This window comes from Agrobacterium sp. GD03872, assembly GCF_029840625.1.
Classification (GTDB): domain Bacteria; phylum Pseudomonadota; class Alphaproteobacteria; order Rhizobiales; family Rhizobiaceae; genus Agrobacterium; species Agrobacterium fabrum_A.
The window spans coordinates 1-113,321 of record NZ_JAOCCY010000004.1; the positions used below are offsets into that span (position 1 = coordinate 1).

General features: G+C 60.2%; 105 protein-coding genes and 4 tRNA genes (1 of these 109 running past the window's edge). 62 read left to right on the forward strand and 47 right to left on the reverse strand.

Going from position 1 to position 113,321, the window contains the following annotated elements; translation table 11 throughout:
• Both N5D22_RS11025 and N5D22_RS11030 read left to right on the forward strand, forming a co-directional pair.
• A partial coding sequence (locus N5D22_RS11025) for a hypothetical protein (RefSeq protein ID WP_279655053.1) occupies positions 1-253 on the forward strand: 253 nt, incomplete at its 5' end.
• 152 nt (positions 254-405) lie between these two features.
• A complete protein-coding gene (locus N5D22_RS11030; protein ID WP_279655054.1) occupies positions 406-654 on the forward strand; it encodes a hypothetical protein in 249 nt (82 codons plus the stop codon).
• 127 nt (positions 655-781) lie between these two features.
• Here the strand turns inward: N5D22_RS11030 and N5D22_RS11035 are convergent, their stop codons facing one another.
• The 5 genes from N5D22_RS11035 to N5D22_RS11055 all read right to left on the reverse strand — a co-directional run bounded on the left by N5D22_RS11035 (position 782) and on the right by N5D22_RS11055 (position 2,636).
• Positions 782-970 (reverse strand): hypothetical protein, encoded by a 189-nt coding sequence (locus N5D22_RS11035; protein WP_003524758.1) that lies wholly within the window; start codon positions 968-970, stop codon positions 782-784.
• A 290-nt stretch (positions 971-1,260) separates the two neighbouring features.
• Positions 1,261-1,488 carry a hypothetical protein gene (locus N5D22_RS11040; RefSeq protein ID WP_279655055.1) on the reverse strand — a complete coding sequence of 76 codons (228 nt, stop codon included), beginning with the start codon at positions 1,486-1,488 and terminating at the stop codon, positions 1,261-1,263.
• A 203-nt stretch (positions 1,489-1,691) separates the two neighbouring features.
• Complete coding sequence (locus tag N5D22_RS11045) at positions 1,692-1,943, reverse strand: hypothetical protein (protein WP_020810465.1); 252 nt, start codon at positions 1,941-1,943, stop codon at positions 1,692-1,694.
• Positions 1,944-2,150: 207 nt separating this feature from the next.
• A tRNA-Lys gene (locus tag N5D22_RS11050) sits at positions 2,151-2,226 on the reverse strand.
• Positions 2,227-2,381: 155 nt separating this feature from the next.
• Positions 2,382-2,636: a GlsB/YeaQ/YmgE family stress response membrane protein gene (locus tag N5D22_RS11055; protein ID WP_279655056.1), complete on the reverse strand. Its 255-nt coding sequence runs from the start codon at positions 2,634-2,636 to the stop codon at positions 2,382-2,384.
• A 121-nt stretch (positions 2,637-2,757) separates the two neighbouring features.
• Between N5D22_RS11055 and N5D22_RS11060 the strand changes: the two genes are divergently transcribed.
• The 5 genes from N5D22_RS11060 to N5D22_RS11080 all read left to right on the forward strand — a co-directional run bounded on the left by N5D22_RS11060 (position 2,758) and on the right by N5D22_RS11080 (position 11,065).
• A complete protein-coding gene (locus N5D22_RS11060; protein ID WP_279655505.1) occupies positions 2,758-5,424 on the forward strand; it encodes a mechanosensitive ion channel family protein in 2,667 nt (888 codons plus the stop codon).
• A gap of 536 nt (positions 5,425-5,960) precedes the next feature.
• Positions 5,961-7,010: a hypothetical protein gene (locus tag N5D22_RS11065; protein WP_279655057.1), complete on the forward strand. Its 1,050-nt coding sequence runs from the start codon at positions 5,961-5,963 to the stop codon at positions 7,008-7,010.
• Complete coding sequence (locus N5D22_RS11070; RefSeq protein WP_279659036.1) at positions 6,980-7,336, forward strand: hypothetical protein; 357 nt, start codon at positions 6,980-6,982, stop codon at positions 7,334-7,336. Before N5D22_RS11065 ends, N5D22_RS11070 begins: the two co-directional genes overlap by 31 nt.
• A gap of 219 nt (positions 7,337-7,555) precedes the next feature.
• Complete coding sequence (locus N5D22_RS11075) at positions 7,556-10,069, forward strand: FAD-dependent oxidoreductase (protein WP_279655059.1); 2,514 nt, start codon at positions 7,556-7,558, stop codon at positions 10,067-10,069.
• 162 nt (positions 10,070-10,231) lie between these two features.
• Entirely contained in the window at positions 10,232-11,065 is an 834-nt protein-coding gene (locus N5D22_RS11080; protein ID WP_279655060.1) for a response regulator, read from the forward strand.
• 30 nt (positions 11,066-11,095) lie between these two features.
• Here the strand turns inward: N5D22_RS11080 and N5D22_RS11085 are convergent, their stop codons facing one another.
• Both N5D22_RS11085 and N5D22_RS11090 read right to left on the reverse strand, forming a co-directional pair.
• Positions 11,096-12,652, reverse strand: a complete 1,557-nt coding sequence (locus N5D22_RS11085; RefSeq protein WP_279655061.1) for a phospholipase D family protein — start codon at positions 12,650-12,652, stop codon at positions 11,096-11,098.
• A gap of 112 nt (positions 12,653-12,764) precedes the next feature.
• Positions 12,765-15,044, reverse strand: coding sequence for a methyl-accepting chemotaxis protein (locus N5D22_RS11090; RefSeq protein WP_279655062.1), 2,280 nt, complete (start codon positions 15,042-15,044; stop codon positions 12,765-12,767).
• Between the two features lie 280 nt (positions 15,045-15,324).
• Between N5D22_RS11090 and N5D22_RS11095 the strand changes: the two genes are divergently transcribed.
• The 3 genes from N5D22_RS11095 to N5D22_RS11105 are packed head-to-tail and all read left to right on the forward strand — an operon-like array spanning position 15,325 to position 16,641.
• Positions 15,325-15,639: a metalloregulator ArsR/SmtB family transcription factor gene (locus N5D22_RS11095; protein WP_279655063.1), complete on the forward strand. Its 315-nt coding sequence runs from the start codon at positions 15,325-15,327 to the stop codon at positions 15,637-15,639.
• On the forward strand, positions 15,636-15,989 hold the full coding sequence (locus N5D22_RS11100; RefSeq protein ID WP_279655064.1) for a hypothetical protein: 354 nt from the start codon (positions 15,636-15,638) through the stop codon (positions 15,987-15,989). Before N5D22_RS11095 ends, N5D22_RS11100 begins: the two co-directional genes overlap by 4 nt.
• A 43-nt stretch (positions 15,990-16,032) precedes the next feature.
• The gene (locus N5D22_RS11105) at positions 16,033-16,641 is read left to right on the forward strand and encodes an ATP-dependent Clp protease proteolytic subunit (RefSeq protein WP_279655065.1); all 609 of its coding nucleotides are present in this window, start codon (positions 16,033-16,035) and stop codon (positions 16,639-16,641) included.
• An 8-nt stretch (positions 16,642-16,649) separates the two neighbouring features.
• Here the strand turns inward: N5D22_RS11105 and N5D22_RS11110 are convergent, their stop codons facing one another.
• Both N5D22_RS11110 and parE read right to left on the reverse strand, forming a co-directional pair.
• On the reverse strand, positions 16,650-17,540 hold the full coding sequence (locus N5D22_RS11110; RefSeq protein WP_279655066.1) for an NAD(P)-dependent oxidoreductase: 891 nt from the start codon (positions 17,538-17,540) through the stop codon (positions 16,650-16,652).
• 67 nt (positions 17,541-17,607) lie between these two features.
• The gene (gene parE / locus N5D22_RS11115; protein ID WP_279655067.1) at positions 17,608-19,722 is read right to left on the reverse strand and encodes a DNA topoisomerase IV subunit B; all 2,115 of its coding nucleotides are present in this window, start codon (positions 19,720-19,722) and stop codon (positions 17,608-17,610) included.
• 225 nt (positions 19,723-19,947) lie between these two features.
• Here parE and N5D22_RS11120 point away from each other — a divergent pair, with 225 nt between their 5' ends.
• The 4 genes from N5D22_RS11120 (at position 19,948) to N5D22_RS11135 (ending at position 24,159) form a co-directional block, all read left to right on the forward strand.
• The gene (locus N5D22_RS11120; protein WP_279655068.1) at positions 19,948-20,829 is read left to right on the forward strand and encodes an alpha/beta fold hydrolase; all 882 of its coding nucleotides are present in this window, start codon (positions 19,948-19,950) and stop codon (positions 20,827-20,829) included.
• A 212-nt stretch (positions 20,830-21,041) separates the two neighbouring features.
• Positions 21,042-21,812, forward strand: coding sequence for a triose-phosphate isomerase (gene tpiA / locus N5D22_RS11125; RefSeq protein ID WP_020809901.1), 771 nt, complete (start codon positions 21,042-21,044; stop codon positions 21,810-21,812).
• Between the two features lie 115 nt (positions 21,813-21,927).
• Positions 21,928-22,371, forward strand: a complete 444-nt coding sequence (gene secG / locus N5D22_RS11130; protein ID WP_279655069.1) for a preprotein translocase subunit SecG — start codon at positions 21,928-21,930, stop codon at positions 22,369-22,371.
• 159 nt (positions 22,372-22,530) lie between these two features.
• Positions 22,531-24,159, forward strand: coding sequence for a CTP synthase (locus N5D22_RS11135; protein WP_003524803.1), 1,629 nt, complete (start codon positions 22,531-22,533; stop codon positions 24,157-24,159).
• 256 nt (positions 24,160-24,415) lie between these two features.
• Here N5D22_RS11135 and fumC read toward each other — a convergent pair whose 3' ends face one another.
• Positions 24,416-25,807 carry a class II fumarate hydratase gene (gene fumC / locus N5D22_RS11140; protein ID WP_279655070.1) on the reverse strand — a complete coding sequence of 464 codons (1,392 nt, stop codon included), beginning with the start codon at positions 25,805-25,807 and terminating at the stop codon, positions 24,416-24,418.
• A gap of 500 nt (positions 25,808-26,307) precedes the next feature.
• On the opposite strand from fumC, the gene N5D22_RS11145 reads away from it, so the two are divergent.
• Positions 26,308-28,164 (forward strand): murein L,D-transpeptidase, encoded by a 1,857-nt coding sequence (locus N5D22_RS11145; RefSeq protein WP_279655506.1) that lies wholly within the window; start codon positions 26,308-26,310, stop codon positions 28,162-28,164.
• A 290-nt stretch (positions 28,165-28,454) separates the two neighbouring features.
• Here N5D22_RS11145 and N5D22_RS11150 read toward each other — a convergent pair whose 3' ends face one another.
• The gene (locus N5D22_RS11150; protein WP_279655071.1) at positions 28,455-29,156 is read right to left on the reverse strand and encodes a phosphoglycolate phosphatase; all 702 of its coding nucleotides are present in this window, start codon (positions 29,154-29,156) and stop codon (positions 28,455-28,457) included.
• A gap of 190 nt (positions 29,157-29,346) precedes the next feature.
• On the opposite strand from N5D22_RS11150, the gene rpiA reads away from it, so the two are divergent.
• From rpiA to N5D22_RS11170, 4 genes are all read left to right on the forward strand, one after another.
• Positions 29,347-30,042 carry a ribose-5-phosphate isomerase RpiA gene (rpiA, locus tag N5D22_RS11155; RefSeq protein WP_065654995.1) on the forward strand — a complete coding sequence of 232 codons (696 nt, stop codon included), beginning with the start codon at positions 29,347-29,349 and terminating at the stop codon, positions 30,040-30,042.
• Positions 30,043-30,058: 16 nt separating this feature from the next.
• Positions 30,059-30,628: a DUF2059 domain-containing protein gene (locus N5D22_RS11160; RefSeq protein WP_003524811.1), complete on the forward strand. Its 570-nt coding sequence runs from the start codon at positions 30,059-30,061 to the stop codon at positions 30,626-30,628.
• Between the two features lie 147 nt (positions 30,629-30,775).
• The gene (gene gor / locus N5D22_RS11165; protein ID WP_271046055.1) at positions 30,776-32,164 is read left to right on the forward strand and encodes a glutathione-disulfide reductase; all 1,389 of its coding nucleotides are present in this window, start codon (positions 30,776-30,778) and stop codon (positions 32,162-32,164) included.
• 248 nt (positions 32,165-32,412) lie between these two features.
• On the forward strand, positions 32,413-33,789 hold the full coding sequence (locus N5D22_RS11170; RefSeq protein WP_279655072.1) for a 3-deoxy-7-phosphoheptulonate synthase class II: 1,377 nt from the start codon (positions 32,413-32,415) through the stop codon (positions 33,787-33,789).
• 67 nt (positions 33,790-33,856) lie between these two features.
• Here the strand turns inward: N5D22_RS11170 and N5D22_RS11175 are convergent, their stop codons facing one another.
• The 6 genes from N5D22_RS11175 to phaC all read right to left on the reverse strand — a co-directional run bounded on the left by N5D22_RS11175 (position 33,857) and on the right by phaC (position 40,488).
• Entirely contained in the window at positions 33,857-35,596 is a 1,740-nt protein-coding gene (locus tag N5D22_RS11175; RefSeq protein WP_279655073.1) for a TadG family pilus assembly protein, read from the reverse strand.
• Between the two features lies 1 nt (position 35,597).
• Positions 35,598-36,020 (reverse strand): TadE/TadG family type IV pilus assembly protein, encoded by a 423-nt coding sequence (locus N5D22_RS11180; protein ID WP_078053032.1) that lies wholly within the window; start codon positions 36,018-36,020, stop codon positions 35,598-35,600.
• Positions 36,021-36,157: 137 nt separating this feature from the next.
• Complete coding sequence (gene radC, locus N5D22_RS11185) at positions 36,158-36,991, reverse strand: DNA repair protein RadC (RefSeq protein WP_065654999.1); 834 nt, start codon at positions 36,989-36,991, stop codon at positions 36,158-36,160.
• A gap of 14 nt (positions 36,992-37,005) precedes the next feature.
• Complete coding sequence (map, locus tag N5D22_RS11190) at positions 37,006-37,845, reverse strand: type I methionyl aminopeptidase (RefSeq protein ID WP_078053031.1); 840 nt, start codon at positions 37,843-37,845, stop codon at positions 37,006-37,008.
• 31 nt (positions 37,846-37,876) lie between these two features.
• Positions 37,877-38,596 (reverse strand): DNA/RNA nuclease SfsA, encoded by a 720-nt coding sequence (gene sfsA / locus N5D22_RS11195; RefSeq protein WP_279655074.1) that lies wholly within the window; start codon positions 38,594-38,596, stop codon positions 37,877-37,879.
• Between the two features lie 32 nt (positions 38,597-38,628).
• The gene (phaC, locus tag N5D22_RS11200) at positions 38,629-40,488 is read right to left on the reverse strand and encodes a class I poly(R)-hydroxyalkanoic acid synthase (protein ID WP_279655075.1); all 1,860 of its coding nucleotides are present in this window, start codon (positions 40,486-40,488) and stop codon (positions 38,629-38,631) included.
• A 193-nt stretch (positions 40,489-40,681) separates the two neighbouring features.
• Here phaC and N5D22_RS11205 point away from each other — a divergent pair, with 193 nt between their 5' ends.
• On the forward strand, positions 40,682-41,062 hold the full coding sequence (locus N5D22_RS11205; RefSeq protein WP_279655076.1) for a hypothetical protein: 381 nt from the start codon (positions 40,682-40,684) through the stop codon (positions 41,060-41,062).
• Positions 41,063-41,610: 548 nt separating this feature from the next.
• Here N5D22_RS11205 and fnrN read toward each other — a convergent pair.
• The gene (gene fnrN, locus N5D22_RS11210; RefSeq protein ID WP_279655077.1) at positions 41,611-42,336 is read right to left on the reverse strand and encodes a transcriptional regulator FnrN; all 726 of its coding nucleotides are present in this window, start codon (positions 42,334-42,336) and stop codon (positions 41,611-41,613) included.
• A gap of 212 nt (positions 42,337-42,548) precedes the next feature.
• On the opposite strand from fnrN, the gene hemN reads away from it, so the two are divergent.
• The 8 genes from hemN to N5D22_RS11250 all read left to right on the forward strand — a co-directional run bounded on the left by hemN (position 42,549) and on the right by N5D22_RS11250 (position 50,666).
• Positions 42,549-43,898, forward strand: coding sequence for an oxygen-independent coproporphyrinogen III oxidase (hemN, locus tag N5D22_RS11215; RefSeq protein WP_279655078.1), 1,350 nt, complete (start codon positions 42,549-42,551; stop codon positions 43,896-43,898).
• Between the two features lie 114 nt (positions 43,899-44,012).
• Positions 44,013-44,297 carry an acyl carrier protein gene (locus N5D22_RS11220; RefSeq protein ID WP_105373468.1) on the forward strand — a complete coding sequence of 95 codons (285 nt, stop codon included), beginning with the start codon at positions 44,013-44,015 and terminating at the stop codon, positions 44,295-44,297.
• Between the two features lie 88 nt (positions 44,298-44,385).
• The gene (locus N5D22_RS11225; RefSeq protein WP_279655079.1) at positions 44,386-44,865 is read left to right on the forward strand and encodes a beta-hydroxyacyl-ACP dehydratase; all 480 of its coding nucleotides are present in this window, start codon (positions 44,386-44,388) and stop codon (positions 44,863-44,865) included.
• Between the two features lie 207 nt (positions 44,866-45,072).
• The gene (locus N5D22_RS11230) at positions 45,073-46,269 is read left to right on the forward strand and encodes a beta-ketoacyl-ACP synthase (RefSeq protein WP_279655080.1); all 1,197 of its coding nucleotides are present in this window, start codon (positions 45,073-45,075) and stop codon (positions 46,267-46,269) included.
• 11 nt (positions 46,270-46,280) lie between these two features.
• Complete coding sequence (locus tag N5D22_RS11235) at positions 46,281-47,564, forward strand: beta-ketoacyl-ACP synthase (RefSeq protein ID WP_279655081.1); 1,284 nt, start codon at positions 46,281-46,283, stop codon at positions 47,562-47,564.
• Positions 47,565-47,726: 162 nt separating this feature from the next.
• Positions 47,727-48,755, forward strand: a complete 1,029-nt coding sequence (locus N5D22_RS11240) for a zinc-binding dehydrogenase (protein WP_059758710.1) — start codon at positions 47,727-47,729, stop codon at positions 48,753-48,755.
• On the forward strand, positions 48,752-49,690 hold the full coding sequence (locus N5D22_RS11245; protein WP_279655507.1) for a lipid A biosynthesis lauroyl acyltransferase: 939 nt from the start codon (positions 48,752-48,754) through the stop codon (positions 49,688-49,690). The genes N5D22_RS11240 and N5D22_RS11245 overlap by 4 nt, the downstream gene beginning before the upstream one ends.
• Positions 49,691-49,970: 280 nt before the next feature.
• A complete protein-coding gene (locus N5D22_RS11250; protein WP_279655082.1) occupies positions 49,971-50,666 on the forward strand; it encodes a hypothetical protein in 696 nt (231 codons plus the stop codon).
• Positions 50,667-50,715: 49 nt separating this feature from the next.
• Here the strand turns inward: N5D22_RS11250 and N5D22_RS11255 are convergent, their stop codons facing one another.
• Positions 50,716-51,519: a TSUP family transporter gene (locus tag N5D22_RS11255; protein WP_279655083.1), complete on the reverse strand. Its 804-nt coding sequence runs from the start codon at positions 51,517-51,519 to the stop codon at positions 50,716-50,718.
• Positions 51,520-51,702: 183 nt separating this feature from the next.
• Between N5D22_RS11255 and N5D22_RS11260 the strand changes: the two genes are divergently transcribed.
• From N5D22_RS11260 to recJ, 5 genes are all read left to right on the forward strand, one after another.
• Complete coding sequence (locus N5D22_RS11260) at positions 51,703-52,662, forward strand: nucleoside hydrolase (RefSeq protein WP_279655084.1); 960 nt, start codon at positions 51,703-51,705, stop codon at positions 52,660-52,662.
• A gap of 302 nt (positions 52,663-52,964) precedes the next feature.
• Positions 52,965-54,185, forward strand: coding sequence for an LL-diaminopimelate aminotransferase (locus N5D22_RS11265; RefSeq protein ID WP_279655085.1), 1,221 nt, complete (start codon positions 52,965-52,967; stop codon positions 54,183-54,185).
• A gap of 60 nt (positions 54,186-54,245) precedes the next feature.
• Complete coding sequence (locus tag N5D22_RS11270) at positions 54,246-55,556, forward strand: homoserine dehydrogenase (RefSeq protein ID WP_279655086.1); 1,311 nt, start codon at positions 54,246-54,248, stop codon at positions 55,554-55,556.
• Between the two features lie 331 nt (positions 55,557-55,887).
• Complete coding sequence (locus N5D22_RS11275; protein WP_003524853.1) at positions 55,888-56,112, forward strand: hypothetical protein; 225 nt, start codon at positions 55,888-55,890, stop codon at positions 56,110-56,112.
• 94 nt (positions 56,113-56,206) lie between these two features.
• A complete protein-coding gene (gene recJ, locus N5D22_RS11280; RefSeq protein ID WP_279655509.1) occupies positions 56,207-58,015 on the forward strand; it encodes a single-stranded-DNA-specific exonuclease RecJ in 1,809 nt (602 codons plus the stop codon).
• A 129-nt stretch (positions 58,016-58,144) separates the two neighbouring features.
• Here the strand turns inward: recJ and N5D22_RS11285 are convergent.
• The 6 genes from N5D22_RS11285 to N5D22_RS11310 form a co-directional block, all read right to left on the reverse strand.
• Positions 58,145-58,219 (reverse strand) — tRNA-Glu (locus N5D22_RS11285).
• Between the two features lie 452 nt (positions 58,220-58,671).
• Positions 58,672-58,746, reverse strand: a tRNA-Glu gene (locus N5D22_RS11290).
• 612 nt (positions 58,747-59,358) lie between these two features.
• The gene (locus N5D22_RS11295; protein ID WP_020012580.1) at positions 59,359-60,132 is read right to left on the reverse strand and encodes an amino acid ABC transporter ATP-binding protein; all 774 of its coding nucleotides are present in this window, start codon (positions 60,130-60,132) and stop codon (positions 59,359-59,361) included.
• 11 nt (positions 60,133-60,143) lie between these two features.
• The gene (locus N5D22_RS11300) at positions 60,144-61,301 is read right to left on the reverse strand and encodes an amino acid ABC transporter permease (RefSeq protein ID WP_279655087.1); all 1,158 of its coding nucleotides are present in this window, start codon (positions 61,299-61,301) and stop codon (positions 60,144-60,146) included.
• A gap of 2 nt (positions 61,302-61,303) precedes the next feature.
• A complete protein-coding gene (locus N5D22_RS11305; RefSeq protein WP_279655088.1) occupies positions 61,304-62,500 on the reverse strand; it encodes an amino acid ABC transporter permease in 1,197 nt (398 codons plus the stop codon).
• Between the two features lie 108 nt (positions 62,501-62,608).
• Entirely contained in the window at positions 62,609-63,631 is a 1,023-nt protein-coding gene (locus N5D22_RS11310) for an amino acid ABC transporter substrate-binding protein (RefSeq protein ID WP_279655089.1), read from the reverse strand.
• Between the two features lie 376 nt (positions 63,632-64,007).
• On the opposite strand from N5D22_RS11310, the gene N5D22_RS11315 reads away from it, so the two are divergent.
• On the forward strand, positions 64,008-65,195 hold the full coding sequence (locus N5D22_RS11315; protein WP_279655090.1) for a cystathionine beta-lyase: 1,188 nt from the start codon (positions 64,008-64,010) through the stop codon (positions 65,193-65,195).
• Positions 65,196-65,197: 2 nt separating this feature from the next.
• Here N5D22_RS11315 and N5D22_RS11320 read toward each other — a convergent pair whose 3' ends face one another.
• Together N5D22_RS11320 and N5D22_RS11325 are read right to left on the reverse strand one after the other, a co-directional pair.
• Positions 65,198-66,379: an FAD-dependent monooxygenase gene (locus tag N5D22_RS11320; protein ID WP_279655091.1), complete on the reverse strand. Its 1,182-nt coding sequence runs from the start codon at positions 66,377-66,379 to the stop codon at positions 65,198-65,200.
• Between the two features lie 30 nt (positions 66,380-66,409).
• Entirely contained in the window at positions 66,410-66,655 is a 246-nt protein-coding gene (locus N5D22_RS11325) for a zinc-finger domain-containing protein (RefSeq protein ID WP_035261222.1), read from the reverse strand.
• 170 nt (positions 66,656-66,825) lie between these two features.
• On the opposite strand from N5D22_RS11325, the gene N5D22_RS11330 reads away from it, so the two are divergent.
• From N5D22_RS11330 to N5D22_RS11340, 3 genes are all read left to right on the forward strand, one after another.
• Positions 66,826-67,602, forward strand: a complete 777-nt coding sequence (locus tag N5D22_RS11330) for an alpha/beta hydrolase (RefSeq protein ID WP_279655092.1) — start codon at positions 66,826-66,828, stop codon at positions 67,600-67,602.
• A gap of 200 nt (positions 67,603-67,802) precedes the next feature.
• Positions 67,803-68,627 carry a serine O-acetyltransferase gene (cysE, locus tag N5D22_RS11335; protein WP_279655093.1) on the forward strand — a complete coding sequence of 275 codons (825 nt, stop codon included), beginning with the start codon at positions 67,803-67,805 and terminating at the stop codon, positions 68,625-68,627.
• A 141-nt stretch (positions 68,628-68,768) separates the two neighbouring features.
• On the forward strand, positions 68,769-68,972 hold the full coding sequence (locus tag N5D22_RS11340; protein WP_003524869.1) for a DUF3126 family protein: 204 nt from the start codon (positions 68,769-68,771) through the stop codon (positions 68,970-68,972).
• Between the two features lie 55 nt (positions 68,973-69,027).
• On the opposite strand, the gene N5D22_RS11345 is transcribed toward N5D22_RS11340, so the two are convergent.
• Positions 69,028-70,422, reverse strand: coding sequence for a cytochrome P450 (locus N5D22_RS11345; RefSeq protein WP_279655094.1), 1,395 nt, complete (start codon positions 70,420-70,422; stop codon positions 69,028-69,030).
• A gap of 111 nt (positions 70,423-70,533) precedes the next feature.
• On the opposite strand from N5D22_RS11345, the gene N5D22_RS11350 reads away from it, so the two are divergent.
• Positions 70,534-71,193 (forward strand): TetR/AcrR family transcriptional regulator, encoded by a 660-nt coding sequence (locus N5D22_RS11350; protein WP_279655095.1) that lies wholly within the window; start codon positions 70,534-70,536, stop codon positions 71,191-71,193.
• Positions 71,194-71,290: 97 nt separating this feature from the next.
• Here N5D22_RS11350 and fdhA read toward each other — a convergent pair whose 3' ends face one another.
• Together fdhA and N5D22_RS11360 are read right to left on the reverse strand one after the other, a co-directional pair.
• Positions 71,291-72,481 carry a formaldehyde dehydrogenase, glutathione-independent gene (gene fdhA, locus N5D22_RS11355; protein WP_279655096.1) on the reverse strand — a complete coding sequence of 397 codons (1,191 nt, stop codon included), beginning with the start codon at positions 72,479-72,481 and terminating at the stop codon, positions 71,291-71,293.
• Positions 72,482-72,644: 163 nt separating this feature from the next.
• Entirely contained in the window at positions 72,645-73,517 is an 873-nt protein-coding gene (locus N5D22_RS11360) for an ATP-binding protein (protein ID WP_279655097.1), read from the reverse strand.
• 206 nt (positions 73,518-73,723) lie between these two features.
• Here N5D22_RS11360 and yajC point away from each other — a divergent pair, with 206 nt between their 5' ends.
• The 5 genes from yajC (at position 73,724) to N5D22_RS11385 (ending at position 78,559) form a co-directional block, all read left to right on the forward strand.
• Positions 73,724-74,071, forward strand: coding sequence for a preprotein translocase subunit YajC (gene yajC, locus N5D22_RS11365; RefSeq protein WP_004441911.1), 348 nt, complete (start codon positions 73,724-73,726; stop codon positions 74,069-74,071).
• 80 nt (positions 74,072-74,151) lie between these two features.
• The gene (secDF, locus tag N5D22_RS11370) at positions 74,152-76,716 is read left to right on the forward strand and encodes a protein translocase subunit SecDF (RefSeq protein WP_279655098.1); all 2,565 of its coding nucleotides are present in this window, start codon (positions 74,152-74,154) and stop codon (positions 76,714-76,716) included.
• On the forward strand, positions 76,716-77,108 hold the full coding sequence (locus N5D22_RS11375) for an Mth938-like domain-containing protein (RefSeq protein ID WP_279655099.1): 393 nt from the start codon (positions 76,716-76,718) through the stop codon (positions 77,106-77,108). The genes secDF and N5D22_RS11375 overlap by 1 nt, the downstream gene beginning before the upstream one ends.
• Positions 77,109-77,131: 23 nt before the next feature.
• Positions 77,132-77,977: a phytoene/squalene synthase family protein gene (locus N5D22_RS11380; protein WP_279655100.1), complete on the forward strand. Its 846-nt coding sequence runs from the start codon at positions 77,132-77,134 to the stop codon at positions 77,975-77,977.
• Positions 77,978-78,100: 123 nt separating this feature from the next.
• On the forward strand, positions 78,101-78,559 hold the full coding sequence (locus N5D22_RS11385) for a hypothetical protein (protein ID WP_279655101.1): 459 nt from the start codon (positions 78,101-78,103) through the stop codon (positions 78,557-78,559).
• Positions 78,560-78,570: 11 nt separating this feature from the next.
• Here N5D22_RS11385 and N5D22_RS11390 read toward each other — a convergent pair whose 3' ends face one another.
• The 3 genes from N5D22_RS11390 to lipB all read right to left on the reverse strand — a co-directional run bounded on the left by N5D22_RS11390 (position 78,571) and on the right by lipB (position 81,446).
• Entirely contained in the window at positions 78,571-79,506 is a 936-nt protein-coding gene (locus N5D22_RS11390; protein ID WP_279655102.1) for a DMT family transporter, read from the reverse strand.
• A 74-nt stretch (positions 79,507-79,580) separates the two neighbouring features.
• Entirely contained in the window at positions 79,581-80,648 is a 1,068-nt protein-coding gene (locus tag N5D22_RS11395; RefSeq protein ID WP_279655103.1) for an NAD(P)-dependent alcohol dehydrogenase, read from the reverse strand.
• A gap of 66 nt (positions 80,649-80,714) precedes the next feature.
• Positions 80,715-81,446, reverse strand: a complete 732-nt coding sequence (gene lipB, locus N5D22_RS11400; RefSeq protein ID WP_279655104.1) for a lipoyl(octanoyl) transferase LipB — start codon at positions 81,444-81,446, stop codon at positions 80,715-80,717.
• Between the two features lie 189 nt (positions 81,447-81,635).
• Here lipB and N5D22_RS11405 point away from each other — a divergent pair.
• A tRNA-Leu gene (locus tag N5D22_RS11405) sits at positions 81,636-81,720 on the forward strand.
• Positions 81,721-82,302: 582 nt separating this feature from the next.
• Positions 82,303-82,689, forward strand: a complete 387-nt coding sequence (locus tag N5D22_RS11410; RefSeq protein ID WP_279655105.1) for a PAS domain-containing protein — start codon at positions 82,303-82,305, stop codon at positions 82,687-82,689.
• Positions 82,690-82,761: 72 nt separating this feature from the next.
• Here the strand turns inward: N5D22_RS11410 and N5D22_RS11415 are convergent, their stop codons facing one another.
• Positions 82,762-82,929, reverse strand: a complete 168-nt coding sequence (locus tag N5D22_RS11415; RefSeq protein WP_003502827.1) for a Thivi_2564 family membrane protein — start codon at positions 82,927-82,929, stop codon at positions 82,762-82,764.
• A 111-nt stretch (positions 82,930-83,040) separates the two neighbouring features.
• On the opposite strand from N5D22_RS11415, the gene N5D22_RS11420 reads away from it, so the two are divergent.
• Entirely contained in the window at positions 83,041-83,466 is a 426-nt protein-coding gene (locus N5D22_RS11420) for an OsmC family protein (protein ID WP_196377868.1), read from the forward strand.
• Between the two features lie 3 nt (positions 83,467-83,469).
• Here the strand turns inward: N5D22_RS11420 and N5D22_RS11425 are convergent, their stop codons facing one another.
• Genes N5D22_RS11425 through N5D22_RS11435 form a run of 3 tightly spaced genes read right to left on the reverse strand, consistent with a single transcriptional unit; the run spans position 83,470 to position 86,584 of the window.
• The gene (locus N5D22_RS11425; RefSeq protein ID WP_279655106.1) at positions 83,470-83,964 is read right to left on the reverse strand and encodes a peptide deformylase; all 495 of its coding nucleotides are present in this window, start codon (positions 83,962-83,964) and stop codon (positions 83,470-83,472) included.
• Between the two features lie 17 nt (positions 83,965-83,981).
• Positions 83,982-84,284 (reverse strand): hypothetical protein, encoded by a 303-nt coding sequence (locus N5D22_RS11430; protein ID WP_279655107.1) that lies wholly within the window; start codon positions 84,282-84,284, stop codon positions 83,982-83,984.
• Positions 84,284-86,584, reverse strand: coding sequence for an FdhF/YdeP family oxidoreductase (locus tag N5D22_RS11435; RefSeq protein WP_279655108.1), 2,301 nt, complete (start codon positions 86,582-86,584; stop codon positions 84,284-84,286). The genes N5D22_RS11430 and N5D22_RS11435 overlap by 1 nt, the downstream gene beginning before the upstream one ends.
• A 391-nt stretch (positions 86,585-86,975) precedes the next feature.
• On the opposite strand from N5D22_RS11435, the gene mgtE reads away from it, so the two are divergent.
• Complete coding sequence (mgtE, locus tag N5D22_RS11440) at positions 86,976-88,403, forward strand: magnesium transporter (RefSeq protein WP_279655109.1); 1,428 nt, start codon at positions 86,976-86,978, stop codon at positions 88,401-88,403.
• A 71-nt stretch (positions 88,404-88,474) separates the two neighbouring features.
• Positions 88,475-88,861, forward strand: coding sequence for a MerR family DNA-binding transcriptional regulator (locus N5D22_RS11445; RefSeq protein ID WP_279655110.1), 387 nt, complete (start codon positions 88,475-88,477; stop codon positions 88,859-88,861).
• 254 nt (positions 88,862-89,115) lie between these two features.
• Here N5D22_RS11445 and N5D22_RS11450 read toward each other — a convergent pair whose 3' ends face one another.
• On the reverse strand, positions 89,116-90,081 hold the full coding sequence (locus N5D22_RS11450; RefSeq protein ID WP_279655111.1) for a DUF1624 domain-containing protein: 966 nt from the start codon (positions 90,079-90,081) through the stop codon (positions 89,116-89,118).
• Positions 90,082-90,148: 67 nt separating this feature from the next.
• Positions 90,149-90,841 carry a DUF599 domain-containing protein gene (locus N5D22_RS11455; RefSeq protein WP_279655510.1) on the reverse strand — a complete coding sequence of 231 codons (693 nt, stop codon included), beginning with the start codon at positions 90,839-90,841 and terminating at the stop codon, positions 90,149-90,151.
• A 501-nt stretch (positions 90,842-91,342) separates the two neighbouring features.
• Between N5D22_RS11455 and cobU the strand changes: the two genes are divergently transcribed.
• The 5 genes from cobU to ccoP all read left to right on the forward strand — a co-directional run bounded on the left by cobU (position 91,343) and on the right by ccoP (position 95,523).
• On the forward strand, positions 91,343-91,864 hold the full coding sequence (gene cobU, locus N5D22_RS11460; protein ID WP_279655112.1) for a bifunctional adenosylcobinamide kinase/adenosylcobinamide-phosphate guanylyltransferase: 522 nt from the start codon (positions 91,343-91,345) through the stop codon (positions 91,862-91,864).
• A 237-nt stretch (positions 91,865-92,101) separates the two neighbouring features.
• The gene (gene ccoN / locus N5D22_RS11465; protein ID WP_279655113.1) at positions 92,102-93,748 is read left to right on the forward strand and encodes a cytochrome-c oxidase, cbb3-type subunit I; all 1,647 of its coding nucleotides are present in this window, start codon (positions 92,102-92,104) and stop codon (positions 93,746-93,748) included.
• A gap of 10 nt (positions 93,749-93,758) precedes the next feature.
• Positions 93,759-94,490, forward strand: coding sequence for a cytochrome-c oxidase, cbb3-type subunit II (ccoO, locus tag N5D22_RS11470; RefSeq protein WP_279655114.1), 732 nt, complete (start codon positions 93,759-93,761; stop codon positions 94,488-94,490).
• A 13-nt stretch (positions 94,491-94,503) separates the two neighbouring features.
• Positions 94,504-94,656 carry a cbb3-type cytochrome c oxidase subunit 3 gene (locus N5D22_RS11475; protein WP_279655115.1) on the forward strand — a complete coding sequence of 51 codons (153 nt, stop codon included), beginning with the start codon at positions 94,504-94,506 and terminating at the stop codon, positions 94,654-94,656.
• Between the two features lie 3 nt (positions 94,657-94,659).
• Positions 94,660-95,523, forward strand: a complete 864-nt coding sequence (gene ccoP / locus N5D22_RS11480; protein ID WP_279655116.1) for a cytochrome-c oxidase, cbb3-type subunit III — start codon at positions 94,660-94,662, stop codon at positions 95,521-95,523.
• 182 nt (positions 95,524-95,705) lie between these two features.
• Here the strand turns inward: ccoP and N5D22_RS11485 are convergent, their stop codons facing one another.
• The gene (locus N5D22_RS11485; RefSeq protein WP_279655117.1) at positions 95,706-96,062 is read right to left on the reverse strand and encodes a VOC family protein; all 357 of its coding nucleotides are present in this window, start codon (positions 96,060-96,062) and stop codon (positions 95,706-95,708) included.
• 11 nt (positions 96,063-96,073) lie between these two features.
• Positions 96,074-96,478 carry an SRPBCC family protein gene (locus N5D22_RS11490; protein ID WP_279655118.1) on the reverse strand — a complete coding sequence of 135 codons (405 nt, stop codon included), beginning with the start codon at positions 96,476-96,478 and terminating at the stop codon, positions 96,074-96,076.
• Between the two features lie 119 nt (positions 96,479-96,597).
• Here N5D22_RS11490 and ccoG point away from each other — a divergent pair, with 119 nt between their 5' ends.
• From ccoG to gndA, 5 genes are all read left to right on the forward strand, one after another.
• Positions 96,598-98,181 (forward strand): cytochrome c oxidase accessory protein CcoG, encoded by a 1,584-nt coding sequence (ccoG, locus tag N5D22_RS11495; protein WP_279655119.1) that lies wholly within the window; start codon positions 96,598-96,600, stop codon positions 98,179-98,181.
• Positions 98,178-98,678, forward strand: coding sequence for a FixH family protein (locus N5D22_RS11500; RefSeq protein WP_020813183.1), 501 nt, complete (start codon positions 98,178-98,180; stop codon positions 98,676-98,678). Before ccoG ends, N5D22_RS11500 begins: the two co-directional genes overlap by 4 nt.
• Entirely contained in the window at positions 98,675-100,966 is a 2,292-nt protein-coding gene (locus N5D22_RS11505; protein WP_279655120.1) for a cation-translocating P-type ATPase, read from the forward strand. The genes N5D22_RS11500 and N5D22_RS11505 overlap by 4 nt, the downstream gene beginning before the upstream one ends.
• Positions 100,963-101,121 (forward strand): cbb3-type cytochrome oxidase assembly protein CcoS, encoded by a 159-nt coding sequence (ccoS, locus tag N5D22_RS11510; RefSeq protein ID WP_035223387.1) that lies wholly within the window; start codon positions 100,963-100,965, stop codon positions 101,119-101,121. The genes N5D22_RS11505 and ccoS overlap by 4 nt, the downstream gene beginning before the upstream one ends.
• A 163-nt stretch (positions 101,122-101,284) precedes the next feature.
• On the forward strand, positions 101,285-102,715 hold the full coding sequence (gndA, locus tag N5D22_RS11515) for an NADP-dependent phosphogluconate dehydrogenase (protein WP_279655121.1): 1,431 nt from the start codon (positions 101,285-101,287) through the stop codon (positions 102,713-102,715).
• 235 nt (positions 102,716-102,950) lie between these two features.
• Here gndA and N5D22_RS11520 read toward each other — a convergent pair whose 3' ends face one another.
• From N5D22_RS11520 to N5D22_RS11530, 3 genes are all read right to left on the reverse strand, one after another.
• Positions 102,951-103,277, reverse strand: coding sequence for an RcnB family protein (locus N5D22_RS11520; RefSeq protein WP_279655122.1), 327 nt, complete (start codon positions 103,275-103,277; stop codon positions 102,951-102,953).
• A gap of 190 nt (positions 103,278-103,467) precedes the next feature.
• Positions 103,468-104,499 carry an L-glyceraldehyde 3-phosphate reductase gene (gene mgrA, locus N5D22_RS11525; protein ID WP_279655123.1) on the reverse strand — a complete coding sequence of 344 codons (1,032 nt, stop codon included), beginning with the start codon at positions 104,497-104,499 and terminating at the stop codon, positions 103,468-103,470.
• 125 nt (positions 104,500-104,624) lie between these two features.
• Positions 104,625-107,090, reverse strand: coding sequence for a glycoside hydrolase family 2 protein (locus N5D22_RS11530; RefSeq protein WP_279655124.1), 2,466 nt, complete (start codon positions 107,088-107,090; stop codon positions 104,625-104,627).
• Positions 107,091-107,579: 489 nt separating this feature from the next.
• On the opposite strand from N5D22_RS11530, the gene N5D22_RS11535 reads away from it, so the two are divergent.
• Positions 107,580-108,632, forward strand: a complete 1,053-nt coding sequence (locus tag N5D22_RS11535) for a LacI family transcriptional regulator (protein ID WP_279655125.1) — start codon at positions 107,580-107,582, stop codon at positions 108,630-108,632.
• A gap of 135 nt (positions 108,633-108,767) precedes the next feature.
• Here the strand turns inward: N5D22_RS11535 and znuA are convergent, their stop codons facing one another.
• Positions 108,768-109,757 (reverse strand): zinc ABC transporter substrate-binding protein ZnuA, encoded by a 990-nt coding sequence (gene znuA, locus N5D22_RS11540; protein WP_279655126.1) that lies wholly within the window; start codon positions 109,755-109,757, stop codon positions 108,768-108,770.
• Between the two features lie 104 nt (positions 109,758-109,861).
• Here znuA and znuC point away from each other — a divergent pair, with 104 nt between their 5' ends.
• The 3 genes from znuC to zur are packed head-to-tail and all read left to right on the forward strand — an operon-like array spanning position 109,862 to position 112,030.
• The gene (gene znuC / locus N5D22_RS11545; protein ID WP_279655127.1) at positions 109,862-110,809 is read left to right on the forward strand and encodes a zinc ABC transporter ATP-binding protein ZnuC; all 948 of its coding nucleotides are present in this window, start codon (positions 109,862-109,864) and stop codon (positions 110,807-110,809) included.
• Positions 110,802-111,620 (forward strand): zinc ABC transporter permease subunit ZnuB, encoded by an 819-nt coding sequence (gene znuB, locus N5D22_RS11550; RefSeq protein ID WP_279655128.1) that lies wholly within the window; start codon positions 110,802-110,804, stop codon positions 111,618-111,620. Before znuC ends, znuB begins: the two co-directional genes overlap by 8 nt.
• On the forward strand, positions 111,617-112,030 hold the full coding sequence (gene zur / locus N5D22_RS11555) for a zinc uptake transcriptional repressor Zur (RefSeq protein WP_279655129.1): 414 nt from the start codon (positions 111,617-111,619) through the stop codon (positions 112,028-112,030). The genes znuB and zur overlap by 4 nt, the downstream gene beginning before the upstream one ends.
• A gap of 38 nt (positions 112,031-112,068) precedes the next feature.
• On the opposite strand, the gene N5D22_RS11560 is transcribed toward zur, so the two are convergent.
• A complete protein-coding gene (locus tag N5D22_RS11560) occupies positions 112,069-112,602 on the reverse strand; it encodes a gamma carbonic anhydrase family protein (RefSeq protein ID WP_279655130.1) in 534 nt (177 codons plus the stop codon).
• Positions 112,603-112,637: 35 nt separating this feature from the next.
• Positions 112,638-113,321, reverse strand: partial view of a fumarylacetoacetate hydrolase family protein gene (locus N5D22_RS11565; protein WP_279655131.1) — the 3' portion only. 6 nt of this gene lie beyond the right edge of the window; the window shows 684 of its 690 coding nt (coding positions 7-690); the start codon falls outside the window, past its right edge; its stop codon occupies positions 112,638-112,640.

A 113,321-nucleotide genomic window follows, 5' to 3' on the forward strand; every position in this document is an offset into this window, starting at 1 on the left:
CAACTGGCAGCGCCTTGATCTCTGGCTGCAACGAGAGGGCGATACGGAACAAGACCGGCGCATTTTCGTTATCGCTCATGGAAGGAGGCGTGCCATGCAGCAGAATTCCTCTGAGGGAAGAACGATCAAGGCCGCCAACACGGCAAAGGTTTCGACTTATACGCCAAGCCTCATTTCCCTGAAGGGAAGTTACGTGGCGATGATATTTCGCAGGCCGCTTTGCCGAAACCCGCTGGATGTGCGGAAGAAATAAGGGCAGGGAATTTGCCTGTTGCCTGGCTCCGCATATTGATGACGACGAGTGCCGAAATGATCGAAAGCTTTAGATGTCTCTAAACTGTGATTTTTAATCCGGCTCGTCTCCACCTAGACTGGAGATTGCCACAAAAGCGAAGGGAGAATGACATGAAATCAGTTCTCATTATCGCCGCTGTCTTTGGTTTTTCCGCCAGTGCAGCGTTTGCGGAATGCGCAGGTCATCAACAGATCAATGCTTCCGTTCCTGCCGTAGATCGTGAATTCAAGACCGCAAGCATCGTTCCGCCGACAGAGCCGGCGGAAAAGCCAGTCGTCATCCTGAAAAAGACCGACCGCCTGCCTGCGACGGTTGCGACGACCGGTGAACCGGAAGCCGCAATGCAACGCATGCAATAAGACAAGACAATGACCTCTTCATTCTAGAAATCCCGTGCGTGAGGTGATCCGCACGGGATTTTGCTTTCCGGGCGAGGCTGGCAGTTTCGCTTTTTGCCTGCGCTTTTTCGAGCATTTTCATCGGCCGCTAGCTGTCGAGCTTCAGCGACAGCTGCTTCGGCCCTTCGTTCTTTTTAAGCACGTAAAGCGGCCGGGTGATGATGACTTCCGTTCGCCGCTGCAGCTCGCGCCGCCGCTCCAGCGCGCGTTCGCGCATGTCGCGGGAACGGGCGACAACGGAGAGGGCATTTTCTATGGCTGCGTCTGCTGTGTTCATCGCTGACCTCCATAATGTTCACTTTATGTTCTCATTATTGGCGGCTTGTGTCAACACTATGGCAGACGTGCCGGCGGGACCGCCACGCAGGGCGCGATGAGCGACCGTGGATGCGGCGAGCCGCATCGGGATATGCGGATGCGGGGGAAGATCGGCTTTGCGCCACACGGCGATCCTTGCGGCATGACCTGTTCCGGCAGTGTCGGCTGTGACACTCCGGGTCTGCTGTGTCGATTTTTGCGATGTTGTTTCGATACGCGGGCGCTAATCCGCCCGGTTTCAGGGGGAGATCAGGAGAGGGGACGTTGATCCGGCGCGGGAACGCCGGCGGACAGCAGATCGGTGAGATGCTCGCTGGCGAGCGCGACGATGGCAAGGGCGGCCTGCTGGCGGTTCCAGCCGGCATGTTCCGCTTTTTCGATCAGCCCATGAATGGAAGGTTCGAGCGCAAACTGGCACTCGGCCTGATAGTCCATGGTGTCGATCGAAAGTGACGGGGAATTGATTGCGGCCCGCATCCTTTGGTCTCCCTGTTTTCCGGCATGCCCATCATACGCGAGACGCAAATCGGAACATGCACATTCAGAGGCCGGTGATATCGGGTAAGCCTTACAGGCCCACATATCACTGGCAGCGAATCCCCCAGCAGGCGGACGTTAACGGCAAGTCTCGATCGCTGTCAACGAGCCTGCGGTAGCGATGACGCCGCCATGCTCGTTTTTCAGAGCCTTCCGTTCCGGAAAGGTTTTCGCCGCCAGATCAACAGCGCCATGACATAAAGCGCAAAAAGCACGAACCATGTGACGGGCAGCACCATGAAAAGCGCCGCATAGGCGCAATTTCCCTCAAAACAGGAGCCGAGAAACCCGGAATCGGCCAGCGCTGCCGACAATAAAAACGCACATATCCCGCTCCCGACCGCGCCGAGGATGAAAAGCAATATGTTGATGAGCAATCTCATGGTCCCGATCATAAGGACGATTGAGACAGCTTTGGGGAAGGGACAAGCAGAAGCGTATGGAAATGGAATTGCAGGCGTGTGGCGCAGCCGCGCTCTGCGGGTGACGAGGGCTGCTCCATGCGCAACCATTATCGAAAGCGAAGGCCCTGGCGAAAGCCTGGCACGCTTATGCGATGCTTCAAGCTAGCATCGCAACGTCTTGTCATTTCAGGAGGAATTTGGTGGGTGATGTAGGGCTCGAACCTACGACCCGCTGATTAAGAGTCAGCTGCTCTACCAACTGAGCTAATCACCCGACCGGCACCGTGTGGCGGTGTGAGGGGGCGTATAAAGGGGAAGTTTGGGCTTGTCCAGCGCGGAAATGAAATTTCTTCGATTTTTGTGACGAAAAAATTTCAGCCGCGCTGGAAAAGTCTGGAAATCCGGGGTTTTACGGATTTTTGCCTTTATTCATCCGCGCCTGAAAGCCCGACCGACAAGGATGAGGATGCAGGCGCCGATGAAGCCGGCGATGAGGTAACCGAGCCAGCCGGTCAAAACGATTCCAAACACCGATAGGATGGCGTTGGCGACGATCGCGCCGACGATTCCAAGAAGGATGTTCATGAAAACACCCATATTGCTTTTCATGAATTGTTCGGCGAGCCACCCGGCGACACCACCGATGATGATGGCTGCGATCCAGCCAATGCCAGCAGATTCCATGATTTCCTCCCATGTTGCTGCATATCAAAGGTGATGATTCTCGTGGTGAAAAGCAAGGCAAACTCCTGAAAACCTCGCTTCATGCGGGTGGTTTTCCGTGCGGCAGGCGCTAAATAGCCTGATGCGGCGCAATGAGACGAAAGGCATGGATGTGCGGTTGATGTTCGGCGGATGGATGGATGGCATGCGGATGTTCGATGGGCTGACGCCGGATCGGCGGCGAAGGACTGCCATGGCAGCGATGATGGCCATGGTGCTGTGCCTGTTCGGCGGTCTTCTGTCGGCGATGCCGGCTTCGGCGCAGGAGGGCACGCCCCCCGCACCGGTGGCGATCCAGGTTTCGACCGTCGAACAGGCAAGGACGGAGCTTGAGAAATGGAAGGCCGATGTCGCGGCGATCGCCAGGCAGGTGGAAGCGGGCGGCAGCGACGATGTGCAGCTTGTGGACCTGAAGGGCCGCGCCGATACCATCGCCGCCGATGCAACCGCCGCCAACACCAAGCTGCGCACCCGTCTCGACCAGATCAAGACCCGGCTGGACGCTCTCGGCGCGCCGCCGGCGGATGACCAGCCGCCGGAAGCGAGCATGGTGACGGAGGAGCGAAACCGGCTGACGGCGGAACGGGCTGAGGTGAATGCGATTGCCGGCGAGGTGGAGAGCACGGCCACCAACGCCGCGCAGATCTCCAACAATATCACCGCCGTTCGCCGGGCGCTTTTCGCCGCCACGCTGTTCAAGCGCACGGAAGTTTCGGCGCAGACGCTGGGCGATGCGTCCTCCGCCTTTCTGACCGAATTGACCAACCTCAACAACGCTTTCAGCAGCTGGGTGAGTTTCGTCTGGAGTTACAAGCGCCTGCCGATGTTCGGGGCCGTGTCGCTGTCGATCATGGCGGGGCTGCTGTTTCTTGTGGTGGGTTACCGTTTTTTTGGCAGCCGCATGGATCGGCGGGCGTTTACGGGCGAGCCTTCCTATCTGCGACGGCTTTCGGTGGCCTTCTGGTCGACCATGGTGCAGTCGCTGTCGTTGTTCCTGTTCCTGGTCACATCGGCGTTCTTCCTCGATAATTTCAATGTGCTGCGATCCGATATCGCGCCGATCCTGTTCGGCGCCATGGCGGTCACCGGCTTCGTTTATTTCGTGTCGCGGCTGAGCTATGCGATCTTCGCGCCGACGCAGCCGGAGTGGCGCCTGCTCAAGGTTTCCAATCGCGGTGCGCACACGCTGTCCTCGGCGGTGCTGCTGATGGCGCTCGTCAACGGGCTCGATTACCTGTTCGGCGCGATCAGCGAGACGCTTTATTCGCCGCTGATCGTCACTGTTGCCAAAAGCTTCGTCGCCTCGATCATCATCGGCCTTATCCTGCTGACAGTGTCATTCCTGCGGCCGGTGATCGGCGAGGGGCAGGATTACGAGACCGGCAACCAGCGCCTGCCGCGCTGGCTGGTCATCCTGCTGCGGGTGGGCGGTCTCGTCCTCATCGGCGCCTGCCTGACGGGTTATGTCGGGCTGGCGCGCTTCCTTGCCACGCAGATCGTCGCCACCGGCGCGGTGCTGGCGACGATGTATATCGGCATTCTCTCGGGCAAGGCGATCTCGCGGCAGGGCGCCTTTGCGGAATCGCTTGCCGGCCGTTATCTCGCGCGGCGTTTCGGGCTTGGCGTGGTGGCGCTCGATCAGGCCGGTCTTGCCGCGGGGCTCGGCATCTATGCCGTCGCGCTTGCCTTCGGCGTGCCGCTCATCCTGTTTTCCTGGGGTTTCCAGCCGGGCGACATCGAAAGCTGGGCCTATCGTCTCCTGACGGGCATCACCGTCGGCAATGCCTCCATTTCGCTGATCGGCCTTTTCGGCGGCGTCCTTGTCTTCGCCATCGGTTACATCATCACCCGCTGGTTCCAGAAGTGGCTGGACAATAACGTCATGGCGCGCGGCCAGGTGGATGCCGGGGTGCGCAACTCGGTCAAGACCGGTATCGGTTATCTCGGTATCGCGGTGGCGGCCATCTTCGGCGTTTCCTCCGCCGGTCTCAACCTCTCCAGCCTGGCGCTGGTGGCTTCGGCCCTTTCGGTCGGTATCGGTTTCGGCCTGCAGAACATCGTCTCCAACTTCGTCTCCGGCCTCATCCTGCTGGTCGAACGCCCCTTCAAGGTGGGGGACTGGGTGGTGACAGGCACGACGGAAGGCACCGTCAAGCGGCTTTCGGTGCGCGCCACCGAGATCGAGACCTTCCGCGGTCAGTCGATCATCGTGCCGAATTCGGAATTCATCAATTCTTCCGTTGGCAACTGGACACACCGCAACCGCATCATGCGGGCGGAAATTCCCGTTTCCGTCTCCTACGATTCCGATCCGCAGAAGGTCATGGATATTCTGCTGGAACTGGTGCGCGCCCAGCCGTCGGTGCTGCGCAATCCCGAGCCGCATGTGGAATTCCTGCGGTTCGGCGATTTCTCGCTGGATTTCGAATTGCGCTTCCATCTCGCCGACCTGTCGAACGGGCTCGGCGTGAAAAACGCGCTCCGGATCGCGATCCTCCACCGCTTCCGGGAGGAGGGGATCGACATCCCGTTCCCGCAGCGCAACCTCAATATCCACATGGAAGGCGACGCCAACCCGCAGATGCTGGCGGCCCTGCTTGCGGAGGAGGGTGAAAAGGCGGTGGTGTCGCATACGGGAGCGGCATCGCCCGCGACGGCGGCAGCTCCGGAAAAGGATGCCGGCACGGCGGGCGAAAAGACGGCTGCCGAGCCGAAACCCGCGGCAAAGGCGACCGGCAAGGACAATTGACGGAGCGCCGCAATTCCTGCGGCAAAGAGGCCGTATCTTTCGGGCGCGGGGTTCTTCCCGCGCCCGATTTCGTCGCGGTGAAAGATCGAGACGCTCGGGCAAGACTTTTTACTGGGTGAAGGCCGGATATTCCGGCTTTCGGCAAGAAAATATCATAAAAATACCCGTTAAGACTGTATTGTTATATAAACCGTAAGTTGATATATTGTGGTTATTGTTTAGTTTATTTTTCTGTCGGGGTTCAAATGCCGGATCCAGTCGATGAGAATGCAGGGCCTGCCCAGCCTGCCCAGCCTGCCCAGCCTGCCCAGCCTGCCCAGCCTGCCCAGCCTGCCCAGCCTGCCCAGTCTGCCCAGTCTGCCCAGTCTGCCCAGTCTGCCCAGCCTCCGGGCCCGGTTTCGGCGAAAACATCTCTTCGGGAGAAGCTGAAGGGGGTTTGGGCGTGGATGCAGCCCCATGCCGCCAGGCTGTCCCTTCTAACGGCGGGGGTCGTTATCGGCTCGGCGGGTCTGTTTTTCCTGATGGGTGAGACGGATGTGACCGACGATTACCTGCCGAAGCGCTGGAATGAATCCATCCGAAGGCTCGGCATAACGCCGGTCTATCCGCCCCAGGAGGACATCTACGTCGGCGATATCATCGCCGAAGTCGTAGATTCAGGCCATAAGTTCAAGTCGCTGCCGGACGATCTCCAGAGCGAATCCTTCATTGGCCGCTACGTCAAGGTGACGCAGATACCGGACCTTCGACAATACCTTTCCCTGAAATCGGAAGCCCCTTATTTCGGTGACAATACCTGGCAGCAGGGTGAGGAAAAGCTTGCCCTTTCGCAGCCGCGCAGCGAAGTCCAGAATAATGGCACGACCTCGGGTCTTGAGGTGAAGGATGTGCTTTTCCCGGTTATCAAGATCGAGCGACGGGAAGGCATGGCCGGGCTCTGGAACACTATCGGTTTCGGCGGCGCGCGTGCTGATGTCGAGGAAATCGAGCTTCAGAACGTCCAGACCTACGCCATCAATCCTTTTCACGCTCAATATGCATTGATTCAGTTTTGTGCCGGCAAGAAAACGCAGCTCCTTTGTAACGATGAATATCTGCGCGAGAAGCTCTCCTATATTCTCGGCCGAGACATTTTGCGAAGTGCGGAAACCAAAGATTGCGGTCTGCGCTACATCTATGACATCCGGCTGATTGTGGTGCGGCAGGCATTTCTGACGCGTGGCGTGAAGGTTACGAATGGCCGTGGGCGGCTGCTGGAAGCCAATTTGGCTGGTGGCAAGCCGGACATGAAGCAATTGCAGGATGCCGTGAATTCGGCGGCAACTGACCGGCCCAAGGAAACCCCGGAGGACGCTGCCGTGAAGGAAAAGCTCGCTGCTGAAAATGCCATCCGCAGCGCCAATAGTTCGGGTCTGTTCTCCGAACGTCGTTTTGCCCGGCCCCTCGTTATTGGCTTCAATTCTGTTTCGCTGGGTATGCGCGGCAGTACACCTGCTTGGAGGGACGATCTGGCAAAGGCCTCCGCCGATAAGAAAGTAAAAGGCACGACGCGGGCATGCGCGACATCGACGGAGGTGCAAAAATGAAAAACGCATCGATTTTGTTCGGACTGGTTAGCTTCTTTTTTGCCCCTGCTCCAAATGCATTCGCGCAGAACGCAGGAGGCGGGGCTTCCCCGCTGGCTGCCGGTTGTCAATTTGAGATTCCGCCCTGCGAAATTCCCATCCAAAATGATCCAGAGGAGTCTCCGGTTTCTCCACCACCGGCAGCGGGCGGAGGAGGCATTCACAATCTGCCCGGAGCCCCTGTTTTCAAAGAAACCATTATTGTTCCGGGCAATAAGATGCTCGAAGATTTCAAGCTGGATCAACCAAAGATGCTTGAGATGCAGAGGCGGCTTCAGAATCGGTAGCCCTGAATATCGGAGCTATACTCGCCAGTCAGTGTCGCCGCCTCCACAGGGGCGGCGGCAGCGCAGAAGCCCACCCCCGTGACAGCAATTTCTTCCCTGTCGCAGCACCCTATGGCCATGTCGCAATCAGGCGGCTGAACGGCGACCGAGCGCTTCATATTCCTCCCATCCAATGTCGGCGGAATAAGGCGAGGCCGGCGCTTTTCAGGGGTTCTGTAAATGAAGACACATGCACGGGCGGTGGTGATCGGTGGCGGCGTCGTTGGCGTTTCGACGCTTTATCATCTTGCCAGGAAGGGCTGGAGCGACAGCGTGCTCATCGAGCGCAAGGAGCTCACCTCCGGTTCCACCTGGCACGCGGCCGGGCTTCTGCCGCTGTTCAACATGAGCTATTCGGTCGGCCAGATCCACAAATATTCCGTCAAGTTCTATGAGGAGCTTCAGGAAGAGACCGGCATGAATGTCGGCTTCTCCAAGGTGTCCAACATCCGTCTCGCCCGCACCAAGGATCGCTGGGACGAATATATGTATTATGCCGGCATTGCCGAGACCATCGGCGTGCGCGTCAACATGCTGACGCCGGAGCAGGTGAAGGAAATCTGGCCGCTCTGCGAGACGGACGGCCTGCTCGGCGCCATCCAGCATCCGGATGACGGTTATATTCAGCCTGCCGATCTGACGCAGGCGCTCGCCAAGGGCGCGCGTGATCGCGGGGCAACCATCTACCGCAACACGACGGTCACCGCCATCGAGCAGCTGGAAGACGGTCACTGGAAGGTGACGACCGACAGGGGCGAGATCATCGCCGAGCATATCATCTCCTGCACGGGCTCCTTTGCCCGCAAGACCGGCGAGATGGTCGGCATCAACATTCCGGTCATTCCGGTCGAGCATCAATATATCGTCACCGAGCCGCACCCGGCCATCCAGGAGCGCCGCCGCCAGGGTCTGCCGGAAATGGGCGTGCTGCGCGAATCCGACTCCGCCTGGTACATGCGCGAGGAAGCGGGCGGTCTGATCCTCGGTCCTTACGAAGTCGGCGCGCCGGTCTGTTATGTCGACGGTCCCTCCGATGACAGCGAATATGAGCTGTTCCAGGAAGAGCTTGACCGCCTGATGCCGCATATCGAAACCGCCATGGTGCGCGTTCCGGCCTTCGGTGAGGTGGGTATCAAGAAGGTCTATAACGGTGCTATCGCCTATACGCCTGATGGCAACCCGATCGTCGGCCCCGCACCGGGCCTGAAGAATTTCTGGCTGAATGAAGGCCATTCCTTCGGCATCACCGCTGCCGGCGGCGCCGGCTGGCAGCTGGCCGAATGGATCGTCGACGGCGAGCCGACGCTCGACCTGATGGGCGTCGATCCGCGCCGCTTCGGCCCTTACGCGACGGAAGGTTACCTCATCGCCAAGAACGAGGAAGCCTATGCCAACGTCTTCACCATGCATTATCCGGATGAGGAGCGCTCCGCCGCCCGTCCGTTGAAGACGACGCCGGTTTATGACCGCCTGAAGAAGCTCGGCGGCGTTTTCGGCTCCGTCTATGGCTGGGAGCGCGCCAACTGGTATGCGCCGGAAGGTTATGCGCTGCGCGAGGAAGACCTCGGCGTGGGTGCGGATGTCATCACCAGCCACAACCATGCGCCGGCATTGGATGACGGCCGTATCGTCGAGAAATGGTCGTTCCGCCGCTCGAACTATTTCGAACATGTCGGCAACGAGGTGAAGAATGTCCATCAGAATGTCGGCGTGCTCGATATGTCGGCCTTCGCCAAGATGGAGGTTTCCGGCCCCGGCGCGCGGGCATGGCTCGACAGCATTCTCGCCAATGCGGTGCCGAAGAAGCGCGGCCGTATCGCGCTCACCCATCTTCTGACGCCGAATGGCGGCGTGAAGGCCGAATTCACGGTCTATGAATGGGCGCCGGGCCGTTTCTACATGGTTTCGGCCGGTGGTCTCGAAGCGCATGACCATGACGTGCTGCGCCGCCTTGCGCCCACCGATGGTTCCGTGGTGCTGCAGCCGATCACGCAGAAATACGGCGTGCTGGTGCTTGCCGGTCCGAAGTCGCGCGATCTCCTGAAGAAGCTGACCCGCACCAGCCTTGAGAACAAGGATTTCCCCTGGCTCACCGGCAGGCAGATTTCCGTCGGCGTGGCGACGGCGCATGCGCTGCGCGTCAACTTCGTGGGCGAACTGGGTTGGGAACTGCACCATCCGATCGAGATGCAGAACTACATCTTCGACCGGCTGATGGAAGCGGGCGCCGAATTCGGCATCAAGCCTTTCGGCATCCGCGCCATGGTCTCCATGTCGCTCGAAAAATCCTATCGCAACATGGGGCGCGAGCTTTCGGTGGAATATAACGCCTATGAATCCGGTCTCGACCGCTTCCTGCGCCCGGAGAAGAGCTTCATCGGCCGCGATGCGCTGGTGGCTTATAAGGAGGCCGGCGTGAAGTGGGTGTTCTCGACGCTCACCGTGTCAGGCAATACGGATGTCGATGCGCGCGGTTCGGAAGCGATCTTCGATGAAAGCGGCGCGCTTGCGGGCCGTGCGACGAGCGGCGGTTTCGGCTGGCGTCTCGGCAAATCCATCGCGCTCGCCATGCTCAAGCCGGAATATGCGGCCGTGGGCACCAAGCTAAAAATCCGCATTCTCGGCACCTCCTATGATGCCGAAGTGGTGGAAGAAAGCCCGTTCGATACGGAAAATGCGCTTCTGCGCGCCTGAGACAAAATATCCCCTCCCGCAGTCGGAATACGGCCCCTCGTGGGCCGTATTTCCGTTTAAGTAAGCATATGCTCAACTGCTTTCCCAACAAAAGTGCTATTAATGATTCTGAAAAATGCGCCTGCTATTTTCCCCTGACATTCGATGGGGGATCGGGGCAGAATGAATTTTCTCGGCATCACGGGCATGCAATATTCTGGCGTGCCTTTTACCAACAGCCGCATCTTGCTGGCGGAAGACACCAATGTGTTCACCCAGATGGTGAGCATGCGGCTGAAGGAATTGCTCGGCGTTTCCGTGGAAGTGTGCCGCAATTTCGAGGAATTGCAGGCCTGCTACGAACATTCGCCGGAGCCGGTGACGCTCGCCATTTCCAACATCAACCTGCCGGGGGCGGAAAAGGGCGAGGCGCTGGAATATCTGATCGATCTTTCGATCCCGACCATCGTTTTCACCAGCACCTTTCATGAAGCGACGCGCGAGACGCTGATCGCCAAGGATGTGGTCGATTATATTCTGAAAGACAATATTTTCGCCGTGGATATGCTGACGGAATCCGTCTGCCGCTTTCTCACCAACCACCGCCACCATGTGCTGATCGTCGATGACAGCCCGACGGCGCGGGCGCTGCTTTCGAGCCGCCTCAAGCGCTATAATTTCCGCGTCAGCCTGGCGGATAGCGGTGCGAAGGCGCTCGATATACTGAAGGCCAATCCCGATATCGGCCTCGTCGTGACCGATTACAACATGCCCGATATTGACGGTTTCGAACTGACGCGGCGCATCCGCACCGTGCGCGGCTCGCATGAGCTGCGCATCATCGGCGTGTCCTCCTCCACCAACCGGCTGCTTTCGGCGCGGTTCCTGAAGGCGGGCGGCAATGATTTCATGCTGCGGCCCTTCATCGATGAGGAGTTCTATTGCCGCGTCAACCAGAACCTCGATACGCTGGTGCAGATACAGCTGGCGAAGGCGGGGGTAAGGCCGGCGGCCTGAGGCGGAATTTCCCGAGGTCGGTCTTGCCTGTCAAAGCTGCGATTCCAGTGGCAGAAAACGCATGATGCCCGCGACGATGCGGCGGCTGACGGCCGCGTCGGGTTCGCGCCGGTAGGTCTTCGTCCGTCCCTGTTCGTCCGTCATCCAGAGGATGTGCCTGCCTTTGTCGATCGCCAGTTCGAAGCTCATGCTGCGGCGGATTTCCTCGGCGAATATCTCGTCCATGCGGGCAACCAGCGGGGCTGAGTTGAACACGACGCCCATTTCCGTGTTGAGCGAGGCGGAGCGAGGATCGAAATTGAGCGAGCCGATATAGCCTGTCCTGCCATCGCGGGTGAAGGCCTTGGTGTGCAGGCTTGCCTGCCCCGAACCGCGCAGGGTGAAGTTCGGCTGATCCGCCTGCGCGCGCAGCTCATGCAGGCGCACCCCGCCAAGCAGGAGCGGCTTGCGATAGCGGGCATAACCGGCGTGCACGGCCGCCACGTCCGTTGCGGCCAGCGAATTGGTAAGGATGGCGACAGAGACGCCGTTTTCCGCGAGCTGCAAAAATATCCCAACCCCCTGTCTGCCGGGAATGAAATAGGGGGAGGTGATGTGCAGGCTGTCGCTTGCCGCCTGCATCAGCGGCAGCAGGCTTTCCATCAGGAAATTGTGGCCCTTGCGGCGTTTGCCCGCCGCTTTCTCAGGCGGGTCGGCGAGAATATCCGCCGCCTCAACCCAGTGCAGACGGTCCGACATCAGGAAATGGTCGCGGTCATACTGGCTTTCGACGCGTTCCAGATAGGGCTTGGCGGCATCGCTCTTCGGCAAGGCGTCCAGTTCGCGCCGCAATCGGGCAAGTTTGCTCGGCCGTCGCGCCAGAAGCGACCGCACGGGAACGGAAACGGCGCTGTTCCAGTAATCGTCGAAGATTTCGGTGGCGTCGGCGACGATCCTGCCGAAACCGAGAATGTCGAAATCGTGGAAATTCGCGCGCTCGGCCGCATCGAAATAGGCGTCGCCGATATTGCGCCCGCCGACGATGACGGCCCGCCCATCGGCAATCCAGGCCTTGTTGTGCATGCGGCGGTTGACGCTGCGGAAACGCAGCACCAGCTCGATGCTGCGATGCAGCATATTTTCCCGCGCCCGGGTGGGGTTGAACAGCCTCAGCTCGATATTGGGGTGGCTGTCGATGGCGTGGAAGACGCGGTCTGAGATGGAGACGCCGAGATCGTCGAGCAGCAGTCGCACGCGCACGCCGCGATCGGCGGCGGCGATGACTTCGCGCATCATCAGCCGTCCGGTCAGGTCGGCATTCCACATGTAATACATGAGATCGAGGCTGCGTCCGGCGGCCCGGACCGTGGCGACGCGGACGGCAAAGGCATCGAGATTGGAATGCAGCAGGCAGAGCGCATTCTTCTCGTTCCAGCCGTTCCTTATCGACTGCCAGTGCCGGTCCAGCGCCGTTTCGTCCTCGACAGGGGGCAGGGCGGTGGAAGGGCGCTTGGGAATGGCCTTTTCCCGCTGCTTGCCGATGACGACGAACAGGCTCGGTCCAATGACCAGAAGAAGAATGACGATGAAGACCGTAAATGCAGTCACTTGTTTTGATCGCTCCCGCCCGAAGACTATCAGGCGGGATGAAAACGCGCGAGTGGGTAAAGCGTTCACATGCCAATGCAATGCGTCATGACAGGCAGCGTCGGTTTCCGACCTATCGGATGCCGAAAGCCTTGCCGAGCCTGTCGCCGAGGGCGCGGGCGCCGGAGAGGGCTGGACGCCGGTCGGCTTCACCCATGTTGACCGGCGGAGCGGTCGAAACTTCATTTCCGGTCAATCGAAACTGGGCGATCAGCCGGTTCAGTGCGGTGACCTCGTTTGCAAGCGCGTGGCTGGCCGCCGTCTGTTGTTCGACCATGGCTGCATTCTGCTGTGTGCCCTGATCGATGGAGTTCAGGGCCGCGCTTATCTCGTTCAGCCCCGTCGCCTGCTCACGTGACGAGCGGACAATCGCCGTCACGTTCCGCTCGATCTCCTGCACCTGCCCGACGATGTCCGCCAGGGCCGCGCCGGTATCTCCGACAAGGGTGACGCCCATATGAACCTGCTCGCCCGACTTGGTGATGAGCGCCTTGATCTCCTTGGCGGCATTTGCGGAGCGTTGCGCTAGCTCGCGCACCTCCTGGGCAACCACAGCGAAGCCCTTGCCCGCTGAACCCGCACGCGCCGCCTCGACGCCCGCATTCAGCGCCAGAAGGTTGGTCTGGAAGGCAATCTCGTCGATAACGCCGATAATGCTGGAAATCTCGCGCGACGAGCTTTCGATGCCTCCCATCGCCTCGACGGCGCGGCGCACGACCTCCCCGGATTTTGCCGCCCCGATGCGGGTGCGTTCCACAAGTTGGCCGGCCTCGTCGGCACGCGATGTCGCGTCCTTGAGCGAGGTTGTTATCTCTTCGAGCGCAGCCGCCGTCTCCTCCACGGAAGCCGCCTGCTGTTCGGTGCGTCTGGCGAGATCGTCGGAAGCCGCGCGGATTTCCTCCGAGCCGGATCGAATGGCCTCGGCGTTTCTGTCGACGGCGGAAAGCGCCAGTTGCAGTTTTTCAAGCGATGCGTTGAAGTCGTGGCGAACCTGATCGAGCGACCCCGCGAAGGCGGCCTCGATGCGATGGGTCATGTCGCCATCGGCAAGCTTCTGCAAGCCCTCCGCCAGAGCTTCAACGGCGGCGCGCGTCTGCCGGTCGCGTTTGGCGGCCTCGGCGGCGTGTTCTGCACGCTCCTCATCGGACAAGGCCCGGTTCCGCTCGGCCTCTTCCTCAAGGCGGACCTTGGCGATTGTCGCGTCGCGCAGGACGGCAAGCGAGCGGGCCATTTCGCCGATTTCATCGCGGCGGCTGGATTCGGACAGATCCACATCCGTCCGCCCCTCTGCGATCCGGCTGGTTGCGGAGATAACCTTGTTGAGACGCTTGCCGAAACGGGCTGCAAGCAGCCAGCCGATGGCGACCATGGCCCCGGCGGCGATGGCGATGACAGCAATGGAGGTGACGGCGAGCGTGGAGAGATGGGCGAAAAGCGTTGATTTCGGTACGGAGACGATGGCGAACCAGGTCGTGTCCGGCAGGACATGGGCGGGCACGGCCAGCATCATGTGGCGAATGCCGGCGGCATCTGTCAGTTCGCGGGCGGTGCCCGGGTTGGTGATCAGGGCCTGCCACGCGGCGGCGTCCAGGCCGGAATCCTTCAGGGCCTTGCCATGCGTCGTGGCGTCGGGATGGCTGACAATACTGCCGTCCCTGCTGAGAAGCGCGATATAACCCTCGCCGAGCGGTTTCAGCTTCGCGAGGTCGGCGGCGAGGGAATCGAGTGCAATGTCGACACCGATCACGCCCGCAAACTTGCCGTTCAGCATGAGCGGCGCCATGAACGACGTCATGAAGACGTCTTTGCCGTTGATGGGGTAGACGTAGGGCTCGGTCATGAGGTCCTTGCCGGTCCGTCGCGGAACGAGATAATAATCGCCCGCTCCGGGGGTCTCGTAATCGACAAGCGGCTCCTCGACGGCCTTTCCGTCCTTGCGTGCGTAATAGGGCACAAAACGGCCTGTGGCGTCATGGCCCGGTGTGTTGGCGAATTCCTTGTCCATGCCGTCGAAAGCGTTGGGTTCCCAGCCGGTGCTGATACCCACCGCAAAGGGGCTGTCTTCGAGCAACCGCTTGAACAGGCGGTCTATGGACTGACGGTTCGGGTTACCCGTTTCCTTCTCGGTGTGGAGCGCAGAGCGCATATTCGCACCCAGCGTCGTCGCATGCGCAAAAAACGTCTCGACATTGGCGGCGCTGGTGTTGGCGGCGTTGTGCATCTCGGAGATCGAGCGTTCTTCCACCGCCCGATAGGAAAGCCATAAAAGCACGCCGGCGGTCGCCACGGTCGTCAAAACACCGGCGAAAACGATGGCGAACATATTGCGGGCGGTTGCGGTTTTCATAAACATCCTCATTCTCCAATGCGCCGGTTTGAAAACACGGCGCGAGCAATCGCTTCACAGGAATAAAAGGACATGCCGGACCGGCCGGCGGGAGACAGCGAGACCATTTCGCGCAGTTCCATGAGTTATCGGTTGAAGGTTTAAGAATCGATAAGGCTTGCGGGAATTTCGGTCACGATAATTACTCGGCTAATTATATTCGGCGGTGCGGCGGGCAAGGCTGGCGTACGACACAAATGCGGGAAGGACGATTGCGAATCTCATAAGTGTGTGCTTATGTGTCTCCATGACAGAGAACGATATTTTCCGGGCGCTGGCCGATCCGACACGCCGAGCGATTTTCGAAAAACTGGCGGATGGCGCCATGAATGCCTCCTCCTTGCGCGAAGGCATGGAAATCAGCCAGCCGGCCATGTCGCAGCATCTTTCGGTGCTGCGCGGGGCGGGGCTTGTGGTTGAGAGTCGGCAGGGTCGTTTCGTCAATTATCAGGTCGATCCGGAAGGATTGACCCGTATTGCGGCGTGGCTTGGCAAATATCGCGCCTACTGGCCGCAGCGCATCGAAGCGCTGAAGCTCCTGCTGAAGGATATGGACCAATGAACAGGCAAAAGCCCGAAACTCCCGACGCCATCGAGCTCGCATACGATCTGGACGAGCCGCCACAGAAGGTCTGGCGGGCGATCAGCATTCCGGCCTTCCGCGCCGTTTGGCTGCCAGCGGAAGCGCTGGCGGAACCGGAGGCAATCGACATCAGGCCCGGCGAAGAGGTCCGCTACAGGCTGCGGGAAGACAAGCCGCCATTTCTGGAAAGCGTCGTCACCTTCCAGATCGCGGGAAACGGGCGCGGCGGCACCAGCCTGCGCATCATTCATGATCTGCCCACCAATGCCGGCCGCATGACGAAGGCTGCCGCAAACCGCAACGTTTCGCCGATCAAGCTCGCTGCCTGATCCGCCACGTTTCCCGACATTTTCAACCGACAGGAGTTCGCCAATGCGCGAAGCGATGCAACTCGTCCCGATGGTCGTCGAACAATCCGCAAGGGGAGAACGGTCTTTCGACATTTATTCCCGCCTGTTGCGGGAACGGATCATCTTTCTCAGCGGGGAGGTCAACGATGCGGTTTCCGCACTGGTCTGCGCGCAATTGCTGTTTCTCGAGGCGGAAAACCCGAAGAAGCCCATCCACCTCTACATCAATTCGCCGGGTGGCGTCGTGACCAGCGGTTTGGCCATGTATGACACGATGCGTTACATTCGCGCGCCGGTTCACACCCTGTGCATGGGTACGGCCCGTTCCATGGGGTCGTTCCTGCTGATGGCGGGCGAACCGGGCACGCGCGCGGCGCTGCCCAATGCCAGCATCCTCATTCACCAGCCCTCGGGCGGTTTTCAGGGGCAGGCGTCGGACATGCTCATCCATGCCGAGGAAATCAGGCAGACAAAGCACCGCATGACGCGGCTTTACGCCGAGCATTGCGGGCGCAGTTATGAAGAGTTCGAGAGGGCGATGGATCGTGACCGGTTCATGACGGTGCAGGAGGCCCTGGAATGGGGCCTGATCGACCGCATTCTGGACGTCCGCGAGGATGCGGCGGCCTAAGGCCGGTCTTATTCGGATTTCCTGCTGATATTGGCGCCGGCCGGCAGGACTTCGAGGCTGCGCCGGTCAAGCTGTGCCAGCACCTCCTCGAAGCCGAAGCGGGATGTCCAGCCCAGCCTCCCTGCGGCGCGAGCGGGCGAATAGACCCTGTCAATGGTCGCTGGCAACGTCCATCCTTGTCGTGCGAAAGCTTCGGCGAGGGCCGGGGTCCGCTGCCGGAGAACGGAAGCGGCGTCCTCGGCGAGGCTGTCGCAGTCATCGGCGGAAAACGGGGTGGTTGCCGATATGATATAGCGTTGGAAATCGTCTCCCGCATTGGTCAGCGCCAGCACATGGGCATCGGCGACATCGCGAATATCGACGCCACGATGCAGCCTGTAGGCCGCCATGACATCGGCGGGCTCCGGGAAACTTCTGGACATGCGAAGCACGCGCACGGCGAGATGCGGGCCGGCCATCGCCTCCAGCATCCGCTCGGCTTCGAGCTTGGTGCGGTGATAGATGCTCTTCGGCCGGGGCGGCGTCGCTTCATCGATGAAGCTGCAGGACCCCGAGGAAACAGCGTGTCCGTAAAGCGCCGTGGTGCTGGTGAAAACCAGCCGCGGCACGCCCGCCGCCGTCGCCGCTTGCGCCACCATGTGGGTTCCCTCGACATTGATGCGCTGGAATTCCGCATCGGGAACCATGCCGACATGCGGAGCGTGGAGTGCGGCCGTATGGATCACCGCATCCGCCTGTTCGAAAGCGGAGCGCAACAGCGCCTCGTCCGCGAAATCGCCGACGATATGGGTGGTGGAAAAGGGGGAGCGGTCCATGCCGGTGACATTGTGCCTGCCGGCCAGGGCGCTGAAAATCGCGCGGCCGACCCGACCGGAACTGCCTGTCAGCACTATCCGCATGATGTCGCCTCCACATCAACACAAAAGGCAGCGCCGTGCGCTGCCTTTCAAGGGTTCATCCGGATGATCAGATATCCAGATTATCGGCAAAGGCCGCCCGTTCCTGGATGAAACGGAAGCGGGCATCGGCCTTGGTGCCCATCAGATTGTCGACGGCCTCGCGGGTGCCTTCGAAATCCACATCGTCGATCTCGACGCGCAGCAGGGTGCGCTTTTCGGGATCCATGGTGGTTTCCTTCAGTTGCTGGGCCATCATCTCGCCGAGGCCTTTGAAGCGGCCGATTTCGACCTTCTTGCCCTTGAAGACGGTTTCCATCAGCTCGGCACGGTGGGCGTCGTCGCGGGCATAGGCGCTCTTGGCGCCCTGACGGATGACGTAGAGCGGCGGCACGGCGAGGTACAGATGATTGCCGCGAATGAGTTCCGGCATTTCCTGATAGAAGAATGTGATGAGCAGCGAGGCGATATGCGCGCCGTCGACATCGGCATCGGTCATGATGATGATGCGCTCATACCGCAAATCCTCTTCGCGGTATTTGGTGCGCGTGCCGCAGCCGAGCGCCTGGATGAGATCGGCGATCTGCTGGTTGGCGGAGAGCTTTTCGCGGCTGGCGCTGCCGACGTTCAAAATCTTGCCGCGCAGCGGCAGGATGGCCTGATTGGCGCGGTTACGCGCCTGCTTGGCCGAGCCGCCGGCCGAGTCACCCTCGACGATGAAAAGTTCGGCATTTTCGGCGGTGTTCTGGGCGCAGTCCGCCAGCTTGCCGGGCAGGCGCAGCTTGCGCACGGCGGTCTTGCGGTTGACTTCCTTTTCCTTGCGGCGGCGCAGGCGCTCTTCGGCGCGCTCGATCACCCAGTCGAGCAGCTTGGCCGCTTCGCCCGGATTGCCGGCGAGATAATGGTCGAAGGGATCGCGCAGCGCGTTTTCGACGATGCGCTGGGCTTCGACGGTGGCGAGCTTGTCCTTGGTCTGGCCGACGAATTCCGGCTCGCGGATGAAGACGGAGAGCATGCCGGCGGCGGAGATCATCACGTCATCGGTGGTGATGTCCTTGGCGCGCTTGTTCTGCGTCAGGTCCGCGTAATTCTTCAGGCCCTTGGTGAGCGCAATGCGGAAGCCGGCCTCATGCGTGCCGCCTTCGGGTGTGGGAATGGTGTTGCAATAGGAATGGATCTGCGTGTCGCCGCCATACCAGGTGACGGCCCATTCGAGCGCGCCGTGGCCGCCGGTCTTTTCCGTACGGCCGGAGAAAATCTCGCGGGTGACGGTGAATTCCTTGCCGAGCGTGGCGGCGAGATAGTCCTTCAGGCCGCCGGGGAAATGGAACACGGCCTTTTCGGGGATTTCGCCGCCGGCCGGCACCATGCCGGGATCGCAGCTCCAGCGGATTTCGACGCCGCCGAAGAGATAGGCCTTGGAGCGGGCCATGCGGAAGATGCGGGCCGGTTCGAACTTGGCGTGATCGCCGAAGATCTGCGGATCGGGGTGGAAACGCACGCGGGTGCCGCGACGATTGTGCACATCGCCCAATTCCTCAAGCCCGCCAATCGGCGCGCCGCGCGAAAAGCGCTGGCGATAAAGCTTGCGGTTACGGGCCACTTCCACTTCGAGAAGATCGGAGAGCGCATTGACCACGGAAACACCGACGCCGTGCAGGCCGCCCGATGTCTCATAGGCCTTGCCGTCGAACTTGCCGCCGGCATGCAGCTTGGTCATGATGACTTCGAGCGTCGATTTGCCGGGAACCTGCGGGTGGTTTTCCACCGGAATGCCGCGGCCGTTATCGGTAACCGTCAGAAAACCTTCGGCGTCGAGATGGACCTCGATGAAATTGGCGTGGCCGGCGACGGCCTCGTCCATGGAGTTGTCGATGACTTCGGCGAAGAGATGGTGCAGCGCCTTTTCATCGGTGCCGCCAATATACATGCCGGGCCGCATGCGCACCGGCTCCAGCCCTTCGAGCACGCGGATCGAGGACGCGCCGTAGTCGTCACCGGGTGGTGATACGGGGGCGGGCGGCGTCACGGCCGCAACGGCTGCGGGTTTCGGCTGCACATTCGCGTTGGCGGGCACGTTGGCGGCCGCAGTCACCGGCGTCTTTGCGGTGTCCTCGTTCGTTTCCGTATCGCTGTTTCGTGCTGCCGGAAGACCGGAGAAGAGATCGTTGCTGTCGTCCATCATGTCCAAAGTTCAAAAGCGTGTGTCAGAATTTCGCCATGCGAATCATTATGCCAGTAGCGTCAATCATAACGCCAAACGCGGTTCCCGTCCGATTTGAAGTGGGTCCGTCTGGCAAACGCGGCGCATCCTATGCCACGATTGTGTCAGGGTTTCGCAACAGGAGGATTGCGCTGGCGAGGTTGCAATGGCAAGTCTCGCAGCCACGAATGAACGGTTAGCCAAGGCATGTCCACAGCTCATTTCACGTTTTGTACTCTTTTCAGTCTGACTGTTGCGGCCATGCCGGTTGCAGCCTTCGCCTCCGATGGGCCGTTACGTCCCTTCAAGGATGAGCTGTTTTCCGCCCAGACGGTGCTTTCCACGGCCGATGGTGGCGCTTCAGAAGTCGTCGATTATCAGGAGATGCGCGATATCAACGGCCGCGACGAGGTGCCCGAGCGGCGGGTGAAACGGCAATATGTCGATATGACGCCGAAGAAGGCGCAGACGCTGGAAAGCGTTTCCGTTGAGGGCAGGGCGCTTGAGGTTGGCCGCGTCGGGCCGGCAAGTGGGCAGGCCTTCACGGTCATCTTCATCCATGGACGCGGCGGCGACCGGCGGCTCGGCATGAACGACTACACCTTCGGCGGCAATTTCAACCGGCTGAAAAATCTGGCCGTCGCCAATGGCGGCACCTATTATGCGCCGAGCGTGCGCTCCTTCGATGAGAACGGCGTTGCCGATATCGCGGCGCTGATTGCCGATGCGGCCAGAAAATCGGGCGGCAAGCCTGTCATTTTGACCTGCGCCTCCATGGGCAGTTTCATCTGCTATGGCATCAGCCGCGACAAGGCCGCCGTCGCCAATCTCAAGGGCATGGCGATCCTCGGCGGTGCGGTCGATCCGGATTTTCCGAAAAGCGTCTTTGCCAGGGCGAAAAAGCCTGTCTGGTTCACCCATGGCAGCGCCGACAAGGTCTATTCGGCCGATCAGCAGGCGACGATCTTCCGCACGGTGTTGAAGGCCGGCGAGCCGGCGCGGTTCACGCAATATGAGAGCGGCAGCCACGGCACGCCGGTGCGCATGACCGACTGGCGGGCGGTTTTGAACTGGATTTTGAGCCGCTGAGGCCGTTATTTGGGTCAGCAACCGCAATTTTCTAGAAATCGCCCGTGGTTTTGAACTCTTGGACCGCTTTTTTGTACCATTTATTGCCCGCTGAGGTTAAAGGAATAACCCGGGATTTCCGGCAGTGTTTCTGTCGCGATTATGGGCCGTGACACGGCTGAGGGAAGGGGCGTCGCCAAGGGCGGGCCCAAGACAAAGGGAATGGGATACGCATGACGCCGAATGTTCGACCGCTTGTTGCCGGAAACTGGAAGATGAACGGCACCCGTGCCTCGCTCGATCAGATCAAGGCCATGGCAGAGGGCGTCAAGGGCGCGCTGTCCGAAAAGGTGGATGCGCTGATCTGCCCGCCCTCGACATTGCTCTACGTCGCAACGGCGCTGTGCGATGACAGCCCGCTGATGATCGGCGCACAGGATTGCCACCAGAACGCCTCCGGCGCCCATACCGGCGATATTTCCGCCGAGATGATCGCCGACTGCTTCGGCACCCATGTCATCGTCGGCCATTCCGAGCGCCGCACCGACCATGCCGAGACCGATCATCTGGTGCGCGCCAAGGCTGTTGCCGCCCATCAGGCCGATCTCATCGCCATCGTCTGTATCGGTGAGACGGCGGATGAGCGCAAGGCGGGCCAGACGCTCGATATCCTCAAGCGCCAGCTGGCCGGCTCCCTGCCGGATGAGGCGACCGCCGAAAATACCGTCATCGCCTATGAGCCCGTCTGGGCGATCGGCACGGGTCTGACACCCACCGTGGACGATGTGCGCGAGGCCCACGCTTTCATGCGCGACGAACTCGTCAAGCGCTTCGGCGACGCCGGCAAGACCATGCGCATCCTCTATGGCGGCTCGGTGAAGCCCGCCAATGCGCTGGAACTGATGGGCGTCGAGAACGTGGATGGCGCGCTGATCGGCGGCGCGAGCTTGAAAGCTTCCGACTTCCTTTCCATCTATGCCGCATACGAGCAACTGACGGCTTGATCCGAGCTTTCCTGCAAGAGTAGCGGGAAAGGGGCTTGGAATAAGCTTTCGCCTCATGTAAAGAGCCGCAAAACCTTCTTTATGGTGCTCCGCGCGGGGCATGGAATGGATTGTCATGCAGACCGTTTTGATTGTTATTCACCTCATGATCGTGCTGGCGCTTGTCGGCGTGGTCCTGATTCAGCGTTCCGAAGGCGGCGGCCTCGGTATCGGCGGCGGTTCGGGCTTCATGTCCGCGCGCGGAACGGCCAATGCGCTGACCCGCACCACGGCGATCCTTGCCGCGCTGTTCTTCGCGACATCGCTCGGCCTCGGTCTCCTGACGCGCTACGAATCGCGCCCGACCGACATTCTGAACCGTATTCCGGCCACGCAGGGCCAGGGTAACGGCATTCTCGATACGCTCGGCCCGTCCACGACGCCGTCGACGCCGGCTCCGGCTGAGAATGGCGTTCCGACCAATAGTGGCGCTGCCGCACCCGCTCAGACGACACCGGCTCCGGCCGCTCCGGCCCCGGCGCAGCCCGCCGATCCGAACGCAGTTCCGACCGGTCAATAAGCCCGGTTTTGATTTAACGCTCCGGCAGGCCAAAAGCCTGCCGGTTTTCTTTTGTGTGCATTCCGGCCTGACCCATCGCAAATTCGTCAACAGCGAATTTTCGAAAGCATGAAATTTGGGCTGGCGGAATCAGAGGTAAAAAGGTATCCGGTGAATCCCATGGCGCGATATGTATTCATCACAGGCGGCGTGGTCTCCTCTCTAGGCAAGGGCATCGCCGCGGCAGCACTCGGAGCTTTGTTGCAATCCCGTGGTTATCGGGTGCGGCTTCGTAAACTCGACCCCTATCTGAACGTCGATCCCGGCACCATGAGCCCGACACAGCACGGCGAAGTGTTCGTGACTGACGACGGTGCCGAGACGGACCTCGATCTTGGCCACTACGAGCGCTTCACGGGGCGTTCGGCCACCAAGACCGACAACATCACCACCGGTCGCATCTACAAGAACATCATCGACAAGGAACGGCGCGGCGACTATCTCGGCGCAACCGTTCAGGTCATTCCGCATGTCACCAACGAGATCAAGGATTTCGTGATCGAAGGCAATGACGATTACGACTTCGTCATCTGCGAGATCGGCGGCACAGTGGGTGACATCGAGGCGATGCCGTTCATGGAAGCGATCCGCCAGCTCGGCAACGACCTGCCGCGCGGCACGGCGATCTATCTTCACCTGACGCTGATGCCTTACATTCCGGCAGCCGGTGAGCTGAAGACCAAGCCGACCCAGCATTCCGTGAAGGAATTGCAGGCGCTCGGCATTCACCCCGACATCCTCTTGGTGCGCGCTGACCGGGAAATCCCGGAAGCGGAACGCCGCAAGCTTTCGCTGTTCTGCAACGTGCGTCCGTCCGCCGTCATCCAGGCGCTGGATGTGGCGAATATCTATGACGTTCCGATTGCCTACCACAAGGAAGGCCTCGATTCGGAAGTGCTGGCCGCCTTCGGCATCGAGCCGGCGCCGAAGCCGCGTCTGGAGCCCTGGGAAGAGGTCTGCAACCGCATCCGCACGCCGGAAGGCGAAGTGACGATTGCGATCGTTGGCAAATATACCGGCCTCAAGGATGCCTACAAGTCGCTGATCGAGGCGCTGCATCACGGTGGCTTCGCCAACCGCGTCAAGGTCAAGCTCGAGTGGATCGAGTCGGAAGTCTTCGAAAAGGAAGATCCGACCCCCTATCTAGAAAAGGTCAACGGCATTCTGGTGCCGGGTGGTTTCGGCGAGCGCGGTTCGGAAGGCAAGATCATGGCGGCGCAGTTCGCACGTGAGCGCAACGTGCCTTATTTCGGCATCTGCTTCGGCATGCAGATGGCGGTCGTGGAAGCGGCCCGTCACCTTGCCGGCATCGAAAATGCATCCTCCACCGAATTCGGCCCGACCTCCGAGCCGGTCGTCGGCCTGATGACCGAGTGGGTGAAGGGCAACGAGCTGGAGAAGCGCTCCTCCAAGGGCGATCTCGGCGGCACGATGCGTCTCGGCGCCTACAAGGCAGCGCTGAAGAAAGACACCAAGATCGCCGAAATCTACGGCACCACTGACATTTCCGAGCGCCACCGCCACCGCTATGAGGTAAATGTGGATTACAAGGACCGGCTGGAAGAATGCGGCCTGGTCTTTTCGGGCATGTCTCCGGATGGTGTCCTGCCGGAAACGGTGGAATATCCTGACCACCCGTGGTTCATCGGCGTCCAGTACCACCCGGAACTGAAGAGCCGTCCGCTCGACCCGCATCCGCTTTTCGCCAGCTTCGTGGAAGCGGCGGTGGAGCAGAGCCGGCTGGTTTGACGGTTCGAATGAGATGAAGAGGGCCGCTTTTGCGGCCCTTTTTGTTGGACGATACTTTCCCTTTGTCATCCTCGGGCCTGACCCGAGGATCCACTGCCGCGCGACTATGGATCCTCGGGTGAAGCCCGAGGATGACGTCGCGTCTAAAGAACAGTTAGTCATCGTTCGAGACCGCGCTCCACGCGATCTTTTTCTTTTCGAACAAACAAAAAACGGGCCCGAAGGCCCGTTTCCATCTCAGCAAATTCCAACCGGCTTACTTCGGCCCGATCATGTTTTCCGGGCGCACATACTGGTCGAATTCCTCGTTGGTGAGGTATCCGCCGCCAACGGCCTCGTCGCGCAGGGTCGTGCCGTTCTTGTGCGCAGTCTTGGCGATCTTGGCGCAGATGTCGTAGCCGAGCTTGCTGTTGAGCGCAGTGACGAGCATCAGAGAGTTTTCGACGCCCTTTTTGATATTGTCTTCGCGGGCCTCGATGCCGACGACGCAATTGTCGGTGAAGGAGACGGCCGCGTCGCCCAGAAGCTGGACCGACTGCAGGAAGTTATAGGCCATCATCGGGTTATAGACGTTGAGCTCGAAGTGGCCCTGCGAACCGGCGAAGGAAAGGGCGGCATTGTTACCGAAGATGTGGGCGCAGACCTGCGTCAGTGCTTCCGACTGGGTGGGGTTGACCTTGCCCGGCATGATAGACGAGCCGGGTTCATTTTCCGGCAGCGAGAGCTCGCCGAGACCGGCGCGCGGGCCGGAGCCGAGGAAGCGGATGTCGTTGGCGATCTTGAACAGCGCAGCAGCAGCCGCGTTGATCGCGCCATGGGAGAAGACCATGGAATCGTGCGAGGCGAGCGCCTCGAACTTGTTCGGCGCGGTCACGAAGGGCAGGCCGGTGATCTTGGAGATCTCCTCGGCGACCTTTTCGGCGAAGCCGATGGGAGCGTTGAGGCCCGTGCCGACGGCGGTGCCGCCCTGGGCGAGCTTGGAGAGCGCGGGCAGGGTGGTTTCAATGTTGGCGATGGCGGAGGCGACCTGCGCGGCATAACCGGAGAATTCCTGGCCGAGCGTCAGCGGGGTTGCATCCTGCGTGTGGGTGCGGCCGATCTTGATGATCTTCTCGAACTGCTTGACCTTGGCTTCCAGCGCCTTGTGCAGGTGCTTGAGGCTCGGCAGCAGGTGGTGAACGATCTCTTCCACGCAGGCGATGTGCATCGCCGTCGGGTAGGTGTCGTTCGAGGACTGGCTCATATTGACGTGGTCATTGGGGTGGACGGGCTTCTTGGTGCCCATTTCGCCGCCGAGCATTTCGATGGCGCGGTTGGAAATCACCTCATTGGCATTCATGTTGGACTGGGTGCCGGAGCCGGTCTGCCAGACGACAAGCGGGAAATGCTCGGTCAGCTTGCCGTCGATGACTTCCTGTGCGGCGGCGATAATGGCGTCGCCGACCTTGGGGTCGAGACCGGCCAGCGCCATGTTGGTGCGGGCGGCAGCCTGCTTGACGATGCCCAGCGCACGAACGACAGAGGCGGGCTGCTTTTCCCAGCCGATCTTGAAGTTGCCGAGCGAGCGCTGCGCCTGCGCGCCCCAATAGCGATCGGCCTGAACTTCAATGGGTCCAAATGTATCGGTTTCCGTCCGTGTGGCTGTCATCAATCTTGCCTTTTTACTTGTTTTCCTCCGCCAAAACGGCGCCTTCGCCCGCCTTGCGCGGCCGATATATAGAATCATCGCGCCGGCAATGAAAGCGCTGCAATGCGGCAGAGGCAGATATTTCCCGCCGCGCAGAAGCGATTTTGGAGGAAGGGCAGGGCGGGGATGAAAAACGGGCCTGCGTGTCATTTTTACTACGTCGCGAAACGGCCGGGAAACCGGGCTTTCCGCAGCATGCAGGCTGTCCGTCCGGTCATGGCAAAGTGAATGAAATAAATAGAAATTTAACCATTCTCGCCAATTCTGGAAATTACGTTTTTATGGCTTTGGCTGTATCATAAGGTTCATTTCGGCACGGTTGTGGACTTTGGGCGTTTCTTTTCAACGGGCCGTCGATCGGCTAGACAGGCATGAAACTGATGCCCGCCGTTTCGCTGGCGGTGCTGGGTGCTACGAGGATCAAATTGCAAGTCACATCTGGAAAAACATCGGCAGCGCTGGTGCTGGCTCTCGGTCTTTCCGTTTCCACCGCTCTTCCCGGCAGCGCCGGCGCGGTCACGCTGATGGACCTCCTGCGCGGCGGCCCGGCCAAGGCTGCGCGCGATCGCGGTGAACTGCCGCCGGCCGGCATCGTCACCTCGCCGCCGGGTGCGCGGATGAGCGCCGATGCCTCCGATCCCGAGCCCCTGCCGCGCGTTTCCGGCCCGCGTTATTACGATTACAAGGCGGATGCGGCGCGCGCGGTGAACACGGCGAATTTCGGCGAGGGCCTCGCCAATCTGAAATTCAGCGCCACGCCTGAAATCGGAAAGGCGCTGGAAGCCTATTACGGTGTCGGCGGCAAGACGCTGTGGGTTTCCGGCGGCGAGCTGACCGAGCGCGCCAACGCCGTCATGGCCTTCTTCGAGACGGTTGGCGAAAGCGGCCTCGATCCGGCCGACTACAGCATTTCCGCGCCGGCAAAGGATGTGACCGCCAGCATCAGCAGCAATTCGACAGGCGCGACCGCGACCGGCACGCCGGCGGAAACGGCCTCCGCATCGACCTCCGACGTCTACCAGCGGGCGCAGATGCAGTTCGAGCTGGCGCTGTCCGCCAAGGTTCTCGCCTATGTGCAGGATACCATCCGCGGGCGTGTCGATCCGAACCGGCTCTCCGGCTACCATGATTTCAAGCGCAAGACGGTCAATCTTGCACCCGTGCTGAAGCTTGCGGGCCTGAGCCCCGATGTCGCCGCCTATCTGCGCAGCCGCGAACCTGATAGCGCCGAATACCAGACGCTGAAGGCGGAACTTGCGCGCCTGCGCGGCGAGGGCGATGCGGTTCACGCCGTCCGTGTTCCCGCCGATCTGGTGCTGAAGCCCGGCAACAGCAGCGCGGATATGGTGAATGTCGTCAAGGCCATCGAACATCGCGCTTCGCCGGCCTTCAAGGCCGAGCATGCGGCGATCATTTCCGGTTATCAGCAGACGCCTGACTATACGCCTGATCTCGTCGACCTGGTGAAGGCGTTCCAGAGCGAAAACGGCCTGAAGCCCGATGGCGTGATCGGTCGCGCCACCGTGCGCGCCATGGTCGGCGAAAGCAACGATGCGAAGATTGCCAAGGTGCAGGTGGCCATGGAGCAGATCCGCTGGCTGCCGGCCGATCTCGGCCAGCGTTATGTCTTCATCAACCAGCCCGCCTTCATGGCCTATTACCACAATGACGGCCAGGAGCAGTTCGGCATGAAGGTGGTCGTCGGCTCCAAGGCCAACCAGACCTATTTCTTCCAGGACGAGATCCAGACCGTCGAGTTCAATCCCTACTGGGGCGTGCCGCAGTCGATCATCGTCAACGAGATGCTGCCGAAGCTGCGCCGCGATCCGTCCTATCTCGACCGGCTGGGTTATGAGGTGCAGGTGGGCGGCCGTGCCGTCTCCTCCACCAGCGTCAACTGGTATGGCTCGACCAACGCCGTTTCCGTGCGCCAGCCGCCAAGCAGCGACAATGCGCTGGGCGACCTGAAGATCCTGTTCCCCAATGCACATGCCATCTACATGCATGACACGCCGGCCAAAAGCTTCTTCAACCGCGACATGCGGGCGCTGAGCCACGGCTGTATCCGTCTGGTCGATCCGCGCCGCATGGCCGCCGCGGTTCTCGGCACCAGCGTCGAAAAGGTCGGCGAGCAGATCGCTTCGGGCAAGAACCGCGCCGTGCAGGTGCCGGTGAAAATCCCGGTCTATGTCGCCTATTTCACCGCCTGGCCGGACAAGGACGGCAAGGTGCAGTTCTTCGACGATGTCTATGACCGCGACAGCTATGTGCAGAAGGCGTTTGCCGTGACGACGAAGGCGCGGGCCGCGTCGATCTGATAGAACAGCATCGAGAGAGAAGGCGCCGGAAACGGCGCTTTTTTGATCGAAATGCAAGACGTGCGTGCGTATGAATGTTTGGCTCAACAGTAGCATCCGCATACCGTCACCCCGGCCTTGAGCCGGGGGCCGGCGCATCAACTCCTTGATCGCGAGAGACTCTTTTCACGGCGCAGACGCGCCGTGGCTGGATGCCGGATCAAGCCCGGCATGACGGAAGAAGGGGCGCGCAACTCTCATTGTGGTCGAGTGTGCCGCACCGTGGCTTTTTCTGCCTGGTCTCTAACCTCTCACGCCGCAGCCGCACCCTTCGCAACCAGTTCCTCGAACAGCGCCGGCGTCAATTCGGCGAAATCGTCGATCACGACATCCGGCTCAAGTTCCACCATCGGCACATCCGTATAACCGAAGGTGACGCCGATCGACGGCACGGCGGCATTTTTTGCCGCGAGGATGTCGTTGATGCTGTCGCCGATCATGATCGAGCGCCTGATATCGCCGCCGGCCTTTTCGATGGTGCCGAGAATATGGCGGGCATCCGGCTTGCGGAAGGCGAAGGTGTCGCCGCAGGTGATGGCGGCGAAATAGCCTGTCAGACCGAGTTTTTCGAGCAGCGGCAGAGCGAGGATTTCGGTCTTGTTGGTGCAGACGGCGAGCGTGATGCCGGCTTCCCTGAACGCATCCAGCGTGTTGACGATACCGGGATAGGGGCGGCTTTCGCCGGGCATTTCGGCGCGGTAATGGGTGATGAAGCGCTGATAGAGCGGCTCGATGTCGGCTTCCGGCAGTTCCCTCTCGCGAAGCGCGAAGGCGCGCTTGATCATGACCCGCGCGCCCTGGCCGACGAGGTGGGTCAGGTCGTCATAGGTGACGGGAGCAAGCCCGGCTGCGGCGATGGTGTGGTTGAGGCTCGAGACCAGATCGGCGGCGGTATCGACCAGCGTGCCGTCGAGATCGAAAATGGCGAGCGGGGAGAGCGGGCGGGATGTCACGGGAACTGGCCTCTCGGGAATGCGTGTAACTGATGTATCGGTGCTTTCATTCCCGCCAAGCCTAGGCAAACGGGCCTGTCTTTGCAACCGCGTCACAACGTTCTGTTCGTTGGCTTGAAAAAGGCTTTCGTTTGGCTTTCGACCCGTGTAAACAGCACGGCGACGACAAAGTTACCGGAGTTTCAGGCACATGGATGCCCGCCAGATGAAGATCAAGGCCGCCGAGGCCGCATTGTCCCACGTACAGGATGGGATGAGGCTCGGTATCGGCACGGGTTCGACGGCCGAGGAATTCGTCAGGCTTCTGGCCGAAAAGGTCGCCGCCGGTCTGAAAGTCGAGGGGGTGCCGACATCCGAGCGCACAGCGCGCCTGTGCGTCGAGCTTGGCGTGCCGCTGAAATCGCTGGATGAATTGCCGGAACTGGATTTGACCATCGACGGTGCGGATGAGGTCGATCATGCGCTGCGTCTCGTCAAGGGCGGCGGCGGCGCGCTGCTGCGTGAAAAGATCGTTGCGGCGGCATCCGCCCGCATGATCGTGATCGCCGACCAGAGCAAGGTGGTGGAGACGCTGGGCGCCTTTCCGCTGCCCATCGAAATCAACCCGTTCGGCCAGGTGGCGACGCGTATCGCCATCGAAAAACTGGCGTCGCGTTCCGGGCTTTCCGGCGCGCTGACGATGCGTTCGTCGGGCGACGGCGCCTTCATGACCGATGGCGGACACCTTATCCTCGACGCATCTTTTGGCCGTATTCCTGATGCAGAAGCGCTAGCACGCGAGCTGAACACGATTCCCGGTGTCGTCGAGCACGGACTTTTCATAAATTTGGCATCGCTTGCCATTATCGCGGGTCCTGAAGGCGCCCGCGTGATGCAGGCAGTATAACAGGAGCGAGATTTTCATGGTCAAATTAGCGGGACTGGGCAAAGCTGCCGCTGCTTCGATCCTCATTTCCGGCATCGTGTTCGGTACTGCCGCACGCGCTCAGGAAATTTCGGAAGCGCATATCGCTGCCGCACGGCAGGCGATCACCTCTCTTGGCGTTACCGACCGTTTCGATGACATTCTGCCGGGTCTGGCGGAGCGTCTGAAGGCCGAACTCATTCAGGCTTCGCCGAACGTTCAGGACGCGATCACCGAGACTGTCGATGCGAAGGCTCTCGAGCTTGCGCCGCGCCGCGCCGATCTGGAGCGCGAAGCAGCGCTCACCTATGCGCGCGCCTTCACCGTTGAAGAGCTGAACGCCATTTCCACCTTCTACAGCAGCGAAGCCGGTAAGAAGCTTCTGAAGGACGGCCCGATCGCCACGCGCGAACTGATGAAGGCCGCCGATATCTGGGCCGCCGGCATCAACCGCGACCTCAACGCTTCCAGCATGTCGGAACTGCAGAAGGTTGCCGGCGCCGATCTGAAGCCGCTTCCGGCCGATCAGAACGCCACCGGTGGCGCTCCGGCTGCTCCCAAGCCCTGATTGGGTGAACGGACAATTCAGAAATATTCAAAGCCCGGCCGCAAGACCGGGCTTTTCATTTGTGCGTCGCAGCACCTATATGTGCCGTGAATGCGCCGCCGCCCGTCTCGAGGCTGAGGACGGCGGTTTTGATCAGGGGTTTTGACTATGACAGCTTATGACTACGATCTTTTCGTCATCGGTGGCGGTTCCGGCGGCGTGCGCAGCGGCCGCGTGGCGGCCTCGCTCGGCAAGCGCGTCGCAATCGCCGAGGAATACCGCTATGGCGGAACCTGCGTCATCCGCGGCTGCGTGCCGAAGAAGCTGTTCGTTTATGCCTCGCAATTCCCTGAGCATTTCGAGGATTCGGAAGGATTCGGCTGGAGCGTCGGCGAGCGCAGCTTCGACTGGAAGAAGCTCATCGCGGCCAAGGACAAGGAAATCACCCGTCTCGAAGGGCTCTACCGCAAGGGTCTGGAAAACGCCAAGGCCGATATTTTCGATAGCCGGGCGGAACTGGTCGACGCCCATACCGTGAAGCTGACGAAAACCGGCGAGACCTTCACCGCCGAGCGCATCGTGATTGCCGTCGGCGGCACGCCGAACGAGCACAAGGCGCTGCCCGGCCATGAGCTGACGATCTCGTCCAACGAGGCTTTCGACCTGGAAGAGCTGCCGAAATCGATCCTGATCGCCGGCGGCGGTTATATCGCTGTCGAATTCGCCAATATCTTCCATGGGCTCGGCGTCGAAACGACCCTGATCTATCGCGGCAAGGAAATCCTGTCGCGCTTCGATCAGGACATGCGCAAGGGCCTGCATGAAGCGATGGAGGCCAAGGGCATCCGCATCCTTCTGGAAGATATCATCGAGGAAGTCAGCAAGGACGGCGCCGGCGGTTTCGTGGCACGCACCAAGCAGGGTAGCTCTCTGCATGTAGGTCTTGTCATGCTGGCGCTTGGTCGCGATCCGAATACCAAGGGCCTCGGTCTCGAAAACGCCGGTGTGAAGGTGGATGCGCGCGGCGCGATCATCGTTGACGATTATTCGCGCACGAATGTGCCGAATATCTTCGCGCTGGGTGACGTCACCGACCGGGTACAGCTGACGCCGGTGGCAATCCATGAGGCAATGTGCTTCATCGAAACCGAATACAAGAACAACCCGACCAAGCCGGATCACGAGCTGATCGCGACGGCGGTGTTCTCGCAGCCGGAAATTGGCACCGTCGGCCTTTCGGAAGAGGAAGCCGGCAAGAAATATCCGGAACTGGAAGTCTATCGCGCCCAGTTCCGGCCGATGAAGGCGACGCTTTCCGGCCGTCAGGAAAAGACGATCATGAAGCTGATCGTCAATGCCGCCGACCGCAAGGTTGTTGGCGTCCATATTCTCGGCCATGAGGCGGGCGAGATGGCGCAGCTTCTCGGCATCACGCTGAAAGCCGGCTGCACCAAGGATGATTTCGACCGCACCATGGCGGTTCATCCCACAGCCGCCGAAGAACTGGTGACGATGTATTCGCCGAGCTATCGCGTCGTGAATGGCGAGCGTGTGTAACGCCGGTACGGGCGTCGTATAATCGTCGCCCACATCAGCCTGCCGCCCTTTGAAAGCGAAGTTTTCGAATGGCGGTGGGGTTGTTAAATCGTTTGAATTGACTTTTGTGCGTCTGGAGCGCTCAAAACGGGCAGAATGAGCCGGATGGCTCGGGGATCGGCTATGCAAAGCCGATGCTTGGAGCTATAAGCCGCTCAATTTTTCGAGGCGGCCGCGCGACGTCGCGTGGGCGAGAAAAGGGTGAGAACATGGCACAGAATTGGACCCCCGGCAGCTGGCGGCAGAAACCGATCCAGCAGGTTCCCGAATATCCGGATGCGGCAGCACTTGCGGCAACGGAAGCCACGCTTGCGACCTATCCGCCTCTGGTCTTTGCCGGCGAAGCCCGCCGCCTGAAGAAGCAGCTCGCCAATGTGGCGGAAGGCAACGCCTTCCTGCTGCAGGGCGGGGATTGCGCCGAAAGCTTCCTCGAGCATGGCGCGGACAACATCCGCGACTTCTTCCGTGCCTTCCTGCAGATGGCCGTCGTGCTGACCTATGGCGCGCAGCTGCCCGTCGTAAAGGTCGGCCGCATTGCCGGTCAGTTCGCCAAGCCGCGCTCTTCCAACGTGGAAGCGCAGGATGGCGTGACGCTGCCGTCTTACCGCGGCGACATCATCAACGGCATCGAATTCAACGAGGCTTCGCGCATTCCGAACCCGGAGCGCCAGCTCGACGCCTACCGCCAGTCGGCGGCAACGCTGAACCTGCTGCGCGCTTTCGCGATGGGCGGTTACGCCAACCTTGAAAACGTTCACCAGTGGATGCTCGGCTTCATCAAGGACAGCCCGCAGGCGGACCGTTACCGCAAGCTGGCCGACCGCATTTCCGAAACCATGGATTTCATGAAGGCGATCGGTATCACGGCGGAGAGCAATCCAAGCCTGCGCGAGACCGACTTCTTCACCAGCCATGAGGCGCTGCTTCTCGGTTACGAAGAGGCGCTTACCCGCGTCGATTCCACCTCCGGCGACTGGTACGCCACCTCGGGCCACATGATCTGGATCGGCGACCGTACGCGGCAGCTCGACCATGCGCATGTGGAATATTTCCGCGGCATCAAGAACCCGATCGGCCTGAAATGCGGTCCGTCGCTGACGCCCGACAATCTGATCGAGCTGATCGACGCGCTGAACCCGGCGAACGAGGCCGGTCGCTTGACGCTGATTTGCCGCTTCGGCCATGACAAGGTGGCGGACAGCCTGCCGAAGCTCATCCGCGCTGTCGAGAAGGAAGGCCGCAAGGTCGTCTGGTCCTGCGATCCGATGCATGGCAACACGATCACGCTCAACCACTACAAGACGCGTCCGTTCGAGCGCATCCTGTCGGAAGTCGAAAGCTTCTTCCAGATCCACCGCGCCGAAGGCACGCATCCGGGCGGCATCCATATCGAGATGACCGGCAAGGACGTGACGGAATGCACGGGCGGCGCGCGCGCCGTGACGGCGGATTCGCTGTCCGACCGTTACCACACCCATTGCGATCCGCGTCTCAATGCCGATCAGGCGCTGGAACTGGCGTTCCTGCTGTCCGAGCGCATGAAGAGCGGTCGCGATGAGAAGCGTCTGGCAATCGCCAACGCGTGATATGAAGCCTTAAACAAAAAAAGCCGCCGGGAGACCATCCGGCGGCTTTTTCATGCGCGGTGCTGAATTATTGCACCAGCGCCGGCTGCTGGCAGCGAACATCCGTGACCCGCACATCGGCTTCGCCGATCTTGACGCCGAGGACCAGAAGCACATTGTAGAGCAGCTGATCGACCGGCGCCGTGACCGCGGCGAGCGTGTTGGCAAGCGCCGACTGAATGCCCGCCAGACCTCCGAGATCCAGATTGAGGAAGAGCAGCCTGATATCCAGGTTGAGGTTCTTCAGCAGTGAACTGACAAGCGTGGTGACGGTGTCCTTGGTGGAGACACTCTTGATCTTCGCCTGGGTAATATCGGACTGCGTGAAGGTCAGCTTGGTCTTCGTCATGTTGGTGGCGTTGATAAGCGCGCTGCCATTGATGGCGAGCAGCGCCGAATCCACGATTGCGGCCTTGGTGACGCGCGGGTCCTTGCCGAAATTGGCGAAGGCCGTGGTATCGACATTGCCAAGGGCGATTTCGACGACGCCGGGAACGACCTCGACATCGACGGTGCCCTGTCCGCCGCCCGTGCAGCGAATATCGGCAAGCCGCGCTTCGGCATGGGCGACTTCCACATAAAGCGGGAGATTGACCTTGAGGCCGGCAATGGCCTGTAGCCCGTCCACCACGACGCTGACCGCAAGACGGGTCTGTGCGGTGCGCACCACGGTGCCCTGACCGCCGACGGCGAGCGACGGCGTTTCGACCGGCGGTTCACCAATGGCGAGTGTTGCCTTGACCGAGGCGAGACCGAGAAGATTGGCGTTGATATTAAGCCCCAGCTGGTTTCCGCCGTTGCCCGCCACGGCGGCGGCATTGATGAGATCGAAGACGCCGGCGGTGACCTTGAGGTTTTCGCCCGTGCCGATCAGCTTGTCGGAGAACGGGCCGAGATTGAGGATTTCCTCGAGCTTGATCTTGACGTTGCTCTTGTTGACGGTTTTTTGCAGCGTATTCAAAATGTTGACGACCGCCGGCTGCAGTCCCGTGGTTTTTGTCAGCACGTCGAGGAATTTGCCGTAGCTGATTTCCGTCTTCAACACATCCTTATAGGTGCCGGCGGTGAGGTTGAGATCGATGGCCAGCGCCTCGACGATCTTCAGTGCATTGACATCGGCGGCGAGAAGCGCCTGATAATCCATGAGTTTCAATGAAACCGTGGTGCCGAGCAGACCGCCGAGCAGGCTGTTGAGAATTCCCTCATCGAGGCTGGCGAGGCGCGATCCCACCGAAAATGCCGCGATCCTTTGGGACGAGGCCGTTCCGACCGCCGAGACCTTTGGCGGCTTGGTGAAGGCGGAAGCGAAGAATATCTGGCCCTGTTCGACGATGTTCACCTTTATCGCATTCGTGGGCAGGGCGTTATCGACGAAACGCTGGCCGACCGGGACTGTCGCATCCGGCTCGTAATGACCCTTGATGACCTCGGCATAACCCTTGCTGTTGGCGAATTCATTCAGCGGGTCGAAGGGTTGCAGGCCCTTTTCGGTCAAAAGTCCCTGCGCCGTCCTGACACCGAGATCCATGCCATTGAGGGCGAAATATTGCTGAACCGCCTTTTCGGCGTCCGTGGCGTTGGCTGCTGCCGATATGGCTGCGAGATCGGCGGTCTGCTGCAATTGCCGTTTTTGCAATGTCAGATAACCGTAGTCGACGCCGAGCGCCAATATGCCGATGAAGAGCGGTGCGGTGAGCCCCGCCGAAATGGCGATGTTGCCCGTTTTGTCCTTGAGGAAGCGGGGAAGCAGGGAATGAAAATCTCGCATGTCATGCTCCTCCGATCCGGATGGTGGAAAAACGCCGGATGACCGGCTCGGGCAGGGTGTAGCTGTAGAGGCTCCAGATCGGCAGATCGCGGGCGTCGTATTCGACCTTCACCGTGAACTGGTTGGCATTGGCGGGATCCGTCGCGACATTGACGGTGAAGCGGCTCTTGTCCATGAAGGCGTAGCTGAGGTCGCTTTTGGTGACGAAATCCCGGGCAAGCTGCTGGCGCTCGGTCGTATTGAGGCCGGCAACCGCTGTGCGCGCCGCGTCGGCGGCGATCTGCTGCACCGAATAGGCCGCCATCAGATAAATGCCGTAGGCGATCATGGTGAGCAGGACGAGAAAGAATATCGGTGCGACGATGGCGAACTCGACAGCAGACGAGCCAGATCTATCGCGAAAGAAACGCACTCCATTAAACATAAAGCACCCCCGTTCCTTCAGGCATCAAGGTTCGATGCCTTGATTTATTATTTTCGGAAATGCTAATTTATAGGTGTTAATTTTGTGTTGATGCCGCTCCCATGGGTTGCAGCTCTTCTTAAACTTTCGCGTTTACTTCAAATCAGCCGAAGGCCTTTGAAACTGGCGTGGCCGTCCTTGCCGATGATGATGTGGTCGTGGACGGTGATGCCGAGCGGCTTTGCCGTATCGATGATGGTCTTGGTCATCTCGATATCCGCGCGCGAAGGGGTGGGGTCTCCACTTGGATGATTATGTATTAAAATCAAGGCAGTAGATGAAAGTTCAAGGGCGCGGCGCACCACTTCGCGCGGGTAGACCGGTGTATGATCCACTGTTCCCTGACCCTGCACCTCATCGGCGATCAGGACGTTGCGCTTGTCGAGGAACAGGACGCGGAACTGTTCGCGCGTTTCATGGGCCATGGCGGCGTGGCAATAATCGATGACAGAGGACCAGGAGCCGAGCACCTGCTTGTTGCGGATTTCGCTTTTCAGCATGCGCTGGGAAACGGAGGCGACGAGCTTCAGATCGAGCGCCACGGTTTCGCCCACACCCTTCACCTCCTGCAACAACGGCAAGGGCGCGCCGAGCACGCCGCCAAGCGTTCCGAAACGGGCGATCAGGGCCTTGGCGATGGGTTTGGTATCGCGCCTCGGGATCAGCCGGAAGAGAAGAAGCTCCAGCAATTCGTAATCGGCGAGCGCCGCGTCGCCGCCATCGCGATAACGCGCCCGCAGCCGGTCGCGATGTCCGTGATAATGGGCGGCATCCGTTTCCTGTTCGACCATGGCTGCCGGCCTTTTCGCGCCGCTTCGCGATTCGGCGAAAAAGCCGCGCTCATCCGCTCCGTTGAACAGATCGCCTTCGCCCGCCTGAAAGCCGGGAGTTTTGGAAAGATCGGCGGAAGGCGGGGCGGGGCGTTTTGCCATAGGCGGGTCTGGCCTTATGCGGGGGGAAGCGGCGGCAGGCCCGGACGGTCGAAGCCACCGGGCGACAGTGTGAAGATTTCGCAGCCCGTGGCCGTGACGCCGACGGCATGTTCATATTGGGCGGAGAGCGACCGGTCGCGCGTTACCGCCGTCCAGCCGTCGGAAAGCACCTTCACATGCGGTTTGCCGAGATTGATCATCGGCTCGATGGTGAAGATCATGCCTTCGCGGATTTCCGGCCCTTCGTCCGGGCGGCCGTAATGCAGGATGTTCGGCGTGTCGTGGAACAGGCGTCCGACGCCATGGCCACAGAAATCGCGCACCACGGAGCAGCGCTCGGCTTCCGCATAGGCCTGGATTGCCGCGCCGATTGCGCCGGTGCGCACGCCGGGCTTCACCGCCGCGATGCCGCGCAGCAGGCATTCATAGGTCACTTCCATCAGCCGCTCGGCGGCGCGCTTGATCTGGCCGACCGGATACATGCGGCTCGAATCGCCATGCCATCCGTCAAGCACATAGGTCACGTCGATATTGACGATATCGCCTTCGCGCAGCGGCTTTTCATCCGGAATGCCGTGGCAGACGACGTGGTTGATCGAGGTGCAGACGGATTTGGTATAGCCGCGATAATTCAGCGTTGCCGGCAGCGCGCCGTGGTCGGCGCCGAATTCGAAGACGAAACGATCAATGGCGTCGGTCGTCACGCCCGGCTTGACGATTGCGGCGAGTTCATCGAGGCAACGCGCCGTCAGCTGGCACGCCTTGCGCATCCCGTCGAAGTCCTCAGCGGTATAGAGGCGGATAACGCCGGTATTCTTGAGGGGGGCGGAGGCTGCGTCGATATAGGTGACCATCTTGGTGCTTTCTGTCTCTTTACGTCCCTGTTCATAAAACAGCCGGACGCCATTCGTCCATCTTAACCGTTCCGCTGACCGAAATTTGTGCCGGGGAGACCGTGCATTTCACCGCATAGGCCTCGACGCCGCGCGCCATCGCCCGTTGAAACGCCAGCGCATAGACGGGATCGAGATCGTCGCAGATGCGCATGCGCTCGCAATCGTCGCGCTGGATGAGATAAAGCATCACCGAACGGTAACCTGCTTCCGCTGCGTCACCCAGTTCCTCCAGATGTTTCGCGCCGCGTTTGGTGGCGGTATCGGGGAATTCGGCGAGGCCTTTTTCGCGCATGAAATGCACGTTCTTCACTTCCACATAGGCATCCGGCCGGCCGGGTTGCGATAGCAGGAAATCGATGCGGGAATTGCGGCCATATTTCTGTTCGCGCCGGATTGTCGAATAGCCGGCAAGTTCGGGGATTCGGCCGTTCAGGATCGCTTCTTCCGCCAGCCGGTTCGGCATGCCGGTATTGATGCCCACCGTGGTGCCATCGGCCTCGACCATTTCCAGCATGTGGAGGTATTTGCGGGTCGGGCTGTCATGTTCGGACAGCCAGATGCGGGAGCCCGGCGTCGTCAGCCCGCGCATGGAGCCGGTATTGGGGCAGGAGCCGGTGATTGCCGTGCCGTCTTCCAGAACGGCGTCGAACAGGAAGCGCTTGTAGCGGGAAATCAGCGTGGCGGGAGTAAGCGGGGGCGTGAAGAACATGTGGCCTGAAAGATGTTAGGTGATGGAACTGGTCAGGAGAGGACGTAGGCTCCCGGCGCATCGCCGAGCACGGGGCGCTTGCCGTCCTCCGGTTTTCGCGCCTTTACCTTCTCGCCATCCTGGCTTTCGATCCAGTTCTGCCAGTGCACCCACCAGGAGCCCTTATGCGGGGTGGCGGCCGCTTGCCAGCCGTCGAAGTCTCCAGCCGGTGACGGGCCTGTCCAGTATTGGTATTTTTCAAGCTGCGGCGGATTGATGACGCCGGCTATGTGGCCGGAAGCGCCGAGCACGAATTCCACCGGCCCGCCGAACAGCGCAGCACCCGTGAAGACCGATTTCGCCGGCGCGATATGGTCGTCGCGGGTGGCGAGGTCATAGACCGGGATTTTGATATCGCCGAGATTGATCCGCTTGCCGGCGACCCGCATTAGCCCCCGGGCGAGATTGTTCTCGAGGTAACAATTGCGCAGATAAAACGAGTGGCTGGCGGCCGTCACCCGGGTCGAATCGGAATTCCAGTAGAGCAGGTCGAAGGGCAGGGGCTCGGCGCCGCGCAGGTAATTGTCGACCACATAGGGCCAGATGAGATCGGAGGCGCGCAGCATGTTGAAGACGGTCGCCATGATCGAACCATCGAGATAACCGACCGCCTGCATGTGCTTGTCCAGCGCGGCAAGCTGGCCTTCATCGATGAAGACCTTGAGATCGCCCGCATGGATGAAATCGGTCTGGGCGGCCAGCAGCGTGGCGCTGCGGATGCGTTCATTGCCTTGCTGTGCATGCAGCGCCAGCGCCGAGGATAAAAGCGTGCCGCCGACGCAATAACCGATGGCGTTGATTTCCCTTTCGCCGGTCCGCTCCTCGATGGTGTCGAGCGCAAAATCGATGCCTTCGCTGATATAATCGTCCCAGCCCTTCTCGGCCAGACGGACATCCGGATTGATCCAGGAGACCATGAACACGCTGTGTCCCTGTTCCAGACACCAGCCGACGAAGGATTTCTGCGGGTTGAGATCGAGAATGTAGAATTTGTTGATCCATGGCGGCACGATCAGCAAAGGCCGTTTGAAGGCCTTCTGCGTCGTCGGCGCATAGTGGATGATTTCGCAGAGCGGGCTCTTCGCCACCACCTTGCCTGGCGTGACGGCGATATTCTGGCCGATGACGAATTTGCTGTAGTCGGTCTGGCGCAGTTTCAGGTGGCCGTTACCGGCCGCGACATCTTCCGCCAGCTGCGCCATGCCCTTGACGAGATTGGCGCCGCTGGAGGCGACCGTTTCGCGGAAGACCTGCGGATTGGTGAAGACGAAATTGGCCGGCGAAAGGGCCTCCGTCACCTGGCGCATGTAAAACAGCGCCTTGGTGCGGGTATGTTCGTCCAGCCCATCCGCCTCCGTCACCATCCGGTCGGCGAAACCGACGGTGGTCTGGTAGGCCTTGAGGAGGAAGTCGAAAAAGGGATTGGCCTGCCAGTCGGCATCGGCAAAACGCCTGCTCCTGCGTTCCGCCGGGCCGCTTTCGGCTGGTTTTTCCGGGGCCGAATCGGTATCGCCGGAAAACTGCGCCACCGATTTCGCCCAGAGATCGTAATAGCTGGAAAGCAGATGGGTCTGCGCCTCAAGCGAGCGCTTCGGTTCGGCCATCCAGTATTCGGCGACATCGGAGAGCGTCTTGATGAGATCCGTCACCGGATCGGCGCTGGTCTGAGGGATGTCGCCGCGTTCACGCGGCGCCAGCCACTCGGAGGCGGCCTTGCCGAGATTTTCGAGCGCACGGGCGATGTTGATCGCGAAGGTTTCCGGGTCGCGGATCAGGTAGGCCTCGGCGGAGCTGGCGTCGAAGCCGGGCGTTTTGCCACCCTTTTTCTGAGGCCCGCCGTCAACACCTGCCATGCACCATTCTCCACCAAATTTGTATTTGCACATTCTGCATGAAAACGAATACAAGTTCCACCAGCAAGGGGAGGCCGCAAACGGCCGAACCGTGGTCGAATTCGATATCGGCAGATATCCTTACAGGCGGAACATGACGATGGGCAAGCACATGGGCATAGGCGGCACATGGGGAACATATGCGGAAAGCGCCATGAGGATAGCTGTTCTTTCGCTCTCCGGCACCTTGTTCGTCACCGCGCTCGCTGCCTGCAAGGCTCCCGAGCCGATCGTCGCGCCCGCCCATATGCGCCGCCCGACGGCCGAAATCGTCGGCCCGCGCCCGGTCAGCGACACTGCCGTGAGCCAGAAGCGCGACACGGGCACCTATCCGACCTTCTCGCAGCCGCTGACGGCCGCAGGTACCCAGATGGGCGAGGATGAGGCCTCCACCATGGAATCGAGCCTGTCGCGGCTGGGTGCGGCACGGCGCAACGGCCAGATATCGGAAGCCGAATACAAGCGCCGCGTGGCCGAGCTGCGAGCGCTTGCCGAAAACCAGAAACCGGTGGCGACACCTGCCGCCTCGCAGTGAGATGATGCCGCGCAGTTTGCGCGGTCTCAGCGACTGGCTCGAGTATCTTTGATTGACGAAACATGCAGGGGAATTCCCCATGGAGCGAGCGGGTGCGCCCTGTTTCTTCTCCCCGCCGGGGAGAAGTCCGCGGCAGCGGGATGAGGGGGCAAGCTCTCCGCATATCTCCGCGCTTACCCCCTCATCCGACCCTTCGGGCCACCTTCTCCCCGGCGGGGAGAAGAAACAATCGGGGATGCCGAACTTGCTGTAGCGGCAATCACGGCTGAAGGCCCTGTCGGCCCGGCGATCATAACCCCTTCTTTACCCTGCCTCTGAACCTTCCGCTTACCCAAGATGTTAAGCGGATGGATGCGGTTTTCCGCTTATGATGCGGCCATAACAAACAGGCCGCTGAAAAAGCGGGGCACGGGGTGAAATATCATGAAATGCATCGCCGCTTTGCTGGTTCTTGCCGGTTTTGCGCTCGCACCCGCTCAGGCGCGGGCGCCATACATCAATTTTGGAACATCCGCGCTTCAGGGACGATGAGATGAGGGAAAGCTCGCTTAGTCGTTACCGGCGGCTTCGCTGAGCACGTCGAGATCAGGCACCATGATGTGGCGGTTGTTCTCGATGCGGATAATGCCTTCCTTGCGCAGCTTTGTCATTTGCCGGCTAACTGTTTCGATGGTCAGGCCGAGGAAATCGGCGATATCGGCGCGCGAGAGCGGCAGGTCGAAGCAGGATTTGTCGTCGTTTTCCGGATCGATATGGGTGGCGATCATATAAAGGAAGCTGGCAACCTTTTCCTGCGCCGATTTGCGCCCCAGCGTCAGCATCCAGTCACGCGCCTCGTCCAGTTCCTTCAGCGACTGGCTGTACAGCTTGCGTTCCATATCGGGCACTTCGGAGACCATGCGGTCGACGACGCGGCGCGGGAAGAGACAGATTTCCACATCGGTCGCGGCTTCCGCCGTCATCTTGCTTTCGGCAAGGAACGGGCGGCCGAGAAAATCCGGGGCGAATTGCAGGCCGACGATCTGCTGGCGGCCATCCGACATCATTTTCGACAGCTTCACAACACCGTTCAGTATATTGCCGTAGGAGGTGACGAGTTCTCCCTGGCCAAGCAGCTCATTGCCTGCCTCCAGTTTTTTACGGCTGGAATGGCGGCTGAGGTCGCAAAGCTGCTGTGGCGTCAACGTGCTGCAAAGACCGCCGTGACGCGCCTCGCAGGAGCGGCATATGACGGGTTCTTCCGAATTGTGGATGGTCTTCTGCAACGTGTCCATAAGCCTTTTCCAATGCTGGCTTTTTCGGAACGATCGCGACCGTGGGTGTAAAATCCGGTCTCTCTGAGGCTTGCGCCGTGTAGCCGTCGCCCCCGCGTCTACTTTAGCAAGAACTTAAGGCGCGATTTGATTGAAGTCAAAGTTGCAAACTGTCGCAGCCGTTACTGAAAGAGAGGAAATCGACATTTTCTTGATAAAAGGCAAATCGGGCGATGAGGACCGAACTTCTTCACAAATATTCGGGTGCAGTGCCGCGTTATACAAGCTATCCGACCGCGCCGCATTTCCATGAGGGAATCGATAATAACACCTATCGCGGCTGGCTCGGCGCGCTTGGTCACAGGAATCGCCTGTCGCTTTATTTGCATATTCCCTATTGCGACCGGCTTTGCTGGTTTTGCGCCTGCCACACCAAGCACACGCTGAAATACGAGCCGATTGCCGTTTATCTGGAAGCACTTAAACGGGAGATCGAGGCGGTTGGCGCGCTTGTTTCACCCGATGCGGTGGTGGGTGCGGTGCATTTCGGCGGCGGTTCGCCCACCATGCTGAAACCGGAGGACCTGCGAGGCCTGATGGACTGTCTTCGGTCTCATTTCACTTTCGGGCTCGCGTCTGAAATCAGCGTCGAGATGGACCCCAACGATCTGGACGACAGCCGCTACGATGCGCTTGCCGCCATCGGCATGTCGCGGGCGAGCCTCGGGGTTCAGGACTTCGATGACAAAGTGCAAAAAACCATCAACCGTATCCAGTCCTTCGAACAGACGAAATCCGTGGTGGATGCGGTGCGGGCGAGGGGCGTTCACTCGGTCAATTGCGACATTCTTTATGGGCTGCCGTTCCAGACCTGCGGGACATTGGAAAAGACGGTGAACCAGATCGTGTCGCTCGACCCCGACCGCATCGCGCTTTTTGGTTATGCGCATGTCCCGTGGATGAAAAAACACCAGTCGCTGATCCCGGAGCACGCCCTGCCGGATATTGCCGAGCGCTACCGCCAGATGACGCTGGCGGCGGAGATGCTGAAACAGGCGGGCTACAAGGCGATAGGGATCGATCATTTCGCCAAGCCTTCGGATACATTATGCCAATCCGCCGAAGCGGGGGCGCTGCGGCGGAATTTTCAGGGCTACACGACCGACACTGCCGATGCGCTGATCGGGCTTGGCGCATCCTCCATCGGCAGGCTGCCGCAGGGTTATGTGCAGAACATGGTGGCGACGGGGGAATATCAGCGCATGGCGGGCGAGAGCGGTCTTGCCGCCGTCAAGGGCATAGAATTGTCGGAGGAGGACCATCTGCGCTCGCATGTCATCGAAAGGCTGATGTGCGATTTCACGCTTGACCTTTCGCAGTTGCAGCGCCGTTTCGGCAAGGCGAGCCATTCCGTGAGGGACGAGGCGCAGCAGTTCGCCGCAGGCGACAGGGATGGCGTGGTGCGGCTGGACGCCGATATTTTTGCGGTGACGGAAGCGGGAAAGCCCTTCGTGCGTAACATCGCGGCAATCTTCGACACCTATCTCGGCAATGGACGCGGCCGCCATTCGGTTGCTGTTTAGGCAACAGTTTTGGGGCAAATTTCAAAGTTACGTCACGAAACCATTGGCTTTTTTGCGCGACTTGCCTATGTGGTGCGTCAGACAGGATAATTCATACGAACGACAATAAGGATTATGGGCGTGACAGCTACATTCGACAAGGTTGCCGACATTATCGCCGAAACCAGCGAAATCGACCGCGAAACCATTACGCCGGAGAGCCACACGATCGACGATCTGGGCATCGACAGCCTCGACTTTCTCGATATCGTTTTCGCCATCGACAAGGAATTCGGCATCAAGATTCCGCTCGAGCAGTGGACGCAGGAAGTCAACGAAGGCAAGGTTTCCACCGAAGAATATTTCGTGCTGAAGAACCTCTGTGCCAAGATCGACGAATTGCGCGCAGCCAAGGCCTGATGTGAAAATGCCCGCTTGCAGCGGGCATTTTCTTTTGATGCCGCCTGCGGGCAAACCATGACTAACCGACCAGAGACGGGCCGGACGAATGCTGCTTGAATATTTTCAGATGATCGACAAGGTCGAAGCCGTGGACATGGCGACGCGCACGTTGAAGGCGCAGTCCGTCGTTCCCGACAGAAGCCCGGTATTCGAAGGCCACTTTCCCGGCATGCCGCTGGTTCCGGGCGTGCTTTTGATCGAGACCATGGCGCAGGCTTCCGGCATGCTGGTTCTGGCGTTTTCCGATTTTGCGTCCATGCCGTTCCTGATGTCGGTCGACGGCGCCAAGATGCGCACCTTCGTGGAGCCGGGCGCTGTTCTCGACATCGAGGCGGTGCTGGAGCATGACGGTTCCGGTTTTGCCGTTACCAAGGCGAAGATCACCTCTGCCGGCAAGAAGGTCTGCGACGCGCAGCTGAAATTGCGCACCATGCCGTTCAGCGAAATTCCGCTTGGGCCCATCGTCAAGAAGCGGGCGGAAGAGGTCGGCCTGATGGCGGCGATTGCCGCGGATGCGCAGAAATAAGCGTTTCCACCCGTTTCGGGGAGGGCATTTTTCCCGCCGGCCCGGTTTCGATGCACGAAAATCGTGGGCTCGCGACGGCGGATCGGGCCTTCACCATTGCCAATCCGCATCGCGCGCTTTATTCCGCAACGCATGAAGTGGTTGTTCGCAACCGCTGTGGATAGCCGTGACCGTTTCGGCGGGGCCGGCTGCAAAGGATGACAGACGATGAAATCTGACAATGATGTGGTGATAACAGGGGTCGGCATCGTGACCTGTCACGGCGTTGGCAGCCAGGCGCATGTGGCGCTTCTTTCCGGAACCGCCGCGCCGGCGACGATTGTCGAAACCGAAAAATTCAAACCCTATCCGGTCCATCCCATGCCGGAGATCGACTGGTCCGCCCAGATCGCCAAGCGCGGCGATCAGCGCCAGATGGAAAACTGGCAGCGCCTCGGCGTTTTTGCCGCCGGTCTGGCGCTCGACGATGCCGGGCTGAAGGAAGATGCCGAAGCCTGCGCCACCATGGACATGATCGTCGCCGCCGGCGGCGGTGAGCGCGACATCAATGTCGATACGCTGATCGTCGACGAGGCGCTGAAGCGCAATGACCGCGAAAAGCTGCTCAACGAGAAGCTGACGACGGAACTGCGCCCGACGCTGTTTCTCGCCCAGCTTTCCAACCTGATGGCCGGCAATATCTCCATCGTGCACAAGGTCACCGGTTCTTCCCGCACCTTCATGGGCGAGGAAGCGGCCGGCATTTCCGCCGTCGAAACCGCGTTCCACCGCATCCGCTCCGGCGAATCGAGTCATGCGCTGGTGGGCGGCGCCTTCTCGGCGGAACGTCCCGACATGATCCTGCTGTTCGAGGCCATCGGCGCGCATGCGCAGGGCGGCTGGCAGCCGCTGTGGTCGCGTGAGAACCAGAACGGCGGCGGCATGGTTTCCGGTTCGCTCGGAGCCTTCCTGGTGCTGGAGTCGCGCAAGCACGCCAGCGAGCGCGGCGCGCGCATTTATGCCCGCATCGACGCCATCGAGGGCGACCGCGGCAGCCGCGACGAAGGCAAGATGGAAAAGCGCATGGAGCGCCTGCTTTCTCCCGCCAAGGACAGTGCGGCGACCGTCGTATTTTCCGGCGCGAGCGGTTATGACGGCGTGACGGCCCGCGAGAAGGACATTCTCGAAAAGGCCCTGCCGAATGCCGTCATTCGCGGTTTTGGCGGCGTCACCGGTCATGGGCTGGAAGCACAGTTCCCGCTCGGACTGGCGCTTGCTGCGCTGACGCTTGAAAGCGGCGCGAAGGTGCCTACCTTCGATGCGGCTGAGGAAAAGCCCATGGGCGAGGCGGCCAGCGAGGCCGTCGTCACCACCGTCGGCCATGTGCGCGGCGAAGGTGTCGCCGTTCTGTCCCGTGACGTGTGAGGAGAAAGACCATGACTTCCAATTTCAGGGATCATCTCGGTCGTCCCATCGTCGCCGTAACAGGCATGGGCATCATCACCTCCCTCGGGCAGGGGCTCGCCGATAACTGGGCGGCGCTGACATCGGGCAAGTCGGGTATCCACAAGATCACCCGTTTCCCGACCGAGGGGCTTTCGACCCGCATCAGCGGCACGGTGGATTTCATCGATATCCCGGTCCCGAATTCCGTCGAGCGTTCCTATGCCTTCGCGCGCGAAACCACCATCGAGGCGCTGGCGCAGGCCGGTATATCAGGTGATTTCGACGGCCCGTTGTTTCTTGCAGCACCGCCGATCGAGCCGGAATGGAGCGCCCGTTTCGAGCTTGCCGACCGGTCTCCGCCGGCCGCCCAGCCGGGTGACGCCTATGAGCGCTTCCTGACGGCCTTCCGCCAGCGTCCCGATCCGGCATTCCAGGAAGCCGCCCTGTTCGGTGCGATTTCCGAGCGTCTGTCCGACCGTTTCGGTACCCGTGGCCTGCCGGTCACGCTGTCGACCGCCTGTGCATCCGGCGCGACCGCGATCCAGCTCGGCGTCGAGGCCATCCGCCAGGGGCGCACTGAGCGGGCGCTGACGGTTGCGACCGACGGTTCGGTCAGCGCCGAGGCGCTGATCCGCTTCTCGCTTCTCTCCGCGCTTTCGACCCAGAACGATCCGCCGGAAAAGGCCTCCAAGCCGTTCAGCAAGGACCGCGACGGTTTCGTGATCGCCGAAGGTGCTGCGACACTGGTGCTGGAATCGCTCGAAGCTGCGGTTGCACGCGGTGCGAAGGTCCTCGGCATCATCAAGGGCGCGGGTGAAAAGGCTGACAGCTTCCACCGCACCCGGTCTTCGCCCGATGGCGGCCCGGCGATTGCGACGATCCGCGCGGCGCTGGCCGATGCGGGCGTGGCAGAAAGCGATATCGGTTATATCAACGCCCACGGCACCTCGACGCCTGAGAACGACAAGATGGAATATGGCTCCATGCTCGCCGTCTTCGGCGAAGGCCTGAAGAATATTCCGCTGTCTTCCAACAAGTCGATGATCGGCCATACGCTGACGGCGGCTGGCGCGGTAGAAGCCGTGTTCTCGCTGCAGACGATGCTGACCGGCACCCTGCCGCCGACGATCAACTACAACAATCCCGATCCGACCATTTCGCTCGATGTGGTGCCGAATGTGAAGCGGGATGCTGAGGTGAGTGCGGTTCTGTCCAACTCCTTCGGATTTGGCGGACAGAATGCAAGCCTTGTCATGACGCGGGAACCGGCTTAACCGGTTCCGCCACAAACAGAAGCGTTTCCGGCCCGACCAATCCGGAAACGCTCTCGCTTCTTTGATTACGCATTCCGGCCGCAAAACCGATACAGAGGTTTGCTGGAATAGCTCTTTAGATAAACGGCCCCAGATAAACGCCCCTGGGCGAAGGACTGAAATATGCGCGCTCTTCAACTCGTCGACGACCGGAAGCTCGAAAAAGTGGACCTGCCCGAACCGGACGCACCCGCGCCGGGCGAGGTGACGCTGCGTGTCAAGGCGGTTGCGCTCAATCACATCGACGTATGGGGCTGGCGCGGCATGGCTTTTGCCAAGCGCAAGATGCCGCTGACCATCGGTGCCGAGGCTTCGGGCGTGGTCGAAGCCATCGGTCCGGGCGTTTCGAACGTGCTGCCCGGCCAGCTCGTCTCGATCTATGGCGCGCGCACCTGCGGGCTGTGCAAGCCCTGCCGCGAGGGCCGTGACAATCTGTGCGAACATGTTCAGGGCGTGCACGGTTTCCATCTCGACGGTTTCGCGCAGGAAAAGATCAATATTCCGGCCCGCCAGCTGGTGCCCGCGCCGCATGGCGTCGATGCCGTTGCTGCGGCTCTCGCACCGGTGACCTTCGGCACCGTCGAGCACATGCTGTTCGACAATGCCAAGCTGGAGTCCGGCGAAACCATCCTCATTCATGCCGGCGGTTCCGGCATCGGCACGGCGGCGATCCAGCTTGCCAAGAAGATGGGCTGCACCGTCATCACCACTGTCGGCTCCGACGACAAGATCGAAAGGGCGAAGGCGCTTGGCGCCGATCACGTCATCAACTACCGGACCGACCGTTTCGAGGGCGTCGTGCGCAAGCTGACGAAAAAGAAGGGTGTCGACGTGGTGTTCGAACATGTCGGCAAGGACACCTGGGCGGGTTCGATGTTCTCGCTGAAGCGCGGCGGCCGTCTCGTCACCTGCGGCTCCACATCGGGCGTTTCTACCGACATCAACCTGATGATGCTGTTCCAGCAGCAGCTGAAGCTGCTCGGCTCCTTCGGCTGCCGCATGGAAAACATGGCCAACGCCATGCAGAAGATGGCGCGCGGCATCGTTCATCCCGTTATCGACACCGAAGTGACCTTCGACGATATCGACCGGGCGCTGGAGCGCATGGAGACGCGCCAGGTGTTCGGCAAGATCGTTCTGCGGATGGACTGACCATCTTGAAGCTGTTCCTGACACGGATCGTCCTGAAACTGGACCACTTCCGGCAGTGGCTGATCGCGACATTCGCCTTCGGCCTGCTCAACCTGCTGAAGCTTTTTCCGGCCGATGCGGGCATTCGCGCCGCCGACCGGCTGGCGCGCTTTGTGGGGCCGAAAACCGGCCGCCACAAGCTGATGCTTCATAATCTGGCCCGCGCCTTTCCGGAAAAGTCCGAGGAGGAGCGGCTGGCGATCGCCATGGACAGCTGGGCCAATATGGGCCGGCTTGCGGCGGAATATGTGTTTCTCGACCGGCTGTTCGATTTCGATCCGGAAAAGAACGAGCCTGGTCGTATCGAGGTCGAGGGCATTCCGACCTTCCTCGAACTGCGCGACAATCCGCGGCCCTTCATCGTCTTTACCGCCCATAGCGGCAATTTCGAACTGCTGCCGGTGGCCGGCTCGGCTTTCGGTCTCGATGTGACGGTGTTGTTCCGGCCGCCGAACAATCCCTTCGTGGCCGACAAGGTGTTCAATTTCCGCAAGGAGCGCATGGGCAATCTCGTGCCGTCGCATGCCGGTTCTTCCTTTGCCCTGGCGCGGCAGCTTGAAAAGGGCGGCGGTGTCGGCGTGCTCGTCGACCAGAAATTCGGCAAGGGGCTGACGACGAAGTTTTTCGGCCTTGAAGTGCGCACCAATCCGCTGCTCGCCAAGCTGGTGCGGCAGTTCAACTGCGATGTTTATCCCGCCCGCTGCGTGCGTCTTCCCGACAACCGCTACAGGCTGGAAATAGAGCCCATGGTTGAAATTCCGCGCGATGAGAAGGGCAATGTCGACATTCAGGCGACGGCGCAGCTTCTGAACGACAAGGTGGAAAGCTGGGTGCGCGAATACCCCGGACAATGGCTGTGGTATCACGACCGCTGGGACGTGAAGCACCAGATTTGAGGCGATCGCCATGCGTCCGGATTTTCTGAGGTTTTCATGAAATTCGACGCGGAAATCGTGCGTTTCGATAGTTTCCCATATTAGCGGAACCTCATTTTTCGTTCATGGATTATCGAAATTGAAAAAATAGCGGCGGCTGTGATATTTTGGACATCAATCCTCGCGGCGTTCCTGCGTTTCGTTACGGCATTTTTAAGCGCACAGACGCTATAATCTGGGGACTAAAGGGTTAATCCGTTCGCATTGGGAGCGGGGTTATGCCCGTTCAGGGAGAGTTGGGTTGAAAGATTTGATTGAGTTGTTCTGGCTGCGTTACACGGAACTGCAATCTGCCGTTGGTAAAAACGAGGCCGACAAGATTGCAGTGCTGGAGCGTGAACTGGAGCAGCTTCTCGAACGTGTCGTCGGGCGTCAGACGGAAAGCTCCGAGGATATTCGCGAGCAGTTCCGTTTCGCCATCGACCTCCTCAACCACGAGGCGGAGGATCTCGGCTGCGTGCAGCGCAACTCCGAACTTCTGCGAACGCTGGTAGACCGTTATGTCGGCATGCCGCCCAAGGCCAAGGTCATCGGCGATGAGGACGAGGACACTCTGGAGTGGCACCATCGCCATCTGATCCTCGATGAGGACATGCTCAACGATCTGGAGGACCCCGTCGTGGTCGTTTCTCCCGGTTATCGCGTGTCCTTCGCCAATGCTCTCGATGCGTTTCAGCGCAATGCCCCGGAAGGGCTTGTCGGCTGCCACATCGCCGAGCTGGTCGGTGTCCACCGTTTCCAGAACGACCTCCGGGAAAAGCTCGACAATTGCTTCAAGGGCGATACGTCGAAATACACCTATGCGGAAGACCAGAACGGCCGGACGATCGTGAAGTCGCTGGAAATGTCCCCCTGCTATTCCTCCGCCTACAAGCTCGTGGGCGCCATGGTGGTGATCCGGGAAATTGCCGATCGCAGACGTCGCGCCACGGCGTGACGGCAGGCGCCGGTCTCTGACGACATTCTCCCGGCTTTGCCGTTTCCGGCTATTTTGGGAACACGGTTTCCCATATCGCGGCGATGGACCATGCGGATGATGCATCCGCAAGGAGCTTCGTCGCCATGGCCAGGCAGGAGAGCACCAGCAGCGGTCGGATGATCTTCGCACCGTTCTTCATGGCGAAGCGTGAGCCGATCTGTGCGCCGATGAACTGGCCGACGCCCATGGCGAGGCCGAGCTTCCACAAAACCGCGCCACCTATCGCAAACACGACAAAGCCGCCGAAGTTCGAGCCGAGGTTAAGAAGCTTGGTATGGGCGGTTGCCTTCAGCATGCCGAAGCCGGCAAGCGCCACAAAGGCCAGCATGTAGAAGGATCCCGCGCCGGGGCCGAAAACGCCGTCGTAAAAGCCCACCAGCGGCGCGACGGTAAAACCGAACACGAAGGGTGTGATGCGGCGGTGGCTGTCGATATCGCTGAGCTGCGGCTTGAAGGCGAAATAGAGCGCGATCGCGATCAGCAGGAACGGCATGACGGTGCGCAGCAGGTCGGACGGCACGAAGGCGGCGGTGACCGCGCCAAGCCCGCCGCCAAGCATGGCCATGACGGCCATCGGCAATTGTTCCCTCAGATTGACATGGCCGCGCCGGGCATAGGCGATGGTGGCCGAGGCCGAGCCGAACTGCGATTGCAGCTTGTTGGTGCCGAGCGTATCGAGCGGCGCGATGCCCATGATCAGCATTGCCGGAATGGTGATGAGGCCGCCGCCGCCGGCGATGGAATCGATGAAACCGGCAAAGATGGCGACGCAGAAAAGGACGATAAATACGTTGAGGGCGATGTCTTGCACTTGGCATGTCCGGGCAGGCGGCGGGAGAGGGCTTCTTGTTTCACTGAAAAGACCGCCGTGCAATATTTTTCTGCATGATATGCCGCCAGCGGGGGGATTGCGGTGTTGCCGCTTATCGTTATGTTTCCGTGGCGCGTCGCCGGAAGAAGCGGATGGCGCTTGAGACATATGGATGAGGGCATTATGCATAAAGTGATATTCGATACGGATCCCGGTGTAGACGACGCCATGGCGCTTCTGTTCCTGCATCGCCACCCCGATATCGATCTGATCGGCGTCACCACGGTTTTCGGCAACGCCCCCATCGATATCACCACGCGCAATGCGCTCTTCCTCAAGCGGGAATGGCAGATGACCGCACCGGTCGCGAGAGGTGCCGGCGTGACCTTTGATCCCGCCCGCAAGGAAGGCCATTGGCCGACCTTCATTCATGGCGAAAACGGTCTCGGTGACATCGATATCCCTGAAACCATCGATCTGCCGCTCGATCCGCGCCCGGCGCATCGCTTCATCATCGAGACGGTGAAGGCCAATCCCGGCGAGGTGACGCTGATCGCCGTCGGCCGCATGACCAATCTGGCGCTGGCGCTTCGTGAGGAACCGGATTTCGCCGCGCTGGTGAAGGAGGTGATCGTCATGGGCGGCGCCTTCGACATGAACGGCAATGTTTCCCCGGCGGCCGAGGCCAATATTCACGGCGACCCGGAGGCGGCCGATCTCGTCTTCACCGCGCCTTGGCGCGTTGTCGTCGTCGGTCTGGACGTGACGACAAAAACCGTGATGACCAGCGCCTTCATGGCTGACATGGCAGAGGCCGGCGGCAAGCCCGTGCAGCTTCTCTCCGATCTGTCGCAATTCTACATCGATTTCTACAAGACCCGCACCGGCGACGGCATGGTGGTACATGACAGCTGCGCCTGCGTTTATCTCGTCGCACCGGAACTGTTTGAGACCCGCAGCGGCCCGGTACGTGTGGTCTGCGGCGGTCTTGCCGATGGCCAGACGATCCAGAAGCCTGACGGACGCGCCTTTCCGCCTGGTGACTGGGACGGGCATCCGAGCCAGCTCGTCTGCACGGATATCGTACCGGAGCGCGTGCTTTCGGTCATCCGCGCGGCAATTGTGAAGGGCGAGCGCGGCTGAACATCGGGAATGGCCGTTCTTTGGCATGGCTTGCCTTGCATTTTCCAAGAATCTGGCGTTATGCAAGTTCCTTGATCCTGTTGCGCGATCCGCCTTGCCAAAGGTGCCGAAAAGGCTGTTCCCGAAGCACAGGCGGATGATCGCGATGCCGCGTGGGCCGAGAAAAGCCCTGTAGGTTTTCGCGTTCTTTGCGCTACAATGAATAACGCCTGCCGGGTCGGTTCGTGTCGGCGGCGTTTTAAAACAAAAAACGAACCTTCGTTATGGGCCGGCAGAACCGGTCCATTCCCATGAGGAAAGAGATGGAAGAGTTTCACAAGGTCCGGCGTCTGCCGCAATACGTCTTCGAACAGGTCAACCGTTTGAAAGCGAGCGCGCGAGCGGCCGGGGCCGATATCATCGATCTCGGCATGGGCAACCCCGACCTTCCGACCCCCAAGGCGATCGTCGACAAGCTTTGCGAAGTCGTTCAGGATCCACGCACCCATCGTTATTCCTCGTCCAAGGGCATTCCCGGCCTTCGCCGCGCGCAGGCCGCCTATTATGCCCGCCGTTTCGGCGTGAAGCTGAACCCCGATACCCAGGTCGTCGCCACGCTCGGCTCCAAGGAAGGCTTCGCCAATATGGCGCAGGCCATCACAGCACCTGGTGACGTGATCCTGTGTCCTAACCCCACCTATCCGATCCATGCCTTCGGCTTCCTGATGGCGGGCGGCGTTATCCGTTCGATGAATGTCGAGCCGGATGAGAGCTTCTTCGGGCCGCTGGAGCGCGCGGTGCGCCACTCTATTCCGAAGCCGCTGGCGCTGATCATCAACTACCCGTCGAACCCGACGGCGCATGTCGCCTCGCTGGATTTCTACAGGGACGTCATCGCCTTTGCGAAGAAGCACGAGATCATCGTGCTTTCCGACCTTGCCTATTCGGAAATCTATTTCGACGACAACAATCCGCCGCCGTCGGTTCTCGAAGTTCCCGGCGCGATCGACGTTGCGGTGGAATTCACCTCCATGTCGAAGACCTTCTCCATGCCCGGCTGGCGCATGGGCTTTGCCGTCGGCAACGAGCGGCTGATCGCGGCGCTGACGCGTGTGAAGTCCTATCTCGACTACGGCGCCTTCACGCCGATCCAGGTTGCGGCGACCCATGCGCTGAACGGTGACGGTTCCGACATTGCCGAAGTGCGCAATGTCTATCGCCGCCGCCGCGATGTGATGGTCGACACCTTCGGCAAGGCCGGTTTCGAGGTTCCGCCGCCGGCGGCGACGATGTTCGCCTGGGCGAAGATCCCGGAAAAATTCCGCCATCTCGGCAGCCTGGAATTCTCCAAGCTTCTGGTCGAGAAGGCAGATATCGCCGTTGCTCCCGGCATCGGCTTTGGCGAGATGGGCGACGATTACGTCCGTCTCGCGCTCGTGGAAAACGAGCATCGAATTCGTCAGGCAGCGCGCAATCTGAAGCGTTTCCTGTCGAGCGCAGACGAAACGATGCATAACGTCGTTTCGCTCAACGCCCACAGATAAGGGCAACCCGAGGCGGCCGGGTCCCGGCCGCCACCATCAACAGCAATCAGGAACATACCCATGGCAGATTCATTGAGAATCGGCATAGCGGGGCTCGGCACTGTCGGCGCTTCGCTCGTGCGCATCCTCCAGCAGAGAAGCAACGAACTTGCGATTACCTGCGGACGCGCGATTGAGATTATTGCGGTGAGTGCGCGTGACCGTTCGCGCGACCGCGGCATCGATCTCACGGGTATTACCTGGTTCGATACGCCGGAGCAGATGGCGAGCGAAGCCGAGATCGACGTTTTCGTCGAACTGGTCGGCGGCGCTTCCGGTCAGGCGGAAAATGCGGTGCGCGCTGCACTCGCACGCGGTCTCCATGTGGTGACAGCCAACAAGGCGCTGCTGGCCAAGCACGGTGTCGAACTGGCGACCATCGCCGAAGACAAGGGCGCGCTTCTGAACTTCGAAGCGGCTGTGGCCGGCGGTATCCCCGTCATCAAGGCGCTGCGTGAATCCTTGACCGGCAACCATGTGTCGCGCATCTACGGCATCATGAACGGCACCTGCAACTACATCCTCACCAAGATGGAGAAGGAAGGGCTGTCCTTCGAAGCCTGTCTCAAGGAAGCGCAGCGGCTGGGTTATGCCGAAGCCGATCCGGCCTTCGATATCGAAGGCAACGACACCGCCCACAAGCTGGCAATCCTGACGACGCTTGCCTTCGGCAGCAAGATTTCGGCCGATGACATCTATCTGGAAGGCATCACCAATATTTCCAGCGAGGACATTCAGGCGGCGGCCGAACTCGGTTACCGCATCAAGCTTCTCGGCGTGGCGCAGGTGACCGAATCCGGCATCGAGCAGCGCGTGCATCCGACCATGGTGCCGCTCGATTCCGTCATCGCCCAGGTGGATGGCGTGACCAATGCGGTGGCGATCGAATCCGATATTCTCGGCGAATTGCTGATGGTCGGTCCGGGTGCGGGCGGCAACGCCACGGCGTCTGCTGTGCTCGGTGATATCGCCGATATCGCCAAGAGCCGTCCGGGCGCCCAGCAGGTGCCGGTTCTTGGCCGTCCGGCGAAATCGCTGACGGAATATCGTCGCGCCAAGATGAAAAGCCATGAGGGCGGTTATTTCATTCGCCTGACGGTGAAGGATCAGGCCGGCGTCTTTGCCTCCATCGCCACCCGCATGGCTGACAACAACATCTCGCTGGAATCCATCGTGCAGCGCCAGCGCGTGCATGTGGAAGGCGCGCCGCAGACCATCATCCTCGTCACCCATGCGACGATGGAGGATGCGATCCGCAAGGCGGTGAAGGCGATCAAGAACGAGAAATATCTCGTCAGCGAGCCGCAGGTCATCCGCATCGAGCGCACCTGAGACGCTGGTGCCGCATTCGCGGCAGGCACGGCACTCTTGCCAAGCGCGACGTGCTCGCCAAACGCGCCGTCATCCTCGGGCTTGACCCGAGGATACAGCGCCGCGCAGGTAGGTCAGTGGATCCTCGGGTCAAGCCCGAGGATGACCACCGAGATGTTTTCGAACCGCATGAGAGCGTTCTTTGGGAGCGGCTGGATTTCACTGTTCTTGCAAGCCCGTTCCATTTTTAAAGCCGGCAACATCCAGAAAATTTGCGCGAGCGACCTCAGAGCCGCTGGAATGCAACGCGATTCGGCACTATGGTTAATCCTGTTCACCAAGCGAGGGAGGCGTGGCCGTGACATCGATCATCCTGTTCAAGGACAATAAGCGTGCAGGCGTTGCGGCCGCCCATCACCGGGCGCGGCCTCACAATGCCAATGACAATATTCGCAGCATGGAATTCGATATGGGGGAGCATGAGCGCAACTGGTGTTCGCTTGCCGTGTTCTCACTGCTGCTGCTTGTTGGCGCTGTCTCGATCGTCAGCCCGTTTTTCTCGATTTTTTCGGTGTGAATCCTCATCTGCGCGTTTTTGCTTGAAAAACGCGCCATCGCCATTTAGCCCGTTTTAAAGCGCGATTGGGCGCATGACAGGATGAATGGACAGGATGGCAATGATGGAGCCGGCCGATACCGTGGCCCGCGCGTTTCTAAGCGTGGAGCGGTCGGCGACAGAACAGCGCTGGGTGTCGCGGCTGGATCAGGCCGGGCAGAACCGCGCGCTGGCCATGTCCCAGATCCACGCCATCCCCGAATTGATCGCGCGGGTGCTTGCCGGGCGCGGTGTGGGTGTCGACGACGCCCTGGCGTTCCTCGATCCGACCATTCGTTCCCTGATGCCCGATCCCCATGTGCTGACCGATTGCGAAAAGGCCGCCGAGCGGTTGGTGCGCGCCATCGAGGCAGGCGAGAAGGTGGCAATCTTTGGCGACTACGATGTCGACGGCGCTGCTTCCTCCGCTTTGATGTACCGGTTTCTCGCGCATTTCGGTCTGACACCGGAAATCTATATTCCCGACCGCATTTTCGAGGGCTACGGCCCGAACCCGGCGGCGATGCAGCAGCTTGCCGCCAATGGTGCGACGCTGATCGTGACGGTCGATTGCGGCTCCACCAGCCATGAATCGCTGAATGCCGCCAGGGATGCGGGAACGGATGTGGTGGTGATCGACCACCATCAGGTCGGCACGGAACTGCCGCCGGCCGTGGCGCTGGTCAATCCCAATCGTGAGGACGATCTGTCGGGGCAGGGGCATCTCTGCGCCGCCGGCGTCGTGTTCCTGGTGCTGGTGGCCACCCTGCGGCTGTTGAAAGAGAAGCGGCACAGGCAGGCCTTCACGCTCGATCTGCTATCGCTTCTCGATATCGTCGCCCTTGCCACCGTGTGCGATGTGGTGCCGCTGAAGGGGCTCAACCGCGCCTATGTGGTGAAGGGGCTGATTGCCGCGCGGCATATGAACAATGCCGGGCTTGCCGCGCTATTCAAGAAGGCTGGGCTGGGCGGGCCTGTGACGCCCTATCATTTCGGTTTCCTGATCGGGCCGCGCATCAATGCCGGCGGCCGCATCGGCGACGCTGCGCTCGGCAGCCGTCTCCTGACCATCGATGATGCGTCGCAGGCTGAGGTCATTGCCGAGAGGCTGGATGAGCTGAACCGCGAGCGGCAGGCCATGGAGGCCGCCATGCTGGCGGAAGCCGAAGCGGAGGCGTTGTTCGAATATGGCGACGGCTCGGGTGCGGGCGTCATCGTTACGGCGCGTGAAAACTGGCATCCCGGCATTGTCGGTCTGCTCGCCTCGCGCCTGAAGGATCGCTTCCGCCGTCCGGCTTTCGCTATCGCCTTCGATCCCTCGGGCAAGGGCACCGGTTCCGGCCGCTCTATAAACGGCTTCGATATGGGGCGCATGGTGCGCGCCGCCGTGGAGGCCGGCTTGCTGGTCAAGGGTGGCGGGCATGCCATGGCGGCCGGCCTGACAGTCGAGCGCGCCAATCTCGGCAAGCTCAGGGCTTTCTTCGAGGAAGCGGCGGCAAAGACCGTGAACGAGCTGGTGGAAAGCAGCGTGCTGAAGATTGACGGCGCCATCGGCGCCTCGGGTGCCACATTGCAGCTTGTCGACCAGCTGGAACAGGCCGGTCCATATGGCTCCGGTCATTCACAGCCGATCTTTGCCGTGCCGGCGCATCGTCTGCGCGATGTGCGGCTCGTGGGGACCTCCCACGTCAAGATCACGCTGGAGGCCATGGACGGCTCGCGGCTGGACGGTATCGCATTTCGCGCCGCTGAGGCCCCGTTAGGGCAGATGCTGCTGAATGCACGCGGCCGGAATATTCACGTCGCCGGCACTGTGGGCGCCGATCTCTGGCAGGGCCAGAGGCGTGTGCAGCTGCGCGTTCTGGACGCGGCTTTCGCGCCCTGACGGGGCCTTGGAACTTACCTTGGATTTTGCGGAAGACTGTCTCTGACGAATGGCCTGGACGCGCCAAAACGTCTTTACGCGATACGTGAAGATTTCCGTGGAGACTGCTGATTTTTATGAGGAAGCAAGTGGCACGCCCTAGGGGAGTCGAACCCCTCTTTTCAGAATGAAAATCTGACGTCCTAACCGATAGACGAAGGGCGCGTGCGCTTGTGGTGTGGCGCCCTTATAGTCAGGCTCCGGTTGCTCCGCAAGCGGAAAAATTGATTTTTCTCGCTTCGTGACGAGTTTTTTTATGGAGGCCGGAAGGGCTGTGGAAAACTGCGCCAGAACGGGCCAAGGCCTTGAAATCTCGCCCCTATCGCTGCGCACCGGCAATGTCTTCATACCTCGTGGGGAGGCCCGGGGCGCGCTTTTCCAACCCTTAGCTGGCATCTGCTGTCCGCTGGAATGAACGGTGGCTGTGGTTGGGCTGAAAGGGGAAAGGCAAGCCGGTCGATTTGCCCGCTGGCGATTCATCCGGCTTGCCTTCCATCGGGGGGACAGCACTCTAACGTGCCGAGCGGGAATCGGTTCCGGCGCATTGGTCACGCAAGAAGAATTCGCGATCTGCGAAGCTGCTTTTGCTTTTTGAAGGGGAAGAACACGAAGGCAAGTGGCACGCCCTAGGGGAGTCGAACCCCTCTTTTCAGAATGAAAATCTGACGTCCTAACCGATAGACGAAGGGCGCGTGCGCTTGTGGTGTGGCGCCCTTATAGTCAGGCTCCCGAAGGTCTGCAAGCGGAAAAATGCATGATTTGACAAAAAAATGACATGAGCCGCCAGAAGCCCTGAAAAACAAGGATTCTTGTTTCGTAACAAATGGTTAAACGGTCGAAGTTTGCTGTTTTGCGTGAGTGATATGGCTCGGCTTCAATTGCCTTGCGAAACATGTGGTTTCTCAAGGCTGCGGGCTAGCGAAAATCAAGTCAGGTATTTTCCATATATCAGCAGGCCGGAGAGTATTATTATGATTGCATTGATCGCATATGCCATCCACCGCACAAAATTTGATTTCGGGGGACTGCCGGATATCAAGCCGCTTAATATGTCTCCTAGAAATACAAGCAAACCATCCATCGCAAATATGTCCAAGGCCGCGATCAAATTATCGCTACGAATATATCAGGCTGGCCAGTTAGAAGTTCAAGTATCGCTGCTTGGGTCGAGAATAAAATAATAAAGAGGCGCCGGTTTCACTTGCGGTCGTCCGTTTCAGTCTCAAAAAAAGAAACGGGACCGTGAGGTCCCGTTTTTTGGTTCGCGATTTGAAAAACGTCCGTTCCGGACGCCTGTTCAATGATCAGTGCAGAATCTGGCTGAGGAACAGCCGGGTGCGCTCGTGCTGCGGATTGTCGAAGAATTCGGCGGGCGAGTTCTGTTCGACGATCTGGCCCTGGTCCATGAAGATGACGCGGTTTGCCACCTGACGGGCAAAGCCCATTTCGTGGGTTACGCACAGCATCGTCATGCCGTCTTCGGCGAGACTGACCATGGTGTCGAGCACTTCCTTGACCATTTCCGGGTCGAGCGCCGAGGTCGGCTCGTCGAACAGCATGATCTTCGGCTTCATGCAGAGCGAGCGGGCAATCGCCACGCGCTGCTGCTGGCCGCCGGAAAGCTGGCCGGGATACTTGTGCGCCTGCTCGGGGATCTTGACGCGCTTCAGATAGTGCATCGCCACCTCTTCGGCTTCCTTCTTGGGCATCTTGCGAACCCAGATCGGCGCCAGCGTACAGTTTTCGAGGATCGTCAGATGCGGGAAGAGGTTGAAGTGCTGGAACACCATGCCGACTTCACGGCGCACCTCGTCGATCTTCTTGAGATCGTTGGTGAGCTCGATGCCATCGACATTGATCGTACCCGACTGATGTTCTTCAAGCCGGTTGATGCAGCGGATCATGGTCGATTTGCCGGAGCCTGAAGGGCCGGCGATGACGATGCGTTCGCCTTTCATGACCTTGAGATTGATATCGCGCAGAACATGGAAGTCGCCATACCACTTGTTCATGCCGATGAGTTCGATCGCCACGTCCGTTGTGGAGACGGTCAGTTTTTTTGCTTGGGTTTCTGCCATTTGAGCGTCCCTTATCGTTTATGCCCGGTGTCGAGGTGCCGTTCCATGAACAGCGAATAACGCGACATGCCGAAGCAGAATATCCAGAATACGAAGCCTGCGAAAATATAGCCAGTCATCGCCGTGACGGGCGTCGCCCAGTTCGCATCCGATTGGTTGAGCGTGACAATGCCGAGCAGGTCGAACATGCCGATGATCGAAACCAGCGACGTGTCCTTGAACAGCCCGATGAAGGTGTTGACGATGCCCGGAATGACCAGCTTCAGCGCCTGCGGCAGCACGATCAGTCTCGTTTTCTGCCAGTAGTTCAGACCGAGCGAATCCGCACCCTCATATTGTCCCTTCGGAATGGCCTGCAGACCGCCGCGGATCACCTCCGCCATATAGGCGGACGAGAAGAGCGACACGCCGACCAGCGCGCGCAGGAACTTGTCGAAGGTCCAGCCGTCGGGCAGGAACAGCGGCAGCATGATGCTGGCGAAGAACAGGACGGTGATCAGCGGAATGCCTCTGATGACTTCGATGAAGAGCACGCAGAGCATCTTGATGACCGGCAGGTTCGACCGCCGGCCGAGCGCCAGAAGAATTCCGAAGGGCAACGACACCGTGATCCCGAAGAAGGACAGGATGAGCGTCACCATCAGGCCGCCCCAGAGCTGCGTTTCCACCTTCGGCAGGCCGAAGACGCCGCCGATAAGCAGGAAAAACGCAATGAAGGGCAGGATGATGAAAAGCGCCAGCGCGTTGAGGCGCTTGAACGGCGCTTTTGGAATGAGCATCGGTATCAGCAGGATTGCGAACGTCACCATCACGAGGATGGGACGCCAGCGTTCGTCGATCGGATAGCGGCCGAAGACGAACTGTCCGAGTTTTGCCGAAACGAAAGCCCAGCACGCACCGGACTGGCCGTCCGGCAGCGCGCCGCCCTGCGACGCGGTCAGGCAGGCGATACGATCGCTGCCGGTCCACACCGCATCGATGAACAGCCACTTGATGACCGGCGGCACCAGATAGGCGAGCAGGGCAAGGGCGATAACCGTCAGGACAGTGTCCTTGGGCGTGGCGAAGAGTTTGGTGCGCAGCCAGTGACCGAAGCCGACGGCGCTCGAAGGCGCCGGTCTGGCGTCCTCGATGGTCTGCCGCACAAAAGCGTGATTGCTTGTTGTCATCGTCATCTCTCCACCAGGGCCATTTTCGCGTTGAACCAGTTCATGACCACGGCCGTGAGCAGGGACAGCGAGAGATAGATGACCAGCCAGATCGCAACGACTTCGACCGCCTGGCCCGTCTGGTTGAGGATCGTGCCGCCGACGGAGACGATATCGGCGAAACCGACAGCGACCGCGAGCGATGAGTTCTTGGTCAGGTTGAGATATTGGCTTGTCAGCGGCGGAATGATGATGCGCATCGCCTGCGGAACGACGATCAGGCGCGTCGTGGTGCTGGAGCGAAGCCCGAGTGCATCCGCGGCTTCCGTCTGGCCCTTCGCCACGGCCTTGATTCCGCCGCGAACGATTTCGGCGATGAAGGATGCGGTGTAGAAGGAAAGCGCCAGGAAGAGCGACATGAATTCAGGTGCGACGACCGCGCCGCCGGAGAGGTTGAAGCGCCCGGCAATCGGGTAGTCGAAGGTCAACGGTGAGCCGAGTGCAAGAAATGTCGCCAGCGGCAGGCCGATGATGAGAAGCGTGACGGTTATTCCGGTGCGGAACTGCTGGCCGGTTCTTTCCTGTCTGGCCTTTGCCCAGCGGTAAACAAGCACGCTGATGACGATGGCAACCACGAAGGCGAGCGGAATGAGCCACGTGCCTTCGCCCCAAAGCGGCTTGGGAAAGAAAAAGCCGCGATTGTTAAGATAGCTTCCGAGCGGAAGTTCCAGCGATTCGCGCGCCTGCGGCAGAACCGAGATGACGCCCTTGTACCAGAAGAAGATGACGAGCAGCGGCGGGATGTTGCGGAAGATTTCCACATAGGCCTGCGCGAGCTTGGAAATCAGCCAGTTGTTGGACAGCCGGGCGATACCGACGATGAAACCGATGATCGAGGCGGCGATGATGCCAAAAAACGCAACCTGGATCGTGTTGAGAATGCCAACGAGCAAAGCCCGGCCATAGGTCTCGTCGCTGGTATAAGCGATCAGCGACTGGCCGATATCGAAACCGGCTCTTCCGTCGAGGAATCCGAAGCCGGACGAAATGTTTGACCGTTGAAGATTGGTGATCGTATTCGTCACGATGACCCAGACGAAAGCGGCCAGGATGACGACTGTCAGGACCTGATAGAAAATGCCGCGTATGCGTGGATCGTAGATAAGTGACGACGCGCTTTGCGCGCGCGATCGTTGCGAACTGACCGCGTTGCCTGCCATAGGCACCTTTCCCTTTTATATGCTCTTTGCGAGCTTATTTATAGAATTCCAAATGGAGGCCGGGCGGCGCCCAGCCTCCTGTCGTGATCTAGCCGATGATGGGGCCGATCAACGGACCGGCGGTGCGTATTGCAGGCCGCCCTTGGTCCAAAGCGCGTTCTGGCCGCGCTCGATCTTCAGCGGCGAGCCCGCACCGACGTTGCGGTCGAAGACTTCGCCGTAGTTGCCCACCAGCTTGACGATGTTATAGGCCCAGTCGTTGGTCACGCCGAGATCGGTACCGATCTTGGTGCCTTCTTCCGTGCCGAGCAGACGCTTCACGTCCGGGTTGGCGCTGTTCTTCTGCTCGTCGACATTCTTGGAGGTGACGCCAAGTTCTTCGGCGTTGACCATGGCGTAGTGAACCCAGCTGACGATATCGAACCACTGGTCGTCACCCTGGCGAACGGCCGGGCCAAGCGGCTCCTTGGAGATGACTTCCGGCAGAACGACGTTTTCGTCCGGGTTCTTCAGCTTCAGACGGATTGCGTAGAGACCCGACTGGTCGGTGGTGTAGACGTCGCAACGGCCGGCATCATAAGCGGAGGTTGCGTCGGCTTCCTTTTCGAAAACGACCGGGTTGTACTGCAGATTGTTGGTCTTGAAGTAGTCGGCGAGGTTAAGCTCGGTGGTCGTGCCGGTCTGAACGCAGACGGCGGCGCCGGAGAGCTCGAGAGCGGACTTCACGTTGAGGCTCTTCTTGGCGATGAAGCCCTGGCCGTCATAATAGTTGACGGTGCGGAAGTTGAAGCCCAGCGACGTGTCGCGGCTGATGGTCCAGGTGGTGTTACGGGTCAGAACGTCGACTTCACCGGACTGGAGAGCCGGGAAACGGTCCTTGCTCGAAAGGGCGACGAACTTGGCTTTCGAAGGATCACCGAAAACCGCGGTGGCAATACCACGGCAATAGTCCACGTCGATACCGGACCATTCGCCCTTGTCATCGGGATTGGAAAATCCCGGAATGCCGGCGCTGACGCCGCAGGTGACGAAACCCTTGCCCTTCACATCCTGAAGCGTCGCAGCCGAAGCGACCGAGGCTCCTCCCAAAACTGCTGCGCCGATGGCGGCTGACAGAATTGCCTTTTTCATTTTTCCCAACCTTTGTTTGTTATCGTCACTTGGAAGAGGACCGGCATGTTTGTCGTGCCCCAGCTCCCCCTTCAGCGAGATCTTTTCGATCCGCTTTTTCTATCACAATCGCAATTGGCAGCGGGGTCAAGACGTGCAGACAATAATTGTGCCTATAAAACGGAATTTTCCAAATTTTGGTCGGGAAGTGTGCAAAGGGTGAAAATATAAGCATATTTTTGCGGAATTTTGCACTTGCACAGTATTTGTATACTTGTTGTATGCTGTCTGGCGATGGATCAATCGACCCGTTTTGCGAGGCCCTGCGGGACTTGACCTTGCGGTCGGCTCTTAGCATTGTCGCACGCGTCAATGTTCCTTCGAAAGCTGATCTGAAATGACCAAGACAAATGACCTGCTTTCCGCCGCAGGTGTGAATACGCGCCTGACCCATGGCGGCAACGATCCCGCGGACTGTTTCGGTTTCGTCAATCCGCCCATCGTGCGCGGCTCCACCGTGCTTTTTCCCGATGCCGAGACGCTTTCGACCGAAAACCAGAAATACACCTATGGCACCCACGGCACGCCGACGACGGATGCGCTGTGCAATCTCGTCAACGAGCTGGAAGGCTCTGCCGGAACCATTCTCGTACCCTCGGGCCTTGCGGCCATCACCGTGCCGTTCCTTGCCTATCTCGGCGCCGGCGACCATGCGCTGATCGTCGATTCCGTCTATTTTCCGACCCGCCGTTTCTGCAATACGATGCTGAAGAAGCTGGGCGTCGAAGTCGAATATTACGACCCGGCGATCGGGCAGGGCATAGAGGCACTCATCCGGCCGAACACCAAGCTGGTGCATCTGGAAGCGCCGGGTTCCAATACCTTCGAGATTCAGGATGTCAGGCTGATCACGGATATCGCTCACCGGCATGATTGCGTGGTGACGATGGACAATACCTGGGCGACGCCGCTTTATTTCAAGCCGCTCGATTTCGGCGTCGATGTCTCCATTCACGCCGCCACCAAATATCCTTCGGGTCATTCGGATGTGCTGATGGGTTTCGTCTCGGCCAATGAAAAGCACTGGAAGGCGCTTTATCAGGCCAATACCAATCTCGGCATCTGCGTCACCTCCGACGAGGCCTACCAGATCCTGCGCGGCATGCGCACCATGGGAATAAGGCTGGAGCACCACCAGAAAAGCGCGCTCGATATCGCTCAGTGGCTGGAAGGCCGCGACGATGTGGTGCGCGTGCTGCATCCGGCCTTGCCGAGCTTTGCCGGGCACGCGTTCTGGAAGCGCGATTTCAAGGGCGCAAGCGGCGTCTTTTCCTTCGTGCTGAAGGCGAAAGAGGGCAAATACAAAGAGGCGGCAACTGCCTTCCTGAATGCGCTGACCTTCTTCGGGCTCGGTTATTCCTGGGGTGGATACGAATCGCTTGCCGTTTCGGTCTCGCTTGTCGACCGGACCATTGCCAAGGGCCCCACGGAAGGACCGGTCATCCGCCTGCAGATCGGGCTCGAGGATATCGCCGATCTCAAGAAGGACCTCGAGGCCGGGTTCGCGGCTGCGGCCGGAGTTTAATCTCAGCCTTTGGCGCGATAGCCGTAGAGCCAGTCGAAATCCTTCAGGAAAGCTTCCGTCGGCCGCGTGGAAAACACGAAGTCCCGCGCCGCGCGGACCGGACCTCTGGCATGGTAGGCAAAACGATTGAGAGAGGCCCGCTTGCGGGCCTTTTCCATGCGCGGCAGGCGCAGGGCCTCAAAGCTGGCAAGCGCCTGCGGCAAGGGCAGGGGCTTTTCGGCGCTGCTGCCTGCCATCGTTCCCGCAAGTTCAAACGCATCCTCTATCGCCATGGCCGCGCCCTGGGCGGCGAAAGGCATCATGGCATGTGCCGCATCGCCGATCAGCACCGTGTCACGGCCATTGTGCCAGCGGCCCGGGCCGGCCTGATAGAGCGGCCAGAAGGTCGGATTTTCAGACGAATCGAGCAATCGGACGATTTCAGGACTGAAGCCGCGAAACTGTTCCAGCAGCATGGTTTTCTGCCGACCGCTCGATTCCGCCCGCCATGTCGCGCCGGGGTCGGCGCCGAGCGCGATGGCGACAATGTTGAAGCCGCCGACTTCCTTCAGCGGATAGGCGACGATATGGCCGCCGGAACCGAGATAGGCCGTGACTGCGTTCCTGTTGATGGCTGACGGCACGTCATTTGCGGCAACGGTAAAACGCCAGGCAATATTGCCGGAGAAGGTGGCTGTGGGGGCGGAAGGGACCGCGAAACGGGCTGCCGACCAGACGCCATCAGCGCCGACGATCAGATCATGGTCACGGAAGGTGGTTGCGGCAATCACATCCAAGGCAGCGTTTTCGATGCGTTTGCCGAGATGCAGGCGGCAGAGCTGGTTGCGTGTCACTGCCTGGAGAAGTGCATTCTGCAATGTCGAGCGGTGCAGCACGCCATAGGGCGCGCCCCAGCGGCTGCGGGCCACCGCGCCCATCGGCAGGGAGAGCAGCGTGGCGAGCGATTTCCCGGATGCGAGATCGACGCTGACCGGTTCGGTCCAGCGCGCCTCGATATCAGGCAGCACGCCAAGCGTGGCGAGAATGCGGGCGGCGTTGGGCGAGAGCTGCAGGCCCGCGCCCACTTCCGTCAGTTCACCGGCCTGCTCGATGATATCGCAGTCGATCCCGTGCCGGGCAAAGGAAAGGGCAGCGGTGAGACCGGCGATGCCGGCACCGACAATGGCTACGGATTTGATGGGCATTGGTGCGCCCCGATCAGGAAAAGTGGAAGGTCAGGCGGCCTTCACATGGAAGACGCAGCCCGGAGGATTGGTCTGCTCGGCCTTCAGCGACGGATTGTAGCGGTAAAGGGTGGAGCAGTAGGAACAGACCTTCTCGTTGTCGTCGCCCATATCGATGAAGATATGCGGATGATCGTAGGGCACGGAAGCGCCGGTGCACATGAATTCCTTGACGCCGATCTCGATCATGCGGTGTCCGCCATCGTTCTGGAAGTGGGGAATGGAATGCCCGGCCATGTTCGTCTCCAAATGCAATATCGTTATCGAGCCGCAATCCGTCTTCGCGTGTCGGCTCGTCGTTGCGGATATGTAGCCTCAAACGCATTGCATCTCCATAAAAATCGTCAGCAAAACATGTTCAACATTGCTAATTCCTGCCATATGGTCCGGCAAAAAGGATGTCCTTGATGAATCTCAACACGCCGCAGTTTTCCGATTTTTCCCATGACGGCCTTCGCCTTGCCTATTTCGACGAGGGCGATCCGGCGGGCGATCCGGTTCTGCTGATCCACGGCTTTGCCTCCAGCGCCAATGTCAACTGGGTGCATCCCGGCTGGCTGAAGACGCTGGGCGAGGCGGGTTACCGGGTGATCGCCATCGACAATCGCGGCCATGGCGCAAGCGACAAGCCGCATGATCCGGAAGCCTATTATCCGCCCGTCATGGCCGGAGATGCGGTGGCGCTGCTCAATCATCTCGGCATCGCCGAAGCCCATGTGATGGGCTATTCCATGGGTGCGCGCATTTCCGCCTTTCTGGCCATGGCCCATCCTGAGCGTGTCCGCTCGCTGGTGTTCGGCGGGCTCGGCATCGGCATGGTCGAAGGTGTCGGCGACTGGGATCCGATCGCCGAGGCGCTTCTTGCATCTTCGCTCGATGTCGTCACCCATGAGCGCGGCCGCATGTTCCGCGCCTTTGCCGATCAGACGAAAAGCGACCGGCTGGCGCTTGCCGCCTGTATCGAGACATCGCGGGTTCTCGTCATGCGCGAACAGGCCGAAAAGATCGACGCGCCGACGCTGATTGCGGTCGGAACGAAGGACGATATCGCCGGATCGGGTGCGGAGCTTGCCGCGATCATGCCGCATGCGCGGGCGATCGACATTCCCGGCCGCGACCACATGCTGGCCGTTGGCGACCGGGTGTTCAAGGCGGCGGTGCTGGAATTTTACCACTCGCTTTGATCCGGAGCATTTCCGGGAAAAGTGGAGCCCGGTTTTCCGTCCGGAAATGCGACGATGCTCGGGACGGCAAGAAACGGTTTTTCATGCTGCATGAAGAAAAACTGAAGCCTTGCCGCCTTTAAAGTCGTCATTCGAATCCCATTTCTAATGCATGTCTTTTTCTGTATAAAGAACGACCACTGCAAACGAGGAGACCATTCATGGTCGCACGTACCGAGGCCCGTCAGCCTGAACAGCTGGCGATCGTCGATCCCATCTGGGGCAGCCTGCTCAATGAAGCCCGAAGCGCTGCGGCGCAGGACCCGCTGCTTTCGGCCTTTCTTTATTCGACGATCCTCAATCACCGGTCTCTCGAAGAATGTGTGATCTACCGCATCTGTGAACTGCTCGATCATCCCGACATGCAGGCCGTGCTTCTGCGCCAGACCTTCCAGGACATGCTGGATGACTGGCCGGAATGGGGAAGCGTGCTGCGCGTCGACATCCAGGCCGTTTACGACCGCGATCCGGCCTGCACACGTTTCATGGAGCCGCTCCTGTATTTCAAGGGGTTCCAGGCCATCCAGACCCATCGCCTTGCCCACTGGCTGCTGCAGAAAGGCCGCAAGGATTTCGCGCTTTATCTGCAAAGCCGCTCCTCGAGCATCTTCCAGACGGATATCAATCCGGCCGCACGTATCGGCAGGGGAATCTTTCTTGACCATGCCACCGGGCTGGTGGTTGGCGAGACGGCTGTCATCGGCGACAATGTCTCCATCCTGCATGGCGTCACGCTCGGCGGCACCGGCAAGGAGGGGGCGGACCGCCACCCCAAGATCGCCAATGGCGTGATGATCGGGGCAGGGGCGAAAATCCTCGGCAATATCGAGATCGGCAGCTGCTCGCGCATCGCCGCCGGTTCGGTGGTGCTGAAGCCGGTTCCGCCCAAGACAACCGTCGCCGGCGTGCCGGCGCGTGTGGTGGGAGAAGCAGGGTGTTCCGAACCCTCACGCCTGATGGACCAGCTTATCGGGGCCGATATCTGACCGGCCCTGTCCCGCTCCGATGGAGCCTGAATTTTTACGGTCGTCCGTGTGGAAGACACGGATGACTTGCCGCTTTCACTTTACTTTGGCCTTTGTCCCATGCCAAAAGCGGGCCAACGCGAACCGCACAGGAGAATAGTGGTGAAAGCCGACGAAATCAAAAAACTCGACGCCTATTTCAAGCGCACCTTCAACCCGACGATGGTCGTCAAGGCGCGTCCGCGCAAGGACGATTCCGCCGAAGTGTATCTTGGCGAAGAGTTTCTCGGCGTCGTTTATATCGATGACGAAGACGGCGACCGCTCCTACAACTTCTCCATGGCGATCCTTGACGTCGATCTCTGATCGTCACCATCCGGGGACGGATGGAGTTTCGCACTGAACCAGTCGCCCGTGGCGGTTACGCTGCGGGCGATTTGTTTTTTCGGTTGCTGACCTGCATCATCAGACGGTTTTCCGGACGCAAAGTGACCCGCATCAGCGGCTCGGTATTTGCCGGGCTTTTGTTCCTGAGGTGGTCGTTCTGCAAAAGCACGGCAAGGATTGCGACAGCCTCCATCATGGCAAAGGCATTGCCGATGCAGACGCGGGGGCCCGCGCCGAAGGGCATATAGGCATAGCGGTGGCGCGCCTTGACCTTTTCGGGCTCGAAGCGTGACGGGTCGAAGCGGTCGGGATCTTCCCACAGTGTTGTGTGCCGGTGGACGGCGTAGATCGGTACATAAAGAACGGTGCCGGCCGGGATGTCATGCTCGCCGAGCCTGAAGTCCTGCAATGCCGTGCGTGTCACGACGGGGGCGGGCGGGTAAAGCCGCATCGCTTCCGAAAATACCTGTCTGGTATAGGTCAGGCGGGCGATATGGTCAGCCGAGACCGGTTCACCGGCGGTGACAGCCTCGATTTCCGCGATGACCTTGCTTTCCACGTCGCTGTTTTGCGAGAGCAGATGGAAGGTCCAGGCAAGGCCGAGGGCCGTGGTTTCATGACCGGCGGTGATGAATGTCAGGAGATTGTCGATGATTTCCGTGTCGCTCATCATGCGCCCGGTTTCCGGATCTTTCGCTTCGAGCAGCATGGAAACCAGATCGTTTCTCTCGATCGGATTGCGGCGTCTTTCGGAGATGACGGTTGCAAGGCTGGAGCGAAGATAGCCGACTGCCGCGCGGGCCTTGCGCCGGCCCGGATGCGGGAGCCATTCCGGTGCGCCCAGCATGGCGAGTGCGAAGGTCCAGCCCGTGGGTTTCAGATAATCGGTGATGCTTTGCTCGACGCGGGCTATATCGATGCCATGGCCGCCGGACATCATGGTTTCAACGATGATGTCGAAGGTCGTCCGCATCATCTCATGGCCGATATCGATGTCGCCGGCAGGCGATGAGCGCCAGCGGCTTTGCGTGCGGCGCGCGGCGTCGATCATGACCGGCAGCAATTCCAGCAGCTTCTCGTGCCGGAACGCTGCAGCGACGGATTGCCTTTGCCATTTCCAGTGATCGCCATCGGCCGTCAGAAGCCCCTGGCCGAGCGCGGGGCCGAGGGCGCGGCGCACATCTTCGCCCTTGCCGAGCAGATGGGCGTTCTTGACCAGCGCCTCATGAATAAGCGCGGGATCGGCAAGATGAACCCGCATGACGCCGCCGAGACGGGTAAAGACCGCCGGCTCGCTGAAAATCTCCGGGGGCAGAGCCTTCAGCGGATTGCGGATCAGCGACAGGGCGACACGCGCCGTCGCGAATCTGGAGACAGGAGCGAGCCCGGGCGTATCGGGGGAGGCGGTTCGAATGTCGGTTCCGGTCATTTAAAGGTCCTTTGTCCGCTTTCAACGCTTACATATCCTGTTAAGGTGTATGCCTTATTTTCTATTATTTAAGGTGCACACCTTAGGTTTCAATGGCTGGGTTCGACATCAATGAAAAAAATCAGTACGGGACGGACGGCGACACGGCCCACGCGCCAGAGAATTCTCGATGCCGCTCTCGTGCTATTCAACGAGCGCGGGCCCGATCATGTGACGACAGCCGAAATCGCACGGACAGTAGAGATCAATGAGGGCAATCTCTATTATCACTTCCGCACCAAGGAAGCGCTGTTTCTGGCATTGTTTGGCCGGTTCGAAGCCGATGCGCTGGCGATTGTCGGAAAGATTGACGGGGCCGATGAGGGAGCGGCGGCAACCTATGCCGGTTTTCTGCGGCTCTGGTTTTCGCTGGTGTGGGACTATCGTTTCCTGTTTCGCGATCTTGTCGGTCTTGTCTCTTCCGCCCCGGCGCTGGTGGAGCCCGTGCGCACCATAAGCGCCGCCATGCGCCTAGCCGTCGGCGATATCGTCGCGCGCATGGAGAAAGCGGGCCTCGCCGCGATACCCGAGGAAGAACGGCCGGCCATCCTGACGAACCTCTGGATCGTCTCCACCTATTGGGCGTCTTATCTCAACCTTCAGGAAGGCATCACCGAATTTGGCCCACAGCAGCTGGACTGGGGATTGAAGCAGGTCTCAAGCCTGTTCAGGCCCTATCTCTCCCCGGAAGCGAAAGCCGAGCTGGAAGCGCTGCTGGTAGGGGAGCCGTAAGTTTCACCGATCGGTGACATTGCCGGAAAACAAGGGCGCCCGCGATGATATCCGTCGCGGGCGCTTTTACGAGTATCAGCCATATGTCGCTGAAATATCAGGCAGCCTTCAGCAGATCGCCATGCGGATCGAGGACGAACTTGGTGGCTGCGCCCTGATCGAAGCTTTCATAGCCCTGCACCGCATCGTCGAGCGCGATGATTCTGGCGTTGACGATATCGGCAATCGGCAGGCGGTCGTGCAGGATCGCCTGCATGAGCTGGCGGTTATATTTCAGCACCGGCGTCTGGCCGGTGTGGAAGGATTGCGCCTTGGCCCAGCCGAGGCCGAAGCGCAGCGACAGGCTGCCCTGTTTCGCCGCCGCATCCACTGCGCCGGGGTCTTCGGTGACATAGAGGCCCGGAATACCGATGGAGCCGGCGGCGCGGGTGATTTCCATCATCTGGTTGAGAACGATGGCCGGCTGTTCGCCGCCCGTATGGCCGCGTGCTTCAAAGCCGACGGCGTCGATGGCGCTATCCACCTCGTTGGTGCCGACGATTTCGGCGATCATATCGCCCAGCCGGTCACCCTTCGAGAGATCGACGGGTTCAAAACCGACTTTTGCCGCGTGCGCAAGGCGATCCTTGTTGAAATCGCCGATCATGACGACTGCAGCACCCAGAATACGGGCGGAAGCGGCGGCGGCAAGGCCGACCGGGCCGGCGCCCGCGACATAGACCGTGGAACCGACGCCGACACCCGCCTTGACCGCGCCATGGAAGCCGGTCGGCAGAATGTCTGAGAGCATGGTGAGGTCGCGAATCTTCGACATCGCCTTGTCGCGGTCCGGGAATTTCAGCAGGTTGAAATCGGCATAGGGGATGGTGACATAACGGGCCTGTCCGCCGATCCAGCCGCCCATGTCGACATAACCATAAGCGCCGCCGGCGCGCGACGGGTTCACCGTCAGGCAGACGCCGGTATCCTGCGACTTGCAGCAGCGGCAGCGACCGCAGGCGACATTGAACGGCACCGAGACGATATCGCCGATATCAAGCATCTCGACATCGACGCCTTTTTCGATGACTTCGCCGGTGATCTCATGGCCGAGAACGAGGCCCGGCATCGCCGTGGTGCGGCCGCGCACCATGTGCTGGTCGGAGCCGCAGATATTGGTGGAAATCACCTTGAGAATAACGCCGTGCTCGATACGGCGGCCATCCGGCGCCTCCAGCTTCGGGTCGTCGATGTCGCGCACCTCTACCTGACCCGGGCGCATGTAAACGACGCCTCTGTTCCTGCTCATATCCATCTCCTCCATGGTTTGAACACCGGCATCCGCCCGCTCCTCCGCAGGCAGGATGAAACCGTATGTGCAGCAAACCATGTGGCGGAGACCGTGGCGTTCGGGAATACGACAACGCCTATAGCCTTAACGACACCGGCTTTCGGCCGAAGTCACGGTGGCGTTATCTGTCGAGCGGCTTTCTGAGACGACCGGCGGCATCCTGAATATATTGCCAGGCGACGCGGCCCGAACGGCCGCCGCGCGTGGTCGCCCATTCCAGCGCTTCGTGATGCAGCGTTTCGCGGTCCAGCCCCAGATCGAAATGCGCCGCATAGCTGTCGATCATCGTCAGATAATCTTCCTGGCCGCATTTGTGGAAACCGAGCCACAGGCCGAAACGGTCCGAAAGCGAGACTTTTTCCTCCACCGCTTCCGAAGGGTTGATGGCGGTGGACTGCTCGTTTTCCATCATGTGGCGCGGCAGGAGATGACGACGGTTTGAGGTCGCATAAAACAGCACATTGTCCGGGCGTCCCTCAATGCCGCCGTCGAGCGCCGCCTTGAGCGACTTATAGGCCGTATCGTCATGGTCGAAGGAGAGGTCGTCGCAGAAGACGATGACGCGATGGCCGGAAGCCTTCAATATATCGAGCAAGGCGGGCAGGGTGTGGATGTCCTCGCGGTGCACTTCCACCAGTTTCAAGGAAACGCCGCTTGCCGCGCGCACATCTTCGTGAACGGCCTTGACCAGCGAGGATTTGCCCATGCCGCGCGCGCCCCACAACAGTACGTTATTGGCGGCAAAACCTTCCGCGAAACGCAGCGTGTTTTCGTGGAGAATGTCGCGGACGTGGTCAACGCCGCGAATGAGCTTCAGTGCGATGCGGTTGGGGCGCGGAACCGGCTGAATGAAGGAATTGACCGGCGCCCAGACGAAACAATCGGCCGCATTCCAGTCGTTTATGGCGGGCGCGGGCCCGGCCAGACGTTCAACGGCGATGGTGAGCCGGCGCAGTTCTGAAAGAAGCAGGGAGGCCGTTTCTTCTCGAATCATGGTGTTTCTTCCGCTTGTCTGGTGTTCAAAACTCTGTTTTGCGCCCGGCCTAGCATGGCGTTTCAGGCCCATAAAGGTTAAGAGGTCCGGAATCGGTACGGCGTGGGCCCTGCATCTGTTGCAATCCCGGCGTTCCCCACTATATTCCGGCGGCTTGAAAGCTGGGGCGGCATCCAAGGTCGTGCCGTAATTCTGAGGAGTTTTATATGTTCATTAGTCAAGCTTTTGCCCAGGACGCAGCGGGCGGCACGTCGGCGCTGGGTTCCGGCCTTGAAATGCTTTTCCTGTTTGCGCCGCTCATGGTGGTCTGGTACTTTTTCCTTATCCGCCCGCAGCGCGCGCAGATGAAGAAGCGCCAGGAAACGCTGACCAATATTCGCCGTGGCGATCAGGTCGTTCTCGGCGGCGGCATCGTCGGCAAGGTGACCAAGGTCATCGACGACAGTGAACTCGAAGTCGAAATCGCCGAAGGTGTGAAAATCCGTGCCGCCCGTGCTTACATTGCCGAAGTGCGCGTGAAGGGCGAAGTAGTCAAGACGGAAGCCGCTTCCTGATCCTGCCGGACAACCGAATGCCCGATTGCGAATTTTGACGGGTTGCGCGCAGCGCGACCCCAACCCTGACCGAGATCGAAATGCTTCATTTTTCCCGTTGGAAAACAGTCTTCATCTGGCTGCTTGTGCTGGCAAGCGTCTTCATCGCCTCTCCCAACCTGTTTACGGACAAACAGCTGGAGGGCATGCCTGCCTGGTACAAGGACAACAAGGTAACGCTCGGTCTCGACCTTCAGGGCGGTTCGCACATCATGCTCAAGATCGAGCGTTCCGACATCGTCAAGGAACGGCTTGAAACGATCGTGGGCGATGTGCGTACGCAGCTTCGCGACGCCAACATTCGTTATTCGGGGCTCACCGGCAACGGCCAGCAGATCCAGGTTCGCATCAGCGATCCCGCGCAACTGGAAGCCGCCAGGACCGCACTTCGCGATCTGACCCAGCCGGTGTCCGCCGGAACGCTGGTCGGCGGCTCCATCACCGAAGTGACGATGAGCGACGGCGGCGACAATCTGCTGCGGCTCAACCTGACGGATGAGGGCATCGATTACCGCCTGTCCTCGGCCGTTTCGCAGTCCATCGAAGTCGTGCGCCGCCGCGTCGATGAAGTCGGCACCACCGAGCCGCTCATCCAGCGTCAGGGTTCCGACCGCATCATCGTGCAGGTGCCGGGCCTTCAGGATCCGCAGCGCCTGAAATCGCTCCTCAACCAGACGGCAAAGCTCTCCTTCCGCATGGTCGATACGACGATGCCGGTGCAGGAAGCGATGAACGGCCGTCCGCCCGCGACTTCAGAGGTTCTCTATTCGCAGGACGATCCGCCGGTTCCTTATCTGGTGGAGCGCCGCGCGCTCGTTTCCGGCGACAATCTCGTCGACGCGCAGGCAAGCTTCAACCAGCAGACCAACGAGCCGGTCGTCACCTTCCGCTTCGACAGCCGCGGCGCGCAGCGCTTCGCGCAGGCCACGCAGCAGAATGTCGGCAAGCCTTTCGCCATCGTGCTCGATAACCAGGTGATTTCCGCACCTGTTATCCGTGAGCCGATCATCGGCGGTTCGGGGCAGATATCGGGCAATTTCTCGGTACAGGGCGCCAATGATCTCGCGGTCCTGCTGCGTGCGGGCGCTCTGCCGGCCACGCTGACCGTGGTTGAGGAACGCACCGTCGGCCCGAGCCTCGGTAACGACTCCATCACCGCCGGCCTTACTGCAAGCGCCATCGGCGCCGCCGGCGTCCTCATTTTCATGTTCGTCTTTTATGGCTTCTTCGGCCTGCTGGCGAACATCGCGCTTATCGTCAACGTCGTCATGCTGCTCGCGGTGCTGAGTGTGATCGGGTCGACACTGACCTTGCCGGGTATCGCCGGTATCGTGCTCACCATCGGCATGGCGGTGGATTCCAACGTTCTGATCTACGAGCGAATACGCGAGGAGGTGAAGAGCGGCAAACCGCTGATCCAGTCGCTGGATAACGGCTTCACGCGCGCCTTCGCGACCATCATCGACGCCAACGTGACGACGCTGATCGTGGCGAGCGTGCTGTTCTATATGGGTACCGGCCCGGTCAAGGGTTTTGCCGTGACGCTCGCCGTCGGTATCATCACCACCGTCTTCACGGCCTACACGCTGACGGCGTGGATGTTCGGCTACTGGGTTCGCCGCAGCCGTCCGAAACACCTGCCGAAGGGTGTTCGCACCGCCATGTTCGATGGCCGCGACATTCCCTTCATGCGCTACCGTCGCGTGGTGTTCATGATCACCGCCGCCGTCATGCTCGCCTGTGTGGGCGGTTTCGTTGGCAAGGGCCTGAACCTCGGCATCGACTTCCAGGGTGGTTCGGTCATCGAAGTGCGCGCCAAGCAGGGCGAGGCCGATCTCGCCGATATTCGCGAGCGTCTCAATCAACTGAACCTCGGTGAAATCCAGGCGCAGAATTTCGGCACGCCGCAGGACGTTCTCATCCGCATCCAGGCGCAGGACGGCGGCGAAAATGCCGAGCAGTCCGCCATTACCCTGGTGCGCGGCGAGCTTGAGGACAAGTACGATTTCCGCCGCGTGGAAGTTGTCGGTCCGGCTGTTTCGGGCGACCTGACGATGACCTCCACCATCGGCGTCATGCTCGCCATGGCGGCGATCATGATCTATATCTGGGTTCGCTTCGAGTGGCAGTTTGCGCTCGGCGCGGTCATCTCGATGGTGCATGACGTGGTCTTCACCATAGGCCTCTTTGTCTTCCTGGGGCTGGAATTCAACCTGACGAGTATCGCGGCGATCCTGACGATCATCGGTTATTCGCTGAACGATACCGTCGTCATCTACGACCGTATCCGCGAAAACCTCAGGCGATATAAAAAGATGCCGCTGTCGATGATTATCGATGTGTCGCTGAACCAGACGCTGTCGCGTACGATCCTGACCGGTCTGACCGTGCTTCTGGCGCTGCTCGCACTCTACCTCTTCGGCGGCGAGGTCATCCGCTCCTTCACCTTCGCCATGCTGTTCGGCGTCGGTATCGGCGTGTTCTCCTCGCTCTATATTGCCGCGCCGGTGCTGATCGCCTTCAAGCTGCGTCCTGACAGCAAGGATGCGGAAGACGAGAAGGATGAAAAGTCCGGCAACGCCATCGGCGGCAAGCCTGCCGTCTGATGGCCGGCGGGATTGAAATACGCCCGGCCCATTTTCCCGGCCGGGCGCCCATCGATGCCTATGGCAATGGCGGGTTCCGTTTTGCCGACATGTCGCATCGCGGTTCCCTGCTGCTCCTGCCTTCGGGCATTTATGGCTGGGAGCCCGTCGATGCGAAAGACTTGACCGTCGGGCATTTTGAAAAGGTTCTGGCGGAAGCGCAGGATATCGAAGTGCTGCTGATCGGCACGGGTGACGGCATGCGGGTTCTGCCGAAGGAACTGCGCGCCGCCTTTAAGGAGGCGGGCATTTCGGTCGATCCGATGAGCACGGGGGCTGCCGTGCGCACCTACAATATCATGCTTTCGGAATCGCGCGCCGTGGCCGCGGCGCTGATTGCCGTCGAAGGCTGACAGGACGTTTCGCGCGGGGAACCATGGCACCCACAGAAAATCTCGACGTCTGCCTCGCGACGCTGCGCGATACCGATCGCGACCGCTATCTCGGCTGCCTTCTGTCACCCGCCGACAAGCGCAATGCTCTTGCCGCACTATACGCCTTCAACGCCGAAATCGCCCGTATCCGCGATTCCGTGCGCGAAGCGTTGCCCGGCGAGGTGCGCATGCAATGGTGGCGTGACCTTCTCGACGGCAATGCGCATGGCGACAGCCAATCCCACCCGGTGGCTGCTGCGCTTCTGGCGACAATCGAGCAATACCGCCTGCCGCGATCCGTGCTGACCAATATGATCGAAGCGCGAATCTTCGATCTCTATGACGATCTGTTCGAGGATCGCAATGCCCTTGAAGGTTATGCCGGCGAGACCGCCTCGGCGCTGATCCAGCTCGCCAGCCTCGTGCTTTCCGCTGAAGACGCCGTATCCAGTGCGGAAGCGGCGGGACATGCGGGCGTGGCGCAGGCCATGGCCGGCATGCTGCTGCTCATGCCGCTGCACCGGCGTCGCGGGCAGGTCTATATTCCCGCCGACATGCTGGCGGCTGCGGGTCTTGACCGCGAGACCTTTCTTGAAGGCCACGACAAACAGCGCATCGGCATCGCCATCGAGATTTTCGCGGCCCATGCGCTGGATCATATCGAGAAGGCGAGGCGCGCGAAGATTTCGAACAATGTCTTTGCCGCCTTTCTGCCCGTCGCCCTGTCCGGCCCGGTCATCGCCGCCGCCCGCAGGGCGGGGAGCGGCGTATTTGATGGCGACCTGCAACTGTCGCAGCTTCGCCGGCAATGGCTTCTGGCCAAGGCCTCTTTCCTCAAGCGTTTCTGACCGCAAGCCGCCCATTGCGGCGAGCCACACTTCACGCAAGCCTCGCGCTTTATGAACCCAAACCGGGTTCGTGTCGTTTTGAGTCGCGAATCGAGAAGTTTCGGTGCTGAGGGAGCGTCCCGGATGAGTTTGGCGATCTGGATTATCGTTTTCGTGCTGCTTTCGGTCTTTGCCGTCTATGCCTGGCGCATGTCGCGGGCGACGGACGAGGACAATAGCCATGACGTGGGGCAGGCGATCATGGATTTCGCCCGCGCCTTTCCCAATGAGGCGATCAGAAGCCTGCATATGACGGTGGGTGGCGGCGCGGCTTTCGTGCGGCTGCACGACAACAAGGCCGGCTTCATGCGCAATATGGGCTCACATTACGTGTGTGTGATGATCGATCCCGAGCGCATCAGGGTCGAGAGCCTGGAGAGCGGCGACGGTTTCGTCGTCACCTTCTTCGACACGCCGAAATATAGCGGCTCATATCGCTTCAAGTCTGCGGGCGAGGCTGCCGAGGTTTCGCTGTGGTTGCTTGGCAGCCTCGTGGAGGCGCAGGATCATCATGATGAAGGGCCGCTGCCCTCGGGAACCTGACGGGCCAGCTGTCATTGCCCGTCGAGCGGCGGGGTAGATGCGGCGTGCTGGCGCTCGCGCCAGATGATGAACAGGCCGGATGCGACGATGATGAGGATGCCGAGCCATTTCGACGGCGTCGGAAAATCCGAAAACAGGGCATAGCCGAGAATCGTCGCCGAGATGATCTCGAAATACTGGAATGGCGCCAGCAGCGACAGCGGCGCCAGCCGGAAGGCCCTGACGATCAGCAGGTGCATATAGCCGGATATCGACCCCAGCAACACGAGCAGGGTAAGCGCAAAGCCGGATTGCGGCAGTGATACGGCAAAATCCCAGTCGCCAAGCGCATCGCCGGCAAAGAGGGCAGCGCCCATGAACACGGTGCCGGCAATACCGGACATGGTCTGCATGACAAGCGGGCTGTCGGCATCGCCGATGGCGCGGTTGAGGAACAGATAGAGCGTGTAGAGAAAGGCGCAGGCGACCGGCAGGAGCGAGGTCCAGCCGAAGATTTCGAAACTCGGCTGAATGACGATCAGCGCACCGCCGAATCCGACGACGATCGCCGTCCAGCGTTTCCAACCCACCCTGTCGCCAAGGAAGAGGGCCGACATCATCGTCAGCATGAAAGGTTCGACGAAATAGATGGCGAAGACATCGGCAAGCGGCATGTATTTGACGGCGGCGAAGAACATCAGGCTGGCCGAGGCGTGCAGCACGCCGCGCAGGCAGTTCATCCACGGACGCCTGGCGCTGAACAGCGCTTTCGGCGATACCACCAGCAGCAGCGGCAGGGTGCACACTACCTGAAAAAAGAATCGATAAAACGTCACCTGCGCCGGCGACATGCCGCCCACCACCGCCATATATTTGGCAATGGCATCCATGACCGGCAGCACCAGCATGCAGCCCGCCATGATGGTCATGCCCCTGGCGACATCGCTGAAACCGTTCTGATTTGTCATGGATCTGGCTGCGCTTTCGGCCAATGGGCCCAATGAGAAAAGGGGGCGTCGAAAGGCCGCCCCCTTTCCAGGGATCAGGCGGCCTTCTGGCGCGGCAGGCTCTTCATATCAATGACAAAACGATAACGCACATCGCTTTTTATCATGCGTTCATAAGCATCGTTGATCTGATCGATATCGATCATCTCGATTTCGGCGGCGATGCCTTTTTCGGCACAGAAATCCAGCATTTCCTGGGTTTCGGGAATGCCGCCGATCATCGAGCCGGCAAAGGTCTTGCGGCCGGGAATGAGGCTGAAGGCGTGGATGGACAGCGGTTTTTCCGGCGCACCCACCTGCACCAGCGCCCCGTCGCGTTTCAGCAGTGCGAGATAGGCGTTGATGTCGTGGTCGGCGGCGACAGCATCAATGATGAGGTCGAGGCTCGAAGCGGCCTTTTTCATCTGCTCGGCATCGCGCGAGACGATCACCTCGTGAGCGCCGAGCTTTTTCGCGTCCTCCGCCTTGCCGGGCGATGTGGTGATCATCACGACAGTCGCGCCCATGGCGTTGGCGAGCTTGACGGCCATGTGGCCAAGGCCGCCGAGGCCGACGACACCGACACGTTTGCCGGGGCCGGCGTTCCAATGGCGCAGCGGTGAATAGGTGGTGATGCCAGCGCAGAGCAGGGGTGCGGCGGCGGCCGGATCAAGGCCTTCGGGAATGTTGAGGACGTAACGGTCGTCAACGACCACATGGGCGGAATAACCGCCAAGCGTATGCGCGCCGCCGCCCATGGCCTTGTCAGGCGAATTATAGGTGCCGGTCATGCCGTTTTCGCAATATTGCTCCAGCCCCTCGGCGCAGCTTGCGCATTCGCGACAGCTGTCAACGATACAGCCGACGCCGACGCGGTCGCCGGCCTTGAACCGGGTGACCTGCGAGCCCACCCGGCCGACGCGGCCGATGATTTCGTGGCCGGGAACGCAGGGATAGAGGGAGCCGGGCCATTCGCTGCGGGCCGTGTGGATATCGGAGTGGCAGACGCCACAGAATTCGATCTCGATTTCGACATCGCGCGGGCCGGGATCGCGACGCTTGATGGTCGCGAGCTTCATCGGCGAAGAACCGTCATCGCAGGCATAGGCGGACGTTGTGAACATGGTTGTTCCTCCTCTTGTGGTGATCAATGCTGGAAACACCGGCCTGCGGCAAAGGTTGCGGTGGGATCAGCCGCCTGCGCCGGTTTCGGGCACTGCCGGGCCAAAAACCTCCTCGAAGGCCTCGCGCAGCAGAACGTCGACGTCGCCGATCATAACCGGCAATCCAAGATCGACAAGGCTGGTGACGCCATAGGCGCTGATGCCGCAGGGAACGATGCCGGAAAAATGCGAGAGGTCGGGATCGACATTGATCGACAGCCCGTGGAAGCTCACCCATTTGCGCAGCCTGATGCCAAGTGCGGCGATCTTGTCTTCAGCCATGCCGCCATCGGGCAGAAGCGGTTTCTCCGGCCGCCTGACCCAGACGCCGACCCGGTCCTCGCGCCGCTCGCCGCGCACATTCATCTTGTCGAGCGTGCGGATGATGACGTCCTCCAGCGCCGCCACATAGGCGCGGACATCCTGCCGGCGGCGTTTCAGATCGAGCATCACGTAGACGACCCGCTGTCCCGGCCCGTGATAGGTATATTCGCCGCCGCGGCCCGTGGCGAAGACGGGAAAACGATCCGGCTCGATGAGATCGGCCGCATCGGCGCTGGTGCCGGCCGTATAAAGCGGCGGATGTTCCAGCAGCCAGACGAGTTCGTCAGCCTCGCCGTTGGCAATCGCGGCGACTTCACGCTCCATCTCCTCTATCGCCTGTCCGTAGGGGACGAGGCCTTCCGAGATTCGCCAGCGAACCGGCGGTGAACCGGCGGCGGGCAGCATGTTTGTCTCGATATCGGTGCGTGTGAGCATGAAAAAGTCCTTTCCACAGCCTTCTCGCAAAATGATGAGAGGGCGGCAACCCCAGCATTTCCGGGCTTCCTGCATATAGGATGGTGCGGTGCGATTTTTAATTTCAAAAAACTGTCACGACGCTCTTGTGCACCGAAAATCCTTTTGCTACATGCACCCCCGTCGGCGCAAGTCGACGCCTACCACGATGCGGTCGTGGCGGAATTGGTAGACGCGCAGCGTTGAGGTCGCTGTGGGGCAACCCGTGGAAGTTCGAGTCTTCTCGACCGCACCAAAGAAACCCGCTTCGGCGGGTTTTTTCTTTTTCAGCCAGTCAGTTAACCCTGTTTCTCCTGAAATTGGAAGGGCTGTCCCGTGCGGCGCGGGATGCATCTCGGTTGCCTCGAAATGAATTATCCTTGCAGCCCGGGCGCTGCGGCTCCGGGCGGCAATCGTCGACTTGTCGCCATTCGAACTGGGCGATCAGCGACGCCGGTTTCCATCACCGACACGATGGGGATCGCCATCCATCACCTGATCCATCCGCCACTCGCTTCCGCGATATGGACTTTGCCACGTCTGGCATCCGGCGAGAACGACAGTTACGGTCAGCAGTCCAAGAGTAAGAGCGCTTCGCAGCATATTGAGCCCCTTCGAAATATCATCGCAAGCCATGTAGGTGCCGGCTGTCGGTTTTGCGACGGGTTCTCGGAATTTATCGGTGCTTTCAGACCGGCGACAGGATTTGGCAAACATCAAATTTCGGTGGATATTGGTGCACGCTGAGGTAGATAGCCGGTTCACCATGCAAAAACGAGGGGTGGAATATTGGAGGTCTAATGTTAGTTTTTGTCGGGGAAAATGTCTGGGGGCTTTCGTGCAGGGGGACAAAACGGATTCAGACAATGCGCTCGGCTATTACATGTGGAGCATTTCCGACAACAGGCTGATCATGGATGCGGTCACCGCGGAATGCCATGGGTTTTCCGAACCGGTTGCGTCACGTGGGGTGACGATCGAGGAGATTCTCGAAAGAATCGATGTCGAAATGCGCGATCAGGTGGCGCAGGCCATTTTTGACAGCATCACCACCGGCGTGTTTTTCGACCAGCGCTACAAGGTCAATCTGCCTGATGGTTCGAGCCGGTGGATCGTGGCGAAGGGCAGGGCGATTTTTGACGCCGACAATACGCCGTTTCTCGGCATTGGCAGCGTTCGGGATATCACCCTTAAAAAAAACTATCAGTTCGAGCCTCGGCAATAGCGGTCAGGCAGGCGAAAACGGCGCATAAAAGAGGCGGCTTTCGCCGCCTTTTTGTCTGCATGTGCCGGGACATCAGAAAACGGCAAGATATTTCAGCAGCGAAATAATGCCGATGATGATGACGATCACCTGTGCGATCTGTTTCGCACCGCCGCCGACCGGCAGTCGCGCGATAAGCCACAAGACGAGCACAATCACCAGGAAGGTGATCAGAATGCTGACGAGCGTAGATGTAACCATATGTCCCAGCTCCCTTTTCAATCAATACTCAACGGTCGTTCACCGTTGCGTGAGTAAAAGCGCGAGGCTAATTTTGGTTCCATCGGGTGAAATCGCGGTGTGAGGTCGGGCATGAATCAGTTCAGGGTTAAAAAGCGGCCGACGGGCGCTGTCGTCACTCTTGGCCGTCTCGGGCATCCCGATGTCGTCACGGCCACCGGAGGCGCCCTGACGGTGGTGACGGCGGCCTCGGAGCCGGGTTTCAATCCGCTCGACCTTCTTTATTCGTCGCTGTCGGCCTGTCTGGCGCTCAGCGCCCGGATTGCGGCGAGCCGCATGGGCGTGCTCGACCGGTTCGAAAAGGTTACGGTGCATGTATCAGGCGAAAAGGCTGAGGAGGAGCCGTCGCGGATCGTGCGTTTCGATGTCCGGATAGAGATAAAGGGGGATTTCGATGAGGCCACGCGCAGCGCCATCGCCCATATGGCCGAGGATATCTGCACCGTCAGCAACACGCTGAAGGGCGATGCGGAATTTGCGCTGTCGATTACCGGCTGACTATCAGGATTTCCGGGATTTTTCCCATTTTTTCACCAGCCGGTCGCGCTTGAGCTTCGAGAGGCGCTTCAGCCAGAAAATGCCGTCCAGCTGGTCGATCTCGTGCTGGATGCAGATGGCGTGAAATCCCTTGGCGGTCTGGCGGTGTTCGCCGCCTGCTATGTCCTGAAATCTCACCTCGATTTCCGAGGGCCGCTCCACCTCATCGGTAAAGCCCGGCATGGAGACGCTGCCCTCCATATGGCGCATGGTCTGCGTGGATTGGCTAACGACTTCAGGATTGATGTAGGTAAGGACGGTTCCCGGTGTCAGCTCCAGCACGAAAACGCGCTGTTTGACGCCGATATGGGCGGCGGTGATGCCGACGCCGGGCGCGGCGCGCATCGTATCGATCAGGTCCGTCACCAGCTCCTGCAATTGCCCGTCGAAAGCCGTGACCGGCGGACAGATTTCGGACAAACCGGGATGAGGGTAGGGCAGGATCGGCCTGATTGCCAAGGAATGCTCCGTTCGTTTCAAATCCGCAGGGACGCCGCCGCAAGGGCCTGTCCTTCTTCGGTCGCCTCCAGAAAGCTGCGCTGGGTGCGGGCATCGCGTTTTGTCACCTGCACGAAACGTGGCGACAGGGCAGTGATTTCGCGCAGAATGAGGGCATGTGCAAGCCCCAGCCGGTTGGCGATGCTGCGGCTGTCAGCGGCGATGTTCAGATAAACCGAAAGAAGGATTGCTGCACCCGTGGCGGTCAGCACCTGTGAGGCGCTTTCCTGAACCCGCTCCACCGCCGCCATGAACGCCTCGGCGGATTGCTCCTCTTCCATCAGGAGGCATCCCGACGCAGGCGAACGGAAACGAGCACCGATTTCGATGTCGGCGTGAAACTGCCTTCGCCATAGCTCGACAGCGGCACCAGCACATTCAGTTCCGGATAATAACCGCCGACGCTGCCCTGCGGGATATTATAGGGCACCAGCCGGAAATTCCGCGCAATGCGTTCAACGCCGTCGCCATATTCGCCGATGACATCGACGCGCTGGCGGGAATGGGCACCGAGCGCTTCCATGTCCTTCGGGTTCATGAAGATGACGTGGCGCTCGCCATAGACGCCGCGATATCGGTCATCCATGCCGTAGATCGTGGTGTTGTATTGATCGTGGCTGCGGAAGGTCTGCAATACGAACAGGTCGTCGCGCGTGAGCGCCTGCTGGTGTTCGGTTTGTTCGGGCAGCGGACCGCTATAGAAGGCGGCCTTTTTCGTCGGCGTGTTCCATTCCCGTTCGGCTGCCGCGTTGCGCAGATGAAAACCGCGCGGCACGCGGACGCGCTCGTTGAAATTATCGAAACCGGGAATGACCCGCTCGATCATGTCGCGGATGAGATCGTAATCATCGGCAAGCGCCTTCCAGTCGACATGGGCATTGCCAAGCGTCGCCTCGGCGATGCCGGCGACGATGGCGACTTCCGAACGCAGCTCATCCGAGGCCGGCGGGTTGATGCCGCCGGAACCGTGCACCATGCTCATGGAATCCTCCACCGTGACGATCTGCGAGCGGCCGGCCGAATTGCGGTCGATTTCCGTTCTGCCGAGACAGGGCAGCACGAAGGAGGTTTCGCCCGGCACCAGATGCGAATGGTTGAGCTTGGTGGCGATATTGACGGTCAGCTTCTGCTTTTCGAAAGCCTTGACGATCAGCGGGCTGTCGGGCGTTGCGCGCATGAAATTACCGCCGAGCGCGATGAAGGTCTCCGCCTTGCCGTCCAGCATCGCGGCGACGGCTTCGACGGTATTGTGGCCGGGCTTGCGCGGCATGGGGACGCCGAGTTCCTTTTCCAGCGCGTCGAGAAGCGCCGGCGGGGCTTTCTCGTCGATGCCGACGGTGCGGTCGCCCTGCACGTTGGAATGGCCGCGCACCGGGCAAAGGCCGGCGCCGGGCCGGCCGATATTGCCGCGCAGCAGCATGAAATTGGTGATCTCGCGAACGATGATGACCGAATGCTTGTGCTGGGTGACGCCCATGGCCCAGGTGGCGATGACGGAACCGGCATTCATGTAGATACGGGCAGCTTCCTCGATCTCCGCGCGGGTGAGGCCGGACTGGTCGAGAATGCTTTCCCAGCTCGTCGCATCGACGGCAGCGCGATAGGCCTCGAACTCCGCCGCATGTTCGGCGATGAAGTCGTAATCGATGATGGCGGGTTCGCCCGCCGCCCTTGCGGCATCGTCGGCGGCGAAGACCGCCTTGCTCATGCCGCGCACGGCCGCCATGTCGCCGCCCTGGCGCGGCTGGTAATAATTGGTGGCGATGCGGGTGCTGCCGCCGGTAATCATCTCCACCTTGTCCTGCGGGTCGGCAAAGCGCTCCAGACCCTTTTCGCGGATGGGGTTGAAGACGGCGATGCGGGCGCCGCGGAGGGCGGCGCGGCGCAGGTCGCCCAGCATGCGGGGATGGTTGGTGCCGGGATTTTGCCCGATGACGAAAATGGCGTCCGTCTGCTCGAAATCCTCAAGCAGCACGGTGCCCTTGCCGACGCCGATCGAAGCCTTCAGGCCGACGCCGCTCGCTTCGTGGCACATGTTGGAACAGTCGGGGAAATTGTTGGTGCCGTAAAGCCGGACCATCAACTGATAGAGGAAGGCCGCCTCGTTGGAGGCGCGACCGGAGGTATAGAACTCCGCCCGATCAGGGCTGTCGAGACTGTTGAGGATACGGCCGATTTCGGCGAAGGCTTCGTCCCAGGAGACGGGCAGATATCTGTCGCTCGCCCGGTCATAACGCATGGGATGGGTGAGGCGACCCTGTTTCTCCAGATCGTAGTCGGACCAGCTGCGCAGTTCCGAGACCGTGCGGCTGGCGAAGAAGTCCGGCGGTACGCGGGCTTCCGTCGCTTCCCATGATACCGCCTTGACGCCGTTTTCGCAGAATTCGAAGGAGGACCCATGTTCCGGGTCACCCCAGGCGCAGCCCGGGCAGTCAAAGCCGTCCGGCTGGTTGGTCTTCAAGAGTATGCGTGCGCCGGAAATCGGTGCACCGGATTCCAGCAGGCGTTTGCCGACGCTTTTGAGTGCGCCCCAGCCGCCTGCGGCGGACGATGCCTTGCCTATGAAATCCGTTTTGCTCATGGTCCATTTCCCGGAATCTGTATTTTGCGGTCGTTCGGCGGCGTTTTGCCGTTCGTCAGATGCATATTCAGAAGCGCCGATCCATACCGGCTGTCAATGCTTAATTGTGCATCGCGGCAAAACCGTCATTTGCCCGTTCAACATTTGAAATGGGAACGGCGTAAAGGGGGTGGACGTTGTCGCAAAACGGGCCGCAAAGATCGGCCGATCATGCTTATGGCTGCTGGCGGAAGCCCTGCCGGCGCATGGGAAGAGGAATGTCGAATGGATTTTTCGCCGCGGTCGCGGAGCCTGTGTATTTGCAGCTATCCGGTTGTTGACAATATACTTTTTAACGCCATTCTGCCTTCGCATCCGAGCACTGCGGCATTTGAATACGAGGGGACGCCATATGACAGACCGTGACGACGATGCTGTTGCGCCCGAAGATGTAAGGCCGACAGAGGCGCCGTCCGATATTTATGCCGAGGACGGCTCGGTTCGATCCGATTTTCTGACGATGGTGGGTGCGGCGATTGCCGACCGCGACCTGCTCTTCCTGCGCAAGAACGTGGCGCGGCTGCATGAATCGGAACTCGGCGACCTCTTGGAATCCATCCTGCCGGAACAACGCCACGCGCTTGTGCGGTTGCTCGGTTCCGATTTCGACATGACGGCGCTGACCGAGGTGGATGAGGGCATCCGTCTCGATATCGTCGACCAGATGTCGAACGAGCAGATCGCTGCCGGCATCGGCGAGCTCGATTCGGACGACGCCGTCTATATTCTCGAAGACCTCGACGACGAGGACCGCGAGGATATTCTCTCGCAACTGCCGTTTACCGAACGCGTGCGGCTGATGCGGGCGCTGGATTACCCGGAAAGCTCGGCCGGCCGCCGCATGCAGACGGAATTTGTGGCCGTGCCGCCGTTCTGGACCGTGGGGCAGACCATCGATTATCTGCGAGAAGAAGAGGAACTGCCGGATTCCTTCACGCAGATCTTCGTCATCGATCCCACCTTCAAGCTGGTCGGCGCGCTCGATCTGGACAAGGTGCTGCGCGCCAAGCGTCAGGTGAAGATCGAAACGATCATGCACGAGACGAATCACTCGATCCCGGCCGAAATGGACCAGGAAGAGGCGGCCCAGCTTTTCGAGCAATACGACCTTCTCTCCGCCGCCGTGGTCGACAATAATGGTCGTCTGGTGGGTGTGCTGACCATCGATGACGTCGTTGACGTGATTCAGGAAGAGGCCGAGGAGGATCTGCTGCGTCTTGGCGGTGTGGGTGACGAAGAGCTCTCGGACTCGATCGCCAGCACCTCGCGTTCGCGCGTGCCGTGGCTCGCCGTCAACCTCATCACCGCCTTTCTCTCCGCGTCGGTCATCAGCCTGTTCGACGCAACGATCCAGCAGATCGTCGCGCTCGCGATCCTGATGCCGACGGTGGCCGGCATGGGCGGCAACGCCGGATCGCAGACCATGACCGTGTCGGTGCGGGCGCTTGCCACCAAAAGCCTCGATATCCACAATGCGGCCCGCATCATCAGGCGCGAGGCGGGTGTGGGTATCCTGAACGGCATGCTGTTCGGCTGCGCCATCGGCGTCGTTGCCGGTGTCTGGTTTCAGGATATCCATATTGGCGGCATCATCGCCACGGCCATGTGCCTCAACATGCTGGCGGCGGCGCTGGCGGGCATTCTCATTCCGCTGGTGCTCGACAAGTTCGGAGCAGACCCGGCTGTCTCCTCGGCGGTCTTTGTGACGGCGGTTACCGATATTGTCGGTTTTTTCGCCTTTCTGGGCATCGCGACCTGGTGGTATGGTATTTCCGGATAGGAGAATTGGGCAAAAATTGACTTTTACGTGAAGGTCAAATAATATCATCCGGTTATGAATCGGATAGGCCCTTGGACAAGTATTATAGCATAACCGAACTGACACGCGAATTCGGTGTTTCCACCCGTACCTTGAGATTTTACGAGGACGAGGGGCTCATCCATCCTGAGCGCCGCGGGCGCACGCGGCTTTTCAGGGCTGCCGACCGTCATCTCATTCAGGAAATCCTGCGTGGCCGCCGTATCGGTTTCACGATCTCCGAAATTCGCGAGATCATTCATGTCTACAAGGAACCGCCGGGCGAATCGGGCCAATTGGTGCTTCTGATGAGGAAGGTCGATGAAAAGCGCGCCGAACTTCGGCAAAAGCGCAAGGACATCGAAGAAACGCTGGCGGAACTCGACAATGTCGAAGAAGCCTGTCTGACGCGGCTTGCCGAAATCGGCGTCGGGACGTGAACCCGGCCCTGTAGCGGTGTTGGCTATTCCGTTGACGTAATTGTCGGGAATGGCTCTAAGCCTTTCCACTTTGCTGCATATGGAACGAGCGGGTTTCGCTTGTCTCTTCTCCCCGGCGGGGAGAAGGTAGCGGGATGAGTGGGCGAGCTCTCGATTTATCGCCGACGTTGCCCCCTCATCCGACCCTTCGGGCCACCTTCTCCCCGGCGGGGAGAAGAAAAGGCGGCAAGCGCTAACGTTCTGGCTACCTGAGCCTACTGCGCCTCAGCCGTGCACTGTTGCGCCACTTCGCTGACCTTCGTCTGCTGATCGGGGTTTAGCTTGCCGTCCATCATCATGTCGAACAGGTTTTCCGCCTGCAGTTTCTCCAGCGTGCAGCCACAGAAGCGCTGGCACAGTTCCAACCCATTCGCCTGCTCGACGCAACTCTTTTCACAGCTCGATTTGTAAAGCTCGACCTGATCGACAGGCGGGGGCGGGGCGATGACGGACAGGACATAAACGAGACCGATCAGCACCGGCTGATGGATCAGGTAGAAGGCGAGGCTGTGACGTCCGGCGCCGGCGATCAGGTTACGGGGTGAACTCGGGTTTCGAAAGCGGTCGAGCCAGCCGCGCGGGGTGACGAATTGCGAGACGGCGAGACCGGCGAGGAAGGGCGCAAGCCAGGGCAGCAGCGGCACATAATCGTTCGAGCGGGGCGGCATGGTGGAAAAACCGATCCAGGCCAGCCATTTGGCGTTGAACAGCTCGGATTGCAGATATTGCGGCAGGATGAAAGCGATCACCGCGAAAAGCAGCGTCACGGCCGCGGGGGCGCGCAGGAACAGCAGCCCCACAAGGCTTGCGGCGGCGATGTTGTGCAAGATGCCGAAGAAGATGAAGCTATCAGGAAAGGCGAAATAGGTGGCGACGGTGATGAGCAGCGCCGAACCGGCCACCATCGCGAAACGCTTGCCGAAGGACGGCCAGTTCACGCCCTTGCCATGGGCGAGAAAGAGGCTGAAACCGGCGAGAAACAGGAACGAGCTGGCGATGCCGCGCGCATAGAGCTTCCAGAGACCGGTGGTTGCCGTACCGGGTTCGAGATAGCCGAAATATTCCAGATTCCAGGTGAAGTGGTAGGACGCCATGGCGATGAGGGCCAGCCCGCGCAGGGTGTCGAGGCCGCCCATGCGGCCTTTGCGGCGGTTTTCGTTTGCGGCTGCGTTCGTGTCCATGTTTTCCGTTTTTCAGCTTTTCAGGAGGCCGACATTCAGGTGGCTTGGCCCTTGAAGTACGGCGATTTCAAGGCCTGTTTTCTTCCATGATGGCGCGCCGGGCCTCGGAAAAGAACTGGCGGCGCAAGAGCGCCACGATGATGATGACGGTGCTGGCGATGAAGACGTAGGGACTGATGAACCAGCCGAGATAGCCGATGGACAGAAAGATGGTCCTGAGGCCGTCATTGAAGTTCTTAGCAGCGATGATGTTCATCTTTATGACGTTTTCGGCGGCGCGCTCGGCCGCCTCGCGGTCCGCACCGACGTCATGGACCATGGGAATGGCGCCGAAGAGGATGGTGCAATAGTTGAACAGGCGGTAGGACCAGCCGAATTTGAAGAAGGAATAACCGAACAGGCAGGTGAGCCCGATGACCTTCAGTTCGAAGGCCGTGCGTCCGGAGTAATGCACGAAAGGCATGTCGCGAAACACCGATTCGACCTGCTCCGTCGCACCCAGCAGAGCGAAACAGCCGCCAATGGCGAAGATGGAGGTGGAGGCGAAGAAGGCTGTGCCGTTCTGCAGGCCGGCCATGATCTGGGTGTCGATCATCTTCAGGTCGCGCTTCAGCGAATTCATGATCCAGTCGCGCCGGCGCTCGGCCATGGCCTGATTGAGGCTGGCGCGCGAAAACAGCCGCGATCCCGTCGTGATATGGGTATAGGCGGCCCACAGGACGATGAAAACGACGATCGATATATAGTCCATGACGGCCATCACGGGCAGGTCACCTTGCTGTTTGCGAATCTTCGAAAGCATATTGATTTGAAGGCCATGGCAAGGCAATGGCGGCGGTCGCCGTCATCCGATATTCTCCTTTGCCGTTGCGGTTTCATCATTCGGTTTTTCGCTAACTTTCCGGTAACCAAGTCGCTTTATCAATCCGGTCGCGGACAAGAGGTCTGCCGGTTCCGGGTAAGGTTTTGCGTACCGGTTCCGACTGATCTTCCGTCAGCATCAACGGCCGATTGACAGGACGGCCGTTCGCACCTAGCTTTTCACGAGGACCGGTGTTTCCGGTATCCGGAGTTGCCAAGGCTCCCATGTCCCGCATCCTGCGGGCAGGTTTTGTCTCTCCGGCCCGGTATCAGCGGCAGTCCGGCGTGAATAACCGGGGGACGCCTTTTTCTACGAATCGTTCCCTTCATGTCCGCCTGTCCCTGGCTTGCAACATCGCAAAGATGCCGGTCCGCTTCATCCTTTCCCTTCAGGTTCCCGATGACAGACAAAAACCGCTCCGTTTTCATTCTTGGCGGCGCGCGCTCCGGCAAGTCCCGTTTTGCAGAGGAACTCGCGGTAACTGCCGGCGGAAGCCTGCATTATCTGGCCACCGGCCGGGCATGGGACGATGAGATGCGCGAGCGTATCACCCATCATCAGGAACGACGCGGCGGCGAATGGACCACCCATGAAGCCCCGGTCGATATTGCCACTGTGCTGGGACGTCTCGATGCGCCGGAAAATGTCATTCTCATCGATTGCCTCACCTTGTGGCTCACCAATCTGATGATGGAGAATGCCGATATCGAAGCTGCGTTCACGGCAGTTGAGGCGGCGATTATATCGGCTCAGGCGAAGCTGATTTTCGTCTCCAACGAGGTCGGTCTCGGCATCGTGCCGGAAAACCGCATGGCGCGTGAATTCCGCGATCATGCCGGCAGGCTGCACCAGCGCGTCGCCGCCATTGTCGACGAGGTCTATCTTGTCGCCGCCGGGTTGCCGCTCAGGATGAAGGGCTGACGCGAAACCCGTAAAAGCGGGATTTCCTTCATCATCTCTTCCGGTTTCCGCGTCGTTTCTCCCGCCGGCAGCGCCCTTTCCTGACGGGGCTGCGGCAGCTTCGCTTTCTTGATCTGGATCAAGGTGGCCTTTCCCCGCCAGTGGCAATGCTCCAACCGACGCAAAGGCATGTTTCCGCCCTCCCAGGCGTGTCCTGAGCCTTTCGTCGGTCGGCTTGCACGTTGGGGGAAACCAACAATGAATTATACGTTAGAAACCGCGATCGTGGCGCTTGGGGCCTTTCTCGCGTTGCTCGGGGCGGCCTTCGCCCATGACAGTCTTTTTGCCGCCCATATGTGGGTGCTGTTCTTTACGCTTCTGGTCAGCACGGTGCTTCTGCTGCGCCGTGTTTCCTTCGCGCCGGTCGATCCGGCCGCGCTCGTCCGCCGCAAGTCGGAATATTTCGACGAGGTAGTGAAATACGGCGTCATCGCGACCGTATTCTGGGGTGTCGTCGGTTTTCTGGTCGGCGTCGTGGTGGCGCTTCAGCTCGCCTTTCCCGATCTCAACATTGCGCCCTATTTCAATTTCGGCCGGATGCGGCCGCTGCACACATCGGCGGTGATCTTCGCTTTCGGGGGAAATGCGCTGATCGCCACCTCCTTCTATGTGGTGCAGAGAACCTGTCGCGCCCGCCTGTTCGGCGGCAATCTCGGCTGGTTCGTGTTCTGGGGTTACAATCTCTTCATCGTCATGGCCGCCACGGGCTATCTGCTCGGCATCACGCAGGGCCGTGAATATGCGGAGCCGGAATGGTATGTCGATATCTGGCTGACCATTGTCTGGGTCGCCTATCTCGTCACCTTCCTCGGTACGATCCTGACGCGCAAGGAGCCGCATATCTATGTGGCGAACTGGTTCTATCTGAGCTTCATCGTCACCATCGCCATGCTGCACATCGTCAACAATCTGGCGATTCCGGTTTCCTTCCTCGGCGTCAAGAGCTACTCGGCCTTCTCGGGCGTGCAGGATGCGCTGACGCAATGGTGGTACGGCCATAACGCCGTCGGTTTCTTCCTCACCGCCGGCTTCCTCGGCATGATGTACTACTTCATCCCGAAGCAGGTGAACCGCCCGGTCTATTCCTACCGCCTGTCGATCATCCACTTCTGGGCGCTGATCTTCATGTATATCTGGGCCGGCCCGCACCATCTGCACTATACGGCGCTGCCGGACTGGGCGCAGACGCTCGGCATGGTGTTCTCGATCATGTTGTGGATGCCGTCCTGGGGCGGGATGATCAACGGCCTGATGACGCTTTCCGGCGCATGGGACAAGATCCGTACCGATCCCGTCGTGCGCATGATGGTGATGGCGGTTGCCTTTTACGGCATGGCGACCTTCGAAGGCCCGATGATGTCGATCAAGGCCGTCAACTCGCTCAGCCACTATACCGACTGGACCATCGGCCATGTTCATTCCGGCGCACTCGGCTGGAACGGCATGATCACCTTCGGCGCAATCTATTACCTGACGCCGAAACTCTGGGGCAGGGAGCGTCTCTACAGCCTGCAACTGGTCAACTGGCACTTCTGGCTCGCCACGCTCGGCATCGTCATTTACGCCGCCGTCATGTGGGTAGCAGGCATCCAGCAGGCGCTGATGTGGCGCGAATATGATAGCCAAGGCTTCCTCGTTTATTCCTTCGCGGAATCGGTCGCGGCGCTGTTCCCCTATTACGTGATGCGTGCATTGGGCGGTCTGATGTTCCTCAGCGGCGCGCTCATCATGGCCTACAACGTCACGATGACCATTCTCGGTCATCAACGCGACGAAGGTATCCACACGGATGCCGAGGCTTCGGCGCAGCCCGCCGAAACCCGTTCGCTACAGCCCGCTGAATAAGGAGAGGCCGATGTCCATACTCGACAAACACGGCGTTATCGAACGCAACGCTACACTCCTCTTGGTCGGCTCCCTGCTGGTCGTCTCCATCGGCGGCATCGTGGAAATTGCACCGCTCTTCTATCTCGAAAATACCATCGAGAAGGTGGAGGGCATGCGACCCTATACGCCGCTGGAGCTCGCCGGGCGCAACATTTACATCCGCGAGGGATGTTACGTCTGCCACAGCCAGATGATCCGGCCGTTCCGCGACGAGGTGGAGCGTTACGGGCATTACAGCCTGGCGGCGGAATCGATGTACGACCATCCGTTCCAGTGGGGCTCCAAGCGCACGGGCCCGGACCTCGCGCGTGTCGGTGATCGTTATTCGAACGAGTGGCACGTGCAGCACTTGGCCGATCCGCGCTCTGTGGTGCCGGAATCGATCATGCCGTCCTATGCCTTCCTGAAGACCACGCCGCTGAAGATCACCGATATCTCGATGGAGCTGAAGGCCAATCGCGCCGTCGGCGTGCCCTATAGCGACGAGATGATCGAGAAATCCGCAGCCGATCTGGCGGCCCAGGCCGATCCCAATGCCGATACGGGCGAACTTCTGGCGCGTTACCCGAAGGCGAAGGTCGGCGATTTCGATGGTGATCCGGCCAAGCTCACCGAAATGGATGCGCTGGTCGCCTATCTGCAGATGCTCGGCACGCTGGTCGATTTCTCGACCTATGACGATGCCGCCGGATACCGGTGAGGAGGTGTGAACCATGGAAACCTATACGGCCATGCGCCACTTCGCCGACAGCTGGGGCCTGCTTGCCATGACCCTGTTCTTTGCCGGCGTCGTCGTTTTCACCCTTCGCCCCGGCTCGAGACAAGCCGCGGACGATGCCGCCAGCATTCCGCTCAGGGAGGACTAAGATATGTCCGAAAAACACATTGATGACATCAGCGGCGTCGAAACCACCGGCCATGAATGGGACGGTATCCGCGAACTGAACAATCCCATGCCCCGCTGGTGGGTGTGGACCTTCTATTTCACGATCCTCTGGGCCATCGGCTACACCATCGCCTATCCGGCGTGGCCGCTGATCAACGGGGCGACGCAAGGGTTGCTCGGCTGGAGCAGCCGTGGCGACATCGCCGCCGAAATTGCCGATGCAAAACAGTCGCAAAGCGTCTTTGTCGACAAGATTGCCAATTCGTCGCTTGCCGACATTCAGGCGGACCCGACGCTGATGCAATTTGCCCTTTCCGGCGGCGCTGCCGCTTTCAAGGTCAATTGCATTCAGTGTCACGGTTCGGGTGCTGAAGGCGGGCAGGGCTATCCCAACCTCAACGATGACGACTGGATGTGGGGCGGCAGCGTCGACGACATCTATACGACGGTGAAGCATGGCATTCGTTTTGCCGACGATGCGGATACGCGTGCTTCGGAAATGCCGGCCTTTAGCGATATCCTCCAGTCGAACGAAATCCGCGAGGTTGCCGCCTATGTCGTCAGTCTCACCGGCACCCCCTCCAACCCGGCGCTGGTGGAGCCCGGCAAGCAGCTCTTTGCCGACAATTGCGCCTCGTGCCACGGGGAAGACGCCAAGGGCAATCGCGAATTCGGCGCGCCCAATCTTGCCGATGCGATCTGGCTAAAGTCGCAGGGCGAAGAGGGGATTGTCTCGCAGATACGGTCGCCCAAGCACGGGGTCATGCCCGCCTGGGGCGAGCGCCTCGGCGATACGACGGTCAAGCAGCTGGCGATCTTCGTTCATTCGCTTGGTGGCGGTGAGTGATTGCTTGAGACAGAGAAGGAGGGGGCCACGTGATGCGGCCCCTGAGGTTGCGCCCCCACACACTCCAAGTCATCCTCGGGCTTGACCCGAGGATCCATGGTGCCACCCGCTGTGGATCCTCGGGTCAAGCCCGAGGATGACGGAGGAGAGGTTCAGAAGACGGGCCGCGACGCGGCCTTTCTTTATCGATCCGACCAGACGGCCAGTTCATATCCGTCCGGATCGGCGAAATGGAAACGCCGGCCGCCCGGAAAGGCGAAGATCGCGACGCTGATCTGCCCGCCGGCGGCTTCGACGCGTCGTTGCACATCCTCGATATCGGCGGCGTAAAGAATGACGAGCGGTCCGCCCTTGGCCGATACCGGCGCCGTGGTTGTGAAACCGCCGGTCAGCCGGCCATCGGAAAACTCGCAATATTGTGGACCGTAATCCTTGAAGGACCAGCCGAAGGCGCCGCCGTAAAACTCCTTGCTGCGCTCGATATCGGCGACGTTGAATTCGACATAGTCGATGCGCCGGTCATTGGTATTTTCTGTCATCGTCCACTCCATCAATCCGCTTCAAGCAGCGACTTCAGCGTTTCGAGATCGGCCGTGACCGCCTTGGCGTCCTGCTCGAAATCCTCGTCCGTCATGCCTTCAAGCCGAAGCAGCGTGAAGCTCACTTCGGTACCGCTGCCATTCGGCGTTACCCTGAGGGCGTTATAGACCTTCAGCCCGTCAGGCAATGTGACGACATGGTCGATGACGCCGAATTCGTTGGTGGGCGCGAAATTCACGCGCACCTCGCCAAGCGGTCCGCCATCGGCGATCCAGTCTTCGCCATCAGGCGTCAGCCCGCCGCCAAGACCTGCCGCCCAGCGCGGCATGTTCTGCGGGTCGGAGGCGAAGTCGTAGACATGGCTCCAGGGTTTTTCGATCGACAGATGAATGATTCTCGACTGCATGACAGGCATTTCATCCTCCCTTGGCGGCGCGTTCCCATACTGCGCCACTTTGTCGTCACTTGATGCAAGTCAAGGATGTTTCACCGGGGAGATGGGAGAAAGCAAGGAGATAAAAACGGACTCCTATCATGAACATCTATCGCGCCGGACAGGATCGCCCGCAACAGCCCGTCGAAAGGCTGGAGGCGGAAGCCGTCAATTCCGCAAAAACGCGCAAACCGCTTTACGAAGCGCGCAAGAAGATTTTTCCGAAGCGCGCCGAAGGCAGGTTCCGGCGGTTCAAATGGCTGGTGATGCTGGTCACGCTCGGCATCTATTATCTGACGCCGTTCCTGCGCTGGGACCGCGGTCCCTATGCGCCCGATCAGGCAGTGCTGATCGATATCGCCAACCGGCGCTTTTATTTCTTCTTCATCGAAATCTGGCCGCAGGAGTTCTTTTTTGTTGCCGGCCTGCTGGTCATGGCGGGGCTGGGACTGTTTCTCGTCACATCAGCCGTCGGGCGCGCATGGTGCGGTTACACCTGTCCGCAGACCGTCTGGGTCGACCTGTTCCTGGTGGTCGAACGGGCGATAGAGGGCGACAGGAATGCGCGCATGAAACTGGATGCGGCGCCCTTCACATTCGGCAAATTGCGCAAGCGGGTGCTGAAACACGCGATCTGGCTGGTGATCGGCGTTCTGACCGGCGGCGCCTGGATTTTCTATTTCGCCGATGCGCCGACGCTGGCGATGCAGTTCATGACCGGGCAGGCGCCGATGATCGCCTATTCCACTGTCGCCATCCTCACCGCCACCACCTATGTCTTCGGCGGGCTGATGCGGGAACAGGTCTGCACCTATATGTGTCCCTGGCCGCGCATCCAAGCGGCGATGCTGGATGAGAATTCGCTTGTCGTTACCTATAATGACTGGCGCGGCGAACCGCGCTCGCGGCACGCCAAGAAGGCTGCGGCAGCTGGGGAGAGCATCGGCGATTGCGTCGATTGCAATGCCTGTGTCGCGGTCTGTCCCATGGGCATCGACATCAGGGACGGGCAGCAGCTGGAATGCATCACCTGCGCGCTCTGCATCGATGCCTGTGACGGGGTGATGGACAAGGTCGGCAAGCCGCGCGGGCTGATCGCCTATGCGACGCTTGCCGAATATCAGTCCAACATGGCGCTGGCGACCGGCAATGGTGAGCATGCCATCCGCCCCGCCAATGTGCGCGAGGAGGACGGCAGCTTCAGGAAGAGTGTCCGCCACTTCAACTGGCGCATCGTCTTCCGGCCGCGCACGCTGCTTTACACGGCCATATGGTCGGCGGTCGGCATCGGCATGCTGTTTGCACTGGTGACGCGGGAGCGGCTGGCGCTGAATGTCCTGCACGACCGCAATCCGCAATATGTGCTGGAATCGAACGGTTCCATTCGCAACGGCTATACGGTGCGCATTCTCAACATGGTGCCGCAGCCGCGCATAATGAGCCTGACCATAGAAGGCATTCCGAATGCGGTGATGAAGATCAACGGCATGCCGGACACGGCCGCGCGCACCTTCGAGGTGACGGTGGAGCCGGACGAGGCGACGACGCTGAAGGTCTTCGTCACCCTGCCGGGCGAGGATGTGGCGCGGGCGGCGGAAAACTTCGAATTCATCGTCAGCGATACGGGCGGCCATGAGACGGCCCGCTACGATGCTGTCTTCAACGCTCCGGGAGTGAAAAAATGACCGTGAACAATCGCCAGACGTCCGGTTTCACGTTCACCGGCTGGCATATGCTGGGTGTCATGCTGCTGTTTTTCGGCACCGTCATCACCGTCAACATGGTGATGGCCTGGAACGCGGTCAACAGCTGGAGCGGGCTTGTCGTGCCCAATACCTATGTGGCCAGCCAGCAGTTCAACGCCAAGGCGGAAGCCGCCAAGGCAAGGGCTGCGACCGGTATCAAGGGCAAGCTCATCGTGGATGAAAAGACGGTGCGTTACGAGGTGTTTCATCCCGACACCGGCCCGGTCGACACCGATAAGGTGACGGCGCATTTTCGCCGCCCTGTCGGGGAACGCCAGAATTTCGACATGGAACTGACCCCGGTTTCCACCGGCGTCTTCACCGGACCGCATGATATGCTGCCGGGCCAATGGATCGTCGAGGTTACCGCCGTCAAGGACGGCCGGATCATCGTGCATGAGGGCACGCGGATCGCCGTCATCAGGGGGCGCCAATGAGCTGCTGCGCACCGGGAACCGAAGGTTCGCTGCAACTCGGCGAGCCGGTCAATCCGCCATCGTCGGAGGAGTTGCTGCTGGCGAGCCGCGATCTGGGGCAGGGGTTGCGCCAGACCGATCTCAGCGTGCCGGATGTTTATTGCGGCGCCTGCATCACAACCATCGAGACCGCGCTTAACCGTTTGCCGCAGGTGGAACGGGCGCGGGTGAACCTGTCGTCCAAACGTGTGGCGGTTGTCTGGAAGGAAGAGGTCAATGGCGTCAGGACCGATCCCGCCGATCTTGCTCGCGCCATTCTTGCGACGGGATATCGCACGCATCTTTTCGCCAGCGGGCAGGATGCCTCGGACGCCTTGCGTTCGCAGCTGACAAGGGCGGTGGCGCTGTGCGGTTTTGCTTCCGCCAATATCATGCTTCTGTCCGTCTCCGTCTGGTCGGGGGCGGATGCGGCGACGCGCGACATGTTCCACTGGATTTCGGCGATGATCGCCGCGCCGGCGCTGATTTATGGCGGGCGTTTCTTCTACCAATCTGCCTGGAACGCGCTGAAACATGGCCGCACCAATATGGACGTGCCGATCGCACTCGCCATCACGCTTTCCTATGTCATCTCCCTGTGGGAGACGATCCATCACGGCGAACATGCCTGGTTCGATGCGACCGTGTCGCTGCTGTTCTTCCTGCTCATCGGACGCACGTTGGATCATATCATGCGCGACAAGGCGCGCTCGGCCATTGCCGGGCTTGCCCGGCTTTCGCCGCGCGGGGCAACGGTGATCGGTGAGAATGGAACGCGGGAGTATCGGCCGCTTGCCGATATCCAGCCGGGAATGTCGATTGCGATTGCGGCTGGCGACCGCGTGGCCGTGGATGCCGTGGTCGTCTCTGGTAGCAGCGATCTCGACATGTCCATCGTCAATGGTGAAAGCGCGCCGCGTCGCGTTGCGGCAGGCGACAGCCTTCAGGCTGGCACGCTCAATCTCACCGGTTCGCTGACTGCGCGTGTGACGGCATCGGCGAAGGATTCCTTCCTCTCGGAAGTCATCGGGTTGATGGAGGCGGCCGAAGGCGGGCGGGCGCGTTACCGGCGCATCGCAGATCGTGCCGCGAGCTATTATTCTCCCATGGTGCATCTTCTTGCACTGGTGACGTTTCTCGGCTGGGGCATTTTCGGCGGTGACTGGAAACAGGCGATGCTGATCGCCATTGCGGTTCTCATCATCACCTGCCCCTGCGCGCTTGGCCTTGCCGTTCCCGTCGTGCAGGTGGTGGCCGCTGGAAGGCTTTTCCGGCACGGCATTATGGTCAAGGAAGGCTCGGCCATGGAGCGGCTGGCCGAAATCGATACTGTGCTGTTCGACAAGACCGGGACGCTGACCATCGGCAAACCGAGATTGGTCGAGACCGGCGATGTGAAGCCCGCCACCATGGCGATTGCGGCCGGGCTTGCCGCCCATTCGCGGCATCCTCTCTCGAAAGCCCTGCATGCCGCTTATAACGGTGCCTTGCCGGCCTATGAGTTGGTGCGGGAAATTCCGGGTTCGGGCGTCGAGGCCGAGACGGAAGCTGGCATCTACCGGCTCGGCAATCGCCGTTTCGCCTGCCCGGATGAGGCACGGACCGACAATGGCGATGCGCGGTCGGAGGTGGTGCTGTCGCTCGATGGCCATCAACTGGCGAGCTTCGGTTTCGAGGATAATCCGCGCGCGGGTACGGTTGCGGCTCTGCGTAATCTCTCAGTGCGGGGCCTGATGCAGGAAATCGTTTCGGGTGACCGGGCCGCCGCCGTCAGCGCCATGGCGCAACGGCTGGGGATCGGCAACTGGCATGCGGACCTTTCGCCGAAGGACAAGGCGGCGCGCTGCGCTGAGCTTGCCGGCGAGGGCCGCAGGGTGCTGATGGTGGGAGACGGTATCAACGACGCGCCGGCGCTCGCCGCCGCGCATGTGTCCATGGCGCCCGCCACCGCCGCCGATATCGGCCGGCAGGCCGCCGATTTTGTGTTCATGCAGGAGGATCTCGATGCCGTGCCTTTCGCAATCGAGACATCACAGCGGGCAGGAAGGCTGATACGGCAGAACTTCGCGCTTGCCATAGGCTATAACATCATTGCCGTGCCGATTGCGATTGCCGGTTACGCGACGCCGATGATCGCGGCCATCGCCATGTCGACGTCTTCGCTGATCGTTGTCGCCAATGCCCTGCGGCTTGCCGGTGTGGCTGAAACCATCCGTCCCCAGAACGACGCAAAGACCGGATTTGCAGGCGAGGGGGCGCAACTGGCATGAACATGCTGATCTATCTCATTCCCGTCGCGCTGTTTCTGGGCGCGCTCGGCCTTTTCGCTTTCCTCTGGTCGGTTCGATCAGGGCAGTATGACGATATGGACGGGGCCGCCTGGAGGGTAATCGATGATGGTGATGACCGGCCACGGCCATCTTGATGGGGAAACAAAAGGTCAGTTTTGAACTGGCCTCGACCTGTCGCAAATATGCAAAGCTGATTTGCGTCATCAAAATTTAATCGTTTCAGTCGCCCCCAGCCTTGCCGTTTGTTCATTACAGTGCCACAACACGACCACCTAAAAGCAAGATGGAGGCACATCCGTGGAACAGGCAGAAATCGGTTTGATCGGTCTCGGCGTCATGGGCTCGAACCTGGCGTTGAACATCGCGGAAAAGGGCAACAAGATTGCCGTATTCAACCGAACCCCTGAAGCGACGAAAAAATTCTACGCCGAGGCTGGGGACTTGCAGGGACAGTTGATCCCCTGCGAAACCATCGAGGAATTCGTCGCCGCCATTCGCCCTCCGCGCCCGATCATCATCATGATCAAGGCCGGCGATCCGGTCGACCAGCAGATGGAAATCCTGAAACCGCATCTCGCCAACGGCGACATCATGATCGATGCCGGCAATGCGAATTTCCGCGATACGATCCGCCGTTTCGACAATCTGAAGGATAGCGGCCTGACCTTTATCGGCATGGGCGTTTCCGGCGGTGAAGAAGGCGCGCGCCATGGACCGTCGATCATGGTCGGCGGCACCGAGGATAGCTGGAAGCGCGTTGAAAAGGTGCTGACTTCCATTTCCGCCAAATACAACAACGATCCGTGCGTGGCATGGCTCGGCAATGACGGCGCTGGCCATTTCGTCAAGACCATCCATAACGGCATCGAATATGCCGATATGCAGATGATCGCCGAAATCTACGGCATTCTGCGTGACGGCCTTGGCATGAGCGCCGTCGAAATCGCCGACGTGTTCGCCGAGTGGAACAAGGGTCGCCTGAATTCCTACCTGATCGAAATCACCGAGAAGGTTTTGCGCGCCGCCGATCCGATCACCGGCAAGCCGATGGTCGATCTGATCCTCGACAAGGCCGGCCAGAAGGGCACCGGCAAGTGGTCGGTCATCGAGGCGCAGAACATGGGCGTCGCTGCAACCGCCATCGAGGCGGCCGTGGCTGCCCGTATCCTGTCGTCGCAGAAGGATGAGCGCGAGGCTGCCGAGAAGATCTTCGGCCTGCCGACCCTTGCAGCGGCGCCTGCTGACAAAAAGGCCTTCATCGCCGATCTGGAAAGCGCGCTTCTGGCCGCCAAGGTCGGCGCTTATGCGCAGGGCTTCGCCATCATGTCGGCCGCTTCGAAGGAGTTCAACTGGAACCTGCCGATGCCGACGATCGCGCGCATCTGGCGCGCCGGTTGCATCATCCGCTCGGAATTCCTCGATGAGATCACCTCGGCCTTCACCAAGGATCCGCATGTGGCCAACCTCATCGTGACGCCGGCCTTCTCCGCCATCGTCAAGGATACCGACGCGCCGCTGCGCCGCGTGGTTTCTTATGCCGTCCTGTCGGGCCTGCCGGTTTCGGCTCTGGCTTCGGCGCTCGGTTATTTCGACGCCTATCGCCGTGGCCGCGGCAGCGCCAACCTCATTCAGGCGCAGCGCGACTTCTTCGGCGCGCATGGTTTCGAACGCACCGACGGTGTCGACAAGCCGCATGGCCCTTGGGGCAGCGGCGCCGACATTTTCTGATCGGCTGAAACGACAAACGACAAAAGGGTCGGCTTTGAGCCGACCCTTTTTACTTGGTGGATAATGCTGAAACCTCTCCTTCGTCATTCTCGGGCTTGACCCGAGAATCCACAGCCCATTGCGATCAATGGATCCTCGGGTCAAGCCCGAGGATGACGTCGAATGTTGAGCGATATTCGTAAAAAATTGTCAGGCCCGCTCGCGCGGGCCTTGTCATTGTATCCGGTGACTGCACTCAGCGGGCGGCGGCGAGGCCGACGATCAGGCCGCTCACGGCGTTGATGAGCAGGAACTGGTTGTCGACGCGCACCCAGCGCTGGTCGCGACGCGGCTCGGCAAGGCGGTAACGGCGATAGTCGCGGCGATCGATAACGTTCCGGCGCTCGCCCGCGGACAGGCGCTGGCCGCGATCCCAACGCTGCTTCTTGACGATGACCTTCTTGGTGGTGACCTGACGCTCGACGGTGACGCCACGGTGGCGATCGTCATAACGGCTTTGCGCCTGGGCCATGGGAGCTGCAAGAACAGTGGCGGCCAGAAGAATGGTGACAAACTTTTTCATGAATGTTTCCTCTCGGGTTTAGATGAGAAGAACTTACGAATAAACGAATGAACGGAAACTGAATTTAAAATTACATTTATGTAATGGTTATTAACGGTTAGCGGTGCGTGTTAATCTCTTGTTTTGAGATTTTGGCCACCATTTTGCGTGGGTGTGGCCGCCCGGCGGAACCGGGCGGCCCGTGTCTTTATCAGACGCGTTCGGCGGATTTTGCCCAGAGGTTGATATCCGCGTCCTTGGCATAACGATCGATCTCCGCCAGCTCCTCGGCGGTGAAATCGGGCTTGTCGAGCGCCTTCACGCAATCCTCGACCTGCTCGACACGGCTTGCGCCGATCAGCGCCGAGGTGATGCGGCCGCCACGCAGAACCCAGGCAATCGCCATCTGCGCCAGCGTCTGGCCGCGCCGCTCGGCGATGCTGTTCAGCGCGCGGATGTTTTCGACATTGCGCTCGTTGAGGAAGGCCGGGTTCAGCGACTTGCTCTGCGATGCGCGGCTGCCATCAGGCACGCCGCCGAGATATTTCGTCGTCAACATGCCCTGCGCCAGCGGCGAGAAGACGATGGAGCCGATGCCCAGTTCCTCCAGCGTATCGACGAGACCGTCTTCCTCGATCCAGCGATTGATCATCGAATAGCTCGGCTGGTGGATGATGCAGGGCGTGCCGAGATCCTTCAGGATCGCGGCGGCCTCGCGGGTGCGCTTCGAGTTGTAGGAGGATATGCCGACATAAAGCGCCTTGCCCGAACGCACGATCTGGTCCAGCGCGCCGCAGGTTTCCTCAAGCGGCGTATTGGGGTCGAAACGGTGGGAATAGAAGATATCGACGTAATCCAGGCCCATGCGTTTCAGGCTCTGGTCGCAGGAGGCGATTACGTATTTGCGACTGCCCCATTCGCCATAGGGGCCGGGCCACATGTTGTAACCGGCCTTGGAGGAGATGATCATCTCGTCGCGATAACCGGCGAAATCCGTCTTGAGGATTTCGCCGAAGGCGGTTTCGGCGCTGCCGGGCGGCGGGCCGTAATTGTTGGCGAGATCGAAATGGGTGATGCCGAGATCGAAGGCGCGGCGGCAGATGGCCTGTTTGGTCTGATGCGGCGTGTCATTGCCGAAATTGTGCCAGAGCCCGAGCGAAATCGCCGGCAGCTTCAGGCCGGTCTTGCCGCAATGATTGTATTTCATGGATGCGTATCGGTTTTCGGCCGGTTGCCAAACCATGGGTCTTCCTCCGCTTGCTGATGACTGGTTGCCGGAGAACCCGGCAACCCTTTGAACCGATGAAGACAGGCGTGGGTTCGCCTGTCATTCCCGAGAGGGATGGTTATGCCTTTCTCCGCATCGTTTCAATGCGAAGATTGGCAGGTATGAAGATCGAAGATGCGGAAATGCGGCTGGGGGCCGCCCGCCTTCGGGGTGAAGATGATGCGGCGTGTCTCGCCGGCGGAAAGATCGAAGAGATTGTCGGAATAACGTCCGGGCTGATCCGCCTCCAGCATGACGAAGAGGGCGAGACCCGTGGCGGTGACATCGATTTCGAACTGGCCGTTTTTCAGGGCCCTCGTGGCGAATGTCAGGCCGGCCGGCTGAAGCTCCAGCGCCTTGTAGCTATCGCGCACATGATGGCCTTCGCCGGTCATGCCATTCGATGCGATGAAGTTCCACGCGAGGATGGCGCCATCGGGCAAGCCGTCCATGTCGATATCGGTCAATGTTGCGGCCCTGTCGGTCGCGCAGGTGCCGTTGGCGGATTTCAGCGGCACGCGGTTGCCGTCCATGGTGAGAGCAACGATGTTCATGTCGATCTCCACATCTTCCGCCGTGTCGTTGACCATGGAGAAGCTCACCCGGCGCCCATCTTCGGAAGGGATGGCCGAGACCGCGACGGGCTGGAAGAAGCGGCGGGCGGCATAATGCAGCGCTTTCCAGCCGCCGCCATAATCGAGGCTCGACCAGGAGGCGACCGGCCAGGTGTCGTTGAGCTGCCAATAAAGCGTGCCCATGCAATGGGGTTTCAGCGAGCGCCAGTAATTGACGGCGGTGCGGATCGCCAGCGCCTGCTGCACCTGACTGAGATAAACGAAATTCTCGAAATCCTTCGGGAAGCGGAAATAGCGGAACATGGTGCCGGCGATCCGCTCGTTGCCGCCGACATTCTTCTGGTGCAATTCAATGACCGGGGAGGCGATGTTCATGTCCTTTTCTTCCGCATAGGTGCGGATGACGGGCATGGATGTGTAGGACTGGAAACCGAATTCGGAGCAGAAGCGCGGTTTCACCGAACGGTAATTGTCGAACGACTTGTTCTCGTGCCAGACGGACCAGTAATGCATGTCACCGGAACCATCCGCGTGCCAGGCGTCGCCATAATCGAGATAACCGGAGGCGGGGCTTGATGGCCACCAGAGCGCTTCGGGAGCGGCTTTTTTTAAGGTCCGTTCAACGGTGCGGTTCAGGCGGTCATAAGCCACGAGATAACGGTCGCGATTGTTGCGGGATTCATCGAACCAGGTCAGCGCCCCCACCAGCTCGTTATCGCCGCACCAGAGCGCGATGGAGGGATGCGAGGACAGGCGTTTCACCTGATAGTCGACCTCGTGTTCGACATTGTCGAGGAAGTCCTCGCTGCAGGGATAGAGATTGCAGGCGAACATGAAATCCTGCCAGACCAGCAGGCCGAGACGGTCGCAGAGATCGTAGAACCAGTCTTCCTCATAAAAGCCGCCGCCCCAGACGCGGATCATGTTCATATTGGCCTCGACAGCCGAACATAGAAGGTCCTCGGTCTTTTCCCTGCTGGTCAGCGAATAAAGCGCATCTGCCGGGATCCAGTTGGCGCCGCGGCAGAAGATTTCCCGGCCATTGATGCGGAAGGCGAAGCGGCTGCCCGCGTCGTCCTTGTCCGTCAGAAGCTCGATGGTCCTGAAGCCGATCTGGCGGGTGACGCTCTCATCGGGCAATTCCACCGTCAGCCTGTAGAGCGTCTGTTCACCACTGCCGGCCGGCCACCAGAGTTCCGGATTTTCCACGAAGAAGACGTGGCGCACCACCGTTTCACCGCCGCCGACGCCGCAATCCAGCCGCAGCCTGTCATCGTTGAGGGACAGATAGACCGGCAGGCTCGCCGGTCCCCCGGCAAACAGCGTGACGGCCACATGCAGCTCGACGCCGCCTTCGACATGGTGCTGCGAGGTGACGACGTGCTCGATACGGGCCGTATCGAGCCGCTTCAGCAGGATCTTGCCGTAAAGGCCGAGCGGCGCGATGGCGATGTTCCAGTCCCAGCCGAAATGGCATTGCGGCTTGCGCAGCATGTTGCCATTGGCGATCGGCGAATTGCCGGGGTGATAGGGAATATAAAAAGGCTGCCGCGCCTGCCGTTCCGCGCCGGCGGCGATATTGGAATGGAAATGGATGCGGATGGTGTTTTCACCAGGCCGCACCGCGCGCGACACGTCAGGGCGGTAACGGCGGAAACAATTGTCTGCGGTGAGAACCGGGACATCATTGACGAAGACGATGGCGACGGTGTCGAGGTAATCGATATCGAGATACCAGCCGGCATCCGCCTCATCGAGGATGAAGGTTCGCTCGAGGATCCAGTCCTGCTGCGCGACCCATTGCACCGCCTTTTCATTGGCGCCGTGATAGGGATCGGCAATGATGCCCGCATTTTTGAGCGCGGTGTGAATATCGCCCGGTACGGAAAGCTGGGTTGCATGATCTCCTTCCACTGAGGCCAGGCGCCAGAGCCCGGCCAGATCGATGACGGTTTCGGGCGTGGAGGAAGAAATCATGATCGGACCCTGCATAATATGAATTCGAAGAAGATGAGCCGGCATTATGGTGCAGGCTTGTGTCAGAATCTGGGGGAATGGATGCCCGCAAAGCGGCTGTCACACGCTTGTCCGGCTTTGCGATTTCCTCCGTCCGGCAACGTTACCGTAAAACAATCGCGCCGTCATTCCTTTGAGTGGTAATGAGCGGCATGAAAAATACCGGAAGCCTGTACCTCGCGGCGGGTGAATGAAGACATTCCGATGAATTTGTATTTTATCTATACATATTATAATCTTATCCATGTTTTCTAAATTTAAAAATAAAGATTTTCATTCATCGATGGTCAGGCTTTACATGCCGGCGAACAGGCGCAGCGGATGAGAAATGTTTTCGGGACCGATATCGTTGCAGTTGAATTGGCGCAGACTTTGAAACGGTTGGCTTTTGACCGCAGACCTTTGCCTTTGCAACAGCGCAAAAGCTATCTATGATTATCGTTCGGTAAAGCGTGGCGAAATGACATGAACGATACTGGCAAATCCGGCGGGGGCGACATACCTGCGACGACGGGCGAGCGCCCAACCCTGAAGACCATCGCTTATATGACGGGCCTTGGCATCACCACAGTCTCGCGCGCGCTGAAGGATGCGCCCGATATCGGCGCCGAAACCAAGGAGCGTGTGCGGCTGATCGCCCGGCAGATCGGTTACCAGCCGAACCGCGCCGGTGTGCGCCTCCGCACCGGCAAGACCAATGTCATCGCGCTGGTGCTGAGCGTCGACGAAGAGCTGATGGGTTTCACCAGCCAGATGGTGTTCGGCATCACCGAGGTTCTCTCCACGACCCAATATCACCTCGTCGTCACGCCCCATATCCACGCCAAGGATTCCATGGTGCCGATCCGTTATATTCTGGAGACCGGCTCGGCGGATGGGGTGATTATTTCGAAGATCGAGCCGAACGATCCGCGTGTGCGTTTCATGACCGAGCGCAACATGCCCTTCGTCACCCACGGGCGTTCGGACATGGGCATCGAGCATGCCTTTCATGATTTCGACAACGAGGCCTATGCCTATGAGGCGGTCGAGCGGCTGGCCCAATGCGGACGCAAGAGGATCGCCGTCATCGTGCCGCCATCGCGGTTTTCATTCCACGATCATGCCCGCAAGGGCTTCAATCGCGGGATCAGGGATTTCGGGCTGACCGAATTCCCGATCGATATCATCACCATCGAGACGCCGCTCGAGAAAATCCGCGATTTTGGCCAGAGGCTGATGCAGTCGGATGACCGGCCGGATGGTATCGTCTCGATCAGCGGCAGCAGCACCATTGCCCTGGTGGCGGGCCTTGAAGCCGCGGGCGTGCGGATCGGTGAGGATATCGACATCGTCTCGAAGCAGTCGGCCGAATTCCTGAACTGGATCAAACCGCAGATCCATACCGTCAACGAGGACATCAAGCTGGCGGGCAGGGAGCTTGCCAGGGCCCTGCTGGCGCGCATCAATGGCGAGCCCCCGGAAACCCTGCAGAGCGTCAGCGGGCCGGTCTGGTCTTCGATGACGCCGAAGCCGTAGACCGCTCACAGGTCAGGCGATGTGCGGCTTTGGCCGATGTAACTGCCTGCCAACCCTTGCGTTTCCGTTTTTCCGCCCAAAACCTGGGCTGGCTCAAGGCAGGAAAGACGGAGATTCGGCAATGCATCTGCATCGTCAGGACAGGCAGTCCCTGAGCGAACCGGCGATGCCCCGCATCAGCTTGAAATAGAGTTCGGGGCCGGGCTCCAGCGTGGCCGCCTCCGGATCCAGCGTCGCGGACTTCGCCGCCGTGCCTTCGGTGATGACCGAGACCAGTTTCGGCTCGAATTGCGGTTCGGCGAAGACACAGGTTGCACCGAGTTGGCGGACCTTTTCCTGCATCTGCTTGACACGATCCGCGCCCGGCAGGGTTTCGGGGCTGACAGTGATTGATCCCACCGCATTCACGCCGTAACGGCGTTCGAAATACTGGTAGGCATCATGAAAAACGATAAAGGGCTTGTCCTTGACGGGCTTCACCGTTTCCGCCAGTTCGGCGTCGAGCGCATCGAGATCGGCGAGCAGCTTCTTGGTATTGGCCTGATAGGTTGCGGCATTGCCGGCATCGGCTGCGATCAGCGCGGTTTCTATCGTCTGGACAATGGCCTTGGCATTGGCCGCGTCCAGCCAGGGGTGGGTGTCATAGGCGCCGTGGTCGCGGTCATCATCCTGGGCGTGGTCATGCCCATGATCCTGCGCGCCTTCTTGTTCGGCGTGGCCGTCATGCGCCCCACTGCTTTCTTCGCCATCGTCATGCGCCTCAAACGGGCCGCCTTCGCGAAAAGGCAGTTTTTCGAGGCCCTCGGCATCTTCCAGCTCTACCACCGTCGCCTTGCTGGCGAGCGCCTCCAGCGGCTTTTCCAGAAACGCCTCCAGCCCCGGCCCCACCCAGAACACCACATCCGCCTTTTCCAGCTTGCGCGCATTGGAAGGCCGAAGATTATAGGTATGCGGCGAAGCTGCGCCGTCAACGATGAGCTCCGGTTCGCCCACGCCCTGCATGATGGCCGCGACGAGGGAATGCACGGGTTTGATCGACACCACGACATTGGGGGCGGCGGTGGCGCCGGAAGCGGCCGCCGCGATTGCCACTGACGCCATGAGCGGGATCAGGATCGATTTCATGAAATGCACTCCACTTGAACAGGTATAGTTATGTTATTACATTTATTGCGTAACCCTATAACGTATGCAATAGCGGTAGGCAACATCGCCGAACGGACAATCCCATGCTTCATTCCGCCCAACGGGGCAAAGAGATACTGGTTTCCCTCGCCAATGCCGGCGTTGAGCGCAACGGCCGCTGGCTGGTGCGCGGTGTGGAGTTTTCCGTCAGCAGGGGTGAGATCGTCACGCTCATCGGCCCGAACGGTTCCGGCAAGTCCACCAGCGCAAAAATGGCGATCGGCGTGGCGAAGCCGAGCGAGGGCAAAGTCTCGCGCAAGGCCGGGCTGAAGGTCGGTTATGTGCCGCAGAAACTGTCGGTGGACTGGACCATGCCGCTTTCGGTTCGCCGGCTGATGACGCTGACCGGGCCGCTTGCCGTCCGTGAAATCGACGCGGCGCTGAATGCGACCGGCATCGCCCATCTCGCCAATGCGGAAGTGCAGCATCTTTCCGGCGGTGAGTTCCAGCGGGCGCTTCTGGCCCGCGCCATCGCCCGCAAACCAGATCTGCTGGTTCTCGACGAGCCTGTGCAGGGCGTCGATTTCTCTGGCGAGATCGCGCTCTACGATCTGATAAAAAATATCAGAAATTCAAACGATTGCGGAATTTTGTTAATCTCGCATGACCTGCATGTGGTGATGGCGGAAACCGATACCGTCATATGCCTGAACGGGCATGTCTGCTGCCGGGGAACGCCGCAGGCGGTAAGCCAGAGTCCGGAATATATGCGGCTGTTCGGCGGCGCGGCGGCCAAGGCGCTTGCGGTCTACAGCCACCATCACGATCACACCCATCTGCCCGACGGCCGTGTGCAGCATGCGGATGGCTCGGTGACGGATCATTGCCATCCCGATGACGGGCACCATCATTCGCATGGGCATCATGGTCACGAACACCATCGTGACGATCATGGGGAATGCGGTTGCGGCCACGGGCATGGGCACGGGCACGGGCACGGGCACGAGGGCCATGCCTCATCCAGCCAGCGGCAGGGGGAAGGCCATGTTTGACGATTTCTTCGTCCGCGCCATGGTCGCCGGCATCGGCGTCGCTCTCACCGCCGGCCCCCTCGGCTGTTTCGTCGTCTGGCGGCGCATGGCCTATTTCGGGGATACGATGGCGCATTCGGCGCTGCTCGGCGTGGCGCTTTCGCTGCTGTTACAGCTCAACCTCATCGTCAGCGTCTTTCTGGTGGCTTCGGCCGTCTCTCTCCTGTTGATTTTCCTGCAGCGCCGGCAGGCCCTTTCCGCCGATGCGGTGCTCGGCATCCTGTCCCATTCGGCGCTGGCAATCGGCCTTGTCATCGTCGCCTTCATGAGCTGGGTGCGTATCGATCTCGTCTCGTTCCTGTTCGGCGATATTCTTGCCGTGACCCGCAGCGATATTGCGCTGATCTGGGGCGGTGGACTGGTCGTCATCGTCTCCATGGTTTTCCTGTGGCGGTCGCTTCTGGCTTCCACCGTCAATACCGAACTGGCGGAAGCCGAGGGGATGAAGCCGGAGCGGGCAAAGCTCATCTTCACGCTGTTGATGGCGCTGGTGATCGCCATTGCCATGAAGGTGGTCGGCATCATGCTCATCACCTCGCTGCTTATCATACCCGCCGCGACCGCCAGGCGGTTTTCCACCACGCCGGAGGTGATGGCGGTGGTCGCTTCGCTGATCGGCGCGGTTGCCGTTGTCGGCGGGCTGTTCGGTTCGCTGACCTACGATACGCCGTCCGGCCCTTCCATCGTGGTTGCCGCGGTGATCCTGTTCGTTATAAGCCTGTTGCCGGCGCCGGGTTTTTCCCGCGCCGCGGATGAAGGAGGCAAGTCATGAATGCGCAGACCCAGCAGAACCTCACCAAGAACCAGTCGCTGGTCATGAATGCCCTTTCAAATGCGCATCAGCCGCTCAGCGCCTACATGATCCTCGACAAGCTGCGAGACGAGGGCTTTCGTGCACCGCTGCAGGTCTATCGGGCGCTGGAAAAGTTGGTGGAGTTTGGTCTCGTGCACCGGCTGGAAAGCCTCAATGCTTTCGTTGCCTGCACCCATACCGAGGCTGATTGCTGCGCGCATCACCATGGAACCGTGGCTTTCGCCATCTGCGAATCCTGCGGGCAGGTGACGGAGTTTCACGATCACGAAATCGACCACCGCCTTGAGCGCTGGGTGAAGGACAGCAAGTTCAAGGCGGAAAAGACCACGATTGAAATCCGTGGTCTCTGCGCCGCCTGCGCGGCCTGAGGTCGTTCAAAGCGGGTGGCACTGTTGCCCGCCATGCGTCATTTCTCGATGACCGCCAGATCCTTCGAAAAGCGCTTCCAGTTCTCGATGTAATGTTCGGCCGAGCGGCGAAGGCCCGCCGCGGATTTTTCATCCAGCGTGCGGATGGCGCGCGCCGGCGAGCCGACGATCAGCGAATTGTCCGGGAACTCCTTGCCCTCCGTCACCAGCGCATTGGCGCCGACAAGGCAGTTGCGGCCGATCTTCGCGCCGTTCAGGACCGTCGCGCCCATGCCGATCAGCGAATTGTCGCCGATCGTGCAGCCATGCACGATGGCATGGTGGCCGATGGTGCACATTTCACCGATGGTGGCGGCAAAGCCGGGATCGCTATGCACCATCGCACCTTCCTGGATATTGGTGCCGCGGCCGACGCGGATCGGTTCGTTATCGCCACGCAGCGTTGCGCCGAACCAGATGCCGACATCCTCGCCGAGTATCACCGAACCGATGACATTGGCATCGGGCGCGACCCAGTAACGATCCGGGGCAGGGGTTTTCGGCACCCTGTCTGCGAGGCGATAAAGCGGCATGGCGGTGTTCTCCCTTTGTATATGCGGCCCGGCAATCAGCCGACTTTGACCTCGAGCGCGCCGACACCCTCGACGCCGCAATTGATCGTGTCGCCGCGGACGATGGGGCCGACGCCCGCCGGCGTGCCGGTCATGATCACGTCGCCAGCGGCAAGCGTGAAGAGTTTGGAAAGCTCTGCAATGACCTCCGGCACCTTCCAGATCATCTGCGCGAGATCGCCGGCCTGCTTGCGCTCGCCATTGACGTCGAGCCAGATCGCGCCCGTTGCAGGGTGGCCGATCTTATCCGCGGAAACGATGGCGGAGATCGGCGCGGAATGTTCAAACGCCTTGGCGCCCTCCCAGGAGCGCCCCATCTTCTTCAACCCGTCCTGCAGGTCGCGGCGCGTCATGTCGATGCCGACGGCGTAACCCCAGACATGGTTCAGCGCCTCAGCGGCGGGAATATCCGCGCCGCCGCTCTTCAGCACCACGACACATTCGACTTCGTAATGCACGTTCGAGGATAGTGGCGGGTAAGGGAAATCATTGCCTGCGGGCAGCAGATTGTCCGGGTTCTTCTGGAAATAAAAGGGCGGTTCGCGTGAGGGATCGTGCCCCATCTCGATGGCGTGATCGGCGTAGTTGCGGCCAACGCAATAGACCCGCCGCACGGGGAACAGGTCATCCGTGCCCTCCACGGGCAACAGAACAGGCTTGGGGGCGGGGATGACGGTGGC

What these genes read in the sequence shown, in the direction of transcription:
- cobU (WP_279655112.1), top strand. Translation starts at nt 91,343, where the DNA reads ATGACAGACAAAAACCGCTCCGTTTTCATTCTTGGCGGCGCGCGCTCC.
- N5D22_RS11330 (WP_279655092.1), top strand. Translation starts at nt 66,826, where the DNA reads ATGAATCTCAACACGCCGCAGTTTTCCGATTTTTCCCATGACGGCCTT.
- cysE (WP_279655093.1), top strand. Translation starts at nt 67,803, where the DNA reads ATGGTCGCACGTACCGAGGCCCGTCAGCCTGAACAGCTGGCGATCGTC.
- N5D22_RS11175 (WP_279655073.1), bottom strand. Translation starts at nt 35,596, where the DNA reads ATGCGAGATTTTCATTCCCTGCTTCCCCGCTTCCTCAAGGACAAAACG.
- N5D22_RS11535 (WP_279655125.1), top strand. Translation starts at nt 107,580, where the DNA reads ATGAACGATACTGGCAAATCCGGCGGGGGCGACATACCTGCGACGACG.
- N5D22_RS11320 (WP_279655091.1), bottom strand. Translation starts at nt 66,379, where the DNA reads ATGCCCATCAAATCCGTAGCCATTGTCGGTGCCGGCATCGCCGGTCTC.
- N5D22_RS11235 (WP_279655081.1), top strand. Translation starts at nt 46,281, where the DNA reads ATGACTTCCAATTTCAGGGATCATCTCGGTCGTCCCATCGTCGCCGTA.
- N5D22_RS11270 (WP_279655086.1), top strand. Translation starts at nt 54,246, where the DNA reads ATGGCAGATTCATTGAGAATCGGCATAGCGGGGCTCGGCACTGTCGGC.
- znuA (WP_279655126.1), bottom strand. Translation starts at nt 109,757, where the DNA reads ATGAAATCGATCCTGATCCCGCTCATGGCGTCAGTGGCAATCGCGGCG.
- N5D22_RS11300 (WP_279655087.1), bottom strand. Translation starts at nt 61,301, where the DNA reads ATGACAACAAGCAATCACGCTTTTGTGCGGCAGACCATCGAGGACGCC.
- N5D22_RS11170 (WP_279655072.1), top strand. Translation starts at nt 32,413, where the DNA reads ATGGCACAGAATTGGACCCCCGGCAGCTGGCGGCAGAAACCGATCCAG.
- sfsA (WP_279655074.1), bottom strand. Translation starts at nt 38,596, where the DNA reads ATGTTCTTCACGCCCCCGCTTACTCCCGCCACGCTGATTTCCCGCTAC.
- N5D22_RS11030 (WP_279655054.1), top strand. Translation starts at nt 406, where the DNA reads ATGAAATCAGTTCTCATTATCGCCGCTGTCTTTGGTTTTTCCGCCAGT.
- N5D22_RS11180 (WP_078053032.1), bottom strand. Translation starts at nt 36,020, where the DNA reads ATGTTTAATGGAGTGCGTTTCTTTCGCGATAGATCTGGCTCGTCTGCT.
- N5D22_RS11045 (WP_020810465.1), bottom strand. Translation starts at nt 1,943, where the DNA reads ATGATCGGGACCATGAGATTGCTCATCAACATATTGCTTTTCATCCTC.
- N5D22_RS11035 (WP_003524758.1), bottom strand. Translation starts at nt 970, where the DNA reads ATGAACACAGCAGACGCAGCCATAGAAAATGCCCTCTCCGTTGTCGCC.
- N5D22_RS11380 (WP_279655100.1), top strand. Translation starts at nt 77,132, where the DNA reads ATGGCACCCACAGAAAATCTCGACGTCTGCCTCGCGACGCTGCGCGAT.
- N5D22_RS11060 (WP_279655505.1), top strand. Translation starts at nt 2,758, where the DNA reads ATGCGGCGCAATGAGACGAAAGGCATGGATGTGCGGTTGATGTTCGGC.
- znuB (WP_279655128.1), top strand. Translation starts at nt 110,802, where the DNA reads ATGTTTGACGATTTCTTCGTCCGCGCCATGGTCGCCGGCATCGGCGTC.
- N5D22_RS11430 (WP_279655107.1), bottom strand. Translation starts at nt 84,284, where the DNA reads ATGGAAGAGGAGCAATCCGCCGAGGCGTTCATGGCGGCGGTGGAGCGG.
- N5D22_RS11090 (WP_279655062.1), bottom strand. Translation starts at nt 15,044, where the DNA reads ATGTTTATGAAAACCGCAACCGCCCGCAATATGTTCGCCATCGTTTTC.
- fdhA (WP_279655096.1), bottom strand. Translation starts at nt 72,481, where the DNA reads ATGAGCAGGAACAGAGGCGTCGTTTACATGCGCCCGGGTCAGGTAGAG.
- N5D22_RS11295 (WP_020012580.1), bottom strand. Translation starts at nt 60,132, where the DNA reads ATGGCAGAAACCCAAGCAAAAAAACTGACCGTCTCCACAACGGACGTG.
- N5D22_RS11390 (WP_279655102.1), bottom strand. Translation starts at nt 79,506, where the DNA reads ATGACAAATCAGAACGGTTTCAGCGATGTCGCCAGGGGCATGACCATC.
- N5D22_RS11160 (WP_003524811.1), top strand. Translation starts at nt 30,059, where the DNA reads ATGGTCAAATTAGCGGGACTGGGCAAAGCTGCCGCTGCTTCGATCCTC.
- recJ (WP_279655509.1), top strand. Translation starts at nt 56,207, where the DNA reads ATGGCAATGATGGAGCCGGCCGATACCGTGGCCCGCGCGTTTCTAAGC.
- N5D22_RS11485 (WP_279655117.1), bottom strand. Translation starts at nt 96,062, where the DNA reads ATGACAGAAAATACCAATGACCGGCGCATCGACTATGTCGAATTCAAC.
- N5D22_RS11100 (WP_279655064.1), top strand. Translation starts at nt 15,636, where the DNA reads ATGAACAGGCAAAAGCCCGAAACTCCCGACGCCATCGAGCTCGCATAC.
- N5D22_RS11135 (WP_003524803.1), top strand. Translation starts at nt 22,531, where the DNA reads ATGGCGCGATATGTATTCATCACAGGCGGCGTGGTCTCCTCTCTAGGC.
- N5D22_RS11520 (WP_279655122.1), bottom strand. Translation starts at nt 103,277, where the DNA reads ATGAAAAAGTTTGTCACCATTCTTCTGGCCGCCACTGTTCTTGCAGCT.
- ccoO (WP_279655114.1), top strand. Translation starts at nt 93,759, where the DNA reads ATGTCCATACTCGACAAACACGGCGTTATCGAACGCAACGCTACACTC.
- N5D22_RS11360 (WP_279655097.1), bottom strand. Translation starts at nt 73,517, where the DNA reads ATGATTCGAGAAGAAACGGCCTCCCTGCTTCTTTCAGAACTGCGCCGG.
- ccoS (WP_035223387.1), top strand. Translation starts at nt 100,963, where the DNA reads ATGAACATGCTGATCTATCTCATTCCCGTCGCGCTGTTTCTGGGCGCG.
- lipB (WP_279655104.1), bottom strand. Translation starts at nt 81,446, where the DNA reads ATGCTCACACGCACCGATATCGAGACAAACATGCTGCCCGCCGCCGGT.
- N5D22_RS11350 (WP_279655095.1), top strand. Translation starts at nt 70,534, where the DNA reads ATGAAAAAAATCAGTACGGGACGGACGGCGACACGGCCCACGCGCCAG.
- N5D22_RS11500 (WP_020813183.1), top strand. Translation starts at nt 98,178, where the DNA reads ATGACCGTGAACAATCGCCAGACGTCCGGTTTCACGTTCACCGGCTGG.
- N5D22_RS11560 (WP_279655130.1), bottom strand. Translation starts at nt 112,602, where the DNA reads ATGCCGCTTTATCGCCTCGCAGACAGGGTGCCGAAAACCCCTGCCCCG.
- N5D22_RS11260 (WP_279655084.1), top strand. Translation starts at nt 51,703, where the DNA reads ATGCATAAAGTGATATTCGATACGGATCCCGGTGTAGACGACGCCATG.
- N5D22_RS11240 (WP_059758710.1), top strand. Translation starts at nt 47,727, where the DNA reads ATGCGCGCTCTTCAACTCGTCGACGACCGGAAGCTCGAAAAAGTGGAC.
- N5D22_RS11385 (WP_279655101.1), top strand. Translation starts at nt 78,101, where the DNA reads ATGAGTTTGGCGATCTGGATTATCGTTTTCGTGCTGCTTTCGGTCTTT.
- N5D22_RS11420 (WP_196377868.1), top strand. Translation starts at nt 83,041, where the DNA reads ATGAATCAGTTCAGGGTTAAAAAGCGGCCGACGGGCGCTGTCGTCACT.
- N5D22_RS11040 (WP_279655055.1), bottom strand. Translation starts at nt 1,488, where the DNA reads ATGCGGGCCGCAATCAATTCCCCGTCACTTTCGATCGACACCATGGAC.
- N5D22_RS11475 (WP_279655115.1), top strand. Translation starts at nt 94,504, where the DNA reads ATGGAAACCTATACGGCCATGCGCCACTTCGCCGACAGCTGGGGCCTG.
- N5D22_RS11530 (WP_279655124.1), bottom strand. Translation starts at nt 107,090, where the DNA reads ATGCAGGGTCCGATCATGATTTCTTCCTCCACGCCCGAAACCGTCATC.
- parE (WP_279655067.1), bottom strand. Translation starts at nt 19,722, where the DNA reads ATGATGGACGACAGCAACGATCTCTTCTCCGGTCTTCCGGCAGCACGA.
- N5D22_RS11095 (WP_279655063.1), top strand. Translation starts at nt 15,325, where the DNA reads ATGACAGAGAACGATATTTTCCGGGCGCTGGCCGATCCGACACGCCGA.
- map (WP_078053031.1), bottom strand. Translation starts at nt 37,845, where the DNA reads ATGGTCACCTATATCGACGCAGCCTCCGCCCCCCTCAAGAATACCGGC.
- rpiA (WP_065654995.1), top strand. Translation starts at nt 29,347, where the DNA reads ATGGATGCCCGCCAGATGAAGATCAAGGCCGCCGAGGCCGCATTGTCC.
- secG (WP_279655069.1), top strand. Translation starts at nt 21,928, where the DNA reads ATGCAGACCGTTTTGATTGTTATTCACCTCATGATCGTGCTGGCGCTT.
- secDF (WP_279655098.1), top strand. Translation starts at nt 74,152, where the DNA reads ATGCTTCATTTTTCCCGTTGGAAAACAGTCTTCATCTGGCTGCTTGTG.
- tpiA (WP_020809901.1), top strand. Translation starts at nt 21,042, where the DNA reads ATGACGCCGAATGTTCGACCGCTTGTTGCCGGAAACTGGAAGATGAAC.
- N5D22_RS11395 (WP_279655103.1), bottom strand. Translation starts at nt 80,648, where the DNA reads ATGTTCACAACGTCCGCCTATGCCTGCGATGACGGTTCTTCGCCGATG.
- zur (WP_279655129.1), top strand. Translation starts at nt 111,617, where the DNA reads ATGAATGCGCAGACCCAGCAGAACCTCACCAAGAACCAGTCGCTGGTC.
- N5D22_RS11315 (WP_279655090.1), top strand. Translation starts at nt 64,008, where the DNA reads ATGACCAAGACAAATGACCTGCTTTCCGCCGCAGGTGTGAATACGCGC.
- N5D22_RS11490 (WP_279655118.1), bottom strand. Translation starts at nt 96,478, where the DNA reads ATGCCTGTCATGCAGTCGAGAATCATTCATCTGTCGATCGAAAAACCC.
- ccoP (WP_279655116.1), top strand. Translation starts at nt 94,660, where the DNA reads ATGTCCGAAAAACACATTGATGACATCAGCGGCGTCGAAACCACCGGC.
- N5D22_RS11375 (WP_279655099.1), top strand. Translation starts at nt 76,716, where the DNA reads ATGGCCGGCGGGATTGAAATACGCCCGGCCCATTTTCCCGGCCGGGCG.
- phaC (WP_279655075.1), bottom strand. Translation starts at nt 40,488, where the DNA reads ATGGCAGGTGTTGACGGCGGGCCTCAGAAAAAGGGTGGCAAAACGCCC.
- N5D22_RS11345 (WP_279655094.1), bottom strand. Translation starts at nt 70,422, where the DNA reads ATGACCGGAACCGACATTCGAACCGCCTCCCCCGATACGCCCGGGCTC.
- N5D22_RS11450 (WP_279655111.1), bottom strand. Translation starts at nt 90,081, where the DNA reads ATGGACACGAACGCAGCCGCAAACGAAAACCGCCGCAAAGGCCGCATG.
- fnrN (WP_279655077.1), bottom strand. Translation starts at nt 42,336, where the DNA reads ATGGACACGTTGCAGAAGACCATCCACAATTCGGAAGAACCCGTCATA.
- radC (WP_065654999.1), bottom strand. Translation starts at nt 36,991, where the DNA reads ATGGCAAAACGCCCCGCCCCGCCTTCCGCCGATCTTTCCAAAACTCCC.
- N5D22_RS11265 (WP_279655085.1), top strand. Translation starts at nt 52,965, where the DNA reads ATGGAAGAGTTTCACAAGGTCCGGCGTCTGCCGCAATACGTCTTCGAA.
- N5D22_RS11435 (WP_279655108.1), bottom strand. Translation starts at nt 86,584, where the DNA reads ATGAGCAAAACGGATTTCATAGGCAAGGCATCGTCCGCCGCAGGCGGC.
- N5D22_RS11055 (WP_279655056.1), bottom strand. Translation starts at nt 2,636, where the DNA reads ATGGAATCTGCTGGCATTGGCTGGATCGCAGCCATCATCATCGGTGGT.
- N5D22_RS11075 (WP_279655059.1), top strand. Translation starts at nt 7,556, where the DNA reads ATGAAGACACATGCACGGGCGGTGGTGATCGGTGGCGGCGTCGTTGGC.
- N5D22_RS11110 (WP_279655066.1), bottom strand. Translation starts at nt 17,540, where the DNA reads ATGCGGATAGTGCTGACAGGCAGTTCCGGTCGGGTCGGCCGCGCGATT.
- yajC (WP_004441911.1), top strand. Translation starts at nt 73,724, where the DNA reads ATGTTCATTAGTCAAGCTTTTGCCCAGGACGCAGCGGGCGGCACGTCG.
- N5D22_RS11080 (WP_279655060.1), top strand. Translation starts at nt 10,232, where the DNA reads ATGAATTTTCTCGGCATCACGGGCATGCAATATTCTGGCGTGCCTTTT.
- N5D22_RS11205 (WP_279655076.1), top strand. Translation starts at nt 40,682, where the DNA reads ATGAGGATAGCTGTTCTTTCGCTCTCCGGCACCTTGTTCGTCACCGCG.
- gor (WP_271046055.1), top strand. Translation starts at nt 30,776, where the DNA reads ATGACAGCTTATGACTACGATCTTTTCGTCATCGGTGGCGGTTCCGGC.
- N5D22_RS11305 (WP_279655088.1), bottom strand. Translation starts at nt 62,500, where the DNA reads ATGGCAGGCAACGCGGTCAGTTCGCAACGATCGCGCGCGCAAAGCGCG.
- N5D22_RS11455 (WP_279655510.1), bottom strand. Translation starts at nt 90,841, where the DNA reads ATGGCCGTCATGGACTATATATCGATCGTCGTTTTCATCGTCCTGTGG.
- N5D22_RS11220 (WP_105373468.1), top strand. Translation starts at nt 44,013, where the DNA reads ATGGGCGTGACAGCTACATTCGACAAGGTTGCCGACATTATCGCCGAA.
- N5D22_RS11310 (WP_279655089.1), bottom strand. Translation starts at nt 63,631, where the DNA reads ATGAAAAAGGCAATTCTGTCAGCCGCCATCGGCGCAGCAGTTTTGGGA.
- fumC (WP_279655070.1), bottom strand. Translation starts at nt 25,807, where the DNA reads ATGACAGCCACACGGACGGAAACCGATACATTTGGACCCATTGAAGTT.
- N5D22_RS11225 (WP_279655079.1), top strand. Translation starts at nt 44,386, where the DNA reads ATGCTGCTTGAATATTTTCAGATGATCGACAAGGTCGAAGCCGTGGAC.
- N5D22_RS11230 (WP_279655080.1), top strand. Translation starts at nt 45,073, where the DNA reads ATGAAATCTGACAATGATGTGGTGATAACAGGGGTCGGCATCGTGACC.
- N5D22_RS11120 (WP_279655068.1), top strand. Translation starts at nt 19,948, where the DNA reads ATGTCCACAGCTCATTTCACGTTTTGTACTCTTTTCAGTCTGACTGTT.
- N5D22_RS11105 (WP_279655065.1), top strand. Translation starts at nt 16,033, where the DNA reads ATGCGCGAAGCGATGCAACTCGTCCCGATGGTCGTCGAACAATCCGCA.
- N5D22_RS11505 (WP_279655120.1), top strand. Translation starts at nt 98,675, where the DNA reads ATGAGCTGCTGCGCACCGGGAACCGAAGGTTCGCTGCAACTCGGCGAG.
- ccoN (WP_279655113.1), top strand. Translation starts at nt 92,102, where the DNA reads ATGAATTATACGTTAGAAACCGCGATCGTGGCGCTTGGGGCCTTTCTC.
- mgrA (WP_279655123.1), bottom strand. Translation starts at nt 104,499, where the DNA reads ATGGTTTGGCAACCGGCCGAAAACCGATACGCATCCATGAAATACAAT.
- hemN (WP_279655078.1), top strand. Translation starts at nt 42,549, where the DNA reads ATGAGGACCGAACTTCTTCACAAATATTCGGGTGCAGTGCCGCGTTAT.
- znuC (WP_279655127.1), top strand. Translation starts at nt 109,862, where the DNA reads ATGCTTCATTCCGCCCAACGGGGCAAAGAGATACTGGTTTCCCTCGCC.
- mgtE (WP_279655109.1), top strand. Translation starts at nt 86,976, where the DNA reads ATGACAGACCGTGACGACGATGCTGTTGCGCCCGAAGATGTAAGGCCG.
- N5D22_RS11325 (WP_035261222.1), bottom strand. Translation starts at nt 66,655, where the DNA reads ATGGCCGGGCATTCCATTCCCCACTTCCAGAACGATGGCGGACACCGC.
- ccoG (WP_279655119.1), top strand. Translation starts at nt 96,598, where the DNA reads ATGAACATCTATCGCGCCGGACAGGATCGCCCGCAACAGCCCGTCGAA.
- N5D22_RS11415 (WP_003502827.1), bottom strand. Translation starts at nt 82,929, where the DNA reads ATGGTTACATCTACGCTCGTCAGCATTCTGATCACCTTCCTGGTGATT.
- N5D22_RS11070 (WP_279659036.1), top strand. Translation starts at nt 6,980, where the DNA reads ATGCGCGACATCGACGGAGGTGCAAAAATGAAAAACGCATCGATTTTG.